Raw genomic sequence first — 115,343 nt, 5'->3', positions numbered from 1 at the left:
CCATGACTTCTATGTCCTGAATTAAGACTCTTTTGGAGATCGCTCTTCCTGTTGGTGTGGCTGCCAGCCCCCCTTCAGCTGTTTCTTTATATCGTGCCTCCATGCTTTGTCCAACCTCGCCCATAGCGTCCACACATTCATCTACCGGAATAACTGGACTTACATCTGCTATAGCTATCTGAGCAGATGAATTAGCAATCGCAGCTGCACTTGCATTTCTCACAACACATGGAATCTCAACTAATCCAGCCACCGGATCACATACAAGGCCAAGCATACACTGTATCGTAATAGCAACTGCATTGAATACCTGATCAATTGATCCTCCAAGACAATAGGTAATCCCAGCTGAAGCCATGGCAGCTGCAGCTCCCGTCTCGGCCTGACATCCACCAACGGCTCCCGCAATCGAGGCTCTTTTTTCAAGAATAAGAGCCACTCCAGCCCCAATCAATAATGCTTCGTAGATTTTGCGATCTTCTACGTCGTGAATCTCCTGAAGAGTGACCAACGTACCCGGCAGAATCCCACTAGCTCCAGCCGTTGGGGCAGCTACCACACGCCCCATGCACGAGTTAACTTCTTTAGCAGCAAGAGCTCTCGCTACAAGCTTTTGAAATTCAAGAGACAATACGGGCTTAGGGAACTTCATGACCTTCTTGGCACCATTATTTATCATTCCGGAGTAGGAGCTCATTTCCTCATTCAAGCCTGACTGTACAGCCTCCTTCATCACCTGATAGGCCTGATCTATGCCTGCCCAAATATCTTCCTCCGACTTTCCTTTTTGATTGATCTCAAAATCGAGCACTGGCTTGTACAAAGGCACCTTATTATCCTCACACTCCTTTTTCCAAGCCTCGAAACTGTTAAATAAAACTGCCATGCTCAAAGATACTACTTGTTTTAGCCAATAACTTATGGTTTCGTGCATGAGTTTCCATATCGTGCCTATTTTTGCGGCCATGTTGAAAAATGACCTTATTCTAAAAGCAGCCAGAGGGGAGAAAACGGAACGTACTCCGGTGTGGTTAATGAGACAAGCGGGAAGGATTCTTCCTGAATACCGAGCTGTAAGAAATAGCCTTTCCGGCTTTAAAGAGCTGGTGGAAACACCAGCACTTGCTGCTGAGGTCACGATTCAGCCTGTTGATATTTTAGGTGTGGATGCCGCCATCATTTTTTCGGACATCCTTGTGATTCCGGAGGCGATGGGGTTGACCTATGAGATGGTCGAAAAAAAGGGGCCTCACTTCCCAAAAACAGTTGAGAAAGCAGCTGATATTGATAAGTTGAAAGTAGCAGACCCAAGTGATCTCAGCTATGTATATGAAGCAATAAAAATCACCAAAAAAGAATTAGATAGCAGAGTGCCGCTGATTGGTTTTGCTGGCGCTCCTTGGACAATATTTTCCTATATGATCGAAGGTGGTGGGAGTAAGACTTTTTCAAAGGCCAGAAAGCTTCTGTACACAGATCCGGAAATGGCAGATCGACTGTTGGACATGATTACTAAGTCCACCATCAAGTATCTAAAAAGTCAAATAAGAGCAGGCGCTGATATGCTGCAAATATTTGACTCCTGGGCGGGTGTTTTGCCCCCTGAACACTACAGCAGGTTTTCACTGAAGTACATTGCTAAAATATGTGATGCAATTACAGAGGTGCCAATTACTGTTTTTGCGAAGGGAGCCTGGTGGGCATTACCTGAGATGGCTGACCTGAACTGCAGAACTGTAGGGCTGGATTGGAACATGAATCCAAAAGAGGCAAGAAAGATTTTGCCAAATAAAACCTTGCAGGGAAATCTTGATCCATGTGCGCTTTATGCCGACAATGAGAGTATAAAGCAGGAAACCAAAAAAATGTTGGATGCTTTTGGAGATCATCCACACATTGCAAATCTGGGACATGGCGTATATCCAGATACAGATCCGAATAAAGTGAAGTTCTTTATCGAATCTGTGAAAGAGTTGTCAACTCATTGATATTTGATGTAAGAAGCAATCTTTCTTCTTAGCTCATTGGGATCGAAAGGCTTGGTGATGTAATCGTTCATCCCTGCGGCAATAACATCCTGTCTTACTTTCAAGAGGGCTGAGGCCGTCAGGGCAATAATGGGTGTTTTCTGATCAAAGGTTCTGATCTTACGAGTGGCTTTATACCCATCCATGATTGGCATTTGTAAATCCATTAGCACGAGATCATACTTTTTGTTTTGCATCATCTCCACGCCTTCCTGGCCATTATGAGCTACCTCAACATGTAGTTCCCATTTCTTAAGGAATTTTTCAGCAACCATAATATTCATCTGGTTGTCCTCAACCAGCAATATCTTCTTCCCGGTGATGATATTGGTGTCTTCTACCTCTTGAACAGCCTGATCAACCTCAGCGTGAAGAACTTTCTTAAAGCTCAAATCAAACCAAAAAATAGTGCCTGATCCCGGCTCACTCTTCACATAAATCTCCGAGCCAACCATGTTCAAAATCTTCCTGATAATTGCTAAACCAAGACCGGTCCCTCCATACTCTCGAGTCGTTGATGATCCTGCCTGAGTGAATCGTTCAAAGATGAGCTTTTGCTTATTGTATGGAATGCCGATTCCAGAATCCAGCACCTCAGTTCGAACAGTTTGGATACGATCATCCTCGCTTAGGAGAGTCGTCTTCAACTTCACATATCCTTTGGAAGTGAACTTCAAGGCATTGTTTATGAGGTTATTCAATACCTGATAAATCCTGGTTTGATCAGCCATCACGAGTGGATGCATTTTTTCATCGATCTCCAGCAATAGACTTACCCCTTTTTCCTTCGCCAACGCACTATGTGCTTTGATGATTTTAGCTGAAAGTGTTTTCAGATTTACTTCGGTAAATTCAAATTCTATCGAGCCTGCCTCCAGCTTATTGTAATCCAAAATATCATTTATCAAAGCTGTGAGGTGTTCAGCAGAAAACTGCAATGACTCCAAACTCTCTCTTTGATCTTTCCTTGGGTTTTCATTGATCAAAAAGTGCGAAATCCCAACCACGGCATTGAGGGGGGTTCTTATTTCATGCGAAATGGTACTCAAGAAATCTGTCTTAGCTTTTGAGGCTGTCTCTGCCGCATCCTTTGCTCTCCTTAATGAATGAGCAAATCGATAAGAAAGGATTAATGACTGGAAAAAGAAAAACAGAATGAAACCGATAAAAGTCAAAAAAGTGTTTTCCTGAACAGGAGTGAGGTACACAGAAATGAGATACACCGCCACCATGAACACAATGCCTGTACTTGCAAAAGCATATTGTGCACCTGTCCTGTTTCGCTTGTAGGCAATCCAATAAACGTAAATCAGATAGAAAATCGCAACAATGACCAGCACAAAGAATGGCTCCACCAGTTTTGTAAAAAACATTGTGGGTGCAAAGAGAGATAGCAAGGAAAAAATTCCTGCTATGACCGAGAAACCAATTAAAATAAGCCGTTTACTATCTTCAGGATATAACAGGTAACTATATATCGTAAAAATCCCACAAGGGATAAAAAGAGATAAATATTCTGTCCGTATAATCAGCTCCCATGGCATGTCCGGGTAGAGTGCATGAATGGCATATTCACCGCTCCCGATCATTCGATAGCTAAATGTCAAACAGAAAAGGGCAAAGAAAAGCACGGATCTCTCATGCTGCCCAAACATGAACAGACCAAGAAAGAATAGACCACCCATGATTAAGCTACCACTTAGCAGGAAGTCATAACTGAAATCAAAATCTCGTTTAGCTGTCAGTGTCCTTTTGTCACCAATGAAGATTGGCTCTCTACATCCACCTTTGGTGTGTCGGAAATTTGAAACCTGAAGGACGAAAACAAGCGTATCTGAAAATCTTCCCAAGGTCACCGTTTTCGGCATCCAGTCTGGGGTAGAGTTGGCTTCCGAGGTTCCTACCTTACCATTTTTCTCAAATTCAAATCCATTGTAGTAGAGCTTATATGAATTGTAAAACTCACCAATGGAAAGTGCTAATTGTGGGGTTTTCGGCGGTAGGACCACTTTAACTCTGTATGTAGCATATCCAACAGCGTCTATTTCCTGACCATTTCTGGTCACGCCATCATTCCAAAGCGCCGGAAATTGATAGTAATCTTTTTGATGAAATTTTATTGAGTCGTGAGGAACCAGCTTATTCCAAAAAAACTCCCATTCACCACTTAACTCAACTGCATTGTCTTTAAGATCAACTTTTGATAAGTCAATAATTCCATCTACCACCTTTTGAGAATAACTGCCAAAAGGTATCAGGTACGCAGAAATGAGGATTAGGACAATTCTTTTCATGGCTGACATCAGCCAAATTAAAGATATTTTTTGAGTATAGGATTTTCCTTAGCCTCCTCCAACAATTTTTCTCGGTCAATCGGCACCACACCGGGCATCTCGCAAACCATACCTCCTCCAATATTTGCTAGCTCAGCGGTGAATTCCAGAGGAAGTCCAAGTGTAAGGCATAATCCTGCAATACTTATGACCGTATCACCACAACCCAGCACTTCTGCAATCTGACGAGGGTGAGCTTTCAACTTACCCGAATCTTTTCCTGAATCGAAATAGATTCCATTTTTAGAAAGTGTGATGAGGTAGTTGTCTGCATTCACATTGTTTTTAAGCTTGGAGGCAGCTTCCGCCAGCTGCTTTTCTTCCAACGCATCAAAATCTATCTCCAGACCATCTTTAAGATCCGCAACATTCACTTTGAATACAGACACACCCTGATACTTTGTAAAGTTTCTTCTTTTAGGATCTACCGCTATCGGAATATTCTTAGCCTTAGCCAACTTGATGGTTTCCTTGATGACCTTTGGATTGATCGTGCCCTTGTCATAATCCTCAAAAATCACCAGGTCACACTCATCCAATAAATTTTTTATGTGATGAAGGAGCGATTTCTGATCTAAATCCACAAGCGGATGTACATCTTCATTATCAACCCTGATTAAATGCTGTGCGCCAGAAGTAATTCTTAGCTTCGTTGTAGTCACCCGGTTCTGACTTCTGATAATGCCTTTATTGGGCATTTTTTCATACTCAAGTAATTGCTCAAAGGCCTCCCCATCTGCATCATCGCCAACCACTGAGCATAAGATTGGAGTGGCTCCCAGCGAACGCAAATTCATGGCCACATTGGCGGCTCCTCCCAGTCTCCTTTCCTTTTTTTCAAGGGTAAGTACTGGCACGGGTGCCTCTTTAGATATTTTACTCACGCTTCCTCGCATGTAGTAGTCGATTACTACATCACCAATCACAAGAACGGTCTTGTCTTTAAACGCTTCAAATATCTCTTCTATGGACTTCATGCTAGGTCAACTTTGCAAGTGATACTTTTATTTTGGCTATAGCTTTTTTTAGTTCCTCCTCCGATGCAGCATATGAAAGTCTCAGACATTCAGGATCTCCAAAAGCTTCGCCTGTTACTAAAGAAACTTGCGCATCCTCCAGCAGAAACAGGCAGAGATCATTCACTGTATTGATTTTAGTCTCACCAAAAGACTTTCCTAGGTAATATTTCACATTTGGGAAAAAGTAAAATGCACCCTGTGGCATGTTAACCTCAAATCCCGGAATCTCTTTCAATAAATCATATACCAAGGCTCTCCGCTTCTCATAAGCTTTTGCCATTTCTTTTGTGGGTTCCATAGAACCAGTAAGTGCAGTGAGCGCGGCTCGTTGGGCGATAGAGCAATTTCCAGAGGTATACTGTCCCTGCATTTTGTTGGCTGCCTTTGCAATCCATAAAGGAGCACCAATATATCCTACTCGCCACCCGGTCATTGCAAAACCTTTTGAAAAGCCATTTACTGTAACTGTTCGTTCCAGCATTCCATCGAGTGTCCCAATACTTTCATGCTTTGCACCAAAATTGATTAGCTCGTAAATTTCATCGGAAATCACGGTAATATCTTTTCGATCTTTGAGAACGTCAGCAATCGCTTCTAATTCCTGTCTGGTAAAGACAGAGCCGGTGGGATTGCAAGGTGAAGAAAAAATCAACGCTTTTGTCTTGTCTGTAATTGCATCCTTGATTTGATCCGCTGTGGCTTTAAAGTCATTTTCAAGAGATCCACCTACAAAAACCGGCTTACCTTCCGCTAGCAAAATCATAGCTGAATAACTTACCCAATAGGGCGTTAGCACAATCACCTCATCACCTGGATTAAGTATGGCCATGAAAACATTGGCAATGGACTGTTTAGCTCCATTTGAAACGACAATTTGATCCGGCGAATAGTCAAGCCCATTGTCTCGCCTAAACTTCTCCGAAATAGCCTTTCTAAGATCGAGGTATCCATTTACTGGAGGGTAAGCAAAGTAATCCTCAGATTCGATTGCCTGAATGGCTCCCTCCTGAATGTGTTTTGGAGTTTTAAAATCTGGTTCGCCGAGACTGAGGCTAATTACTTCAACTCCTTTTTCTTTTAATTCTCTGGCTTTTGCAGCCATGGCCAGTGTAGCTGATTCCGGAATACTTTTGATCCGATTAGACTGTGCGTTCATTAAGCAAATATTTTGCTCAAAAATAGAAAGAAGAGTCAACTAAACTGAGTTAACTCTTCTCTCTTTTAAAATCTTATGTAAGGTTTATTCGCCTTCGTCGTTCGTGCCCTGATCCAGGCTGAAAAGTAGAGATATTCGTAGTGTATCAGCTAGGGGGTGGTTCTGGCCTTTTGGGATCAGGTAAGAGAAATCAAATCCAAACACCTGGTAGCGGAAACCTGCTCCAACGGTGAAGTATTTTCTATCACCCTTGTTTTTATGCTCCGAGAAGTAACCTGCCCTTGCAGCAAAAATATCTCGATACCAATACTCAGCCCCTACGGAATAGGTAAGCTCCTGAAGTTCCTCTTTAAACCCTCTAGGTGCGTCTGAAAAAGATCCAAACGTACCCGAAAGCAATGATCTGTTAGAATCTTTTCCCTTGGCGATTATTTTGTTTCCGTCACTATCCGTTTCGATGTTTCCATTATCATCAGTCTGATAAATTGGTGGCGTTGGCACCATCAATTTGTTAATGTCAAATGCCAAAGTAATCGTGTTATAGGGGTCAAGATTTGTTTTGAAAGCTGATCCTATTCGGAAATTAGCTGGAATGAAGTTTTCGTTACTCTCCGCACTATAGGTAATCTTCTGACCGATGTTAGATAAGTGAGCTCCCAGTGAAAGCTCTGAGTTTTTTCCAGAAAGCATAAAAGGTTTGGTGTAGTACCAACCTAAATCTACCGCCACACTCGTTCCCGCCTTAGCGTCAGGAGCTCCTGTAATGTTTCCAGCAAGATTTGACCAGATGAAACGCAGCGTAACTCCCACACTCATATTCTCAGATAGTTTTCTTGAATAAGTACCATCCACAGCTAGTTCACTAGGATTTTCCACTCCATTTGGATTAGCAAACTCGTCATACAGCGCAATCTCACCTAAATCAAAATATCTGAAGGTCGCACCAAAGGTCTGAGTTGGGTCAATTTTTTTGTAGAATGCGAGATAGTTGAGGGACATGTCATCCACAATATTTCCCAGCCAGGGGGAATAGGAAAAAGCAAATCCTAAATCTGTCTCGGCAAATGCAAGTTTGGCATTGTTCCAATGCACACTATTTGCGTCAGGAGAGGTGGCTACACCAACATCTCCCATTGCCGATGCACGGCTGTCAGGCGCAAAGCCCAAAAATGGAACAGCAACGGTAATCGGGTTTCTCAGACTGTCTTGCCCAGAAATGAATGATGACTGTCCAAAAGACTGAACTGCCATTAAAACAAGAAGAATTGAGCCTATCTTCTTCACAAGATGATTCATTCGAATGATTTTATAAAAGGATGCCAAACTTAACATTATCAGGTGAATACCAATTAAAATTTTGAATAAAAAGTGCTGATTTCCAAATAGCTAAGGCTTTAATCAATTTACAATAACGAGCTTTTGCGTGATTTCTTTCATTGCTCCATCCAATCTACTTCGAATCACTAATCTGGAATGATAAATTCCCTGCATCAGGCTTTGTCCCGAGTCTGTTTGAGCATTCCATGGGATTTCCACCCTTCGCTGACTGTTTTCTACTAGCAGTTCACTTTTGCTTACCACATCTCCTCGTGGGCTATAAATAAGCAGCGAAATAAGCAAATCTTCATCCTCCCTGTCATGCTCAAATGCAAACGTAGTTGATCCCTGAACAGGGTTGGGATAAGCAGCCGGATTGTATACGAAAAGTATTGGTTCATCAGTAACACTGAAACTTATTGTGCGCTCAGAGGAATTGTTATGCGTATCCCAAACCTTGAGCGTGGCAGTATAACTTCCCGGCTCCAAATCCTGTATAGGATAAACAACCACACCACTTTGATAGCTATCTACTGAAGCAGTATAAAAATCATTCAGATTAATAACCTCTCCATCCAAAGTCAGTGTGATTCCTTCGACCACACCGGAACGGGTCGTGGTTATTCCACTTTCATCGTTTAGTTCAGCTATCAGCAACGGAGAGTCTCCTACAATGTCACCATTTACGAACGTATCATCATTTAAGAACATTGAAATTTCCGGTGCTACAGCATCAACCATCGCGCTGGATTCCGTACCTCCGACAATGAGTTCCCTAGAAGAACCACCAGCATCCAGATTGCTATTCGAATCCGAGGCATACAGGCTCATTTTACCTTTTTGATACTTGTATGAAATATTTTTTGGCACAATAAATTGAAAAGTAAACTCCCCTTTGGAGACAGTAGCCTCACCTCGAAATAGCGCATTGCTCCTCAGCGAGTAAGAATAGGGGGCACTTTCTTGCCCTTTCGTTTTGAATGACTGCTTCACATCGAAAATTCCAACAGAAAGTATCCCGTTAAAATCCTCAACAAGTAGTCCTTCAGACTCTATTTGACCTGTTAACGTCACCTGCTCAAGCGCACTCAACGTATCAAGCTCTGCTCCCAATTCATTGATGACCACATCCAACTTAGGATATGCTGGCATCATCATCGGATCACCCAGAAGTGTGAAGTTTCTATTGACAGGCCCTTCCAGACCCTCGTTTTTTGTAAAACGAATTACATCCCCCAGCCTTAAGTGCTTACCTACTTCTTTTCTGAAAATATTTTCATGGAATGCCTGATTCAGACTGAAATTGGTACTGGCGAAAACCGGCCGGCTGGTTGTGAGGAGAGCAATGCCACCCCCCTGCTGCAGCAATAAAAGCTCCTCCGCTCCGGAAACTCTTAGCGGGTCATCGTACCTACCAAACTCACAAGTAGCCGTAACGAAAATTGGCAGCTTATTTCGGTTGGTCATCTCTTCAATGTCCGATTTTGTCAGAATTTCTTCCTCCATCCAAAGACGCTCATTTCCATGCCCTATGAAGTTGACACTAAATGTGCCATTCTTTATTCGGGTTTTGAGCGCAGCTCTGGCCTGTGAGGATGTCTCAGATGAGCCGGAAGCCTCTTGGGTAAATGCATCTAAAAGAACCTTGTTGATGTTGTATTGAGCATATGTGGTATCTATCAGCTCAGATAAGTCCTCCACGTGGCGGGCATGCACATTTCCATCTCCATCATCAGCCACATAGGTGATATCTCCCCTCCATTTTCCGAGTGTATTTGGACTGGTAGAATAGTAAATTATTTTATCCACCAGCGCTTGAGCCTCTTCTTTTGTTTTGGCAGGCAGTCTCCCCACCCCTATTTCGAGCGTGTGATCCCCGGCTAGAGTTTCTATCCATTCTCCCTCACTGTCTTCTAAAAACCCGAAATAATCGTCGGATGAATGACTGAAGATGGGATGAAAACTCTCTCTGGATTCATAGGTAGGAACAAAGTTGGTGTTGTTCACTGTACGGTATTTATAATCATAAGAGCAATCACCAAAAAGTAAGAGGTACTTCAAGTTGCCACCAGAATCATAGATATATTTCGCATAGTCACGGATGGCAGTGACGTCTTGCCTGCCACTTGAAAATTCGTTAAAAACTTCTTGAGTGGTTACTACTCCTACATCCAGGCCATCATGATCGCGGTGAAACTGAGCAAGCATTTCTGCCTCATTTTTGAATGCCGTATTCACGACAATCACTCCATCATAGCTGACTGTTCCACGAAGGTTTTGATTTGGCACACCATTGAAAATAAATGGAGCGGGAAAATCACTCCCGTTGAAAACTACAAATTCCTCTACTTCCGCTGATTGGCTCTGAAAGATGGCTTTATTCCCACTCAGCGAAAATTGCTGCGACTGCACGTTTACCGGATCGGTCACATTCCAAATGGTGGAACCAGATGCTGCGGAGATTTCATACCTCAGGAGCTCTCCTACATTATCAGCCCAGCGAAAATCAGTTTCATCTGCATATAACCGCAGGTTTCGCCGGAAGGTCAAATGATAAAAATCAATGTATCCACGCTCGCCAGATGCATTGCCATCAAATGTGATATTCAATGTGAAAGTCTCGGATTGAGGAAGTGTCAAAACACCCGTTTCCTGCCGTGCTTTTATGCTGTAGGTGGTCCCGGGCCCATCAGGTATGGCATCTATAGCCACAGCGCCTACTGAGGTAGAACCAGCCGAAACATCAAAAGTGGAATTCTCGGATGATTGGCTGACTGCATTGAGTGTGAGTTCTATGGGAGAGATCAATCCATTGATTTGATGAGAAAAAGACGCGGACTCTCCACTTGACAATGTTTCTCCATACCAGCCTCTTCCGGATGAAATCAAATTGACTTCATCTTCCTCGAAGGTGATAAAGTCATGAAAGCTTGTGATGGTAGACGAAGCACTTCCTAGCACACTCGCCTTCGAGCTAATTCGTTTTCCGTTTGCACCATCAACACGAATGAAATAATAAGCTGTGTCAGAATAAAAATTTTTCTCATACTCAAACCCGTCATTTGTCCAGATCTCTTTATCAGGCCCTATCCCATAGAACAGGATATAATCGTTTGGATCAAAGGATCCGTCACTCTCACCCGAAACGAAGATTGCGTTTTCAAGCAAATCCACGGGTCTGTATTCAGAATTGGCTTGTGGAAGAACACCTTTTATTCCATTGCCATAGATTTTGATTTTTTGTGGATTGACAGTGGATGAAACCCCCAGTGCATCCAACGTATTTCTATCAATCTTATGAATCCCGGTTTCGGTGACTCCCACCTTAAACCATGTTCCTGAGGATAGCACTGAAGATTGCCCGCAAATCGCTGTGGTGACCAGTAAAAAAACAAGATAAGAGATTCTCTTCATCGATATGATAAACGCCCTTTTCATTTCAAAATTCTATGCAGGCTTTACAGCTACAAACGAAATGATAGAAACCACGATGTAAAACGGTATAATGAAAGGAATAAATGTCCACTGAAAGACACCAAAAAGACTCACTATACCTAAAATAAGTACCCACCTGGCTTCATTATCTTTCCATTTACCAGACTTAAACTTTAGGGCAATCAGACGCATAGGTGATACAAGCAGAATTGCTGAGAAAACACAAATACTTATAAGTGTGTACTCATAAAGTTCAAATGGCACAAAAGCTAAAGAGGTTAACATGATGGCGTTTGCCGGTGTTGGCAATCCCTTGAAACTATCAGATTGCGACTCATCCGTATTAAAAATGGCCAGGCGAAGTGCAGAGAAAACGGCAATGATGATGGCAATCCAATAAAGTTCCGAAGACTCCTGCATCCATTGAAGCATAAAGAAGGTCGGCAAAAGTCCAAAAGAAACAAGGTCGGATAACGAGTCCAGTTGCTTCCCAATTTCAGATTGAACGTTTAATACTCTGGCCGTAAACCCATCCAGAAAATCAAACACTCCAGCTGCGATCACAAAATAGAAAGCTTCAGGGCTTTTACCTGTCAGCGTATAGAAAATCCCTACACAGCCGATGGCCAGATTCACACACGTTAGGATATTTGGAATTTGTCTCTTCATCCTTTCACAAATGGATTGTATTGCTTTTCGTGACCGATGGTGGTGGCTGGACCATGACCTGGTAGCACCTGCACATCTTCAGGCAGGGTATAGACTTTTTCCTGAATGTTCTTCAACAAATCATCATGATTGCCGCCTGGTAAATCCGTCCTTCCGATGCTCTCTCTAAATAGCACATCTCCGCCAATCATCAGCTTTTCATCCTCAATGTAGAACATCAGATGGCCTGGAGAATGACCCGGAACCTCAATCAATTTCATCACTATTTCATCAAGCACTAAATCTTCCCCTTCATTGAGATATTCATCTACCTCCGCATGCCGATATCCCGCCATCCCCCACTGTGGCGCATAAGCTGGCACAGAGCGAAAGACTTCTTCCTCATTTTTAGGGATTTTCAATGGCACTTTGTAGGCTTGTTTCAAAACATCATTTCCCAAAACATGATCAATATGACAATGTGTATTGATGATGGCCTGCACTTTCAAGTCATTCATATGAATGTATTCTTTCAGCTCTTCTACCTCGTAATCTTCATAGCAACCAGGATCAAAAATCAGACAATTACCTTTTTCTGATAAAAGCACATAAGTATTCTCGTAAAACGGGTTGAACACAAAAGATTTTATTTGCATCTGTTTAGATTTAAGCCATTGAGATCACAAAAGTAAAGTGCGAGAAACAAAGGTAGATTATATCATCGTTGGACAGGGGATTGCAGGGTCGTGGCTCGCTTACGAAATGCTAAAAAGAGAACTTTCAATTATAGTGATCAACGAAGATAAAAAAGAAACCTCCTCTCAAAAAGCAGCGGGAATTTATAATCCCATCACGGGTCGAAAAATGGTGAAGACCTGGCGAGCAGATGAACTTTTTCCAACGCTGGAAAGACAGTATGAGGAGCTTGAAAAATTGACCTGTAAAAATTTTCTACATAAAATTCCCATCTATCGTCCTTTTAAAACCATTGAAGATCAAAACGACTGGGAGGGGAGAGCTGCAGATAATTTCCATCAAAAATATCTTAGCGAATTTAGGGTCAAATCAAAGGGATATGCCGATGTAATTGATCCACTAGGCGGCATAGTATTGAATCATTCCGGATATGTCAATATTCCCGCCATGTTGGAGGCCATGCAAACTTTTTTCATTGATAAGGGAGTATATCATTCAGAAGTGTTTGATTATTCAGAGATGGCTATTGAAGAAAATACTATATCCTACAAACACTGGATTGCCAAAAAAGTGATTTTTTGCGAAGGATCACTTTCCAAAAATCCACATTGGGAGCTTCCATTCCGACCTGTACGGGGGGATATCATCGACATAAAATGTGATCTAAAATCAAACCACATTATCAATCAGGGCGTTTTTATGATTCCAAAAGTTGATCGCTTTACCGTGGGATCAACCTATGATCATAATAACCTGACATACGAACCTCAGGAGGAAGCTATAAAATCTCTTGAGGAACGATTTAAGAAGCTTTATCGTGGGAATTATGAGATTGTAGAAAAAAGGGCTGGAGTAAGGCCGGCGACTCGTGACAGAAAACCGTATATAGGCTTGCATCCGGAAAAGAAAACATTAGGTATTTTTAATGGTTTTGGCACGAAAGGTGTTTCTTTAACACCGTATTTCGCTAAGCACTTTGTGGATGTGCTACAACAAAAGAGTGAGATTGACGAAGAAGTAAATGTTCAAAGGGTTATTTAAATACATTTTTCCACTTTTTCTGGTGACGGGTGTGGCTTTTGGCCAGCACTACACTACGCCATTTGGACAAAATAGAATCCAATACAAAAAGTTTGACTGGTACTATTACAGCACCAACAATTTCGACATCTATTACTATCCTGGTGGTCAGGAATATGCCCTTCAAGCCATTGATTTTCTGGAAGATGAATTTGTAGAGCTGACCGATAAGCTAGGTTATGCGCCGTATAGCAAGACCAAGATTTTCATTTACAATTCCATTCACGATCTGCAGCAAAGTAATGTGGGTATTGATGGAGCCGTCTACACGATCGGGGGACGGACCGAGTTTGTCAAGCTCCAATTAGAAGTTGCTTATCCAGGCCAGGCCAATAAGTTTAAAGAAGATTTGCTCTACAAGCTTTCCAGCACCCTCATCAATGACATGATGTATGGAGGCAGCCTGGCGGAAATTTTCCAAAACAGCTACCTTCTCACACTTCCGGATTGGTTTATTGATGGTGCTGCCAGATACCTCGCCTATGGGTGGTCCAGAGAAATGGATGACTACCTGCGAGATTACATGGGCAGAAAAAAGATCAAGAAACTTAAGCGAATCGATGGTGAATCAGCTTCAGTGGTTGGTCAAAGTATTTGGAATTACATTGGTGTAAAGTATGGAGAAGGTAATATTTCAAACATTCTCAATCTCACTCGGATCATTAGAAAAGAGGAAAACAGCATTGCCAACACATTAGGTGTATCCTTCAAAACTTTTCTGGATGACTGGCAGAATTACTACTTACTGCAACGTCTGGAAGTAGAAGAAAACTACACCAAGTCAGGTGATGAGCGATTGCTGAAGGATATCAAAAACACAAAGGAGCTAATAACCACTTCCATAAGCTTTAATAAAGACGCAGATAAAGTAGCTTATGCTTTGCTGAAAAGTGGGAAATATGAAGTTCACGTAACCGATTTAGTAACCGGGCAAACCAAAAAAATAACTGGAGGTGGATACCGAATAAGCGGACAGGATATTGATGATCACTTGCCCCTCCTGGACTGGCAGGATGAATATACGCTTGGGGTCGTGCTGTTTAGAAGAGGATTTCTCTACCTAAATACCTACAATGTAGAAACTGGTGAAAAAGGTCAAAAGCCACTCAACCGTTTTCGTCAAATTGAGAGTTTTTCATTCAACGACAATGGCCGTCTTGCTGTCATATCCGGAGATATCGACGGGCAGAACGACATCTTCCTCATTGCCATGAACAGAAACGCACTGAGGCGAATCACTCGAGATATCTATGACGACCTGGATCCCATTTTTGTACCGGGTACAGCGGCGATTATCTTCAGTTCCAATAGAGCAAGTGACTCGGTAAATGTTAAAGATGTGCCACTGGAAACGCTGGACAGAAACTTCAACTTGTTTGTTTACGACCTGGACACCACAACTAATAAGTTTTTCAGACTGACAAATACCTATAGTGAAGACAGAAAACCTTATGCTAAGAACATCAATGAAATTTACTACCTCAGCGATCAGCAGGGAATCTCCAATCTATATCGGTATAATTTGTTCGACTCGCTAACTACCCAAATAACCAATTTTGACAAAAGCATCATCAGCTATGACCTTCATTTCAACCCTGCCCGGATGACCTACACCATGCTGGGAGATGGAGAGGATCGTGTATATCTTGACTCTTTGACGGACTTGAACACCAGCAAATTCACTACCGAAACACCAAGAAAACGGAGAGAAAATGCTGTTCTGGTAGTATCAAGGGTCTTGAGAAATGCTGAGAAAAATAAGGAGCCGATTGTCGAGGTGAAAGACGAAGTTGATACAGATGATTTCGAGTTTGAAGATGAACCTGAGGAGAGTGACTCTGCTGAGTTAGACGACCCAAACTGGATTGATACGGACAATTATGTATTTGAGGATGAATCAGAATCTTCATTTCAGCCCGAATCATTTTTTAGTAAATATCAGAGCTTCCAACAGGAAAACGAACGCATCGGGCCGATACCGTACAACCCTCGGTTTACATTCAATAATGTGATAACATCCTTCCTGTGGGATCCTTATAGAAACTTCATGATGTTCATGGAGACCGAAATCAACGATGTGCTGGAAAACTACAAGATCAAGGGTGGAGCATTGGTAAAAACAGATTTCAAGCAGGGAGACATTTTCGCTGAGTTCCAGTACCTGAAATACTGGATGGACTTCAAGGCACGAATTGATAGAAAGACATACTTACTGGAAAGTCAGGACAATGAGTTCAGACACAAATACAAGCTGAACAGGTTCAGGGTAACAGCTGCCCTCCCAATTACTCACACATTCCGGGTAGAGGCGTCACCATTTTTTACAGAAACATCCTTTACCAACCTCAATTACCTAAGTGTAAATGGTCAGGGTTCTGATTTAGCTAAAAACAGCAGACAGAAATATGCTGGTGCCAGCTTCGCTTTAATTTTTGACAATACAGTAGAAAAGTCATTTAATCTTTATGAGGGCACACGTGCGCTTTTGGAATACACAGCTCACTTTCATTCCGAAGACGCAAGCAAAAACTTCAGTAAAATAAGATTTGATTTCCGTCATTATCAGAAAATACACAAAGAAATCACCTGGGCAAATCGTATTTTATATGGAAAGCAAATGGGTCCGGCCAGCAAGTATTTTATGTTGGGAGGTATGGACAACTGGCTATTTGCTTCTATGGACATTCTGGGCGAGGATGACCCACTGGCCATCACCAACAACAAAGACAACAGCGATCTGCTCTTCAACGAATTTGTAACTAACCTTAGAGGGTTGGACTATAATGAAGCTTATGGTTCTGATGTTTTGGTATTCAATAGTGAACTGAGAGTGCCAGTGTTCCAATACCTAACCAATGGCCCTATCAAATCCAACTTTCTTAGAAATTTCCAGATTATCGGGTTTATGGATATGGGATCCGTATGGACCGGTCCACTACCTTTCAAAGATGGGCGACCAATCACACGGGTATTTAAAGACCGCCCTCCATTCACCGCTGAGATTGTAAAATTTCAGAATCCCCTCCTCGGTGGTTTTGGATTTGGTTTGAGAACCGTGCTTTTCGGGTACTACATCAAGTTTGATGCCGCCAGACCATACCTCGATGGTGAGGTTAGGAACTACAGATATTATTTTACACTTGGCTTAGACTTTTAGCGCAAAGCTTACCTTTGCACGCTATGCAACAATCCATGACAGGCTATGGGCGCGATGAACGCACGAGTCAAAATCTGTTGATCAAGACAGAGATTAAAGCCTTAAACAGCAAATTCCTTGATTTCTCACCACGATATCCCAAGGAGCTTTCGGCTAAGGAAGGCGAAATCAGAGGCCTAATTACTGATCAGCTAAAGAGGGGAAAAGTAATGCTAACCATTGATCTGGAAGTAGCCGGAGATAGCGCGTTGGATGTGCAGGTAGACGAAGCTCGCTTCAAAGCATTTTATGAAAAATTCAGTGCGCTGACTGAAGAAGTGAATAGCCATAGTTCGGATTTGGTAAAGCTTGCCCTTCAGGCTCCCGAGGTTATCAAGCAGCAAGAGATCGATCCGGAATCAATTCCCTGGAAAGACATAAAAGCAAGCCTGCAGGCCAGCATCGACCAATGTATTGATTTTCGAAAAAGCGAAGGAGAAGTGCTGACAGGCAAACTATCCGAGTATATATCAAACATCCGGGAAGGACTAAAAAGCGTGGAAGAGCACGATGAGAGCAGGTCTGAAAACATACGAGCTCGCTTGCAAAAAAATCTGGATGAGATCAGAGATCGGGTGAAAGTGGATGAAAACAGATTTGAGCAGGAGCTTATTTTCTACATGGAACGATTGGACATCTCCGAAGAGAAGGTTCGTTTAAAGCAGCATCTGGATTACTTTGATGAAGTGATCAACAAAGAAGCCGATGCGGGTAAGAAATTAGGATTCATCGCCCAGGAGATAGGACGGGAGATCAACACCATTGGGTCAAAAGCCAACCATGCTGAAATTCAACGCACCGTGGTGATGATGAAAGACGAGCTGGAAAAAATCAAAGAGCAAAATCTAAATATCTTATAAGAAAATGTGCCTCAAAAGCATTAAAACTCGTCTTCGCGAGGAACCGAAGCGATCTCTATACCTTTCATGATACTCATTCGAGATTGCTTCTCTTCGATCGCAATGACGGTCAGCTTTTGAGGCACATTATTTATCTATAATTCTATCTAATCGAGAACTCTACCTGGGTTTGATCCCACGCAAGGATCACATCTCCACTATCTTCAATGTTGATGGTAAATTGCTCTACCACTCCATCCAGTGAAGAAGGCTTCACCTTTACCCGCAGCACATCGTCTGCCTCTTTGTATTCGTAAGCGCCCCAGCCATCCCATTTCTTGTTGAAAATGATGGTCCACTCATCTTCTCCGGGAATGGTAAACAGCCCATACTTTCCGGCAGCAAGCTTCTCACCCTCCACTTCTACATCCTTCGATACTTCTATCCAGCTAGACTCATTCGCTCCCGTTCTCCATACTTTACCGTAAGCCTCCAGTCCACCAAAAATTTCTCGTCCTCGTTTGGATGGCTGACTGTAATCGATTGTGATCTTTGTACCATCAATTTCTTTGGTTACCTGAGCGGGAGGGCTTTTTCGCTTGCTTTTATCTTTTTGAGCGGTAGCAGAAAAAACCAACAAGAGGCTCAGCGCCAGCATTGATGCAACTTTTAGTGACTTCATATTTGTGTTTATTAAATGATTAATGTTTTTTGTTTCTCTATGCACGCAAATGGCAATTTTTTGTTTGAATTTATTCACAATCCCTGAATAATTGTCCGCAAGAGTACATCGATAAAAATGCAAGGTCCGTGGAAGGAAGCCAAGGATCAAAGTAGGAATTGATTAACTTTTCATCAAAACCAACCTAATGTCATGAGAAATCTACTGCTCCTTTCCGTTCTAAGTCTGCTTTGGGCATGCGGCTCTGAGGTCAAAAAAGAAAACCGTCACCTGGTCGAAGCGATAGACTATAAAGTCAGACACATAGATCAAAATCACCGAGTAAGCATCATAGAAGATGATTTTGTAGAATCTGATTCATCTTACAAAGTGCGGGGATATTTCAACGAAGGACGACTCATGAAGCTGGTGGGCATCATCAAGACACCACATTTTGAGCGCGATGATTACTTCTATTTTGAAAATGATAAGCCCATCTTCTCCGGGCATATGATGAACTTCATGGACGATCGTCTGGCTGAAGAATTCAAATATTATTATCAGGATGGCACCATCGTGGAAAGCCTCTTTTGGGAGGATCATTACGAGCCCGGCAAGCGTTTCCCACACGAAACATTCAAAGAGTTTGACCCAAACATGGACAGCCTGATGAACGAAGAACGCACCAGGATGGCATTCTTTTTATCCAAGCTGGAAAAAGAGGGATTTGAACTGAAGCATATCAACGAAAACCTGGAGGCCAATAGCAACCGATGACCATAGAAGAAGCACAGCGGGTAGTAGACGAGTGGATAAAAACGAAAGGGGTACGCTACTTCAATGAGCTCACAAACATGGCCATACTTACCGAAGAGGTGGGCGAACTGGCTCGCATCATAGCAAGAAAGTATGGGGAGCAGTCTTTCAAAGAATCTGATAAAAATCGTGACCTGGGTGATGAGATGGCTGACGTACTGTGGGTGCTCATCTGCCTGGCTAACCAAACTGGTGTGGATCTTACAGAAGCGCTGAAGAAAAATCTGGAGAAAAAGAACCTAAGGGATGGCACAAGACACCTGGAAAATGAGAAGTTGAAATAACCCAATCCTGTCATTGCGGACTTGATCCGCGATCTTCAGGCGAAGATGCCTGTCAGGCACGGCATGACATAAATAAATTACTCCTCTCCATCATAATACTCCTGAATCTTCCTCTTATCCTCCTCAGGGACGGACTGATCTCCGAGCAACTGCCACGCCCGCTGACGAGAGTCGATGTTATACTTTAAGAGCACATTATTTTCCTTTTCTCGCTTACGAATACGGCGAGCCATGATGAAGATGGCAACCTGGATAATGATAACAAGAGCAAGGAGTGGATATATCCAATTCATTGGGTTGTGATTTGAGGTCTAAAATAACGCCAAATCACTCTCCCTTCCACTCAGCTAGCTTCTGTTTCAGCTCCGCTACTTTGTCCAGTGGCAGATCTTTCATGTCTGCCAAAAGGTTTAGGTTCTCCTCCCTGGCTCTGAGCTTGTGAAGCGGATGATCAGAGGCGATCATGGTATCTCCGGGAGCCCACTCCAATAGGTCATTGGGTGTGCAGTGCAGCGCATGGCATATCTTCTCCACATGATCCAGCCGGATAGATCTCACCTTGCCAGATACCAGGTTATGCGCCGCTATATGCCCAATGCCCAGCTTCTTCAGAAATGTGTATCCATTCTTTACACCCCTTATGGAAAAAATGGTAGATAAGTTATACGTAAGCATCTATTGACAATATGTAAATACATTATGTATAAATATAATCATTTATTAATTATATGCAACTGTGCATGGTCAGTATGTACTTATATAATGCTAATATTGATTTGTGTGCTTCTAAGAAGTAATGATTGTATTCAGATACAACAGATGCGATTACTGAGATATGATCGTCTCGAACTTATACCAACTAAGCTATCAACTCCCCATCAACCAGCTTAGGCACTACCTGATACGTGCTATCCTCCATGCAAAACTCCAGGTCTTCTTCTATGCCAAAGCCTTTGAGTCGCTCAGCGTGGCTGGACTGAAGCGCCAGTCCCAATACATTCTCATGATTGGCAATATATAAGTGGTGTGCCACGAGGGCAGAGTCGCCTACCGGCTTCATTTCCTCAGCACACTCATCAATTAAAGCGCCGGCGAAAAGGGTATCCTCGAGGTTTGGAGTGCCTTTCCACCCTGCACAGTGAATGACCACATCTTTCTTTGCCTGCAGGATATGTTGGGTTACTGCATCGAGGTTTAGAAACGCCCCAACGATAATTTCATCTGCTTCTTTTGATTTGATGATGGCTTGCGAGCCATTCGTCGTGGAAATCGCCACTTTTTTACCTTTTAGCTCCTCACTCTGGTATTCAAAAGGAGAATTGCCCATATCAAACCCTTCTACTTTGACACCTCCACGCTCACCGGCCATGACATACCCTTCCGTTCCCAGTGCCTTGCATTCATCAATCTCCGCCACGGGCTTGATCGCCTCCACACCATTGGCCAGCCCCGTTACGATGCAGGAGGTGGCGCGGAAAATGTCAACAACCACCACCAGCTTTCCTTTTAAGGCATGCTGGTGGATAAGGTCAGGTGTTAAACAAACTTCGATGGTTTTCATTTTCTAGTCAGGTATTTTTTAGCCATTTCAAAGAAGTGATCACAGGCTTCAGGTTCACTATCAAATGTGCTTAAATTATGCTTTCCTCCCCTTTCACTAAAGTATACGAGCCATTTTCCTTTCCTCTCTTCCAAAACAAGACGATCGTCAATGGGTCCATCATAAAGCTGGTAGGTCCAATGTGGAATTTCAAGCCTTACAAGATTTGCATGGAGTTGTTCTGTGTTCATTTCAAAAACGGTGGTCTCACAACCTTAGCCTTCACTGGCTTATCACGAATGATCACATTAATTTCTGAATCAGGCTTGCTGTGCTCCACAGTCACATAACCCATTCCTATTCCAAGGTTCAACGAAGGAGACATGGTACCTGATGTCACCTTACCTATGATATTTCCATCCAGATCAGCCAACTCATAATCATGGCGAGGGATACCTCGTTCCACCATTTCAAAACCTACCAGTTTTCGAGTTACTCCGGCTTCTTTCTGAGCTTTCAGATTCTCTGCATTCACAAAATCTTTGGTGAACTTGGTCACCCAGCCCAGTCCTGCTTCCAACGGGGAAGTCTCGTCCGTAATGTCATTCCCATACAAGCAAAATCCTTTCTCAAGTCTCAGCGTATCTCTGGCTCCCAGTCCGATTGGCTTAATGCCGAATTCCTCACCTGCCTCAAAAATTTTGTTCCATACTTCTTCAGCATCAGCCTTATTGATATACAGCTCAAATCCACCGGAACCGGTATATCCGGTTGCTGAAATGATCATCTCTTTTCCAGCAAGCTTGTCCTGAACAAACGTGTAGAACTTCACTTCTGAAAGGTTGACATCTGTGAGCTTTTGCAATGCATCAACAGCCTTCGGCCCCTGTACCGCTAAAAGCACAATGTCATCGGAGATATTCTCCATATCCACCCCCCATTTATCCTGGCTCTTGATCCAGTTCCAGTCCTTTTCGATGTTGGAAGCATTCACAACGAGCATATACTCCTCATCCTTCATCTTGTAGACTAAAAGATCGTCCACGATTCCTCCTTTATCATTTGGAAGGCACGAGTACTGCGCCTGGCCATCCACAATTTTAGATGCATCATTGCTGGTGACCCATTGGATCAGATCCAAAGCATGAGGTCCACGCAGCATGAACTCCCCCATGTGAGAAACATCAAAAACGCCAACGGCTTCTCGCACTGTGATGTGCTCTTCTTTGTCGGATGAGTATCGGACAGGCATATTGTATCCTGCAAAAGGTACCATCTTGCCACCCAGTTTTACATGCAGGTCATTTAAGGGAATTTGTTTCGTTTCCATGCTTCTTAGCTATTAAGTTTTAACCCGACCGGACAGTGATCCGATCCAAAATATTCGTTGTAAATGTGAGCTTCTGCTACCTGGTCTTTTAGCTTTTCGCTCACGAGAAAATAATCAATACGCCAACCTACGTTTCGCTCACGTGCCCGGTACTTGTAGTTCCACCAGGAGTACTTCACCTCATCCGGATACTTCATTCTAAAAGTGTCAATGTAGCCTTCATTAAGCAGTGCCTCCAACCCATCAATCTCTACTTGCGTGTGGCCTGACTGCTTGTTGTAATTTTCTTTGCTTCGCTCCAGATCAATCTCCGTGTGTGCCACGTTGAGATCCCCACAAATAATCACTGGTTTTTTCTCTTCCAGGCTGATGATATACTCTCGGAAAGCTTCGTCCCAGGTTTCACGATAATCCAGACGCTTCATTCCCTCACCTGAGTTTGGTGTATATACCGTCACTACAAAGAAGTTTTCAAACTCTGCCGCGATCACTCTCCCCTCCTGATCGTGTTCCTCAATGCCCATATCATAAAAGACTTCAAGGGGCTTTTCTTTGGAAAGTATAGCCGTACCTGAGTAACCTTTTCGGGCTTTTGAAGAGTTTACGGCTACTTCGTATTCCGGCAAAAGCTGAAGTGCAGTTTTCACATCTTCCGGCTGGCCTTTGGTTTCCTGTAGACACAAAATGTCGGGATTCATCTCCTTCACGTCTTTGATAAAGTCTTTTTTTATCATGGCTCGAATGCCATTGACATTCCAGGAAACAAGGTGAAGTTGGGGCATTTATTTCTGAGATTTTTCGTTAGGTGCGCAAAGAAAGGCAACACCCATCCATTATCCAACCTTACATCCATTCATCACCTCACGCTGCGGACGGAGGAGCACGACTTCTTCATTTTCATTATAGATCCCCATCACCAGGCATTCACTCATAAATGGACCAATTTGCTTTGGAGGGAAGTTAACTACAGCGATCACCTGCTCGCCCTTCAGTCGTTTCTTGTTGTAAAGGGTGGTAATCTGCGCGGAGCTTTTTTTGATTCCTATCTCAGGACCAAAATCAATCGTAAGAATATAAGCGGGCTTAATGGCTTCAGGGAATTCTTCCGCTTTTTTAATCGTACCCACACGCATATCAATTTTTGCAAAATCGTCCCAGTGAATCATAGTTGTTTGTACAGCTTTTTAAGGTTTTTGTTAAGTCTTTTTATATGATGCTCATTGCTCACATCATTCCGTCTTTCTTCCAGCGTATCAATAAGCGGTTTTAGGTGATTTTTGTTCAAAACCTCTATCAATCGCTCAGCATACTGCCCTAGCTGATTGGAAGGAGCCTTCATCAACTGCTCCTGTATGAGCAAAAACATATCCTCCTGCAAATTGGTATCCTCATACAAAGTGACCATGATTCGGAATCCATAATCCCGCGTCACCACCGTCCCCGCATCCATCGCATCGATAATCTGAGGAAGCGAATCGTAGAGTGTTTCTTTCTTGAGGTGAGCGATGTGAGATAATCCTATCATGCTACCAAAAACCACCCGATTGATTGGACTGCTCAATTGACTAATCAAGAAATCTGCCTGATTTGCAAGCAACTTTGGAGCTTGCTCTCCAACATAAGCCAATGCCAATATCACATCCGACTGTGCCCTTTGCTTAGGTCCGGTTTCTATGAAAGAAACCAACTCTCTTACTTCCTCTTCTCTTCCTGCATCAACAATCTGCTGTGCCACCCGTTTGTTGGGTTCCTGATCATTTCGATCCAGCGCATAGGCAAGTTGATTGTGAATTGGCATTCTTAAATTTTGAGCAAAAAAAAACCGCCAGTTGGCGGTTTAAGTTAATGCTTTTCCCAGTTTTAGCTTGCGCAGAATTCTTTCAGTCTTCTGTTTTTGCCCGGTTCTCTCAATTTCTGAAGTGCTTTCTCACGAATTTGTCTTACTCTTTCACGAGTCAAGCCCATTGCGTCACCAATCTCTTCCAAAGTGAATGGGTTATCACATCCGATTCCAAAGCTCATCATCACTACTTCCCTCTCACGGGCAGTAAGTGTAGAAAGTGCTCTCATGGTCTCTACTTTCAATGAATCATTGAATACAAGATTTCCATCGGTTGGGCCAGTGGTCACATTTTCGAGAACGTCAAGTAGTGAACCGCTTTCGTCTTCACCGAAAGGTGCATCCATTGACATTTGCTTCACCTCAGCACCCAGTGTATTTCTCACTTCGCTAGGCTTCATGTCCAGGATGTCAGCCAATTCTTCTTCAGTCGGCTCGCGCTCAAACTGCTGCTCCAGCTCTGCATAGGCTCTTCTGATCTGGTTGATTGCACCAGATTTGTTCATCGGTAGACGAACTATTCGAGACTGCTCTGCAAGTGCCTGCATAATGGACTGACGAATCCACCATACGGCGTAAGAGATGAATTTAAATCCTTTTGTTTCGTCAAATTTCTTTGCTGCCTTAATCAATCCAAGGTTTCCTTCGTTGATCAAATCATTGAGTGGTAAACTTCGATTCTGGTACTGCTTAGCCACAGACACCACGAATCTTAGGTTTGCTTTTACGAGTTTTTCCAATGCAAGATCATCTCCCTCCTTGATACGCTTGGCAAGCGTCACCTCCTCATCAGGAGTAATCATTGGAACGTTACTTACCTCAGTAAAATATTTCTCCAGGGTGTGGCTCTCTCTCCTGTTGGTAATTGACTGGGTAATCTTTAACTGTCGCATATTATCTTATTAAAAACTAAATTGTTATGGATATAAAAAAGCAATCTGCAAAGATAGGCTCTTCAAACCTGATTTTGCAATGATTAACTTTTTAATATACGATAAAACAACCGGAAATAGTACCCTTAAGTTTCAGATTGGGTACCGATTTGTAAGAATTTCCTTTTTTTTCGACAAAAGCACTTTTGATCAAACAGACACTTCACGGTAGAATTGAGCTTTTCTAATTATGAATATCCCGATTAAGATGAAACTTATACTGAGTAATTTTTGACCAATCGTAAATTGATTTTGAATGTGTTCTTCGGTGATAGAAGTAAGGATGAACATAAGTTCCATCAACAGCCTGACAGTACCCCAAAAAACGAGCATCCATCCCCAGAAACGAAAGATTCTCCTGGAACGTCGATTTCGATGATTATAGCCATATACAATCAAAGCAAGCATGATCAATCCTATCAAAAAAGGGATGCTGCTGCCAATGAGTAAATAGCTTATCCCTTTGTAGAGAAAAGCTAAGATACTTATGACAAGTGCTAATGAAAGAAGAGGAAGTACTGATATATTTTCCTTTATCTGTCTCATTTCAATATTTCTTTCATGACTTCTAAAACGTACAATGTAGATCCTGCCAGGTAATCAAAATTCACCGTTTCATAGGTGTCCTCAGGGGTGTCCTTGTAAGGAGAGGAGTCCCGTTTCCCATATGCCTCATTGACGCCAATCGCAGGAAAACCAAGCTGCCGGAAAGAATGATGATCTGTTGAGGTGATGGAAGTCACATAAAGAGGAATCCCTAACTCATCAGCTTTATTTTGATAAACATCTTCCAGATAGGGAGTTGGTAATTCCAACTCCATTTCTTTATTCCCATCACCATCCCAACCTACCATGTCAAACGTATGAACCGAATGGATATCCCAATCTTTCCCTTTCAAAAACTTGGCATAAGCCCGGCTTCCAACCAGCTCTTCCTCTTCCTGATCAAAAAAGACCAGAATAACATTTTTGGATCTATTTTTCGATGACTTCAAGTGCTTTACTACGCTGAAAATCAATGCGGATCCGGTCGCATTATCAATAGCCCCCGGACATTCCACTTCGGAATCGTAGTGTGCGCCTAGCACTACATATTCATTGCTCTCGGTTGTGGCAGGAAGAACTGCATATACATTGGCTCCTTTAAATGGAGAAAAAAGCAAATCAATGAATGGATTGAGATTCGGCATCCGGTATGAATGTACCTTAGGTTCCAAACCAATATCAGCTATTTGATCGACCAAAAGTTCTTTTGCCATTTCCCTTTCTTCGGCAGATCCTCTGGCGAGAATATATTCACCATTAGGTGTTTGATATTTACCTGAAAGCATGCCAATGAAAAGCTGCTGCTCTTTGACTAAAGACGCATTCTGTCCATGAATCTGCGAGAATGCGCAGATCGAAATCAGTAGTAAAAGTTTTAGTTTCATCACTCGTATCGGATAGATTGCACTGGGTTGGACTTTGCGATTTTGTAAATCCTGCTAAGGACGGTGGTGAATGAAATGATCAGCACCAACACAAAAGCAATCACAAACAGATCAGCGCTAAGATTAATTCGATAAGCAAAATCTGATAGCCAATCACTAAATAGCCACCAGGAAACAGGTGCTGCTATCAACAAAGAAATAATCAACAAAATGAGATAATCCTTCAAAATCAAGGTGGTAATGTTTTGAATGTTGGCACCCATCACTTTTCTAATTCCAATCTCTTTCGTCTTACGCTCCACAGTAAAGTTGATCAGCCCGAATAAACCAAAAGCGGAGATGATTATTGAAACAATGGATGCGATGAGAATGATAGAAGCTCGACTCTCCTCAGCCTGATAATATCGTTTCCATTGTTCATCCAGAAAGTTTATTTCTGCGGGAGTTTCCGGGTCGAACGTAGCATTGACTTCCTCAATATGGGCAATGGTTTCTTGTACGTTTGACTTGTATCGAATAGTAAAATAGTCGATGGATCGAATATGATTATTCCAGCTGGTGAGTAACACCGGCCCTATCGGTAAATACAAGGACTCAAAATGAAAGTCTTCGATAAGCCCAATGATTTCCATTTGCACGGAATCATCTTCATTCATTACCCAAATACTCTTACCAATCGGATCATCAAAATTCAGCATTGCAGCCGTTTCTGAATTGATAATAATATCGAGGCTGTCAGACTGGTCATTCCCGGAGAAATTTCTCCCTTCGCTCAATTCCATCTGATATGTGTCGATCCAACGGTGATCGATTCCGTAATGGCTTGCTTCTATAGCATTATCCGTAAGGTTAGTCGCCAACTTAGCTGTGGGTAAGTTTTTCCATTCACCGGGCACACGCGAGGAGGTAGATGCGTTCACTACATCAGCATGCTGCTGAATTCCATTGATTATTTCTCTGAAATTTCTTCTCGCACTTCCGGAGTTAATATCCAAAACGATCAGATTTTTGTTTTCGAAACCCAGATCTTTTGTTTGGACATAGTTTAGCTGGCGATAGATAACTATCGAGCCAATGATCAAAAAGATTGATAAGGCATACTGAACACCGACCAACCCTTTGCGAAGCAAGTCTCCTTTGCCGGAAAAGGCATTCTTTAGAACCAGTAGTGACCTCTTTAACTTTGAATAGTAAAGCGCTGGAAGCATGGCTGAAACCAGCCATATGATCAGGATTGAACCAATGTGGTACGCGACAAAATCCAGGGTGAATAACAATCCTACAGAGAAATCTTTGTTCGCAATTTCCTTGAAAAAAGGAAAGAGCACCACCACCAAAAGCAGCGAAATTGCATAGGCGATCATCACGGTAAGAAGCGTTTCAAAGAAGAGTTGAATAAGTAAGTGCTTGTTATTAGCACCGTTGATTTTTCGCATACTTGCTTCCAGTGTGCGCTTAAGTGCCTGCACAGATGATAGGTTGATGTAATTGAGAGCGGCTATAAATATGACCAGTAGACCCATGATCATAATCATACTCACAAACTCCTGGTCACTATTTGGGATTGCCTGTTGGGGGCTCATCCCTCCACGCTCAATATCGTTGGATTCAAGGTGAATACCCTGAATGTTTTGCAATTGAAGCCCTTTAATTTCATGATCATCTGTCAAATATTTTGCTAAAAAATTTTCTTGAAAATCTGTGATCTCATCAGGTGTAGCACCCTCTTTCAGAAGTACCCAGGTCATCGCCAATCGGCCATCCCAGGAATTAACAAATCTCTGCCAACCCTCGCTCCATTGAGCATAATTAGCGATGTAAATATTGCTAAACTGGTAGGTTGAGTTTTTAGGCATCTCTTTTATTACTGCAAGTACTTCGGTTGGACCAAAATTGGTATCATCAATGACTTCTCCGACTACATCAGTTTTGTCAAAAAGTCTCATCGCCAAATCCTCGGTAATCACCATAGCAGCCGTGCCATTGAAGGTCTTCAAAGGGTTCCCATCAACGATATCAAAATCCAGGATTTTAAACAGACTGCTGGTTGCTATTGCCCAGTCACGTTCAGCAATACGTTTATCTCCCTTCACTAGCACCTGCGAGCCCATGTATGTTAAGTGTGCAGTCTCTTCAACCGAAGGAAATTCATTTTTTAATGCTTCAGCCAAAGGACCAGGAGTCGATAGATAATTATGCATTCCATCATCTTCCTGTACCTCGGTTACGACCCTGTAAATCCGATCCTTTTTTTCATGATACCGATCAAAATTTTGTTCGTCATAGACATACATGAGGATGAAAAAAAGGATAGAAAATCCCATTCCTAATCCAAGGATATTAACCAGATAATGCACCGTCTCCTTACGGAATCGACGTAAATAGATTTTTGTATAATTCTTAAATAAGTTCATAGTCCAATTATTTGAGAGTTGAGTTTTTTTAAGGTTAGTAAAGCGAAAAGATCGAATCACATTCCAGATAAAAAATAAGTTGGCAGATCTCCTTGAAGTCTCTGATCGACGATAGAAAAACTCAAAGAGGTCTCCTTCTATCTCATCGAGATAGTCTTCGCGACAATACCATCGCAAAAAGCGAATAGCCCATTTTGGTGGTTGCAATTCCGGCATCCTTAAATATTTACAAATTGAAGCTGTGGTATCTTTTGATAGATACTGGTACGCAAGTCATGTGAAGCATCCAGCACCTTTTTTCCCAGAGCCGTCACGATGTAGAATTTCTTTCTGCGCCCTCCTCTTTCCTCGGTAATACCACCGAATCGAGAGTCTACAAATCCTTTTTTCTCCAATCGCTTCAGCGCTACATGTATCGCGCTGATGTTGATCTTCTTTTTGGTTTCTTCAGTAAGAAATTCATGAATGGAAACGCCATAAGCCTGATCATGCTGGGCTGCAACCGTCAGCAATACGAGCTCTTCAAATTCCCCTAATTGATATTCCATAGATTAAAATTTTAAAATTCGAAAGCCTCAAGTCATTCTGAACTTGTTTCAGAATCTTTTCAAGAATTTGAAAGCTTTTCAAAATAGACCCTGAAACGAGTTCAGGGTGACAGTAACAACAAGCTTTTGAATTATTTACTTAACAAACGTGAATATAATATATAAGTTTCACATTTGTTAAGTAAATGATTTTCAAGAAGAGTCGGCAGACTTAATCTACGTTTGAAAGAATATCCGTTCCCAGATATTTCATTTCCGGCAGGGTATGCCAGCTTCTTTTTTGTGGTGTTTTTATTCCTTTCACAGAAATCTCATCTTCCAATATGATCAGCTCGCCCTTGGTTTCACCCGGATCCTGATAAAATTTGTATTGCAGCATGCGACCGGTGTTTTCGTCTATGTAGAAATACCAGGTATCTTTTTCATAGGCCACTCTTAGCACCTTGCAATTCTTACCGCCAACCTTTTCATCATCGGCAAGAGCGACTCCCGGAGTGCCTTTATCAAGCAGCTTCATTGGCAAACCCCACAGATAGAGATAGTAGTTGCGAAGTACCAGTGCCCGATCCTTGTCTTTATCACCTTTGAGAACTTCCGCCACTTCTCCCGTTACCTCATACACCTCCTCATCATTACGATTGATCTTCATATAACCATTTGAATTGTCGAGGGTGATGACGGTAGACCTATCCGGACCATCCGGTCTTGTTTCCTTGAAAGTGTATGTTGCAGACAGGTTAGACCAGATTTGTGTGGGATCATGATAGGCTACTGATTTAGCCAGCACCTGATCAGCGGGCGTTTGACTGATACAGACTAATGGGATAAGAAAAAACAGAATTAGGTTTAGTCGCATTGTAGTAGATTGAAAGTGCATTGAAAGATACCAAAAATGAATAAGCCAGCTAAAACAATCCGCTTCTTTGGGACATACCTCCTATTGGAGGGACTTTTCCTTCTGCTATCGCCTTCCTCAATTTTGGAGGCCATCGGCATACCGGATCCTGATAGTGTGTGGAGAATAGTCCTGGGCTTTGTGGTGATCGTGCTTGGCTACTATTACATCCGCAATGCTCAGGCAAACCTTATCCCTTTCTTTGGCTTTACCGTTCAGGTTCGCATCATCCAGTTCGTATTCTTTATCTGGCTTTATGTCTTTGAGAGAGGTACCCTCTCCTTAGTCGCTTTTTCTTTTATTGAATTTGCCGCCGGCATGTGGACGTGGAGGTCTCTTCGCAATGCAGATTCCTCCCTTGAGGGAGGCTAGGTGTTTTCAAACAAATCAACGAGCACCCCTGTAGTCCCCTCAAGGGGACATTAATCTTCCAACACTAATTGATGAATCATTTTTTAAACAAATATTTATTTTATTCGTATCCATTTTTTAAACAAAAATTAATTTTATTGACTGATGCGTACAACTATTGCTATCAGATCACATCATAAAACAAAACACGAATGAATCTTCAACTAGGAACGCTGGAAGAAATGATATTGATCATCCTGCTTATGAAAGAGGAAACCTACGGTGTGGAAATCGCCAAAGAATACAAAAGCCAGTTTGCACAGACCATCTCACTTCCGGCTATTCATGTGGTATTGAAAAGGCTTGAGAAAAAAGGGTTTGTGACTTCCCGAAAGGGGGAGCCTACCCCAGAGCGTGGTGGAAAAGGTAAGCGCATGTACCAGGCAACCAACAAGGGCTATGAAACAGCTCAAAGCTTGCAGCAGGCACGCACCGAAATATGGAAAACCATTCCAAAGTTGAATTTCAGTCTAGTATGAACGACGGAAGGCATCCACCGAAATGGGCACTCAGGCTCCTGGAGTTTTTTCTGCGACCGGACTATGCAGACGAAATTCAGGGAGACATTACGGAGGCTTTTTACTGGCGCCTTAAAGAAGAGAATCTCTTTAAAGCACAGGTAAAATTCATCCTTGAAGTATTCCGATCGCTCAAGCCGACCAATCTAAAATCATTTTACCATTTATCCCTCAACACTATGATTTTTCGCAACTATTTTAAAATCGCTTTTCGCTCTCTTCTAAAGAGAAAGTCTACTTCCTTTATCAACATTTTTGGGCTTTCGATGGGTGTCGCTGCTTTCATTTTCATCTACCTATACACCAATCAGATCCTGACTTTTGATGATTATCATGAGAAGAAAGAAGAAATTTTCATGGTGTATAAAGAGCGGATCACACCGGATGGAACTCAGGAAACCTACGACACCTGGATTCCCCTAAAAGACCGGCTAAAGGACAGCTATGAACAAGTAAAAGAAGCAGGTAGAATTTACGATTCTGAAGCTCGAATTATTAAAAACAACCAGTACATAGAAGAAGACATTATCTATACTGATGCTTCAATTTTTGACATTTTCACCTTCCCATTACTACACGGAAATCCCAAAGACATTTTCCCTAATAAAAATTCAATCGTGCTGAGTGTGGAAATGGCCAACAAGTATTTCGGAAGGGATAATGCAGTGGATGAAGAACTGGAAATTTTCCTCCCTGATGAAGACACTACCTTTAGATTCAGGGTATCTGCCGTCATCGATCAGCTCCCGCTAAACCTTTCACATCAGCCAGACCTGATGATCGAAATGGAGGCGCTACCCTTCTATCCCGACTATGCGAATGAATGGGGAAATTCCTTTATTAGCACCTATGTGCTTTTAAAAAGTGCTGGAGATGAGGCTAGCCTTGAATCAGACTTTCCTGATCTTGTAGAGTCTTTGTTTGGGAAGGAAACCCGGGAAAACACCAACTTCAAACTGCTCCCCATGGAGAGTTTCTATGATACTTTCACGGGGAATAAAGCAGATGCCAGAACGCTCCTCTGGATTGGAATTGGAATCCTGTTTATCGCCATTATCAACTTTATGAATCTGTCTACTGCCCAAGCCTCCAAGCGTGCAAAAGAGATCGGGTTGAGAAAAGTACTTGGCGCCTTTCAGGGTCAGCTCCGAACGCAGTTTATTACAGAAGCATTCGTCATATCACTACTTGCCACTTTAGTCGGCATAGGACTGGTTGTGTTGCTGCTTCCCTCGTTTAACAACTTCTTTGATGTCACGCTTTCGCTGGCTGTATTCGGCATAGGAGAGATAGTCCTGATGGCAGTTGGTGTTTCCATTACACTAGGGCTGCTCAGCGGAAGCTATCCGGCATTTTACCTTTCATCCATTGGGGCCATTGAGGTTTTGCGTCAGCGGTTAGGCTTTGGTGGCACCAAATTCAGAAATGCGCTGGTTATCGTTCAGTTTTCCATCGCTCTCTTCCTCATTGCCTGCACGCTCATTGTCCGCAATCAAATCAACTACATGACGCAAAAAGAAATGGGGTTTGATTCTGAAGGCGTACTGGCTATTGGTGCATCACCTGCAGACTTTACCGATCGTGAAGTTGGCATGAACAAGATAAATACATTCAAGACTGAGCTGGCCAACAAATCCTATGTGAAAGAGATCACTAAAAGCAGGCACGTTCCCACCTTCTGGACCGGGAGCTTCACGTTCGTGCGCCCTGACGAGTGGACCGGTGATCCACTACGAATGCGCTTTACTTTTATGGATGCCAATTTCTTTAACACGTATGGCATTGCCATAAAGCATGGTAGCAACTTTCTCCCAGACACAGAGGGTGATCAACGAGGCTCTGTCATACTCAATGAGGCAGCCATGAAGGCTTTTCAGTTTGATCCAAAAGATCAGAATGTTATCCGAATCGGGGATAGTAGACTAAATGTGATAGGCGTAACTGAAGACTTCCACTTCGAAACCCTGCAAAATGAAGTAGCACCAACAATCATGTTTCACCGCACACCGGAAAACGGGGCTCACAGAAACATCAGCATAAAAATGGACATGTCAAACCTGGTCGAAAGAATTGAGGAAATCGAAGCGATGTGGAATGAGCTTGGATCCACCCGAGAATTTACCTACTCATTCATGGATGATCGTATGCAGGAGCTTTACGAAAATGAAGAACGCTACCTGGGCATGGTCACAATGTTTTCCATCATTTCAATTATAGTAGCTTGTTTGGGCCTTTATGGGCTTGCTCTTTTCATCATTGAAAAAAGAAGGAAGGAAATCAGCATCCGAAAAGTGCTGGGTGCGGAGATTGGCACTGTGCTAAAGCTGATCTTTGGTGAGTTTACAAAATGGGTAGTCATCGCTTTTATCATCAGTGTGCCTATCGCGATATACTTTGCCGGTGATTGGCTCCAGTCCTATTACTATCGAATTGATATCTCATGGGTCACCTTTGCGCTGGCGTTGGTTATTGTGATGGCGCTAGTGATCATTACGGTAGGCTATCAATCCCTGAAAGCTGCTTCAGCTAACCCGGTCAAGTACCTGAAAGATGAATAATCAGGTAGTTTTCTGAGAGTTCAAATGATTTCTTAACGAATGAAAAGCGAATCCAAATCCTATGATTGCCAGTATTGATGCCAAAATAAATGGCGCACCAGGAAAGTAAATCGCATTTTCCGGGTTTGTATAATAGGTAAATATCCCGGTCATCAGTGGTGGTCCTATCACGGCTGTGATCATTAGTACATTTGTTAGTCCTCCTTGCAACTCCCCCTGAGCATTTTTAGGAATTTGTGAGGTCATGATCGATTGCATGGATGGGCCTGTCAACCCACTGAATGCATAGGGGACAATAATGGCATATGCCATCCAGGATTCTGTAGCAAAGGCAAAGGAGACAAGACCGACCAGGTTGAAAAACAGCCCGGCGTACACCGCTTTTTCTTCACCTATTTTTTTAATGATAGGTCCCAACAAAAGTCCCTGCACCAGCGACACCATGATACCAACAAATGTGAGTGAAAAGCCAATATCCTGTGGAGACCATTCAAATTTTTCTGCCGTATAAAAAGCCCAGTTTCCCTGAACGGAAAATGCAGCTATATAAACCAGGAATAAGCAAAGAATCAGGCCAATCAGCATTCTATATTTAAAAATACTTTTCAGCGTACCCAATGGGTTTGCGCGCTTCCAATCGAATGACCTCCGATCCTCTTCCGGTAAGGATTCTGGAATCGCAAAATAACCGTAGAGCCAATTCAGAAGGGACAAAATAGCTGCTGCCAGAAATGGAATCCGGGTTCCAACCTCACCAAGAAAACCACCAATAGCCGGCCCAATGATAAACCCCAAACCAAATGCAGCACCAATCATTCCGAAGTTCTTCGCTCTGTCTTCCTGATTACTAATGTCCGCTATGTAAGCGTTCGCTACGGTGATACTGCTCCCGCATATTCCGGAAATCATCCTGGCAACAAACAGCCAGGCTAATGTTGGAGCAAATACGATGACAAGGTAGTCCAGGCCCAGCCCTAAAAGAGCAATCAGAAGTACCGGCCTTCTGCCAAATTTGTCACTTAATCCTCCGAGGATTGGGGCAAATATGAATTGCATAACCGCATAGGTGGCGGTTAAAAGTCCTCCAATCCAGGCTGCTTCAGAAACCGTCTTGCCCGTAAGCTCAATGATTAATTCCGGTACAATCGGAATGATAAGACCGATACCGATGATATCTATCAGTACGGTAACAAATATGAATCCGAGGGCAGCTTGTTTTTTTCTCACTACGATTTTTAATCAGCCGCCAAATATCGAAAAATATTTAGTGCCAGCTGTGCATTTTCCGGAGCGTCTTCCTGGTTGTTCATCCCTACTTTATGATCATTATCTCCTAGCTGAGCAGTTATCATGGCGGCCTCTCCCAACAAGACAATTTTCCCGTTTCCATACTCCAGACAGGCACCCTGCACCCAGCCCTCTGAGTTTTCTCTTTTGGTCTTTTTAGAAAATTGCCAGGCGACATCCGGCATGAGTATCATGTGAGAATCATCATAAACCATAAAAGGCTGGGACTTCTTAGGTAGCTTAAATACCGATCCACTGAAACTAGCGATATGAGAAATTCGCCTGGTAAAATCACCATCCATCGTGACTGGAGAGTCCAGAATTGTATTATTAGAACGATCAAACTCGCTCGGTGGCCAGTGCTGCCCCTGTCGAATAGCAAATCCATTATTCCATTTTACCCCAAACGCTTTGCCTAAATCCTGAGCGGCACCCCCATATGGCATATGATCAGCGACGAGAAGTAGACTTCCTCCATTCTTCACAAATTGCTCGACAGCCCTAATTTCCTCTTTGGTAAATGCTGAGGGACATGGATTTTGCCAGTTGCCCACGTTTGAGTCATGTAGTGCATTAGCTATTATTAAAATGTCATACCCCTTGAGCAGAACACTTGAAAATGAGGTGTCATTGGCATAGACTCTGGCTCCATCATCTTCCATCATGCGGGTAAATGCATGAAGACCGGTTTCCTTTTTGTGCAAGTTGTTATGTGCCTCATCAATTAAAACTTTTGGTGCCAATCCATCTTTAAAAAATGGATTCCCAACATTCACTCTAAAGTCTTTGTCGATCCGGGGCTGACTGTGTACAAATAAAGTGATGATAAGTAGTGCAGGTGATAATAGAGCTTTCATTTTAGAATGCAATTTTCTTAGATAAACGATTAAAGCGCCACATGTTAAACACTCCTGCAATGGTTAACCCCATCGACAATGCGTACCAAACGCCATTTACTCCCCATTCGAGAACGAAGGCAAAAACATAGCCCAAAGGTATCGCTATCAGCCAGTATGAAACGAACGTAATAATGGTCGGAATCTTCACATCCTGCAATCCCCGGAGTACACCCAACCCCACAGCCTGCACTCCATCGGATATTTGAAAAGCAGCAGCAATAATGAGCAGTACGGAGGCCATCTGCTGTACGGATTGATCTTCTATATATAGCGCAGGTAGATGATTTCTGAAAACAATGAAAATCAAGGCACATGAACCCATGAATATAGTTACCAGTCCAAAAGATGAAAATCCCGCCATCCTAAGGTTAGGCCGGTCTTTGAGTCCCATTTGATTTCCAATTCTGATAGTGGATGCAGCGGCCAGTCCTGTAGCTGCCATATAGCTAATTGCTGCTAGATTCAAGGCAATATTGTGAGCGGCCAATGCTTCTGCACTAATCCACCCAACCATGATTGCAGCGGTAGCAAAAGCCCCCACTTCAAACACATACTGCATCCCCGATGGCACCCCAATACGAAGAAGTTCTTTAATCCCATCCCATCTAAACTTCCACTCAAAGCCAGTGCATTTTTTTCTTATCCACCAAATCATCAAGGCAAACATGATCACCCTGGCCATCAGAGTTGCTATTCCCGCTCCATTCAATCCTAGCGCTGGGGCACCCAATTTTCCGTAGATCAGCATGTAGTTGAAAAAGACATTGAGTAGGTTGGCAAAGACCGAAACCACCATTGGGCTAAACGTATCAGAAAGCCCTTCAGTATATTGTCTGAAGGTTTGGAAAATCATTAGTGGAATGAGTGACCCGCACATGATCACCAAATACGGTCCTGCGGCCTGAGCCACTGGCACTTCTTGCCCAAAAAAGTGCAGGAAATGGCTAGCAAAATAACCCAGTGCAAACAGAATAAGTCCAAGACCGAGATTCATGAAAAACCCATCTTGCAAATACCTCAAAAGTTTACTGCTATTTTTGGCATCCGTTGCGGCCACTTTAGGTGTTATCGCGTAGCTCACCCCGATACCAAAAAGCATCAGCACATGATAGATGGTGCCAGCAAAAGTTGCAGCAGCAAGCGGAATCACTCCTAACCTGCCCACCATGATACTATCTGCAACGCCAACCATGATGTGACCCAACTGACCAATAATTACTGGCAGGGATAAGACAATATTTTTACGTAAGTGTTCCTTTAAAGTCATGGTTTCACAATCAGGCCGCAAGGTAGTATCTTCGGTAAAAACCAAACAGCAATAGCCCTACTCGATTTTCGTTTGTCTTCCATAATTATGAAGAAAATCTTGATTTCACTGTCTTTTGTATGTCAAGCGGCGTTTGCTCAGCAAGTAGCCATCACCATTGACGATTTTCCTTTTAGAGAGATGGGCTTGCCCAAAGAGGAAGTACCGGCAATGATTTCAAAGTTGTACGACCACCTGGATCGATATGGAATCAAAGCAACAGGTTTTCTTAATTCCAACAGGATTGACGATGAAACCAGCTCTACCCTTCAGGATTTTCTAAACAGAGGTCATGAGTTTGGCAATCATACCCATCGACACTCCAATGTGGATCAAGTGGGGGCACAGAGGTTTATTGCGGATATAGACTCAGGAAAAATGATGGGTAAGGAATTCATTAATTCAACGTACTTCAGATATCCATACTTACGCAGGGGAAATACGCTTGAGCGTCGGGATTCAGTCTACACCTATCTGGCACAGAATGGATACAAAATAGCCCATGTGTCTATCGATAACAATGAATGGATCTACAACAGAGATTTTGTACGGGCTAAATTGAAAATGCGGCCTAGGGATGTAGATAGCATAAAGAACGCCTATTTGGATCACATGAAAGAAGTGTCCATTAGCTACGAAAACAAAGCACAAAAACTCACCGGGAGAAGTGTCAAACACATTTTACTGATCCATGCCAACCCAATAAATGCTGAGTGCCTCGGTGACCTTTTAAAATGGTATACGGAGCAAGGATGGGGATTCATTTCGCTGGAAGAAGCTCTCAAGGACCCTATTTATTCAATTAAAGAAGATTTTGTCAGTCCATATGGCTGGTCACATATTGACCGGCTGGTCAAAATGAGGAAATAGCTCCGTTTCGGCCAAATAATTTCTGTCGGTTATTTAGCCTGATTTGTCTAATGGTGGGCTTCAAAATTATCATTTGATAAAATTTAGAATAAATTACTACCTTTATTTTCTCCAAACCACCTCCTATGAAGTCCTTCAAAATTAAGCAGTTAGCATTCATTTTTGTCTTTGTACTTATTGCCTGTCAGGAAGATCAATTCAAAGAAGAAATTGATCCATTGGATGAGGATATGGCCTCAGCTACTTTGCTAGCCGAGGAATACTTGAAAACTGAAACAGGCAGATTTGAAGATTCTGATAAAGCAATCACAGTACTCAAGTACAAAAATGGAAAGCTGCTATTTGATACAAACACAGATGACTTTAAAGGTTATCAAGAGGTTGAAGAAACCTCAATTACCGCACATGTAGAACCCGGTGATTATATTTTTTGGTTCGCAGGAGGTGGCCTCTCAGAAGTTGATGAGATTGATTTTGATGAGGAGGCAGAGGAGGTCTTAGGTGACTTGCCTGTAGATTTTGTTCCACAAAAAATGTGGATAATAAGAGTTCCTTCAAACCTCGATTCACCCCAAATGTTAAAATATGATATTGTTTACGTACCTCGGGAGACAGGCATTCAAATAAGACTAGATCCTAAAATAACCGTTGGTGGACAATCAGGTAGTGACTCTGGTGAGTAACGGGTTATAGCTTAATAGCCAAGTATGAGAAGTCATAAACATATCCTATCACTACTTTCTTTGGTGCTGATTAGCTTTTTGAGTTATTCTCAAAACCAATTAAAAGCAGATAGCATTGAGAAGGAGATAAAAAAAGGAATAATGACTCCCAGTCAGGAAATGGAAGCCTACTACCGCTTATCCACACATACCATTTCCCCTGATAAAAGACTTGAATATGCCGAGTATTTATTGAAACTGGCTGAAAGTGCCAGAAGTCAGGAATATCTCATAAAGGCTTACATGCAAATTGGAATTGCTCACCGATTTATGAGCAATCTGGAGCGAGCTCTGGAAAATCTTTTTAAAGGTGCTGAAGAAGCAGATGGCAAACCGCAATTCAAAGACACTCTAGCTGAGATTTATGCAGAGATATCTACTTGCTATACTCAAAATGGTGACTCAGAAAATGCATTGCATTATGGATCCAAGACCATTGAAATGTTGAGAGAGTTGGGTAAAAAACAACCTCTAGCATTGAGCCTATTGAATTTCGGATATGATTATTACCTGATCGGAAACTATGATTCAGCTATGGCATATTACAATGAAGCTGAACCAATTCTGAAAGAACTAAAATTTGAGTTAGGAGTTGCCTATATCATTGGTAATAGAGCATTGGTTTATTGGAAACAGGGGAATCTGAAAAAAGCCAAAGAAGACCTGTTTGAGGCAATTGACATGCTGAAGCCTATGGGGGATAAATACGGCATGGCTGACTATTACAATCAACTTGGAAGCATCTACCTGGAGGAAGACAATGAAGAAGAAGCAATCAAACATACTTTGGCCGGCTTGCAAATGGCCAAGAGTATCGCCTTGAAAGAACAAGTAAGAGATGCATCGTATCTACTGTTTCAGCTATACAACAGAAGGGGGAATCTCGAAGATGCGATCAAATATCAAACACAATATTACGCTTATAAAGACAGCATTCAGAATCTGGAAACGACCCAAAGGCTTGGGGACATGAGAACCGAGTATGAAGTGGGACGAAAGCAAGCAGAGGTGGATCTACTCCTTCAGCAAAGAAGAAACAATCAAATCATCATGATAACCGGGGGTGTACTCCTGTTGGCATTCATTTGTTTGGCTTTCATTGTGTACTACTACTTCAAAGCAAAAAACACACTCAGCAAGCAACTGGCGAAGCAGAAAGATGATCTGGTAGTACTTAATCACACGAAGGATAAATTTTTCTCGATCATTTCACATGACCTTCGGGGACCTGTAAATACACTCAATGGGCTAATCACTGTATCTCAGCTATATCTGACAGAGGGCAAGGGTGATAAAGTAAAGGGCATGGTGGACAAGATGGGTGAGTCTGTTGACCGGTTGACCAAGCTACTGGACACGCTTCTGAATTGGGCTTTACAGCAAAGGGGGCATTTTCCCTATGTGCCGGAGCGACTAAACTTTGATGAGCTCATGGAAGAAGTTCTCGATATGTTTAGGGATACGGCCGTTTCAAAAAACATAAAACTCGAATTCAATTCAGATGAAACGCACTACCTGTTGACCGACAGAAATACCACCTCCACCATACTTCGAAATCTTGTGAATAATGCGATCAAGTTTACCAGATTTGGGGGTCATGTGGATATTTCAGCAAAGAAAGATCCGGCAGGAAAGTTTTGTGTAATTACTGTAGCCGATAATGGCGTTGGGATTACTGAGGACAAGCTAAATGGTCTATTCAATCTGGATGAAAAAATTTCTACTAAGGGCACTTCCGGCGAAACCGGACTTGGCCTGGGTTTACAGCTGGTTCAAGAATTTGTGCAGCTAAACAAGGGCAAACTGCATGTTGAAAGTAAGCCTGACAAGGGAACCACTTTTACCGTCCATCTTCCGCTGGTAAGTGATTTAAGCTCAAATTCCTAAGCTCAACATTCTCGAAAGTCGATAAATAGCAGCTACACTCAGGCTATCAGTAATCTTCCCTCTATCGCACATTTCCAACGCTTCTACGAATGGCAGCTTCCATATTTTCAGGTCTTCCGTTTCTTCAAACTCTGTTTCCCCATGGGTAAGTCCTTCGGCCAGGAATGCAATTCCCGTCTCATCTGTCACCGAGTTTGAGGTGTGAATACGGCAAATTTCTGACCATTTCTTAGCAGCAAGTCCGGTCTCTTCTTTCAATTCTCGCATGGCCGATTCCAGTATTGGAACATCCAGCGGCCCTCCACCCATAGGTATTTCCCAGGAATACTCATCCAGCGTATACCTATATTGACCTACCAGCCAGGTATTTTGATTTTCGTCAAGAGGAATAATTCCGATCGCCCAGTTTTTGTAATGGACTTTTCCGTAGAGGCTTTTTCCTCCTCCGGGATTTGTCACATCATGCTCAGTTAGTGTGATCCAGGGATTGTCGTAGATGGTTTTAGAGGAATGAGTGATCCAAGGGTTTTTGTGTTGCATGGTGTAAAAATACTTGCCAGGTTGAGCTTGTCGAAACCGAATACACATTTCGACAGGCTCAATGTGACATTAATCGATGGATAATCCCAGCTCCTTCCTCAACTCACGATCCTTATTGCTATTCTTTCCCCAATACGCTGATTTGATTGTATTGATTCGTTTTGCCTTGGTAGTTAGCCTTTCAGGATTGCTAAACCCACTCATATAGGTTTCCTCCCACCCCAGGATGGTATATGGAAAATCTGGTTCGTAATAGATGGATAGCTTTCTGTTATCGTATTCAAGTGTATAGATGTGATGCGGTTCATCTGAAAATTCAGAAGTATGAACTTCTAGCTTTGAAGCAGTTGCTTTCATTGGTTTAGCTTCCTGGTGCCTAAACCGCAAGTAAAATGTGGATGGAACAAGTTGGATTTCACCGATTGGCAGGTTCTCAGGATTGAATCTTATTCGAGACCAAAGTTCGTCTTCAAGTGTCACATTCGGCAAGGTTACATCTATATCCCCCTCTGATTCGAAGTAGGAAAAGCCACGCAACCTGTAGTTTCCATCCTGAAGATTTAGCTGCATAAATGTGTGACCACACCACTCCTGTGAAGAGGTTGTGACTTTAAGCAGATCCGGGTGCTGGTCGTAAGAGACCGGTGTGAACGTACTCATCATCATCGAATAGGGATATATTCCAGTCAGAAATTTCTTTGTCATATTGAGCTTCATCACACTCACATTATCCTCACTCTCATCTCGCCAATTATCCAATTTCACCTGCTTACTTTTTGAAAACGGCTCAGTCACAAAAACTAAGACAGCCTCTCCTGAGTGAATTTCTCCATACCTCGCCTGCTCCAACTTGTAGCTGGTGATTTCTGCTTCACCCGCATACCAATAATCATTAAAGTCACGAGGTTTTTCGGCAACTTTTTTTCCAGCCTTTGTCTCCTGCGAATTGGAAGGAGCGCAAGCTATTAGCGAGATCAAGAGAAAAGAGTAAATGAAGTTTTTCATACTAAATAATATTTACCTCTATTATAAAGGTAAAATGGGGCATTTTGTCCATCACCGTGTGCGTACATTTGCGGCATGAATTATCTGTCGGTTGAGGAGCTCAGCAAGAGCTACGATGAAAAGAAGCTGTTTGAAAACATCACCTTTGGTTTGGATCAAGGCCAGAAAGCAGCATTAGTTGGAGTGAATGGCACAGGTAAGTCCACACTGATGAAAGTGATTGCCGGCATTGAAGCGCCCGATAAAGGAATTGTTTCTTTTCGAAAAGGGCTCACCGTTTCCATGCTAAGACAGCACCCTGATTTCAACGAAGATGATACCATTCTTGAGGCTGTTTTTTCGGAAGACAAAGAGGAGCTCAACGTCATCCGTGATTATGAGATGGCGATGTATAAAACCGAGACCGATCCTGATAATGCACCAGATCTGAGTCCTATTTTGGAGAAGATGGACACACTGAATGCGTGGGAATATGAGCACCAAATCAAAGGACTCTTGGGCAAGCTCGGTATTCACAACCTTGATCAAAAAATGAAAGACCTCTCCGGAGGTCAAAAGAAGCGTGTAGCTATAGCGCAAGCACTGGTGGTAGACCCTGACGTGCTCATTCTGGATGAGCCCACCAACCACCTGGATCTGGAACTGATAGAATGGCTGGAAAACTACCTGGCAACCGCCAACCTCACCCTTCTAATGGTCACTCACGACCGTTATTTTCTGGATCGGGTGACTACCGAGATATTTGAAATTGAGCATGGCAAAATCTACAGATATAAAGGCAACTACAGCCAATTTCTGGAGAAAAAGGCTGAGCGGATGGAAATGGAAGCTGCCAGCATTGACAAGGCAAAAAACCTTTTCAAAACCGAGCTGGAATGGATGCGCCGACAACCTAAGGCTCGAGGCACCAAAGCAAAATATCGAGTGGATGCTTTCCATGATGTGAAGGCGAAAGCGCACAGTGCTGTTCAAACGCAAAAGATGGAGGTGAACCTGAAAGGCGAACGGCAGGGCAAAAAGATTTTGGAGCTGCACCACATCAACAAATCATTTGAAGGTCTGACACTTGTAAAAGATTTCAGCTATGTATTCAAACGAAGAGAAAAGATTGGGGTAATCGGGCCAAATGGAGTAGGTAAGTCTACATTTCTGAACATTCTATCTCAAAAGCTTAAACAGGATTCCGGCGAAATAGAGATCGGGCAGACTACCAAGTTTGGATACTACACGCAGGACGAAACCATATTCGATCCAAATAAAAAAGTGATCGATATCGTAAAGGAAGTGGCCGAATACATCGAGCTGGATAATGGCAGTCAGGTCACAGCTTCTCAGCTTTTGAATCAGTTTATGTTTCCACCCAAAATGCAGCACAACTTCGTTGGTAAACTAAGCGGTGGAGAGAAGAGAAGGCTTCAACTTCTTAGGGTATTGATGGCCAATCCTAACTTCCTGATTCTGGATGAACCCACAAATGACCTGGACATAACGACCTTAAATGTACTGGAAGATTACCTTCAAAATTTTGCTGGCTGTCTCATGATCGTATCTCACGATCGGTATTTCATGGACCGCCTGGTGGATCACCTGTTTGTATTCGAAGGCAATGGAAAGATCAGGGACTTCCCCGGCAACTACACAGACTACCGGGAGAAAGAAGGTGTGCCTGTAGCTGAACTTCCTAAGCAGGAAAAAGAGAAACCAAAAGCAGAAGCTGCAACGGAAAAACCAAAAGGTAGAAAGCTTAGCTACAACGAACAACGTGAGCTGGATCAACTAGACAAGGAAATACCTAAACTGGAAGCCAAAAAGAAAGAGCTTCAGGATGCAATGAATACCGAAACAGAGTACGAAAAGCTCCAGGAAATCAGCAATCAGATAAAAGCTGTCGAGGAAGAGCTGGAAGAGAAAGAAATGCGGTGGTTGGAGTTGAGTGAAGTTTAATAGATATCTTTATGAAGGAAATCATTAATCAATGAATTCGATTCCTAACAATCATAAAAAGCATTATTTAGAGGAGCTGATTCAATATAGGAAACAATGCAGGGAAAATAGCTTGTATAGTCAAAAAAGAATTGACATTGTACTCCTCACTATCAGCCCTGCCACAATAATTCTTATTCTTAATCTCATTTCTGAAAATAAAGCCTGGAACTACCTTCTATTTGTCTCAATAGTTGGATTTACAATAACAATAATCCTCAATTTTATCGGATTGTATCTTTCTTCTTTATCCAATACCTATGGAGAAAAGGATGCAACTTTAATAATAGAAAAAATCACTTATCAGGATGAGTTTCCCAGAGAAGATGAGAAAACTTCATTTGAAAAAGAGGCAGATAAATATGATAAAATGTATGGCAGGGTTAGTATTATCTCTTTCCTAATATTCGCAACAAGTATGATATTTGGAATTACTGGTTTCTTTTACTTGGTGGTCTAGAAGGCTTTTGAGGTTTTGGAGCTCCTAAGGGCCTTGGACCATCTGGCTTAGTTGGTTTATTTCTAGGATCACTCATTTTTATTCTTTTTGGATTTCTCAGTTTTATGCTTTTGTGATGGGACAATTGGTTTCGATGGTGTCTTAAGTCCTCTTTTTACAGTCTTACTTGTTTTTGAATTTTGCTTCCCCATTAAGTATAAATTTAACAAATTTTGAATTTAAGAGCTGATCCATCTTTACTAATTGGTAACCAACAGTAGTCGACCTGTGCTTCTTGCAAGTTTAAAAAGTACATCTACCTTTGCGTCGCAAAATAGGGGTGCCGATAAGCGGCTGAGATCATACCCATAACCTGATCCGGATAATGCCGGCGTAGGGAGCGGCTTTACAGCCAGTATGATAAACATTTTGGGAAGTCCCCACTTTCCATTGTTTAATTTTTAATTTTTTCAAACATGAAAGCTTTATGTATGTCGGCAGTGATGCTGCTGGCGGGCGTTGCATTTTCGCAAGACAGCCTGAAAACACAAAAGTTGGACGATGTGACGGTATACTCCACACGTGCCAACGAAAACACACCCATGACCTACTCTTCGTTATCCAAAGAGGATATTCAAAAACGAAACCTGGGTCAGGACTTACCTATTCTTCTGAACTTCACTCCCTCAATTGTTACCACCTCAGATGCGGGTGCAGGCGTGGGCTACACGGGTATGAGGATTAGAGGAAGTGATGCAACCAGAATCAACGTAACCATAAATGGAGTACCAGTCAATGACTCGGAATCGCATGGGGTGTTTTGGGTGAACATGCCGGACTTCTCTTCATCACTTAGCAGTATACAAATCCAGCGTGGAGTTGGGACCTCCTCCAACGGAGCTGGAGCCTTTGGTGCTACTGTGAACCTAAAAACCAGCAATGTTTCTCGGAATCCGTTTTTCCAATCTGATAATTCTTTTGGGAGCTTCAATACCTGGAAATCGAACCTTACTTTCAATACCGGCCTGATCAACAACCGATTCAACTTTGAAGGACGACTTTCCAAAATCACCTCAGATGGATTTGTGGATCGATCAGCTGCTGACCTCAAATCATATTACCTGTCAGGCGGAAGCTATGGTGAGCGCACCATGATCAAGGCAGTGATCTTTGGTGGGCATGAAATCACTCAGCAGGCCTGGTATGGAACGCCTGAAGCGGTACTGAATGGAGGTGAAGATGAGATCGAAAATCTGATTGCATTTTCCGGTGAGTATTCAACGCCTGAGCAGCTACAAAACGTGAGAAATGCAGACAGAACATTCAACTACTACCTGTACGATAACGAAATCGATAACTATCGTCAGGATCATTATCAGCTTCACCTTGGTCACACTTTTTCTGAGTCATTGAACTTAACAATGGCTGGCCACTACACCAGAGGTCGAGGATACTTTGAGCAATTCAAGGGCGATGAAGAATTGAGTGATTACGGTCTCGATTCGATTGAGGTAGGATCAGAGAAGATTGGAGCTTCAGATATCATCGTAAGAAGATGGCTGGACAACCACTTTTATGGAGCTACTTTTTCGTTAAGCTATCAGCAAGATGCGCTTGATATCACTTTCGGAGGAGCAGCTAATCAATACATAGGGGATCATTTTGGAGAAATAATCTGGATGCAATATGCCGGCACCACAGATATCAGGGATAGATATTATGAAGGTGATGCCACCAAAAATGACATCAATGCTTTTGTGAAGGCCAACTATGATATCAGTGATCGTATAAATGCTTTTGCAGACATGCAGGTAAGAAATGTTGCCTACGAAACTGAAGGGGTGGACAATGATCTAAACCCATATAGTGTGGACGAAAGTCTTACGTTCTTCAATCCAAAATTCGGACTGACTTATGCCCTGACCAATGAAATGAGCGTGTATGGATCATTTGCTATTGGAAATCGAGAGCCGGTACGCTCAGACTACATTGATGCAAATCCTGGTGAAATTCCATCGCATGAGACCCTACAAAATGTGGAGATGGGTGTGAGAAAATACGGCACCAGTTTTTCATATGAAGCCAACTTTTACTTCATGAATTATGAAAACCAGCTTGTGCTTACAGGTGCTGTAAATGATGTGGGATCCGGTATCCGTGTGAACGTTCCTAAAAGCTACAGAGCAGGTATCGAGCTTAGCACGATCTATAAGCTAAGCGATCAGGTGACATGGAATGCCAACCTTGCTTTAAGCAGAAATAAGATTGATCAGTTTACTGAAGTGGCTTTTGACTATGGTGAAGATTTCAGTGGATTCAGTGAAGTGAGAATTGATCATGAAGATACGGACATTGCGTACTCCCCAAGTGTAGTAGCTGGAAGCATTCTTAGCTTCGATGCAACGAATAATCTGTCGATCGAATTGATGACCAAATATGTGGGCAAGCAGTATCTGGACAATACCTCAAATGATGACCGGGCAATCGATCCATATCTGACCAACGACGTTCGAATTGCGTACAATTTCAACACTGATTTTGCTAAAAATCTACAGTTGTCATTGTTAGTCAATAATGTGCTAAATAAAGAATATTCTTCAAATGGATATACCTGGGGCTACTACTATGGCCCAACGAACTTGTATCAGCAAAACAATTATTACCCACAGGCGGGAAGGAATTTCTTAGCGGCAGTGAGTATGAGGTTCTAATGTCATCCTGAACGAAGTGAAGGATCTCCTTCATAAAAGATGCTTCGCTTCACTTAGCATGACAAGAAGCCACCTTTTCAGAGGTGGCTTTTTTTATACATCATGATCAATAACCACTTTTTCCATTTCGGTATTGATGATGTTGATTTCTTCTTGAGATAATTTAAAGCTGAGAGATTTAGCGTTCTCCTCTGCTTGCTTAGCATTCCGAGCTCCAACCAAAGCGGCTGTAATTCCTTCTCGTTGCACCGTCCAGTTGATGACCAGCTGTGCCAGCGTCACTCCATGATCCTCCGCTATGAGTTTAATTTGATCCAGGAATGAATTGGTTCTGGAGCGATTGGGTTCTTTGAAAAACTTATTGTTAGCCCGATGATCATCTCCCTTAAATTCATGGTCTGATTTGATCTTTCCAGTTAGCAAACCTCTTTGGAGTGGACTGTAAGCTAGAATCCCAACCTTCTCTTCCAGACAATATGGAATAATGTCCTTTTCAATTTTTCTGTAGACCATACTATATGGTGATTGGGTTGAGGCAAGATCGATCACCGAGTCTGCTCGCTTCATTAGCTCTACTGTATGATTAGACATACCAATCGCTCGAATTTTCCCCTGCTGCTGCAGCTCTTTCAGCGTCTCCATTGTCTCCTCAATTGGCGTGGTAGCATCCGGACGATGAATCTGGTAAAGATCGATGTAGTCAGTTCCGAGGCGTTTCAGGCTATCTTCCACTTCCTGAATAATCCCCTCCCGTCCAGCATACGCATAAGTCTTGCCTCCGTCTGTGGTTGGAAATTGATATTCCCCCTTTTCGGTCTTCCAATTAAAACCAAACTTGGTTAAGATCTCCAGATTATCCCTGCCAATTTCTTTGATCGCCTTCCCAACCAACTTCTCACTGTGCCCAAATCCATAAACGGGTGCTGTATCGATAGAGGTGATGCCCAGATCGTAGCTTTTCTTCATCGCCTCCAATGCATCCTTATCTTCATTGCCACCCCAGGCCTGCCCGCCAATGGCCCATGCACCAAAAGCGATCGGAGAAATATATAGGTTCGATTTTCCGAGTTGTACTTTTTTCAAAATTATTCTTTCAGACCCAAAGCTACCATTCAGATTCGCTATCCAAAAATCCTTTAAATGTTGCTTCTACATTGATCTGATCATTACTGTCCTCGGCATTGGTTAGTGTTGATGAAAACCGTCCTTCAATCATAATAATACTCTCAAATGGTTCTTTACGATCTGCATACACATCAAATTCATCGATGTAAGCTTTATCAATTCGGAAAAAATTATCAGGATTACCTGAAGAATTAATATCTGAATAATAAACTCTATCATGGTTGATATAATTTATTGAGATTCCAATATCGTCAGCACCCGAAATTGTCCAATCTGTAGAGTTGATTATCTCTATAATATCATGGGATGAAACTGGTTCCCACTCACAATCATTATCTGGACACAAGCCTGTCTTAAACCGAATTGATATTGTTTTCAAAAGCTCAGCTGATTGGTCAGCTGATTGCCAGCTTGCACTATATGAAAAATCTGTTCCGCGTCCGGGCCCGCCTCGATCATATTCGAAAATATCCCCATTTAGTTCACCCTTTATAAATCCAGGAAATGGCTCATGCTCAGGGATTGCAGATTCACTTGAACATGACATTAGGACAAATAGCACTAGTACTAGTTTGAACCCATTTAAGATGATGTTTAGTTTCCGTTTCATAAATCAATAATACGTTTTTTGCCATTTGGAAGTTAATCAGTAAAACGAAAAAAGCGAGAAAATTATTTTCTCGCTTTTAGGACTAAACTCATCCTTCGAGAGCCTCAGGATGACATCCTATTGGGGGCTCATGCTTTTTGCCAGATCAATCAGCTCAATAAACTCAGCCCGATAACCGAATTCATCTTTTCCCTTAGAACTCTTAGCCAAACGCAAAACATCTTCATAAGCTAAATCGCCCTTGTACTCAGAGTCTCGTAGTAGCATTCCAAAACCAGCCACAGCCATTGACCAGTCAAGGTTATCGCCGGACTTTCTTATTTCATTTTCAACAACCTTAGTGATCAATTTGCTCTTGGATCCGTCGGGTTCTTTATATCTGAATTTCACAGTGAGCAATTCATCAGATGAACTAGTCACTTTTTGATCATTTGATTGATACTTTAATGGATCAATATCCTTTACAAACTCACTCTCCACACCAACCGGAATGATCTCATAAAGAGCGGTGACGGTATGTCCACTTCCTAGCTCACCGGCATCCTTTTTGTCGTCATTAAAATCCTCATCGTTGAGCAATCTGTTTTCATAGCCAATCAACCGGTAAGCCTGAACAACAGCTGGATTGAATTCCACCTGGATCTTTACATCTTTGGCTATCGTGAACATGGTGCCACCAAACTCATTTACCAGCACTTTCTTTGCTTCCTTCATATTGTCTATATAGGCATAGTTTCCGTTACCCTTATCAGCCAAAGTTTCCATTTTGGAATCCTTATAATTACCCATACCAAAACCCAAAACTGTAAGGAATACACCCTCATCTCGCTTCTCCTCGATCAACCGCTCCATCTCTGCAGTGCTTGATGCTCCTACATTGAAATCGCCATCTGTTGCCAGTACCACACGGTTATTACCTCCCTCGACATACTGCTCCTTGGCTAGTTTATAGGCCAATTTGATTCCGGCTCCTCCCGCAGTAGATCCTCCGGCCTGAAGCTGATCCAGTGCTTCCATGATCTTCTTTTTGTCATTGCCATCGGTGGGCTCCAATACAACTCCTGCAGCACCAGCATACACCACAATCGATACTTTGTCCTGCGGACGAAGCTCATTCACCAATAATTTAAAGGCTGACTTTAACAATGGTAACTTATTTGGAGCACTCATCGATCCCGATACATCAAGTAGGAAGACAATGTTTGAGGCTGGGAGATTATCCAACTCAATTTTCTTACCCTGTAATCCTATCTGTGCAATCAAATGCTTTTCATTCCATGGCGCTCTTGCCAGCTCAGTATTGATTGAAAATGGATCCTTACCTGTTGGATTTTCATAGTCATAGTTGAAGTAGTTTATCATCTCTTCGATTCGCACCGCATCTTTTGGAGGTAGCTGGCCATTGTTTATAAACCTCCTCATGTTGCTATATGAGGCTGCATCCACATCGATAGAGAAAGTTGAGAGTGCATTATCCAGTACTTTTTTAAAACCATTTTCATGAATGGTGGAGTACTCTTCAGTGTTGTGATATTGTCCCTGATCGTAATATGCCGGAGCATAACTCATCGACATATTGCCAGCTCCTTTTGCTAGTTTACTTCGCTGCATCATCGGTCGACTTACCGCATCTTCAGCTACTGCCACTTCTTGCAGCTCTAGCTCGGCGAACTTAAGTGTGACATCCAGCACCTTGCTTTTTCCTACTTTCACCTTTTTGGTTTCATAACCGATGAATGAAAACACGAGAATTGATTTTTCACTTGCCTCCTCTATGGAATAAAAGCCATTTACATCTGTAGTGGTGCCTGAGCTCGTTCCTTTGATAACAACACTTACACCCGAGAGGGTCTGACCATTCTCATCATAAACGGTCCCGTTTACATATCTGGCACTAACATTGAATGCCATTAAAGTTGTAAGAAGAATTATTAACTGTTTCATATGATTTTTCATTTGATTTGACATTGGGATGCAGGCATGAATGAGATTCCATAAAAATTTTTGATTTTTTTCTGAGCAAGTCAAAAACCATATCACCCACAGACGAATTACAACTGCAGTTTTATCGGAAAACCGGCAATCAGGAGGTGCTGGGTGAGCTGTACAATAAATACATTCACCTGGTCTATGGTTTGTGCCTGAAGTACCTGAAAAACAGAGATGATGCGCAGGATGCAGTCATGTCCATATATGAGCAAATAAGTGAAAAACTGCTAATAACTGAAGTTCAACATTTCAAAAGCTGGCTCTATATGGTCAGTAAAAATCATTGCCTCATGGAACTGCGTAAAAAGAATCCTGAGATTCATGCTGAAGTTTTTATGGAATCTGATGAAGCAATGCATCTTAATGATGAAAAAGTGGAGCTAGAGAAAGATCTAACTGCATTAGAAGATTGCATCGAAGAGTTGAAAGAGGAGCAGCAGCGATGTGTAAAGCTCTTTTTTCTAGAGAAAAAAAGCTATCAACAGGTAAATGAGGAAACCGGGCTTAACATGAAAAAAGTGAAAAGCCATATCCAAAATGGAAAGCGTAACTTGAAAATGTGTTTGGAAAGCAAGAATGTCAAACGATAAGAACCATAGCGAGCAATTTGAAAGATATCTGAAAGGACAGATGAGTCCTGAGGAAGCGAATGCTTTTGAGCGTGAGGTGCTGGATGATCCGTTTGCTACAGAAGCATTGGAGGGTTATGAAGGTCAGGACTTAAGTGTTCTTAATGATATTGAAAAGCTGAGAGGTCGAGTATCTGCGCAAAAAAGAAAAAGCTTTCCATTTATGAAGATAGCAGCAGCTGTTGCCCTTCTGTTTGTTGCGTCACTTACGGTTTACTTCTTAACAACTCAGGTGAGCGGAGATCAGCTGGCCATGGAAAAAGAACCAGTTGAAGAACTTAGCCAATCAAGTCCAAAGCCAGATACTATTCGCATAGATTCAAAAAAAGAAATTCAAGTTGCGGAAGACATCCAAACAGACACATTTAAGAAAAATGGACTGAAAGTCGAGGGTGAGAATGACATTGTTGTGAACCTGGATCACGATGTTACTACCGACATTCAAGAAAACCTTATTTCCGAAAATGTACCGGATAATGAAGAAGCGGATCAGCCTGAAGGAAATGGACAGGATCTTCTGTTAGCTGAAACTGAAGAGCGCATCGAGCCAGAAGATGACGCATCTGACTTACTTCAGGGAAGAGCAGCCGGAGTACAAATCGCGGAAACCAGATCAGAGCCAAAGCCCGATTATATAGATACATCAGAGCTCGAGGAGGTGGTTGTCATGGCTCAGCCTTTGGTTGCTAAAAAAGAATCGTTTAGCTCTGCTTTAAGTGAGATAGAAGAGCCCAAAGCCAAAAAATCTGCTGTTGCAAGAAGTAGATCAACAGCCAATGAAATTGTGACTGGAATGGTAACCGATGATTACGGCGAACCTTTACCCGGTGTGAATGTGGTTATTAAAGGAACTACAACTGGTACGGTCACAGATATTGATGGAAGTTATCAGCTCCCCAAGTCTGATGATATGATCCTGACATATGCATTTGTAGGGTTTGAATCTCAGGAAATTGAAGTTGGTGACCGCTCCAACATCGATGTAAAAATGGGAGGGGCTATGGAACTTCAGGAAGTGGTTGTTACTGGCTATAGCAATGTAACTTCAACAGGCTACACTCCAGCCAAACCAATCGGCGGAAACAAATCCTACAAAAAGTATCTTGACGAAAATCTCAGATATCCAGAAGCTGCAAGAATTAATGAAATTGAAGGAACTGTAGTATTGGAATTAACAATTGATCCATCTGGAGCGATCAATCAGATAGACATCAAAAAAAGCCTGGGATATGGTTGTGATGAAGAGGCAATAAGATTGGTAAAAGAAGGGCCAATGTGGACGGCTGCTAAAAAAGATGGAATTACAGTAGAAGACAAAGTTAGGGTGAGGGTGACGTTTAAACTTTAACCCCACTCACCACCCGATCCTTCCCTTGCATATCCTGATGAATAGCAGCTTCTGAATATCCAACATCTTGCAGGTATTCCTTCACTATAGCTCCAAACTTTTCATGGATCTCAAAGTATAGCTTCCCGCCTTTTTTCAGGGATTTCAATCCCTCATCAGCTATACGTTTATAAAAAATTAGTGGGTCATTGTCGGGGACGAATAAGGCAATTTCTGGCTCATGCTCAGTCACATTTTTGGACATTTCGACTAGCTCTTTTTGAGGTATATATGGAGGGTTACTTACCAAAATATCCAGGTTCGATTCAGGCAAGTTTTCCTTTAAAATATCTGATTGATGAAATACCGATTGTGCACCTAATTCGTTCGAATTTTTCTCAGCGATAGCGATCGCTTCTCCTGAGACATCCGTTCCAAAAACCTGAACTTTAAATTCCAACGAAAGTGTTGCGGCAATACAACCTGATCCTACCCCTACATCCAGAATGCGAGGCTTCTCCACATTGTTTTCTCGAATGATTAACTCAACCAATTCTTCCGTTTCAGGTCTGGGAATTAGGGAGCCAGGAGCAACTTGAAATTTTCTTCCATAGAAATCAGCAACTCCAGTAACGTACTGGATAGGCTCAAACTGAAGGAGTCTTTTTATATAGCTATCTAGTCGATCTGTATCAACATCAAGATTCCCATCAAAGAGAATCTCAGTTTTTGAAATGTCGAAAGCATCTTCCAGCAAGATGTAAGAAATGTTCTCAGCCTCCCTTCTATCATAAACTTTTTCCAGCTGTTTCGCTGTTTCTTGCCAGATTTGCTTCACATTCTTCATTCAAAAGCGAAATTACACACTCAGTGGATGATAGCCGATACATGCAAAGAGCTCTGGCACTTGCCAAACTTGGAAGAGGCCATGTCTCGCCCAACCCAATGGTAGGTTGTGTGATCGTCCACAAAAACAAAATCATCGGCGAAGGGTACCACCAAAAATTTGGTGAAGCACATGCTGAGGTTAATGCGATCAACTCTGTAAAAGATCAATCGCTTCTTTCTGAGAGTACTGCCTATGTTTCGCTTGAGCCTTGCGCACATCACGGAAAAACACCACCATGCGCAGATCTGTTAATTGAAAAAAAGCTAAAACGGGTTATAGTCGCTTGCAGAGACCCTTTTGATCAGGTAGATGGAAAAGGAATAGAAAAGCTGCGAAAAGCTGGTATTGAAGTTGAAATTGGGATTCTTGAGAATGAAGCTAAAGAATTAAATAAGCGCTTCTTCACATCTGTACAAAAGGAACGACCGTATATCATTTTGAAATGGGCACAAACTTCCGACGGATTTGTGGCCAGAGAAAATTACGACTCCAAGTGGATCAGCAATGCAAATTCTAGACAACTTGTGCACAAATGGCGAACAGAGGAAGATGCAATATTGGTTGGAAAAAACACCGCACTTCACGATAATCCATCGCTAACAGCACGTGATTGGGAAGGAAGAAATCCTGTAAGGGTGTTGCTTGACAGCAACCTTGAAATACACTCGGACAGCAACCTATTTAGTAAAGAAGCCAAAACATTGATTCTGAATTCTCTTGAGGAGAAAGTCGAGGGAAACATTGAGTGGATTAAAACAGAGATGAACAACCCCTGGAGTGTGCTACGTCAACTCCATGAACGCATAATTCAATCAGTAATTATTGAAGGTGGCTCTCAGGTTTTGAACTCTTTCATCAATGAAGATTGTTGGGATGAAGCTAGAGTATTTACTTCCAATTCCACTTTTGGTAAGGGAATTCGACCACCAGAGCTAGATGGAAAAATTGTAAGTAAAGAATCTATTTTTGCAGATCAATTGACCATTTATCAAAATACCAATGGCTGAAGATTTAACCATAATGACAGAAGCGAGCAAGGAGGAAAAGTATCAATCTCTGATTCCACAGATCAAAGGATTGATCTATGAAGAACAAAATCTTGTAGCCAATCTCGCCAATATCTCCGCAGCACTCAAAGAGGCCATGGGATTCTTTTGGGTGGGTTTCTATTTGGTAGATTCTGAAGACGAATTGGTTCTAGGGCCGTTTCAAGGCCCAGTTGCCTGCACCCGAATCAAAAAAGGAAAGGGTGTTTGCGGCTCCAGCTGGCAAAGAGATAAAGTGTTGATAGTGCCCAATGTGGATGAGTTCCCCGGGCACATTGCCTGCGCTTCCGCCTCGAAATCGGAGATCGTACTTCCTCTCAAGAAACATGGAAAAATCATCGGCGTTCTTGATGTAGACAGTGACAAACTGAGTGATTTTGATGAGGTAGATCAGTTGTATCTACAAAAAATCCTCGACCTTCTCCCTTAACATACTTTAACCACTCCAAGGTAGCCTGTAGCCATTATCTAGCCTAAGGTCTGTATTTTTGCTGCCGTGTCAGACAAGGTGAAAATACGACTGAGCTTTCTGGGAGCACTTATCTGCTGGCTGTTGTTTACTGGCTCTAGCATCTATTTGCTTTTAGTGCAGAGTTATGAAATGAAGGTGGATTTTTCCAACTTCTTTCCCCAGCTGTGCTTCACCGGCTTTGTACTCTCCACTTTTGCATATTACAGATATATAATAACCAAGGCCGACTCTCTCAATTTCACCGATCTGCTTTGGAAGGTGTTTATCACCGGACTTATAACTACTCTCATCTCACTGGCGATCAAGTTTTTCTTTTCGATTTTCGCCAATAGCACACTTGTAGAAAGTCCCCTTACTGTCAATTTTTTCTACAATATCCTGCTGGGGCTTGTTGTCATTTTTATGATTTCCACGCTAGTTGTCTGGAAGCGGCTAATTCTCTATCAAAAATCAAAAAACCTGCTGCAGCTTTGGGGCTTCTTTGAGGTGGCACTGGTTGGCAGTCTTCTTTTCGATTTTTTCGGTTCCACATTCGGAGATACCAATTTCCGCGTAGCTCTCGTCATCCTTGGGTGCTTCTCACTGATACTGGTTTTTAACCTCAAATGGGTGGCCTACCTGAATTTCAAGCAGAAGTGGAAGGGCATTCTTTTCATTCTGCTATCAGCGATTTACCTGTATCATTTCTTACTTAATCTGGCATATTTCTCCAGCACAGAGGTTTTGGTCATAGACCTATTTGACCGGGTTTTCACCTGGGGACTATTTGGTTTCCTTTTCTTCTATGCCATCATCTCCATACTTGTTACTCTTTTCAACCTGCCCACCTCCTCTGTATTTGAGCAGAAGCTAAAAGAAGCTCTCGATTTTCAAAAATTGAGTCAATCAATCCCTAGGGGTGAAACAAAAGATCAAACGTATGAGATACTGCTAGACAGCTCCATGAGTGCGGTATTCGCTGATGCTGCCTGGCTCGAGGTGAAAGACGATCATGGCACATCGCAGGTAATAAGAAATCTGAAAGATGAGGGAGTGGATGATATCAAATCATCGATAAAAAGTGAGACCATTAAGTCCATTTTAAATTTTGAGCTGAAAAATGAAGTCAACCCCGGAAAGCTAACCGACGATTTAAAGCACCCTCAGTTCAAGTCTATCATTGCCTTGCCAATCATGGTTCAAAGCAAGCAGCTTGGTTATATCGTTCTTCTAAATGAAGTATCAGAGGCTTTCAATCGGGAGATGGTCAATATCATCACCACATTCGTAAACCAGGCGAGTATCTCACTGGAAAACCTTTCTCTGATTCAGGAGTCAATCGAAAATGAGCGATACAAAGAGCAGTTGAAAATTGCCAAAAACGTTCAGAAAAGTCTGCTACCTACATCACTTATAAACAATGATCACCTAACCATGGCTGCATTCTCAATGGCTGCCGACGAAGTAGGAGGTGATTATTATGACATTTTGGAGTACAAGAAAAATAGATTTGGGCTGATCATCGGAGATGTATCAGGAAAAGGCACCAGCGCTGCATTCCAGATGGCTCAGATGAAGGGAGTCTTTCACAGCCTTGCCACCCAGGGCATTTCACCTGAGGAGTTTAACAAACAAGCGAATCTTGCGTTGAGCAAATGTCTGGAGCGTTCATCCTTCATCACCTCCACCTACTTCGATATCAATACGGATAAAAGCATCCTTCATTTTTCCAGAGCTGGACATTGCCCTAGTCTTTTCTATTGTAAAAATGAAAACACTGTAAACTATCTCGAGTGTGATGGTATGGGTCTGGGCATGGTAAGAAACTCAAGCTACAATGAATACGTTCATAGCAATACTGTGAATTACCATGCAGGGGATACACTTTTATTGTACACCGATGGGATCACTGAGGCGAAAAACCAAGATGGTGAGCAGTTTGGAAGTGAGCGCTTGAAGAAGTCTTTTACCACCCATGCCTCAAAAGCACCCGACCAAGTAAAAGAAGGAATTAAAAATGATCTCTCTGAATTTATTGGGGAGATGATAATAGATGATGACTATACATTGGTAGTTGTCCAATTTAAAGGCAAAGAGAAAAATGGCTGAAATCACAACCGAGAATAAAGACGGAATTCATTTCATCACCGTGAATGGTGAGATAGATGCAGGATCAAGCATCTACCTTGACGATGCATTGAAGGCTGCAATGGAAAATGGAGAAAAGAAAATAGTGGCTGATTTGTCGGGACTTATCTATATCTCCTCGGCTGGATTAGGCGTATTTATCTCTCACCTGGATGAATTTAAACTTCAAAACATTGATCTCGCACTGTATGGAATCAATGATTCTGTGAAGCAAGTATTTGACATTCTGGGGCTTGAAAAATTATTAACCATCGTAGAAAACAAGGAAGCAGCGATTAGCTCATTGAATGAGTAACAAACTGACCATAGGGTGTAACAAAAATGAACTGGTGAAAATCCGCCAGTTCACCTCAGACATGCTGGAGCAGCATCAGGTGCCTGACCTTCAGGCGCACAAGCTGGTTTTGGCTGTAGATGAAGTGTGCGCCAACCTCATCATTCATGCAAATGACTGCAACCCGAAAAGTCAAATAGAATTTGACATAGATTTTAAGCCTAAACAGATTGTTTTCACATTTAGGGACAGAGGTGTTGGATTTGACATCAACGAGTACGAATCTCCATCTATGGAAGAGCTCGTTTCTTCCAGAAGACAGGGAGGTCTCGGATTGATGCTTGTCAAAAGAATAATGGACAAAATTGAGTTCTCTACTGAAAAGAATCACAATATTTGCAGGCTCATAAAAATGTATCCTTAAGTGAGAAATATCCTCATTTTCAACATATTGCTTTTAGCTGGCTGTCAGTACTTCCAACCTAAGGAAGAGACCAAAGAAAAGGTCATAGCCAGAGTAGGTGAAAAAGAATTGGCAGCCTCAAACATCAAGGAGCTTATCCCTGCAAACTTATCCCCTACAGATAGTGCGGTATTCGTTGAGAAGTTCGCCTTAGACTGGGTGAAAAAACAGCTGATGATCAGTCGTGCAGAGGAAGCAATCGATTTCAATGAGGCAAGAATCCAAAAGAAAGTACTAGACTACCAGTATGCACTTATGGTGCACGAACTTGAGAAGAAATACATTGACGCAAACCTTGATGAAGAGGTGAGTGATGAAGAGATTCAAGATTACTACAATGAAAAGGCTGAGAATTTCGTACTAAGACAAAATCTGGCCAAGTGTATCTATTTCAAAGTACCATCTAAAGCACCAAATGTATGGCGCTTACGAAGAGCATTAAATAATTATCCAAAGGACACAGTTCAGTTATGGGAATATGCCAATGAGCATGCGGTGAAAGCTTTTGTAGAAGACTCGGTTTGGGTAAAGTTTGATGAAGTACTGATGGAAACACCTCTTAAGGATGTCAATGATAAATCGGCCTTTTTAAAAAGGAACAGCTCAGTAGAAGTACGAGATGAAGACTACATTTATTTTTTAAGAATATTTGAACACAGAGTGGTGGGAGAAATAGCTCCGCTGGAGTTTATCAGAGAAAATGTCTCAGACATCATTATCAACAAACGGAAAATTGCCCTAAAGAAGGAGCTGGAAAAGAAAATTTATGAAGAAGCAGAACAGACAAATGCGTTTGAGATTTATAGCAATTAGTGCGGCACTTATATACTCACTTACTTCCCTTGCCCAGAACAATGAAGTAGTGATCGATAAAATCATAGCTAAGGTAGATGATTACATCATTCTAAAATCCGAGTTGGAACGATCCTATCTAGACTTTCTCTCGAGAGGCCAAATGAGAGGCAGTAATGCGAAGTGCCAGATTTTGCAGCAGCTTGTCGTAAACAAAATGCTAATGGCACAGTCAGAGATAGATTCTATCTTCGTCCTCGACGCGGAAGTCAACCAAAATCTGGACAGAAGAATGTCCGTGATGGCTCAGCAATTTGGAGGTGAGGAAGAAATTGAAAAAGCATACGGCAAAAGTATTGCGCAGATTCGTTCTGAAATATTTGACAATATCAAAGAGCAGCTTACCATCCAGAGGATGCAATCAGAGCTGACCTCAGACATGAAAGTAACTCCAGCTGAGGTGAAAAAATTCTTCAAGAACATACCGCAAGATTCTTTGCCTTACTTCTCTACAGAAGTATCGGTTGCTCAGATCGTAAAAGAGGCCAAGCCTGGCAAGATCCAAAAGGATAAAGTAAAAAACTTGATGTTAGATATCAGAAGCAGGCTGGAGAGCGGGGAGTCTTTTGCAGCTTTGGCGAAGCAATACTCTCAAGATCCAGGATCTGCCTCCAGAGGTGGTGAGTTGGGATTTTTTAGCCGGGGTGAACTTGCTCCTGAATATGAAGCGGCAGCTCTTTCAATGAAACCAGGAGATATATCCATGCCTGTGGAAACACAGTTTGGGTTTCACTTGATCCAATTGCAGGAAAAACGAGGAAACACATTTAAGACGAGACACATTTTGATAACTCCTCAACCGAATAGAGATGATTATCAAAAAACAGAGAATTACCTTGATAGTATCAGAAATAAAATAATGACTGATAGCATCACCTTCCAGGCTGCAGCAAAAGAATATTCAGATGATCAGCTGACTTCATCAGCGGGTGGCTTCTTTCAAGATGAAACGGGGGCATTAAGAGTTCCCGCAGATCAGCTCGATCCTAATATTTTCTTCACCATAGACACTATGAAAATTGGGAATATTACAAAACCTATTCGATTCCAAAAGGAGGATGGAAGCTATGCGTTTCGAATCATCTATTACAAAGATAAGGTAGCCCCACATCAAGCCAATCTGGATCTGGATTACCAAAAAATCGCAGCGGCTACTCTGAATCAAAAGAAGAATCGGCGTATTTCCGAATGGTTTGAAAAGGCAAGAGGCAATGTATTCATAGAGATAGACCCTGAATACGATTATTGTAACCTCACCAATTAATTTACGATTAAAGAGGAAATCGAAAGTAGAACTAGATAGATCAATATGGCAGAAACGAAAGATGTGAAACTGGCAGACGAATTGGCTCAGGATTTTCAAGCTCTTGAATCAGAAATTTCAAAAAAGATCATTGGCCAATCAGATGTTGTCAGGCTACTCATCACTTCGCTTTTCTGTAATGGTCATTCACTCCTTGTGGGAGTTCCCGGTCTGGCTAAAACGCTCCTAGTTCAGACTGTTTCAAAATGCCTTGGACTTGATTTTAACCGAATTCAGTTTACTCCGGACTTAATGCCATCTGACATTCTTGGAGCTGAAACATTGGATAAAGAGCGAAACTTGCGATTCATTCAGGGTCCGGTTTTCTCCAATGTGATCCTCGCCGATGAAATCAACAGAACCCCTCCTAAAACTCAGTCTGCTCTATTGGAGGCGATGCAAGAGGGTGCGGTAACAATAGCTGGAAAAAACTATGAGTTAGATAAACCATTCTTCGTTCTGGCTACCCAAAACCCAATTGAGCAGGAAGGTACCTATCCACTTCCGGAAGCTCAGCTAGATCGCTTCATGTTTATGATCAAATTGGACTATCCCAAGTATGAGGATGAGATTGAAGTGATAAAAAACACCACTACAGTTCAAACCGGTGAGGTAGCGGAGGTCATTTCTAAAGAAAAAATTCTGAATTATCAGGAGTTGGTCAGAAAGGTGCCAGTTGCCGATAATGTATTTGAATATGCGGTGAACCTTGTAGCCAAAACAAGGCCCAGTGGAGAGAAAGCAGACCCAATTGCCCAGGAATATCTGGAGTGGGGAGCAGGCCCAAGAGCTGGTCAGTTTCTGATTCTTGCTGCAAAGTGTAACTCTTTGATCAATGGCAAATACTCACCGGACATTGAAGATGTTAAGTTGGTAGCAGCTCCTGTGCTACGACATAGAATAGTGCGCAACTTTAAAGCTGAGGCCGAAGGAATTACTGAAGAAAAAATTATCTCCGATCTACTCTAGGCTTAGAATTGCTTCAAAAAGCGGATATCGTTTTCTGAGAATAGTCTTAAATCATCCAGTTGATATTTGAGCATCGTCACCCGCTCAATACCCATACCAAAGGCAAACCCACTATACATAGTGGAGTCTATTCCGCAATACTCCAAAACGTTCGGATCAACCATACCTGATCCAGCAATTTCCACCCATCCTGTTTGCTTGCAAATCTTACAGCCTTCTCCTCCGCATATAAAGCAGCTAATATCAATTTCCGCACTTGGCTCTGTGAACGGGAAGTAAGATGGCCTCAATCTAATTTTGGTATCCTTACCAAACATCTCTTTTGAAAAGTGATATAGGGTGTTTTTCAAATCTTTGAAACTGATATTTTCTCCCACAACCAATCCCTCAACCTGGTGGAAAAAACAATGGGCTCTTGCAGAAATAGCCTCATTTCGATAGACCCGTCCAGGCATGATTGAACGGATAGGTGGCTTTTTCTTATTCATTAGCCTCACCTGCACATTGGATGTATGCGTTCTCAATAGGATGTCCGGATTTTTCTCTATGAAATAAGTATCCTGCATTTCTCTTGCAGGGTGATTTTCAGGGAAGTTTAGTGCAGTAAAGTTGTTCCAGTCATTGTCGACCTCCGGACCATCTTCAACATTAAAACCTTGACGCTCGAAGATTTCTATGATTCTGCTCCTAACCTGCGAAATCGGGTGGATAGATCCCTCTGTACCATATGCACCTGGCAAGGTAACGTCCACATCTCCAGATGATTTTCTACCTGTTCCAATAGAACTGGAAAGTTCTTTGAGCTTAGATTGAGCTAAGTTTTTAAGCTTGTTTAGCTCAGGCCCTAATTCGCGTTTTTGGTCGCCAGGTACTTGCTTAAAATCCTCGAAAAGATCATTGATAATGTTATTCCTACCAATGAATCTCAGTCTAAAATTTTCTACTTCCTCCTCTGTTTTGGCGACCGCATTTTCTACTTCAGAAATAAGAGATTTTACTTTATCGAGCATTTCGTTTCACAATTCAAAAATGAATTGCAAAAATAGCAATTATACTGAGGTATGTGATTTCCTCATTTTGATTTCGGGCGGAATCAATTTTGCCAAGCGTGCCGCTTCTCTTCGCATCAGCTTGCGATCCAATATCGCACCAACAATTACTGTTACGACTGTCATAATCAACATTAACCATAGCTCTCCAATATTCTGAAAAACAACAGCGAAGGCGATTACTATAATATTGTATGATACCAAACTAATGGTAGATTGAGCATGATTCAAACCAAGCTTTAATAGTACATGATGAATGTGGTTCCTGTCAGGAGATAGTGGTGGACGTCCAGTAAAAAGCCTTATCAAAATAACTCTTAAAGTATCATAAACTAGAATAACAAAAAGCGCAAGACTTGTTGCCACAGGAGATAGAATGACTGAAGGTGGAATTGGGGTTGTCAGGAATTTCACCATTAAAGTTGTGAGCATAAATCCAAACACCATTGAGCCTGTATCTCCCATAAATACCTTTGACGGGTACCAGTTATAAAGCAAAAAAGAAAAAGTAGCTCCAGTTATTGCAAATGCAAACGTCGCATCGATCATGTTGCCACTTTTAAAAGAAGCCCAGCCGAGAAACGAAGAAATGATTAGTGCGATGCTTCCAGCCAGACCATCAATTCCGTCAATCAAATTGAATGCGTTGGTCATCACAACAATAACAAAAACGGTAAAAATTTCATCAAAGACCCATGGGAATGTGTGAATTCCAAAGAGTCCATTTAATCCTTCGATTTTCACTCCTCCCAAGTATACAACTAAGAATGCTGAAAAAATTTGAACCACTAACTTATGCTGTGCCAAAAGGCTGGAAAGGTCATCCCTAACACCTAAGAAGAAAATTAAAATGATCCCTCCCAAGAAGTACTTCTCAGTAGCTAAATCTGCGAAGGAAACCGAAAGAACCAAGGCAATAAGTATCCCAATAAATATTGCAATACCTCCTAGAGAGGGGGTGCTAATGCTATGAATCTTCCTTTTGTCTGGCTTATCCAATAGACCGAGCGACCTGAACAATCGGATTATCACAGGCATCAAAGTCAATGTGACTAAGAAGGAGGTTGCTATGGCGAGCGGTAAACTCATAATTTTTGGTTACTTACGGCGAATAAGTAGTTTCCAGACTTAAAAATGTAAATTTTATAAGGGAATATTAGACTATTTCGGCAAAAGAGCAGATTTATTAGTTGAAACGCATCATTATTTAGTTTTCAAAGCTTTCTGCCACTTCCACGCTGATTCCATCATGTTATCCAAATTGTAGGTAGGTTTCCAGCCTAACACTCTATTTACTTTAGACGTATCGGCAAACACCTTTTCTACATCTCCCGGCCGCCTATCTACTATTTCATAATTCAATTTTTGGCCAGATACAGATTCGAATGAGTTTATTACCTCAAGTACGGTGTGTCCCTTTCCTGTTCCTACATTAAAGAATTCGTAGTTTTTCTCCATATTCGGAGTAAACTCCAAAGCTGAGATGTGAGCTTTAGCTAGGTCTACCACATGGATGTAATCTCGGATGCAGGTACCGTCAGGAGTATCATAATCACCTCCAAAAACATTTAATTTTTCTCTTATCCCCGCTGCTGTTTGCGTGATAAATGGAACTAAATTGTTTGGTACACCCAGAGGCAATTCCCCTATGATGGCGCTTTCATGAGCTCCAATTGGATTAAAATATCTTAAAGAGATCGCCTTAAATTTTGTATTAGACTTGCAAAAGTCTTCAATAATTTCTTCACCAATTTGCTTCGTATTTCCGTAAGGGGATTCTGCCTCCTTTTTGGGAGAGGCCTCTGTCACAGGTAAAACATCCGGCTGACCATACACAGTACATGAAGATGAAAACACAAATTCATTCACATCGTGTTCTTGACACAAGTTTAGAAGGTTAATGAGTGAGGTTACATTGTTGTTGTAATAATGCAACGGTTTTTGAACAGATTCGCCTACAGCTTTTGAAGCTGCAAAGTGAATGATAGCATCTATTTGATAATTTTTAAATAAGGATCTCACGCTAGAGACTTCAGTCAGATCCAATCGCTCAAAGTCGACATTCTTTCCACTTATTGTTTCAATTCCATCCTTCACATCCACCAGTGAATTGGAAAGATTATCTACAACAATGACATTGTATTCCTTAGCAAGTAACTCAACACATGTATGAGAACCAATGAAACCTAGCCCTCCTGTAACCAATACATTTTTCATGACTAGTACGCTTTTTGATCTCCCTTGGCTATCGCAAGGGCTGTGAGAAGAATAATTTTAAAGTCGAGAGTCAAAGACCAATTTTTCACATAAAACCGATCCAGTTTGACCCTGCCGCTCATGTCGCTCAGTTCTGCAGTTTCACCTCTAAACCCCCGTGCCTGAGCTAACCCTGTTATCCCTGGTTTTACTGCGTGTCTTTGCCAGAACCTATCAATTTGTGGCTGAAACTCTTCATTCAAAGCAATTGGATGTGGTCTAGGGCCTACGACAGACATGTCACCTAAAAACACATTGATAAACTGAGGTAACTCATCGATAGAAGTTTTTCTCAGAATAGCACCAATTTTGGTTATTCTGCTATCATCTTTAGTTGCCTGCTTAAACTTCGCGCCTTTCTGAAAAGTCATGGTACGGAATTTCCAACAAAGAAAATCTTCATTGTCTTTCCCATGACGCTTTTGCTTGAAGAAGACTGGGCCACTAGATTCAAGCTTAATTAAAAGACCAATAACAGGAATTAGCCAAGACAAAATAAATAGCAGAACAAGTGAAGAGAAAATGATATCAAAGACTCTCTTTACAATTCTATTTATCTCATGATCCAGAGGGATGGTATTGACATTGATTATCGGAATATTACCATACTGCTCGATGGAGAGATTATGTGTCATCAGTCTACTGAACTGAGATATTAGATTGATCTTAATAAGATTGTTTTCTGCAAAATCAATTATTTCCTTAACATCATCTTCGCTTAGGCTAGGAAGGTGACAAAAAATGATATCAGCATTTCTATCAAGAGCTATCTTTTCTATTTCGCTGATATCATCTTTTTTAGAATCCTTATCAACAATACCTACTAACTTATAGCCTAGTTCGGGGTTCTCATTAAAATGCTCTACTAGAGTGTCGGCCAAGTCCCCACCTCCAATGATAAGAACATTTCGAAGGTTATATCCTTTTGTTCGGGAGTACCGAATGAAATAGTGCCACATCGACCTCCAAAAAATAATAGAAGTGGTAAAAACTAAGTAAGTAATAAACAGATACTTTCTAGAATAATCAACGGGCTCTAATGCAAACCACAAAGCAAACACTATTGAAAGGTTGATTACCAAAGCAGAAAGAACCCTATTGAGATGATCCAAAAGCTGTGATTGGCGGTTTATTTCCTGTAGACGGCTACTAAAGAAAATTAGAATCCAAATTATATTAAGGAAGATATGAAGTGAACCGTATTGAGGGGGATAGTTGTATGAGTTAAACTGATAAAAGGATGCTACCAATATCCCGGTATTAAGAGATATTAAATCTCCTAGAAGAAAGACGATGAGGAAGTATTTGGAATAGCGGTACTTTGACATTGCTTTATTAAAAGAGTAAAAATAGCTATTAACTTTTTGCCGAAATTCGTTGTTTAAGAACTCGCAAAACAAAAAGAGGATTTCCAATAAAGTATCGCCTAAATAGTCTTTTAGGTTCTTTAAGAAAGCGATAGAACCATTCTAATTTTAACTTGTAATAAATATTTGGCGTCATTTTCGAAGCACCTGATATGTACTCAAAAACCGCACCCCCTGTTAAAGCTACATTAAAACTGAGTTTTGCTAGGTTATCAGTTAGCCATTTCTCTTGTATTGGCATCCCCATACCAACTATCAAAATGTTAGGCTGACATCTTTCAATTTCTCTAATCAATACCTCTGTTGTTGAATCGTCTAAGTAGCCATGGTGGTAACCTGCAATTTTAAGATTTGGATATTTTCTTTTCAATTTAGTCGCTGCTACTTCAATCACATGGTTTGAAGAGCCCACCATGAACCAAGAATAACCTTTCAAACTAGATTCCTCAGCCAACTCCCACATCCATCTATTATAAGTAATCTTTTCAGGAATATGCTTATTCAAAATTTTTCCACCAAGTCTAACCCCATCTCCATCGCAAAAATTAATATAGGCATCAGCTAGGAATTTTTTGAACTCCTTATTTTTTGCAGCGATATTCATTCCATGAATGTTGACATTAGAAAAAATTTCTTTTCTAGAAGTCTCAATACAATTGCTGACCTGTGCCGTCAATTCTTTGGAGGTAACACAATGAATTTTTATACCCAAAATAGTACATGACTTGATTTCATTCATTTCGACTGGCTATATCATTAATTATTTTGTTGATAATATTGTGGCTTGAATCCTGAACGCTGATAAATTGCTCGATATTCTTTTCCTTATATCTGAATTCTAAAGCTTTCTGAATATGAGAAAAATTAAGGCTATTATAGTCATCAATCCAGTAAAATAGATCAAAGAAAATTTCATTACACTCCATCTTTCTATAGTCTACATCCTTGTCCTTAATGTATAAGACTGGAATTCGATCTTTAACGATCTCAAACATTACGGTAGAGGGCAAAGCGTAACTAAGTGTAACATTGCATTTTGCAATTGACTCTTGTAATGACTCCTTTGTTCCGTCAATAAACTGAATGGATTTGTAATCATATTCGTTAAAATCTCTTGGATGTTTTCGTACAAGAATGTTGACATCATTGTTTCTCCCCCACTCATCAATAAACTCAAAAAATGCATTCTGTTTTTCCTCTAATTCTGAAAGCCCATGCCATGAATAAGCTTCTCCAATGACCAATAGAGTATATGAACCTTTAGGCTTTTTTGAGGAATATTTGACTTCATCAAATCTTGGTATGCCAACAGCAAAAGTCCGTGTTGGCTCTGCTCCACTTGAAATCAGGTTTTTTCTGGTGACTTCTCCGGAACAAAACAAAAGATCACACTTAGAAAACCTAGATTTAAACCCATAGAGCACATGCCTGATTTTTTTTTTCAAGTCCCTCTTTTCTTTCCATAATAGAATCGCGTCTTGTATAAAGTATACTTGGCTGTCTCTTTGAATCGAACTTATAGCCAAATATTCTAAAACGCCTAAATCTCCAGCGATAACCACATCGAATATATTTGGCGTTTTTTTGATCGCAGACCTGGTTGCAAGAACCATTCGAATCTTACCTAACCACCCACTTAGATAAAATGAGCTTGTTGTTTTTTTCTTAAGGCTTATTTGTAGAGGTGTTATCTGATGGTCTAAAGCATAATATTGCTTATATAATTCTTGCGTGTTTAGAAAATAAAGATTCAGGTCAGGTAATTCCTGTTTTAGATTTAGACCAATTGCTTCCACGTTAGAAAAGCTTTGTCTGTTAGCCGCTAATAACAATACATTCATGATATTGAAACAGGTTTGTCAAGAATTGCTGGTTGATTGAACTCGTTTATGCTTTCGAATTTCAGCAAATGCCAATCCATAAAAACACCAAATAATTGCTTCTGACTCTGTGAAATAGTAGTTGTTCTGGAGAAATCCTAGCACATCGATTCCTACAAATAATGCAAAAGCAACTTTCACAATGTTTTGAGAATCAAACTCAGAATGTATTGATTTTTTAAGCCATTTAAACATATAAATTTGATGGCCGAGAAACAGAATCAATCCAATGACACCACCTTCTATCAGAAACAATAAGTAGTTGTTATGGGCTGCTATATCGTCAGCACCAGTAGCGTTTTTGTAAAATCTGGTAAAGGCTCCCATCCCAATTCCATACACTTTACTCTCTTTCTTAAAAGCTTCGAATGCATTCATATGTATAGCAATTCGTGAAGCCGTTGAAGAATCAGTACCTACATCTTTACTTACAAATAATGTCTTCAGTCGTGGCGATATATTTAGCTGTAATATTGCAAAAGCACCTGCCAAAGCTATAATACAAAAGGCTGTTATAAGGAGAAATCTCTTCTTTAGAGATTTAAAAGCAAAAAAGAAAACAACAAAGTATGTAATAAATAAAATCACAAACATTGCTCTAGAACCAGTTCTCACAAAGAGGTAAAACATCAGCATCCAGAGAATTCCAAAGAAAATTTTTCTGAGAACTGATCGCGATTTACGTATGATGATAAAATCAGTTGAGATCATAATACAAAACAGGAACATTGCATATGCTAACTGATGGAATTTAAAAGGCCCGGCAACTCGATAATCTTCATTGAGATATTCTACCTGTCCTGTGGCAATTTCTAAAAATCCAAAAAATAAAGAAATGAAAATTCCTGTATAAATAAATGCTCGAACTATTCTTCCAGTATGGTTCCAATCTCGGTTTAGATGAATTGTATAAAACAAATTGAAAACTCCTATATAGATTAGGTATCTTATCAATGATGGCACATAATCACGAATAGGATTCCCAATAACTGAAACTGCAATTGTCAATCCCATGAGAACACAAAATATCAAAATGGGTTTAGGAAGCCGTATCTTTTGATTAACTAGAAAAAAAACAAGCAGCGAGAGAAGAATGAAAACTTGCAATCCGAATCTGAACAACTTTATCTCCTCTCCTCTTGCCCCTATCTTTAATAAATGGAACATTGCAAACGAAACAGAGCTTATCAAAATCAATACAAACAGTATCAACATCAAAAAAACTCTGTAATCAAGGGTTCCTAGTTTCGAAATCACTGTATTTCTTAACATTTTTTAATTTCTCAAATGCGTTCTTCCAAATTGGTAATCGAACTGATTCATGACTGCATTCCTCTGAAAAGTAATCATAAAGTGCATAGACTTCATGACTATTAAATAGTGAGGCATAGACCAGCAATGAAGATCCAATGCCAAAGATATTTAAACGACTAGATGTAAATAAAATCAACTCGAAAGGAACAGAAGAAGTGAATTCCGATACTTTGACATTGTGTTGATTAAGCTTATCTAAGAAAGTTCGCTTAATTTTTTGATCTTGAGCTGGATGAAATTTAACAAGCAACTCCTGTCCAGAAATATTTAAAGCAAACCAGTGTATAAATTTTATAAAATGATCCTCTAAAACGACGTTCTGTTCAACAATTGCATCCAACAAAAAAACATTTGTGCCTGCCTTTATTGGGTCGTACTTAAAATCGGCCACTAAATGTTTGCTTTCTAGAATAACTCTATTTTCCCTATATGGGAAGGCCCATTCAGAAAGTCCATAAATATTTGACGCTTGTTTGAAAGGACTTCTCAAAGGATCTTTGTATGCTCTCAATCTCTTGTAGCAAAAAATTGGGAATAGATTGAAGAAAAACCGATTTAGAAATCGATGAAAAATTGGAATCTCGAAAGGAAACTTACTATTGTATCCTTCTTCATCCAAATATGCATCCATACCATCTTCAATGTATTGAAGTCCAATACATTTTGGGTGGCTAATAAATGCTCTATATAGAGCATTTCGTGAATGTGGTGCGAAATAAGTGAATTCATCACCTTCAGTTGCTTCTTGAATTAGGTTGTCAATCTTCACAATGATATTTCTATTTTTCATCCATTTTAATCTATGAAATTCTCTTAGAACATTAAATGGATGATAATAGACCTCATTAGGTAATTCAACTACCCTATATTCTTGCTGGATAGGAATACCTCTTGCAACAAGAAACACCACATCCGAATGGTTCAGATTAAGGTGATTAATCACACCAATCGAACATAAATAACTTGCATTATTATGTACATGAAACAAATACTTCACAAGACACTAAATAAAAAATTAGCAAAAGCAATATAATTGACAGGGCGGGGAGAAAATGATATTTCTCGTATTTCCAAAAACTCACCTTAAATGTCTTGTAGTTCTTTGAGGCAACGAACCATGAGTAAAAAACAAGGTAACTGCACATTAGGCTAATTGGGAAGACATATACGTCTAATTCATCAAACAAAAAATAAACTATTGCGAGGTTTACGATCGCAGCAATGCTAAGTGCATAATGTGATACTACCTGGTTTCGTGATAAAGTAAATAGTTCATTATGCATGGCTGTAAACCTTTCAATTACGACAGAGAGACCGATGATTAGCCAGAGTATTGAAGAAACAAACTCTGTATCTGATGAAATCAAATCCAAAAGTACGGAAGAAAGGAGCAAAACAGCTATTATAGCCAACACTAAAACTGAATAACTCAATATTTTACTTCTTCTTAAATTTTTAAGAAGTTCATCATTAGATCCTATTGTTTGCCTAGCAAACTGAGGTATTTTAGAATAAAACGGTGCGCGAGAAATTTGTTTAATCTGCTCCATTAATCTCATCGCCAATAAGTATGAAGAAGAACTTTGCACTGTTGAAACACTTGCATAAAATACTGTGAGAAGTTGAGCCAATCCAAGACTTAATAAGCCGCTTAAAAAACTTTTTGACGCTCGCGGGATAATGACATGGTAAACATACTTTTTGACAGACTCCCTCGGCTGATCATAGGATTCAATGTTATGAGATTTTCGCGCCAAAAAATAATTTCTAATGACTGTTATCGAATGCCATAAAAATATATTGATTAGTAAGAACCAAATGTTCGTAAATAAAATGATGATAAGTGTAGAAAAAAGCACTTGAAAAGACCCAAGCAAGCTGTCCCACCTTCTTAGCAGTGCAATCTTATTGTAACCTATAAGAATTGACAAATACCTATTCCCATAAATCCACATTGACATGGCAATTATTTGAACAATCCAAACCGTAAGTTGTAACCCATCCGAAAGATCGAGAAAATCACTAACCAACCATGTCCCAAGGGTACTTAAAACAATGAATATCAAAAGTAATATGGCGGTATATAAGGCATTAGAAACTCGATGAACAGCCAGCAGAAGCGTTCTATTGACCCACCCAGTTTGCATATTTTTCTTAAGCTCTCTAATATTATGAGCCCCTGCAAGAGCGTATGTATAAAATCTTGCAATATTGTTTAGAAGCCCTAAGTCAAAAATGTCCTTCATTGAGAAGATCAATATCAAGAATAGATATGCATTAACTCGTTCAACTGAAAACGTACTTAAGACAATTGGAAGGACAATAAGAGTATTTCCACCTTTTATCAAAATACTAAGCCATGTTGTGGCAGTAGATGAATTATAAGCTCTTTTGAATAATCTAATAAGCACTATCTGGAATCAATAATTTTTTTATCTACCAAAAAGTAGCCATTACCTGCAATTCTAATTGTCGCTAAGTAAATCTCTCGCTCTTCGTACCTATTTCTATCATAAACACAGTAAAAGGTGGAATCATGATAAGACAAATCAGGATAAGATACTTTTTCTCTATGATCAAGAAGTAGCTTGAAATTCATGTTGGAAATTGATTCATCCATTTCAGCAAAAACCATATTCTTTCTTTTAGCCTCTACACTATTGTTAAAAACAAAATAATATCTCCCCTCGATCTTCCGAAAGAAGATACGAGAATCAATTGTATTAACCGAAGTATTACTTGGTAAAAATTCAGTAAGCCTAGACCATGATAATCCTTCATCATAAGAACTCGAATAAAACTGTCCTTCTTTTGTTCTGACTAGACAAATTAAGGAATCACCACAATCAGCTATCAATGGCTCGTCATAAGATCGAATCTCACTTATAGGCTCTATATTAGAGGTGTTTAATTCTTCGAAATCTTTGTTGGTTATGAAATCAAAAATTCCACCACGGTTATCTCCATACGGCCATTTACTTATTGGAAAGTGTACTTGATCACCTTTCAATTCAGGCTTGTTTGCAATAATACCATCTACCAGAAACCTTGGCTCAAATTCTTCCAGAAGTTTACCAGTACTTGAAAGCTTAATAAAATATACACCTCCCTTACCATCCCACCATTCATTAGATACATTAACGAAGAGAAAAAGATTATCATCGAAACTCCACAATATAGGATCGAAGCACCTATAATTTAGAGAGGGGGCAACAGCCAAAATATTCTTATCCCATGTTTTACCTTTATCATCACTTTTCCATACAACTACAAAATTACCTGCTCCTTCACCCACGCCTCCAGAATACCAAGCAACCCAAATACTTTTGTCAAAATAGTCTATCGAAGGAACCCCTTGCCAGTTTCGATTAATGTATTCATCATTAGTAGGGTTAGCAATAACCGAAAATATTTCATACTCAATATCTTGGAAGGGAGAGCATGAATTTAATGCGAAAATTAAAAGAAGAAAACCAAAAAAAAACCTCACTTTTATTTAAATGATGTAATATATTCAGCTGGCAGTTTATTCAGTTCTAGATTATTATATCCATAAAACTGTATCCCGTTTGTTCGAGCCGCATCATAATCGTTCGTGGAATCTCCAATCAAACACGTTTCTTTTTGATTGTATTCATAGCTTTCCAAAATATTTCTCACAATTTCATTCTTTGGGGTTGGAGATCCGTCGATGGACAAAAAATATTTTTTCAAGCTTAATCTATCGCAAATTTTATTCAATTCTTCATGATCAGAGCCAGAAGCAATATGCATTCGTTTATTTCGAAAGTTTTTCCTAATAAATTCTACTGAATCACTTATCAGTAGATTCGGATCAAGAAGTCGCTCCATCATGACAGTTGAAAAGGTTGCGGCAAGTTCATTTACGCGATCAGTACTTATACGTTCTTTCCGTATTTTCTCAAAAAAATACCTAAACTTCACATACCTGGACAACCCTCCATTTTTATTATGGAATTCAAGCAGTTGATCTACCTGATCTAAGGGATATGTTTCCAATGTTTTTACAAACCCAAATTCTCTAACAGAATTACTATCAATAATTACCCCGTCAAAGTCCCAAATTATATTTTGACAACTATCCAGCATTGGAGATTTTCTCTATTACCTTATCGACATCCCCTGGAAGATCAACAGCGATAGATTCGCCAGACATTTCGATAAGCTTAACTTTCAAGCCATTTTCGACAAACCTTAATATCTCAATATCTTCAATTTCCTCAAACTGAGTTTTCACTTTGTTGATTCCGAAATAGTTCAAACTATCCTTTGGAAACACATAAATACAAATTTGACGGTAAGCTTTGACCAAACTGGCGCTTTTATTTCCGGGTATAGGGGATCTTGACATGTACAGCAGGTTATATTCTCTGTCCATTACGAGCTTTGGAATGCTTCTGCTTTCAAATTCTTCTTGTGTCAATATTTGTGCATAGCCATTAATTATGGTTTTTGGGTATTCTTGAATTGCTTCAATTGCTTTTTTAATGTCTTCAGGATTTATTAATGGTTCATCTCCTTGTACATTAATATAGTAATCCGCATCCTTCATCTTTGCAAATTCAGAAATTCTGTCGGTTCCGGTCAAGCATTTATCGGATGTCATTACAACATTCATTCCTTTATTAGTGCAATGAGTTTTAATCTTTTCATGATCAGTAGCGACAAAGACCTTCTCTTCAGCCACAGCCTTGAGACATTGTTCGTAAGTCCTTTGGATCATAGATTTACCAAGAATATCTACCAGAGGTTTCTCTGGAAGTCGGGATGATTGCAGTCTTGCTGGTATAACAATCAGATAATTATCATCACTCATATCATTGAGTAAATAGAAATGGTTTCGACATTTTCATATTTTGTGGGAGATAAACTTTTGATCTCAGAAATATTATTTTTAGCCAACTCAAACAGGTTAGAGTTCTCCATAAATAGCTCTTGTTCTTTTTTATCCATCATAGAATTCAGATAACCATCATATCCAGCAAGATATAGGCTCTCAATTTTTAATTCGATAGCCGTTTGAATTGCCAGACTTGTATGTGAATTTTCGTAATCCTTAACAAAATCAATTTTCTCTATCTCGAAGGAGTTATCCTTAAAAATATCAGGGATATATGTACCCATTTTTCTTGGATATGGTGGTAATATACAAGTCATATTACTAGAAAATTCTTGTTTGTCAAAAACGGACTCTAACCGATAACCTTCATTACCAATAAGGCAAAATATCTGTTGATTATTTAAGCTTTTAAAATGAAGTCCATTCTTTGCGCTGGCGTGAATAACCAAGATATCTTCATTTTCATTCAAAAATTGAATGAGTGCAGTACTATGCTCTCGTATTGAGGAACCGCCTCCTACTATAAGTGCTTTTTTGTGATTCCTATATCTGCCAAAGTCAAAGGGCGGTAGTTGAATATTGTCTCTTTGACCTACCGATTGATTACTCAATGCTCTTAGAATACTGTTGAATGAATAAAATCTCTTGGTTACCCACTCCATGACCATTTTTTGAGGTAGACTATTTGCTCCTGATACCATGTAGGGTAAGTTGGTGCCCCAATCATATTGTTTATGCAAAATGGCAAACTCATCTATGACCAAACTCAGCTTGTTGAAATCGAACTTGACAATATCCTTTGATTGAAGAAAAGTAAGAAGAAGCTCTGTTTTCAAATTACCTGCACCTCTACCCATACCGAGCACCGTGGCGTCAATTATATCAGCCCCCAGTTCTATAGCTTTTAACGAATTTATTAAAGCCAACTCAAGATTATTGTGACCATGGAAACCAATTTTTGACTTTAGAATTGGTCTTATTTTATTAAAAATAAATTCGACATCATCCGGGGTAACCCCTCCAAAAGAATCAACCATGTAGAAATAGTCCAAGTCATCTCCAATCAACTTAAGGTTTTCTATGAATTCTTCATTTTCACTCCACTCTGACATGTACATTACATTAAAAGCAACAATAAAACCATGTTTTTTCACTGCTTTGGCTAACCCAACCGCTCTTTCAATATTTTGTGGATCAACAGCTATCCTAACCATATCAATTAGTCCAATGCATGGAGCCAGTAAATTTTCTACGTCACCCTCTCTTACATCTTTCTCATTCAGAATAATTGCAAGTTTCTTCCTGCACTTTTCCCGAATCCTTTTCAGCTCATGAATTGGACAATAAAAAAACCTTCCTAAATAAGTATTCATAGGATTACTTCGATATCCTATTTCAATAAATTCTACTGGCAGGTCATTAAATGCCTCGATGTACACATCTACAGTATCATCGGAAAAATCCCAGTTGGTATAGTAACCTCCATCACGAATAGTACAATCAAGTATTTCAAAATTTTTTATATTAGACATGTTTACTGCCATTTATTTCAAGCAAAGTTTAAAAAATATTGTTAGTCTGTTTCTATAGAAATTGCAGCAAATTTTACCGTTGTAATTCCGGAATCGCTTGAATAATACGAAACATATAGTTTATTGGAATCAATCAAAACCATTCCGGGATAACCTAGGTCTTTTTCACCTGGCAAAACCAATAACTCATCAAACTTACTTTCAGATAAATTATATGATGAAATAATAAGCTTTTGTGTCCCATCATCTAAATTTTTTCTGCCAGACAACAGAAAGTTATTATTGTTAAATATTTCTACTTCCGGTCCACCGAAAGTTTTTAATGGGATATCGTCTAGATATTGCCATGAATCCAACGGATCATTCGATGATAATATGATTGCATTTTCTTGGTAAACTCTAGAGACCAAATAATATGTATTATCAACGATCTTAATTATCGCTTCACTGGCAGGTCTATAGTCTATAAATGGTAATAAGTCTAATTGTTCAGAAAAATTCACACCATCAATGCTAGAGTAAATGCTAAAAACTCCTTGATTGTATCCTACAGTAAAAAAGCTTCCATTATGATATGTCACCTTCCAAGGCCATGCTTCATTGTAGGTTTGATCTACATCTCTAAGATAAACTTCGCTGAGATCGCTCCAAGTTCCTTCATCGAATGTTGACAAATAATCTTTAAATCCTATCGCTGTGCCATTTTCGAAAACAGTTCCGTGAATATATAAATGAAGTTTATCATCAACTATGGTAAACTTTGGGTCTCTTAAATCAACTCCATTAACGGTGAACTTAAGTATCTCATTAAAAAAAAGGCTTTTAGAAGCAGCATATACTTTAATTACACCATCTTCTCCATTTACATGTTTGTCGGAGGACCGAAAACAAATGTAAAATTGATCTTGAAAGTGAACTAAGTCCGTAAATGCATTATGAGCCTCTTTTTGATTTGGTAATTCAAAAAGCTCTATCAAACTAGCTGAGGAAATGTTTAGAGGTTCTTTGACTGCATGATCCTTATTGCAGCTTCCAAGCATTACAAAAAAAAACAATATAGTGATATTTCTAATCAATGTAATCAAAGCTTAGTCTAGTTCCTTTTTCTAAATCATGGTTGACAGTTTTTCCAATAATTTCATTGTAATGTTTTGGATGCAAACCATATCCAGGCCTTATGCTTTTCACATTTTTCTCACTTAAAGCCTCCCCTTTTTTGATGTTTTCAACAACATAAAGTGAACGGCTGAATCGCTTCCCAGCTATTTGCTTTTCAGTTAAATCATAATTCACAGCACCAATAGCTTTTTCTGCCTCTCTAACAGACTTAACCATTAGAGTAAACTCCTCTTCGTTCATTGAAAAAGTAGCATCCGGACCACCAATGGATCGATCCAGTATAAAATGTTTTTCAATGACTTTTGCCCCAAAGCATGTTGCCACAACAGGAGCAGTGCTTCCTATGGTGTGATCGGACAATCCAGTAAGAACTCCGAATTTTTGAGCAAAATCTGAAACCATCCGCATATTTGCTTCTTCAATAGGTGCAGGATAACTTGATGTGCATTTTAAAAGTACTAAATCGTTATTGCCAGCATTTCGACAGGTTTCAAGAGCTAAGTTAATATCTTCAATCGTAGCTATGCCTGTGGATAGAATTATCGGCTTTTTTTTGGAAGCCACATATTCAATTAGTGGTATATCCGTGATCTCAAAGGATGCTATTTTGTATGCAGGTACGTTAAGTTTTTCTAGAAAATCTACCGCTGAAATATCAAAAGGAGATGAAAAGCAAATGAGTCCCTGATCAGCCGCCTCCTTGAAAAGCGCTTCATGCCATTCCCAGGGTGTATATGCCTCCTGATACAATTTGTATAGATTTTGACCTTCCCATACCGTTCCTTTAATGATGAAATCGTCAAGATCAGAGTCAATTGTCATAGTATCTGCCGTATATGTCTGGAGTTTTATGGCATCAGCTCCCGCTCTCTTAGCTGCTTTTATTGTTTCCAAAGCAGTCTCTAAGCTCCCGTTGTGGTTGGCAGACAATTCTGCAATTATGAATACTGCACTTTTATCAGATATTTCAAACGTTCCTATTTTCATGAAATTTCCTTTTTGCACTCTAACTTCCCCGCTTTAACTCGCTTTGAAGTATATCCAAGCCTTTCAAAAATCTTCACAGATGGTATATTCTCAGGCAAAACATACCCTTTCAATATTTTTATCCTGGTATCAAAATTTCTAACCCTTCCTTCTATTGAAGATAACAAAATAGCTCCCAAACCTCTTCCTTGGACTTTTCTATCCAGCAGATAACTTATTGTTCCAAATTCACCTTCAACATCTATTCGAACTGATCCAATTTCTTCACCTTTGAACATAGCGATAAAATAATGACAAGTTTTACTATTTATCTTCGACAGGAACCATCGGGAGTGGTCTTCATACGATATTTGATCTTGATTGAAAGAATAACGTCTAATTTCATAGTCGCTAGCCCAGCGATAGGTGATTTCAATGTGATCCGAATTAGCTTTGACTAATCTCAAATTATCAGCAAATGCTGAATGAATGACCACCGCAATATATTTATTATCAAACAAGCAGTGTTCATTTAGTATTGCTTCTTTTAAAAAACCAGCGTTTTCTAATATAGAATACAAGCTTGGTCTAACATCAAATGCATATGTGAAAATCTTATTTAGACCCAACTTCCCAAATGCCACTATCTGGATTAATTCCAAGAACGTGTCCCAATGAAAGCCAAAGTATCTAGCTTCTAAATCCGTTTGCATTAAAAATGAAACTTCTGCATGAAGATCACGCCAATTAATATGGACCAACCCACCATACCCAATGCAAACGTCGTTATTCAGGTATGAAAACAATATTTGATCTGGCTTTTCCTGATCAAACAAACTAGAAACTATCTCACTGAAGTAATTGTCTTGCTCTTCCTTGGTTAATAACTTGTGCTGCCGAAGATGATATATCTGCTCGTTTCTCCATTTCATGATATCATATCGATCTTCAAAACGAATAGGAACAACACTGTAGTCACCAGAGGTGAAAATCTGTTTTTTTAGAGCCTTATACTTTCGATCTTTCTCCATTGAGTGTATTTAGCTCTTACTCAACTGAAATTTCATTTCAGCCAATTTCCAATCTATCTCTGTATCTATATCCTGAACATCCGTCTCTGGTAAAACCACGCAACCTGAAGAAGAAGAAAAAAGAGCAGTTTCATCCTGAAATTTATGTACATCAATCCAATACCACTGTCCTGCGTCATGATAGGTTTTTTCTAAGTCTTGAGAACGACTATTTAATTTGCTTGGCCAAATCATTTCCGCATGTGAATTGGAAATTTTCAACGCTCTCCAAATTGGATAGCTGAATTGTACAACTGGAAATACTGAAGTGAATTTTTCACCAATAAGTTTATCAAATCCTTTTATTAAAGCATCGGATTGAACAAATGGGGCGGTAGGGTAAATGCAGCAAGCGTATTCAAATACTTTTGATAATTTGCGGTATTCGCTAAGCACTTCCAAGATAACACTTGAAGTTGATGCAAAATCATCAGAATTTTTGTTCGACCTAAAAAATGGAACAACGGCATTAAAAGCCTTTGCCACATTTGCTATTTCTTCATCATCTGTAGATACCATTACCTCATCGAACAAGCCCGATTCCCTTGCTGCCTCAATTGAATAAGAGATGATTGGCTTCCCACAGAAATCTCGAATGTTTTTTCTTGGAATTCTCTTACTCCCTCCTCTAGCGGGTATTATACATAAATTACCCATAAAACTGATTAATCGAATCAATCACATATTGTATTTCCTGATCACTTAGAGTAGGATACATTGGAATGCTTAAACATCTCTTATAATATGATTCAGCATTTTCTAGATCACCCTCATTCCATCCTAAAGATCGGTAGTAAGGCATCAAATGGCAAGGTATATAATGTACTTGTGCGAAAATATGTTTACCCCTCAAATAATTATACAAACCTAGTCGGTCATCTACTTCTATTACGTACAAATGGTAGGCATGGCCTTCCACCATTCCGGACTGCCCCTTAATAAATGACCTATCCTTAAATGCATTATAATATTTAGAAGCAATTTCCCTCCTTCTCAGCAAACCTTCATTTGCACGTTTCAATTGACTCTTACCAAGAGCTGCCTGAATATCAGTTAACCGGTAGTTATATCCAAGATCTTGCATTTCCATATACCATGCAGGATATTTTACTTCGTCCTCTACTCCACTTGCAAATGATGATGAATTTATGAAGCTTTTAGTATCCCGATTAATACCATGTGTTCTTAACTTCATCAATGTATTGTAAAGTGATTCATCATTGGTAGTGATCATTCCTCCCTCCCCTGACGCAATATGTTTGACTGGATGAAATGAAAAAATAGCTAAATCAGCAAACGATCCATTTCCACAGTTTTGAACACTTTGATGACTGTCGATAAAGAAACCCCCTGGAGCATGGCATGCATCTTCAATAATCCACATGCCAAATTCATTTGCAATTTCTCTTAATGACTCCATATCTACAGCTCTCCCTGCAAAATCAACTGGAACGATTCCTGAGAATGTACCCTGAGGGTACTCTAACAGCAACTTTCTAACATAATCCAAGTCAATCAAATACGTGTCTGGCTCTATATCCGAAAAAACAACCTCTCCACCACAGTATTGAATACAGTTTGCAGAAGCAGCAAACGTAATTGGAGAAGTGATAACTTTTTGTCCACTAGATACACCAAGAGCTAGAGCACTTAAATGAAGAGCAGCAGTCCCACTTGATACTGCAACTGCATATTTACATCCTATGTAATTAGCAAAGGTCTTTTCAAATTCATCGATTCTAGGCCCCTGAGTTAGAAAATCCGACTTTAGTGCCAGAACAACCTCATTAATATCTTCCTTTGTGATATTTTGTTTCCCATATGGAATGACTTCTGACATCAAACTTCAAAATTATGGTCGACATGTTCTTTAATAAGCTTTCTTAACGAATCTACTGATTCCCACTCTGAATTCTCGCCTGAATTATATTGGAAGCCTTCAGGAACCTTTACAGCCTTAAATTCTCTAATAAACTCATCTAAAGACCACTTATGAGTCGCTGGTATAATAGCATAATATTTTCCTAAATCATAAGTGTAGAACGAGTCTGAAGCCGTAATCATTTCCTCGTGCACTTTTTCTCCTGGCCTTATACCTACCACAGGTTTGTCGCACTCTGGACCGATGGCCTCTGCTACGTCAAGAATCTTATATGATGGAATTTTAGGAACAAACAGTTCACCCCCCCAAGCACTCTCAAGAGCATGCATAACCATATCAACACCACCTTGAAGGGATATATTAAACCTAGTCATCTTAACATCAGTGATAGGTAATACACCTTCCTTTTTCTTCTCTATAAAGAATGGAATAACGGAACCATTTGAACCCATAACATTTCCATACCGAACAACTGAAAAACGTATTGGATTATCTCCCTTTATATTATTTGCAGCAATAAAGAGCTTATCTGATGTAAGTTTGGTAGCTCCATATAAGTTTATTGGTGCACAGGCTTTGTCTGTTGATAATGCAACGACCCTTTTCACTTCTGTTTGAAGTGAGGCGTGAATCACATTTTCAGCTCCACCAATATTGGTCTTGATACACTCATCCGGATTATACTCAGCGATGGGGACATGTTTCATAGCTGCAGCGTGAATAACATAATCAACTCCCTTGAAAGCACGAACCATTCTTTCTCGATCTCTCACGTCCCCTATCAAAAAACGAACCTGAGGATATTGATTATGGGGGTATTCTTGAGCCATCTGAAATTGCTTCTGCTCATCTCTTGAATAAATAATTAGCTTCCTGACGTTGGAATGGCTGGTAAGTATGTGCTTTGTTAGGGCTTTCCCCAACGATCCCGTTCCCCCAGTAATTAGGATGACTTTATCTTTATACATGCCTAAATATCATTGATCTTGTTAAAATATATGCCGTCGAAATAAACAAACTCGAGATAATGAAAGCAATCATTAAGATTCCTCTTTTTGGGCTGCTTTTATCTTCAGGAATTCTTACTGGTTCCAAAACAGTAAATACTGGTGTCTCTTGATTTACGTGAATTTTCGCCTGTTCTAACTGGCTTGCTAAGCTTTTATAGACCTCAAAAGATATATCCATATCATTCTGAAGTCTTTTAAATTCTACCTGGGCTAAAGCATTTGTAAGGTTTCTATTGCGATTAGTAAACCTTGCAACATCTGCTTGCTTTAACTGGTATATCGATTTAGCTTTTTCAAACTCTAGTCTCACAAATTCCAAGTTAGCTTTTGCTTTTTCAACCTTATACTTTGTAATGTAATTTGTCAATTCATCCAACATTAATTTAGAAATTTGAGCCGATGCTATTGGATCTGGCATTTCTACTTTAATAGTGATCAAGCCAGTACTACTTTCAACTTCTACAGAAATTCTCTCTGCAAAATTTTTCATTATACTCCAATCTTCCTTACTATACCTTGTCAATTCAAGACCTCTATCAGAAGAATTGGATCTACTTGTGTACATATTCTTAATTTTACTTGGCAGTCCAATTGTATATTCTGCAACATAACCAAGTAGTGAAGGACGATCAATTTCCTTAAAGTATGTGAAACTGCTAAGTGTTGAGTCCAATCTTTCAAAATACGTCGGCTCATTAATCAATTTTCTAAGAAATGGCTCACTATTCACAATTTCTGGAAAAAGCTCCGGACTTAGTACCTGTCCCCCACCACCCAATGATGAGAGGTCAAACCCTGCCAAGCCTGCCAAGCCTCCAAGGCCTCCTAAATCTGGAAGAGATCCCTCTTGACTCTCAGATAAAAGTTTAGCACTTGCTTCATACTCCACCTTAGATGTAAAAGCAATAATTAATCCCAGAACAGTAAAAATTCCCGTTATTTTGACAATAAACCTTCGCCGAGACCAAATTGCTCGTGAAAGCTCCAGCAAATCTATTTCATCATCTTGGACTATTTTGTTTTCCTCACTCATCAGTTTGCTCGTATTTGAGTAATTACTAATACTAAGGTTGCTAAAGAAGAAGTGATTCCAATCAATGTTTGTGCATTTAAAGGTTGTCTCTCTCTCACTCGTTGAGGTACAATAACCTCTGCTCCGGGCTCCAGCTTTGGATAATTTTTAAAGAATAAGAAACTTCTTGTTCGCTCCGCAGAACCATTTGCATAAATAACATAGGTTTTTCTAGGACGTGCGTCATCGGTAAATCCCCCTGCTTGAGAGATGGCTCTTTTAGCACTCATCCCAGGCTCATGCCTTACGGTATTAGGATACAAGATGCTGCCCCTAACTCGAACCGTTTGGATTTTTCGAGGAATACTTATTACATCACCATCCTTCAGTATTAAGTCATATTTTGAATCAGGATTTGATAATGATTCCTCTAGATTTATTCCAATGCTTTCCTTTTGACCAAGTTGATTAACCTTTTCATCCACGTCCCTTTTCTGGAGATCTTTAAGACGTTTGGATCTAAAAAGATCGGCTTCTAAGTCTTCTCCTACATCCATAGAGGTGGTATCCTCAAAATATTCACTTCTCCTTAAAATGGTTGCACCATGTGCATAAGCAAACTCAGTCAACCCGCCTGCTCTTGAAATTAAATCTGAAATTTTATCTTCACGGGTTTCTAATGCATAGAACCCTGGATAAAGAACCTCTCCTTCAATTTTCACCAAACGCTGTGAATGATAAAATGATGATCGCTTGATCAAAACCACATCAAAAGGTTTCAATTCGAAATTTGAAGCACTATCAGAAATTGATAGTTTTTCATTTATTTGGAATGTATAAATCCTCGATGTTTGTTCTAGGCTTTGCTCGTTTGAACTAATCTGCCTTGCCACTTCCACTACTGACTTATTCGCCGATTCCTTAAAGCCGCCAGATTGGGTGATGATATCTTCTACTGTCATTCCATCTAAATACTGGTAAGTTCCTGGCGACCTTACCTCACCTTTTACTTGAATCACCTGATTTTCTCTTAAATCGAATATAGATTGAATTACAACCTGATCATCTCTCATAAGCAAGATATCCTGATCTCCATTTACAATTGATTTAAGATCAAAAGAGATGTTCTTTAATGTTAAGTCCTTCTTCCTTCTAAAGATATTGCCCCGCCCAAGAAATGCATCCTCTTTAAGTCCTTCAACACTCTCCAGCAAATCTGAAAGCATCATACCCTCTGTCAATTCATAAGCACCAGGACGCATGACCGCTCCCGTTATTGTTACTCGGTTTTTGAACCTTTCGGCAATCTTGCCAATATTGATAGAATCTCCATTTTGAAGTATGGCTTCCTCAAAGTCAGATTTTGATACCGTCACCAAAGCCCTTTCTTTTCCTGTTGAACGTTGAATTACAATTTTTTCCTGATAGGCCTCACCTTGAAATCCTCCTGAATAGGTAAGCAATTTTTTGAGTGTTTCTCCTTCTTTCAATTCAAATTGAGCTGGAAACTTTATTTTGCCAGTAAGACTCACTCGATTAATATATGGATCAACAACCACTTGATCCCCGTCCTGAAGAATTGGATTGGAAGCAAGTTCCGGATAGAACAGGTAATCATAAATATCAAAAACGGCTACATTCTTACCGCTTCTAACTAGCCTGATATTTCTGTAAGAGCCAGTTTCGGATGGGCCACCAGCAAGATAAAGGGCATTGAGAATGTTGGAGAAAGAATTGAGTGTATAAGTGCCCGGCCTTTCAACATGCCCAACAAGATTTACTTTGATAGTTCTAATATTACCAACTGTTATTTGGGCAAATGTATTTGGATTACGGCCTTCAAGTCCTGAATAAATGGAAGCAAGTTTCTTCGTTATTCTGGTTCTTGCTTGCTCAACAGTAATACCACCAACGCTAACAGGACCAATTCCTGAAATGATGATCTGACCATCAGGTGAGATTGTATTCTGGTAAGTCATCTCAGACGCGCCGTAGATATCTATTATCAATTCATCTCCAGCTCCAAGTAAGTAATCCTTAGGTGTTGGAATGTTAAGGCTACCAGAAAAAGAAATTTCCTGATCCATCATGCTCTTGAACATCTCACTTCCGAAAATAGAAAACTCGGCTTCATCTTGCTTTAGCAGATCCTCCAGTTTAAAATCATTCACATCCAAGAAAAAAGCACCCATTGGATCTTGCCTAAGTCTATCCTGCTTTGCATCCAATGCTCCTTGCACCTGACTAGCCATTTCTGGCTGTAATTGATATATTCTGGCTCTTAACTTTGAAATTTCAGTTTCAGACATTCCTCTTTGCCTAGCCAGCGCCTCAAGCTGAGTTTGAGACATTCCTGATGACTCAGCTCTTTTAACAAAAGCTCTAATTTGTTCATCTGAAAGAGCGTCCACTTGAATGCTTTGCAAATCTATACTCGAAGGATCTTGACTAGCCCCCTCGAAAGAAAGTGTAAGCAAAATCAAAAAGAAAAAAAGAAATATTGCTCTTGGTGATCGATTCATCGCGGCAAAACTATAAAGTATGGATTTAACAAGTTCATTTTATTATAGGATAGTGAAGTAACCATATCCTCGAGAGTTACTCTCCCACCCGCCTCTGTCACAATAACATGTGCTGCTGCTGTATCCCACTCCATGGTTGGCCCAAACCTGGGATAAACATCAGCTTCTCCTGAGGCTACTAACAAAAATTTCAAGGAGCTACCTTTAGAAACAATTTGAGGATCGATCAATTTAGAAACATACCCCTCTGTTTCAGTGCTCATATGGGACCTGGATGCAACCACCCTTAACCCTGACTCTGTTAAAGCTTTTTTGGTTGTAGACAACTTTTTGATTTCTCCATTGGATTGTAAGTATGCACCCTGACTATCTAAGGCCCAATAGAGGTCCCCCAGCACTGGTGGATAAACAACACCTAAGACCGACTTCTCTTTATGGATAAGAGCAATGTTGACCGTAAACTCCCCATTCTTTTTAATGAATTCTTTTGTTCCATCCAAAGGATCTACCATCCAAAAGTATTCCCATTGGACGCGTTCGTCAAATGATATATTCCTTCCTTCCTCACTTAAAATTGGGATATCTGTCTCCTTAAGAAATGAAACAATTTTATTGTGAGCAGCTTTATCAGCAAGCGTTAGTGGGGAGTCATCAGATTTAGCCTCCACGGAAAAATCTCCAGACTCGTAGATTTTGAGAATATCTGCTCCAGCCGCTAATGCTGCCTTTTTTGCTATTTCAAGAAGTGGGTCTAAGTTCAAACTCATATAATCATTCCGGCCGCAACCGTTTCGTTGGTTCCCTCATCAACCAGTATCAAACTTCCCGTATTTCTGTTCTTTCGATAGGAATCTACAAGTAAAGGCCTGGTAGTTCTAAGCTGTGCTCTGCAAATATCATTTGCTGTTATGTCCTTATTCTCCTCATTTCTATGAAGTGTATTAATGTCAAGCTTGTACTTGATTTCTTTTATCATCGCCTTAGCTTCAGCAGAGGTATGCCTTATGGTATATTTCGATCGTGGCTGAGGGCCCTTATTGTTCAGCCAGCACAGCATTACATCAATATCTTGCTTAGGTTCGGGCTGATTGTTGGTTCTAACAATCATATCACCTCGACTAATATCAATATCATCCTCCAATGTGATGGTAACAGACATTGGGGCAAATGCCTCATCAACCTCACCATCAAACGTATCTATGGTTTTTATTTTTGAGTTAAACCCAGAAGGAAGCACCGTTATTTCATCTCCCGGCTTAAAAACTCCTCCAGCAATCCGACCAGCATATCCTCTGTAATCATGATATTCATCTGTTTGAGGTCTGATCACCGTTTGTACAGGAAAGCGACAATCAATGTGATTATGATCGCTACCTATATGAATATTTTCCAGTGTATAAAGAAGCGTGGAGCCTTCGAACCACTTCATATTCTCACTTCTATTCACAACGTTATCGCCTTTTAACGCACTTATTGGAATAAACTGCACATCCTTCACATCAAGCTTAGAAGCGAAGTTTTCAAAACTGGTTTTTATCTCATTGAATTTGTCTTGATTATAACCTACAAGATCCATTTTGTTGACACAAACAACAATATGAGGAATCTGTAAAAGCGATGCAATGATCGCGTGACGGCATGTTTGTTCAACGACACCATTGCGAGCATCAATTAAAATAAGCGCAACATTGGCGGTCGATGCTCCAGTCACCATATTTCTGGTGTATTGAATATGCCCCGGTGTATCAGCGATGATAAACTTTCTTTTTGGTGTAGCAAAGTATCTATAGGCAACATCTATTGTTATTCCTTGCTCACGCTCATCCTTTAGTCCATCCGTTAGTAAAGCCAGATCGACTTCAGTTGCTCCCCTCCTTTCACTTGTTTGCCTTACCTGATCCAACTGATCCTCAAAAATGGATTTTGAGTCATAAAGTAGCCGACCGATTAGCGTACTTTTCCCGTCATCAACACTCCCTGCAGTGGTGAAACGTAGCAGTTCCATATCTAAATAACCTTCCATATCTTATTTGTGATAGTGATTTTAAAAGTAGCCTTCTTTTTTGCGATCTTCCATAGCTGTCTCTGAGCGTTTATCATCGGCTCTGTTGCCTCGCTCTGTATGTCTAGCCGCCGCTACCTCCTCGATAATTTTTTCGTAAGTATCTGCCTCTGATTCTACCCCTCCGGTAATGGTAATGTCCCCAAGAGTTCTGAACCTGAGTTTTTTACTAACAACTTCCTCCGAATCTTCAATTTGTATGAAATCTGAAACCGGAAGCCATGTATTATTCCTCCATATTACATCACGCTGATGAGCAAAGTATAAAGACGGTATCGCGATATTTTCTGCCATGATGTACTGCCACACATCCATCTCTGTCCAGTTACTCAAAGGAAATACACGAAAATGCTCTCCGTAATTTTGCTTTCCGTTAAATATATTCCATAGTTCAGGCCTCTGGTTTTTCGGATCCCACTGTCCAAACTCATCCCTGTGTGAAAAGAATCTTTCTTTAGCTCTGGCTTTTTCTTCATCACGTCTTGCTCCACCAATACAAGCATCGAATCCATACTCCTCAATTGTATCTAAGAGGGTTACTGTCTGTATGGCGTTTCTACTAGCGTTTCGCCCTTTCTCTTCTGCAGCTCTCCCATCGTCTATTGATTTCTGGACCGACCCAACAATGAGCTTAACACCCAGTTCCTTTACCAGATCATCCCGAAACTTCATCGTTTCAGGAAAGTTGTGGCCAGTATCGATATGGACAAGCGGAAAAGGCATCTTAGCGGGATGAAATGCTTTTCGTGCCAAGTGCGTAACGCAAATAGAATCCTTACCCCCTGAAAATAAAATTGCAGGATTTTGAAACTGAGCGACTACCTCTCTTAAAATGTAGATTGACTCAGCTTCCAATTCTTTCAAATGAGTCAGATTATAGTTTCTCATAAGCTTATTTTCGGTTCTATTTTCTTAATCAATTCCGCCAGACAATCTTCCAAGCTGTCATCGGCAGTATTTACTCTAATATCGGGATTTTCTGGCTCTTCAAATGGAGAACTGATGCCGGTAAAAAATTTTATCTGCCCTGCACGAGCTTTTTTATAAAGGCCTTTTACGTCCCTTTCCTCACACACTTCTAGTGGACAGTCTACATGAATCTCTATGAAATTCTCAGGTCCGACCAAATCACGTGCCGATTTTCTATCACTTTTAAAAGGGGATATGAAAGCTGTCAAAACAATAACCCCAGCATCAATAAACAGCTTTGCTACTTCGGAAATTCTTCTAATATTCTCCTGCCTGCTTCTGTCTGAAAAATCCAGGTCATTATTTAACCCGCTACGAATGTTATCACCATCCAGTATATACGTACTGTAATCCTTATTGTGAAGATGTACTTCTAATGCACTAGCCAAAGTGGACTTACCTGAACCAGATAACCCAGTGAACCATAGCACCTTTGGTTGATAACCATTCTTAGCCACTCGATCAGATTTTGTGATGGAATGGGAATGAGGAATTATATTTTCTTTATAGTCTCCCATCAACCAATCGTTTTGGTAGTAAGCTTTTTACGTCATATATGACAGATGTCTCTTTTCTTAACTGATCCCAGTCCAATTCTAAAAACTCTTTATGCGCTACCGCCAAAACAATGGCATCATAGCCAGAAGTAATAGACGTGGTTAAATTAAGACCATACTCCTCTTCAACCTGAACTGAATTTGCCTGGGGGTCATGGATGTCAACATTAATTCCATAGGAAACCAACTCTTCATAGATGTCAATCACCTTCGTATTTCTAGTGTCGGGACAATTTTCTTTGAAGGTGAATCCAAGAATAAGAACACTTGAATTATTTCCAAGTCGATTCTTCTGTCCAAGAAGCTTAATGATCTTTTGAGCTACATATTGCCCCATTTGATCATTTATTTTTCTGCCCGAAAGAATTACCTGTGGATGATACCCCACAGATTCTGCTTTTTGAGTGAGATAAAAGGGATCGACCCCTATACAGTGACCTCCTACAAGACCTGGTTTAAACGGGAGGAAATTCCACTTTGTAGCAGCAGCTTCCAAAACTTCAGTTGTGTCAATTTCAAGCTTATCAAAGATGAGAGCTAATTCATTCACGAATGCAATGTTGATATCACGCTGTGAATTTTCTATTGCCTTAGCTGCTTCTGCAACTTTTATAGATGGGGCATTGTAAGTCCCAGCACTAATGATCGATTTGTAAAAGTCATCAATATCTTTTGACGATAATTCATTACTACCACTTGTAACTTTCAATATGTTGCTTATCCTATGCTCTTTATCTCCGGGATTTATCCTTTCCGGCGAATAGCCACAAAAGAAATCATTGTTGAATTCAAGTTCGCTTCCGGCTTCTAAGATCGGCACACACACTTCCTCCGTACAGCCAGGAAACACAGTAGATTCATAGACAACTATATCTCCCTTTTTTAAGACTTGGGATATCATCTCTGTGGCGCCAATAATCGGTCTTAAATCAGGGTTTTTATTTTGATCAACAGGCGTTGGAACCGTGACTATATAAAAATTACATTCCTTTAAATCTGTGGCGTCTAAAGTATAGGACAGTTTTTCAGCTAAACTCAATTCTTCAGAATTGACCTCCAAGGTTCTATCGATTCCGGATTTCAATTCACTGATTCTATCTATATTAATATCAAAACCAATAGTGGGATGTAGCTTCCCACTTTCAACTGCAAGCGGTAGCCCTACATAGCCAAGTCCTATAATTCCTACTTTATATTCCACTAAAAAATAGATTCAGGGAGCAAAAATAGGACAAAAACTTACCCTAGCACCTTTTTTTGGAAATATTCCAAAGTGGGTTTCAACCCCTCTGCACGGGTAAACTTTGGCTCCCAATCCAAAACTTTCTTTGCCAGGCTAATGTCCGGCTTACGTTGCTTAGGATCATCTTTAGGTAAATCTTTATAAATGATTTTTGATTTGGAACCGGTCAATCTTAAAATTTCCTCGCCGAACTCTTTAATAGTGATCTCTTCAGGATTTCCAATATTCACTGGCTGCTCATAGTCGCTCTTCAACAGTCTGTATATTCCTTCCACCAAATCATCAACATAAGTGAATGATCTGGTTTGAGACCCATCGCCGAAGGTTGTCAAATCCTGACCTCTTAGTGCCTGAGAAATAAATGCTGGCAATACACGGCCATCATCGAGTCGCATACGTGGGCCAAAAGTGTTAAAAATACGAACGATCCTAGTTTCCAACCCGTGAAATGTATGATATGCCATCGTAAGAGCTTCTTGAAATCTCTTCGCTTCATCATACACACCACGTGGACCAACCGGATTTACATTTCCCCAGTATTCTTCATTTTGTGGATGAACAAGTGGATCACCATAAACCTCCGAAGTAGAGGCAATTAACATCCTCGCGCCCTTCTCTTTAGCAAGTCCCAAACAATTTAAGGTTCCAAGTGAGCCAACTTTCATTGTCTGGATTGGCATCTTTAAATAGTCGATCGGGCTGGCGGGGGAAGCGAAGTGTAGGATGTATTTTAGATCTCCTGGAACATGCACATATTTCGATACATCATGATGCTGAAACTCAAAATCCTTATGTCCCAATAAGTGTTCAATGTTAGCCATATCTCCTGTTATCAGGTTGTCCATGGCAATAACATAGTAACCTTCTTTAATAAATCTATCGCAAAGGTGCGATCCCAAAAATCCGGCCCCTCCGGTAATAAGTACTTTTTTCTTTGACATTAAAAATCGAGATTTAATTGTGATAGGAGTGGTAAATTTTGATCTTTTTCAGACAATATAATTTCTTCTTCAGGGATACCCCAGCTTATACTTATTTCAGGATCTGAATAGATAATCCCTGAATCATGCTCTCTTGAATAAAGCTCATCTACTTGATACATTAGCTTAGCATGATCAGTTAAAACAAGAAAGCCATGAGCCATCCCTTTGGGGATATAAAAGTGTTTTTTATTGTGTGCTGAAAGCCGTACCATAGCGTATTGTTGAAATGTTGGAGAATCCTTTCTTAGATCTACAGCAACATCCAAAACTTCACCTTCAACACATGAGACTAATTTGGCCTGAGCTTTATCTCCAGTTTGAAAATGCAAACCTCTTAACACTCCTCTAGAAGAGCGTGATTGATTGATTTGTTTCACATCAAAGTCAAAACCAGTGGCTTTCTTAAACTTTACTGCATTGAACCCTTCATAGAAGTACCCACGCTCGTCTTCAAAAACATCAGGTTCCAACACCCAACAATCTTTCAGATTGGTTTTCTCGGCTTTCATTTTGAAATCATTTTAAGCAGATAATCTCCGTACCCACTTTTTTCAAGAGGTATCGCCAACAATTGGAGTTGTTCTTTGGAAATATAATTCATCTTGTACGCTACTTCTTCAATACAACCTACTTTCAAACCTTGTCTTTCTTCAATCACTTGCACAAAATTTCCAGCCTGCATGAGTGAAGCAAAGGTGCCAGTATCTAGCCATGCTGTTCCACGGTCAAATACCTGAACATTTAATTTTCCTTGTCTTAAATAATGATTGTTAATATCTGTTATTTCTAACTCTCCCCGAGGACTTGGCTTTATATTTTTAGCAATTTCAACAACCTCATTGTCATAATAGTAAAGTCCCGGAACTGCATAATTGGACTTAGGTTGTCGGGGTTTTTCCTCGATGGAAATTGCTTTTTGACCTTTGTCAAATTCCACTACCCCATAGCGTTCGGGATCGTTTACATGGTAGGCGAAAACGACACCCCCATTAGGGTTTGCACAAGCTTGCAACTTTTTGGAGAGTCCTGAGGCATAGAAAATATTATCACCCAGAATAAGAGCCACACTATCACTCCCAATAAAATCAGCACCAATTATGAATGCTTCCGCCAGCCCCTTTGGTTCTTCCTGAATTGCATAGGAAAATGAACATCCAAGCGAGGAACCGTCACCTAATAATTCTTTAAAAACAGGCAAATCTCTTGGAGTACTGATTATCAGAATTTCATTTATCCCAGACAACATAAGGGTTGACAAGGGATAATAGATCATTGGTTTATCATACACAGGTAAAATCTGCTTACTTACAGCATAAGTCAATGGGTGCAATCGTGTGCCAGACCCTCCTGCTAAAATAATCCCTTTCATATTCTACCTATTTGAATAGTGATCATCGTAATATTTTAAGTAATCGCCTGAGGTAACATCTTGCAGCCATTGTTCATTATCGAAATACCAATCTACTGTCTTACTTAAGCCTTCTTCAAACTGCAAAGACGGTTCCCACCCTAATTCTTTATTAAGCTTGGAGGCATCTATTGCGTATCGTAAATCATGACCAGCACGATCCTTTACATATGTAATTAATTTTCGAGAAGTACCTTGTGCATTACCTAGTTTTCGATCCATAATATCACACAAAAGGTTCACTAGGTCAATGTTTTTCCACTCATTAAATCCCCCGATATTGTAGGTTTCGCCATTCTTTCCTTTTTCGAATATCAACTCAATTGCTCTTGCATGATCTTCAACATAAAGCCAATCACGAATATTCTCTCCTTTTCCGTAAACAGGCAGTGGTTTCCCATTTCGAATATTATGGATCATGAGGGGAATCAACTTTTCAGGGAAATGATTTGGGCCATAATTATTAGAACAATTGGAAATCACAAATGAAAGGCCGTAAGTATTGCCATAGGCTCTTACAAAATGATCGGATGCAGCTTTGGATGCTGAGTATGGTGACTGAGGGTAATATGGGGTGGACTCTGTAAATAACCCTTCCTCCCCAAGTGATCCGTAAACCTCATCTGTTGAAACGTGATAAAATCTCCTATTTGATTTCTCCTTCCACGAATCTTTCGCGGCATTTAGCAGATTTACTGTGCCAACCACGTTCGTTTGGATAAATTCCATTGGATTGGAGATAGACCTATCTACATGAGATTCAGCAGCAAGGTGAATCACTCCAGCAAAATCAAATTTGACGAATAGTTCATTTATAAATTGAACATCACAAATATCTCCTTTAACAAATTCATAGTTCTCGTCACTCTCAACATCTCTTAAATTCTCTAAATTCCCAGCATAGGTTAGTTTATCCAGATTAACTACTTTGTATTTATCAGATTTAATAAACCGTCGCACAACATGGGATCCAATGAACCCAGCACCGCCAGTTATAAGTACCAATGATTTTTCTCTATCCATATAAACTAAAATTACGTTAACTTCAGTTTTTATACCAATCTATCGTATCCTTCAATCCCTTTTTTATCGAGTATTCTGGATCATAACTTAGCATTTCTCTTGCTTTCGAAATATCTGCCAAGCTATGTTTTATATCTCCTTCTCTTTCTTTTTTGTATAATGGTTTTATATCTACGCCCACTATTTCATTAATATAGTCCACAAGCTCATTCAACGTTGTTCGATCACCGCATGCTACATTATAAACCCCATTGAATTTATCTGCGGAAGCTTCAAGTGCTTTTATGTTGGCTTGAACTACATTTTTCACAAAGGTAAAATCCCTGCTGTGATTTCCATCCCCATTTATGATCGGTTGATTCCCGGAAAGGATTGCTTTAATAAAAAGTGGAATAACAGCAGCGTAGGCTCCATTTGGGTCTTGCTTGGGCCCAAACACATTAAAATATCTTAAGCCAATGGTATTTAAACCATACACTTTTTGAAAAACGTCTGCGTAAATCTCATTTACCAACTTAGTAACCCCATAAGGAGAAATGGGCTTCCCTATCTTGTCTTCTCTCTTTGGCAGTTCTTGCGAATCTCCGTACGTAGATGAAGAGGCTGCATAAATCACTCTTTCAACCTCATTTTCCACGCACGCCTTAAATACGTTTAATGTGCCTTCAACATTTACTCGATTTGAAGTGATCGGATCTTTAATAGAACGTGGCACAGAACCAAGAGCGGCCTGATGCAATACCCCATAGGTGCCTTTCGTACATTTCAATAAAAGATTGTAATCGAGAATGTCTCCTTCGATAAACTCAAAGCGTTGATTATCTAAAAATTCCTCTATGTTCTTTTTGGAACCTGTTGAGAGATTATCCAAGCAGACAACCTGATAGCCTTTTGAAAGAAGCTCTTCAATCAAATTAGATCCGATAAAACCCGCACCCCCGGTTACAAGAACTTTTTTCATTGCTGTTACAAATTCTTCAGAAATGGTCTGAATGAAATTTACGCAATGCTAAAGTGAATGTGAAGTATATGCAAGGTATGCGCTACTTTGAATTTACTTTTGCTCCCTGTGCAACGGATAATACAACTCATAAAGAAAGATCTGGTAGTCGATTGGAGACAGCAGAATCCTATTTCCGGAATTCTACTGTATCTCGCATCGACCATTTTTGCGGCCTACATGGCTTTTAGTGGTTTTGTTTCAGTAGAGGTTTGGAATATTCTTTTTTGGATCATTCTACTTTTCACCTCTATCAATGCCATTGCAAAAAGCTTTATTCAAGAAGAACGAAGGGCACACTATTACTTTTTCCTGTGTAAACCACATGAAATAATCCTGGCAAAACTTATCTACTCATTCCTTTACCTTACTTGCATTGCAGTCATCTCATTTTTCATCTATTCGATTTTGCTTGGGAATCCGGTTATTAATTACCCGACCTTTCTTTTGAATTTGGTGTTGGGCTGCATCGGGTTGAGTTCTGCTTTTACTATGGTTTCTGCTATCGCCTTTAGGACAAATAATCGCTCCATTATGATGGCTGTTTTGGGTTTCCCAATCATCATTCCTGTGCTCATCTTATCCATAAGCAATAGCTATAAAATCCTTGATGGATTTATCCTCATGCAGATTCAGGGTAATATGGCTACTCTCTTCTCGGTCGATGTGATTATCATTGCGCTCACATTCGTTTTGTTCCCTTTTACCTGGAAATCGTGATGGGCTATTTACTGAAAAAAGACTGGTGGAAATGGTTGTGTGTGGTGCTCTTGACTTACACAGTAATTGGAGGGTTGATGTTTCCTGTACCCAGACTACCCATCCTTAATGAAACCATACGTGCACTTCATTTTCACGTTCCAATGTGGTTTGGAATGATCTTTCTTTTTTTAGGATCTGTGATCCATGCCATCAAGCACCTAAGAACTGGAGATAATAAGTTTGATACGTATAGTGTACACCTTGCCAATATGGGAATTGCTTTTGGCGTGTTGGGGATTCTTACCGGAATGGTTTGGGCAAATTATACCTGGGGCGAACCCTGGAGTAATGATCCAAAGCAAAATGCTTCTGCGATTTCATTGCTTATTTACCTGGCCTACTTTGTCTTAAGGGGTTCGATTCAGGATGAGCAGCAGAGAAACAGAATCTCTGCGGTATTCAACATATTCGCATTTTTCATGATGATTCCTTTGATATTCATTCTGCCGAGAATGTCCGACAGTTTGCACCCTGGCAACGGTGGAAATCCCGGATTCAATGCATATGATTTAGATAGCAACCTGAGAAAGGTGTTTTACCTCGCTGTGGTAGGATGGACTTTGCTAGGATTTTGGATGACCACTATTGCGATCCGACTTTCATTGACTAAACAAAAACTTGAAGATGCTTAAATATATTTTAGGAATTTTAATGGCTATTGGAACTCAATTTGCTCAAGCTCAGGTTGAGATGGCGGATGATTTTCGCGGAGAAGGAAAAATATATGTGGTGATCGCCATCATCCTTGTCATCCTTGGAGGTTTTTTCTTTCTGTTATTCAAACTGGACAAGCGATCGAAGCGTTTAGAAAAGGAAATTAAGGAGAAATGAAAAAGAAGTACATAATTGCTATTGTGGTAATAGCTGTAGCCATCACAATGATCATTTCTATGGCTGGTGATGCGAGTACTTATGTATCCTTTGGAGAGGCGAAAGAGCTATCAGAAAAGGGATTCAAAAAGAGCATTCATGTGGTGGGAGAGCTACCTAAAACTGCATCCGGCGAGGTAATTGGCATTCAAGAAAGCCCTGATAAGCTTTCATTTAAGTTTGAGATGATTGATGAGAAGGGGGTGAAACAGCAAGTACTTTTTGCTGAACCTATTCCAACAGACTTCACCAGATCGGAGCAGGTCGTAATTGTGGGAGCGTACCAGGGCGACAAATTTATTGCTGAAAAAATCCTACTCAAGTGTCCTTCGAAATACCAGGAGGAACCTGAATTCACAAGTTAAAACCCGGCTAAAAACCAGCCAATATGATACACTACTTTGAGGGACAATTAGGACATGCGTTTGTCATTATCGCATTTGTTTCAAGTATGCTTTCCGCATATGCCTATTTCAAAGGAAGAAATCAGGATACCGAATGGACAGCTTTTGGTTCCAAAATATTTTATGTTCATTCGTTTGCTGTCATTGGTATCATTGGAACGCTATTTTACCTGATAACCAACCACTACTTTGAATACCACTATGTATACAGCCACAGCTCGAAAATACTGCCTATCTATTATCAAATCTCCTGCTTTTGGGAAGGTCAGGAAGGCTCATTCCTCTTATGGATGTTTTGGAATGCTGTCTTAGGCATCATCCTGATCAATACAAATAAGTTCTGGAAAGCTCCTGTCATGTTCGTGATGGCGCTTACGCAAGTATTCCTTTCTTCAATGATTCTTGGCGTGGTAGTCCTCGATATCAAGTTGGGAAGCTCACCATTTATGCTTTTGAGAGAAGTAATAGACGCTCCAATTTTCAAAACCAATCCTAATTTTATCCCTGAAGATGGAAATGGATTGAATCCACTATTGCAGAATTATTGGATGGTGATTCACCCTCCGACACTATTCTTGGGGTTTGCCACGACTGTTATCCCATTTGCTTATTGCATAGGTGGATTGATTATCGGGAAAAATAAAGAATGGATCCGCCCTGCGCTTCCATGGGCGCAATTTTCTGCGATGATTCTTGGAGTGGGAATTTTGATGGGTGCTTATTGGGCATACGAAACACTCAATTTCGGTGGCTATTGGAACTGGGATCCGGTGGAAAATGCCATCTATGTGCCATGGCTTGTTTTGGTAGCCGCAATACACGTGATGATTGCTTATAAGAAAAGTGGAGCGGCTTTAAAGATGTCACTAATCCTTGTAGTGGCTTCATTCATTTTGGTTCTCTATGCCACTTTTCTTACCCGAAGTGGAATACTCGGTAATTCATCAGTCCACTCATTTACCGACTTAGGGTTGTCAGGTCAGTTATTGATTTACCTTCTCGTTTTCTTGGCCTTATCCATTTTTATGATTGCGAAAAGATGGAAAGACATCCCCACTTCCAAAGAAGAAACTTCCACCTATTCCCGAGAGTTTTGGATATTCATGGGTGCGGCTACATTATGCTTAATGGCATTTCAGGTGCTCGCCGGAACATCCATCCCTGTTTACAATAAAATAGCAGAGTCTCTGGGGTTTGAGCTAAATATGGCTCCCGCCACAGACACCTTTACAGCTTATTCACTCCCTCAGCTTCTCCTTTCAATCATTCTTGCCATCCTCTCGGGGACTGGGCAGTTTTTCTGGTGGAAGAAGATGGATAGCAAAAAGCTGAAAGCAGAATTGACAACTCCGTTTGTTATCTCTTTGGTAATCTCGGGACTGGTGATTGCCCTTGCTCAAATCAGCGATCCATACTATCTAATTCTGCTGATTGCCTGCACATACTCCATAGTTGCCAACGCGAAGATTTTCATTGGTGTAGCCAAGTCAAACATCAATTTATCAGGTGGATCAATCACACATATAGGAATTGCCATGATGCTGGTTGGAATCCTTTTTTCCAGTGGATATTCCACGATTCTTTCTACCAACTATACCTCTATGGTGTGGAGCTCGGAATTTCCTGAAGAGGTAAACAGAGACAACCTTTTACTCTTCATCAATGAGCCACGCCAAATGAAGGAATATTCCATGATCTATCGAGGCATAAGAAAAGATACGAGAGAGGAAGGGTTTGTTGATCAGAATGATCTTATACCAACAACCAATCCACTTAAGGTGGTGAGAAAGGGAAGTGCAGATACACTAACGTTAATAAATCCTGAAAACAGCTATTTTGAAGTGGAGTATCATACCGAAGAAGGTAAACAGTTCACCCTATTTCCGAGGGTTCAAATCAATACAGCTATGGACATGATTGTGTACTCTCCGGACATTAAAAGAAAGCTTAGTGCCGACATGTATACCCATGTTCGAACTTTCCCTGACCCTGATCAGGAGCCAGACTGGAGTGACCCAAAAGAGATTAAAGTGACTATCGGTGACCAGTTTTTCATCAATGATTATGTGGCCAATCTCGAGCGAATGGAGCCGATTTCTGAGATCGATGGAACTCCTCTTTCGGCGGGAGATGTGGCGGTAAAAGCCGTGATAAGAGTGCAAGGAGAATATCAGAATTATGATGCCGAGCCCATCTTCCTCATCCGTAATCAAGAGTTTGTGGGTAGGATAGATGATCAGGTAAATGATCTTGCGTTTAGAATATCCATTCAGAATATTTTACCTCATGAAAATGCTGTAGTGCTAGCCTACCAGACCACTCAAAAAGACTGGATTATCATGGAGGCCGTGAAGAAGCCTTGGATCAATCTGCTATGGATTGGCACCTTTTTACTTGTGATCGGTTTTGTGGTGGCGATACGCCGTAGGTATCTCGAATTTGTAAAAATGAGAGATAAAGGAGTAGAGGCATAGTTCATTTTTTGAGGTTTTATCTTCTATTTTTACTTAATGAGCAAGGTAGCAATCATTGGGTATGGAAATGTTGGCTATCATTTGGCCAATCGTATCTCCTCCAAAAGACATGAAGTAACTATTTTTTCAAGATCTCAATCTGAGGATTTTGTTTTGGCAATGGATCAGCTGGATTCAAATGCGTTTGACTTTATTATTTTAAGTGTGCCCGATGGTGAAGTGAAAAATGTGTCGGATCAGATAGAGATGTCAAATGCAGTTGTTTTGCACACATCTGGTGCTCGCCCAATTGCTGATTTAGCCAAGCATGAGAAACATGGCGTCATGTATCCACTTCAAACATTTAGTAAAACAAAGGATATAGACTTTACCAGCTTCCCTGTATTTGTGGAGGGCTCTGACGCGGGAGAGAGAGATATTTTCACATTCGTGAGGAGCTTTAGCAACGATGTAAGGTTGCTTACTTCCACCAATCGATCAAAGCTTCATTTGGCAGCTGTATTTGCCTGCAACTTCAGCAATCACATGTTTCACCTGTCAGAAAAGTTGCTGGCTGACCTGGATATGACATTTCAGGATATTCAGCCTTTGGTAGAGGAGACACTTAAAAAAGCAATTGAGCTGAATCCATCCAAGTCTCAGACAGGACCAGCGATGCGAGAGGATGAAGCAACCATAGCCAGGCACTTGGAGATGCTAAAGGATGAACAAATGAAAAATATTTACCGTTTGATCACCGAGAGCATTCAGGACATCAAGTGAAAATCACCACCAAAGACATTCTTGGATTTCTTCGAGCCAGCCGGATTCCAAATCTTATCATCATCGGGCTGACCCAGTTTATCACCGCCTATTGCCTCCTGGATAAAACATTCTCTTCTCTTGCAAAACCAGATTTTCTAATCTTCATACTCAGCACAGGCATGATCGGCGCGGCTGGTTACATCATCAACGACTATTTCGATCAGAAAATAGACATGGTCAATCGTCCGGACAAAGTGGTCGTTGGTACTACATTTCGGCGAAGATTCGCACTATTTTCTCATCTGGCACTCACTTTCATTGGAATTTCTTTGGGCTTTGCCATTGACCCTGCTGTAGGTGCTATCCATATTTTTTCCGCAGGAGCGCTGTGGATGTATAGCATCGTTCTTCGAAGATGGTTGCTCCTGGGCACGCTCACGGTGGCATTCCTTGCATGTCTTACGTTGCTTTTGGTGATGGTCTACTTTAGGGAATTCAACCTCTTAGTAGTAGCTTATGCTATGTTTGGGTGCGTCATCATTTTTATTCGGGAGAGTCTCAAAGACATCATCAGCGCAAAAGGCGAAGTGCAGTTTGGAATTCAATCCGTTCCGATAGTGTGGGGTATTCGTGGAGCGAAGGTTTTCATTTACCTAGCTGGATTAGCGGGAGTTGGCGGCCTCACTTATTATCTCTTATCAATTCCGAATTGGAACGTGAGATATTTCTTCTTTGGAGTACTACTCTTCATTTTTTGGATCGCTTATCGCCTGGCTGTGGCAGACAAAATGAGCGATTTCAAAACTGTAAAGGTCTACATCGATATCATCATCATAGCAGGGCTCTCAAGTATGTTCCTCATTTGAGCATTTCCGAGATTACATTGATGGTAAAGCCACCCACTTTCCAGGCAATCACACCTCCAAGAATGATCGAATAAAGGAGCTTAAGTGAAGTGGCTGCTATAAACCCAAGGAAGGAACCAAAGCCAGATTTGAACGCTGACCTTATCCTGTTTCCTCCATACAGATCACCGATGATTGCTCCTAAAAGTGGACCTAAAACAATACCGAATGGGATGGGCAAGAGAACACCAGCAACCATGCCTATCATCCCACCTATGACACCTGCTTTAGTCCCACCAAATCTCTTCGTTGCGGCGACAGGTAAAATGTAATCAGTAATTACAATGATGGCACCAATGATGCCCCATATTACAAATGAAGTAGTCGAAAATTGGGTCTCGTTTGAAACAGCATGGATACAAAACATTCCGGCATAGGACAATAGGGGGCCGGGCAGTGGTGGAAGTATTGAAAATATGATACCTCCGGCTATTAGTAGTACCGACAGTATGACTAGGAGAGCTTCCACTAAAACTCTTTAAAAATGGTCTTACGGATTTCGGGCCATTCAGACTTGATGATGCTGTACACAACTGTATTTCGTCTTCTCCCTCCCTGCGTAGAGCGATGATTTCTTAACGTTCCATCATGCTTCGCTCCTATTTTCTCCATCGCCTTCCTTGATCGTACGTTCACCTCATCGGTTCGTAACTCTAACCGCTCAATATTCATTGCTTCGAATGCGTGATTGAGCATTAAAAATTTCATGTGCTTATTGATGCCAGAACCAATATATGCTTTTCCAAGCCACGTCCAGCCAATTTCTATTCCACCTTCAGCCCAATCAATATGGCCGTAACTCGTAGAGCCAATGATTTCACCGGTCTCATTTAGCTGCACAGAGTAGGTCATTTTCTCACCTCTTTCTGTTTCTTCTAGTCTTTTCATCATCCAGCCTTCCAGAGCATCGGGATTGGTTAAATCCTCCGTATACCAAGTCCAGACATCTTTATCTGAGCTCAGTTTACGCATTTCCTGAATGTGTGCTTTAGTGATCGGAAGTAATGTGATTTTACGATCCGAAAGAGGTATATAAAAATGTTCCATTAGTATTCAAAAACTCCATATTCAGACTGGATGATCAGCTCCTTCTTATCTGAAGCTTCCACTCGCCCAATGACCTGGGCATCTACATTGAAAGATCTCGCTATTTCAACGATTTCATCAGCAGATTCCTCAGCCACATAGACTTCCATTCGATGGCCCATGTTGAAGACCTTATACATTTCTTTCCAATCCGTTCCGCTCTCCTCATGAATCATTTGAAACAACGGAGGAGTTGGCAAGAGGTTGTCTTTTACCACCCTCACCTTGTCTACGAAATGCAATATTTTAGTTTGCGCACCACCACTACAATGCACCATCCCATGTATCTCTGATCGCAACTCTCTCAAAATTGATTTGATGATTGGACCATATGTCCTTGTAGGAGAAAGTACCAATTTTCCGGCATCTAGCGGAGCTCCCGGCACTTCGTCTGTTAGCTTTTTTGATCCACTGTAAACCAAGTCCATCGGCACTCCCTGATCGAAAGACTCTGGGTACTTTTCAGCGTAGATTTTGTCGAACACATCATGGCGTGCGGATGTAAGCCCATTGCTGCCCATTCCTCCATTGTATTCCTTTTCATAGCTCGCCTGACCATAAGAAGCCATACCAACAATGAGATCTCCCGGTTGTATATCTTGATTGTTTATCACCTCAGCACGTTTCATCCTGGCTGTAACCGTGCTGTCTACAATGATGGTTTTTACCAAATCCCCTACATCTGCCGTTTCCCCTCCCGTTGAGTTGATGTTGATGCCATTGTCCCTGAGCATCTGCAGCACTTCTTCTGTTCCATTGATGATCTCAGAAATGACCTCCCCAGGTATTAGATTTTTATTACGTCCGATTGTGGATGATAATAGAATGTTATCCGTACATCCGACACAGAGCAGGTCATCCACATTCATAATAACGGCATCTTGAGCTATGCCTTTCCAAACGCTGATATCACCAGTTTCTTTCCAATAGAGGTAGGCCAGAGATGACTTGGTGCCAGCCCCATCAGCATGCATAATCGTGCAGTACTCAGGATCTGCAGAAATATCCTCTACGATTTTGCAAAATGCTTTTGGGAAAAGGCCTTTGTCTATGTTTTTGATAGCCGAATGAACATCTTCCTTATCCGCAGAAACCCCGCGCTGTGCATACCGATCCGTCATGCTGTTTTTGTTTGCAAAGAAAAACGTTTATCCGTTTCCGTCACCCGAATCTTTGAAGAATCGATCATATTCATCCACTTGTTCGTCAGGTGGTAAGTCATCATTCCGGTCTCTTGGGTTGTATCGGAGTACTTTGAATTCGGTTCTTCTGTTCTTCTGATGCTGTTCCTCTGTCTGCGCATTTTTAATGATCAACTGCGTCTCGCCATACCCTTTGGCTACAATCCTTTCAGCATCTATACCTTCATTGATGATGTAGCGAACAGCAGACTGTGCTCTTTGAAGAGATAACCTTTTGTTGTAATCATCATCAGCCCTACTGTCTGTATGAGAGCCAAGTTCGATGTAAATATCCGGGTTGTCATTCATGATCTGCACAAGGCTATCCAAAACCAGTGCCGCATCCGGACGGATGTCATACTTGTCTAAGTCGTAGTAAATGTTCTCAAGGACAATTGCTTTCTCAAGCACTATCGGGTCCATCATAATCTTGGTCTCAAAAGTCACATTTGTGATGAATTCGGTAAGGGTAGATTTATCAACTGTCTTACCAATTGTGGTAAAATCTTTACGAACGGTGAAGTAGTCTGTTTTCTCTGAGATAAGGTCATAATGCTCCTCGGGGTATACCCGGAAATTGAAAACTCCATCACCTCCGGTGAATGCTTCATCAAGCACCTCCCCATTATCGGTAGTAAGGGAAACTTTGGTGTTGGGTAAAATAATCTCCAGTCCGGCATCATCCGTCGTTACGGTCGTTCCGGTAAGGAAGTAATTAACCACCTTCAGATCAGGATCATCATTGACAAAGGTGTAGATATCGTCATCGCCTTTTCCTCCCCTCCTGTTGGAAGTAAAAAAACCTTTTGTTAAATCAAATTGAAAAAGACCAAAATCATCGGCTGAAGAATTCATTGGCTTTCCCAGGTTCTCTATCTGCACATGTCCACCTTCGCGCACAGCTCGGAACATATCCAGCTTACCAAATCCAGGATGACCATCTGATGCGAAATACAAGCTACCATCTTCACTCACGAATGGAAACACATCGTCTCCGGCAGTATTAATCTCCGGTCCTAAGTTTCTTACATCAACCCATCTACCTCTTCTGTTTACTTTGGCCTGATATAAATCAGCTCCTCCATATCCACCCGGACGTGTTGAAGAAAAGTAAAGCGTGGTACCATCCGGGCTAAATGCAGGTGTGCTGTCCCAGGCTTCAGCCACATTAATAGATAGTGGCACAGGTTCCGACCATTTACCATTCCTGTACCGTGTGAAGAACAGATTTACCTCACTATAACCCTTTGCCTTACCATCGTTTCCTTTGGCAAAAATCATTGACGAACCATCAGGAGAAATCGCAACTGATCCCTCATTCGTATCAATGTGATTGATGATAGGATCAAGCGCAGTGAGCGTACTAAGATTCACATTGGCTCCCCTGGAAGCCACTCGGTAGATGTCTGTAAATGGGGTTCCTGTAGTTCTGTAAATTTTTCCACCATCACGATTGGAGGTGAAATAGAGGTAATTATTACTGTAAACCGGGGAGTATTCTGCCCTTTCAGTGTTTATCTCCTCAAGATTTTTTACACGATAGTAGCTTTCATTTTCTTTCAACTCATCAATCTTCCTTAAGTTTTCCAGCTCTTTTTCAGCCAGGTTTTTCGTCTTTATATCCCTGGCTTTAGGCAGATAATTATCCAGAACTTTTTGCGCCTCATCGTACTTCTGCTCTACTTTCAATCCCTGTGCAACATAGAGATGAGCTGCATCTTCGGGAGTTCCCTTATCAATTGCTGCCTGATAGAAAGGGATCGCCTCAACTAGCCGATTGGATTTTCGGAAAGCATCACCCACCATGATGTTTTCTTCTGGAGTGTTCTTCTCAGGTGAGTCGCCTAGCTTGGAGATTACTGCATCAAACTCGGCATTGTTCATGCTCTTTTCGAGCGAACAACTTGCTATAAATAGAACTAGTAAGAGATATTGAAGGATTCGCATATAAGGAATAACGAAAATCTTGTCCAGATGATTTTCCTGAAATTTAGCTAAAGCTAAAACAAGAAACGAACCAAAAGCCCTATTAGAAATATCTATTTACCCATGTATGCTGGCTTTCCTTCAACCATCGGGTTTTAAATTCAGCCACATTTTGAACCGTGTTATCAAAAACCAACGTTTCAGGCTTAATCACCGAGTTGGTGACTTGCGTTTTAAGTTGATTGAAAGGGTATAGACTTATCTCTTCATCCTGTAAAAAAGCAACCTGACTAGTAGTCATGAAGGATATCTTCAGTTCGTTTTCCAAAGCTTTTATCAAATGAACAGAGGCATCAATGCTGCATCCGCTAGCCTGACTAAAAGACTCATCTACCGAGATAATGAGAAACTGATCATAGGCCAACTGAAAAGAAGCCTTCAGATCCTGACCATGAGCCTGCCATTGATCTAAAAAAGACCTGGTGTTTACTTCTACAAACTGGACTTCCTCAGGAGTCAATTTTCTTTCTGCCTGGTATATCCACAATCGGGCATTGTCCGGCATTTCTTCAAATGGAATCAACATATCAATCCAAACCTTCTGATTCTGCAATGAGTTCCGCCAGATCCTTCACTTTCACGGAATCTTCTTTCTCTTTATTCTTCACCCCGTCAGACATCATTGTCATGCAAAATGGGCATGCTACTGCAATGGTATCCGCTTTCGTTTCCAATGCCTCCTCGGTTCGCTCAATGTTTATTTCTTTATTACCTGGCTCTGCATCTTTAAACATCTGAGCACCGCCAGCTCCACAGCAAAGCCCCTTGGTTCGGCATCTTTTCATCTCCACAAGCTCAGCATCAAGCGCCTCCAAAACTGCTCGAGGTGCTGAATAGACATTATTGGCTCTGCCAAGGAAGCATGAATCATGATAAGTAATTTTACGCCCTTTGAACTCTCCTCCACCTTTAAGCTCTACCTTGCCTTCATTGATCAGTTCTTGCAAGAACTGCGAGTGATGAATAACATCATAGTTTCCACCTAGCTCGGGGTATTCATTTTTCAGCGTGTTAAAGCAATGAGGGCATGCAGTTACAATTTTTTGAATCTCATAACCATTGAGCACCTGAATGTTTGCCATCGCCTGCATTTGGAAAAGGAACTCATTTCCAGCCCTACGAGCAGGGTCTCCTGTGCAGGTTTCTTCTGGGCCGAGTACGGCAAACTTCACTCCCACCTTGTTCAGGATTTTTACAAAGGCCTTTGTTACGTTTTTGTATCTATCGTCGTAAGATCCGGCACAGCCTACCCAAAAAAGCACATCTGGCTTTTCGCCTTTTGCAACAAGATCAGCTACGGTTGGTATTTGTATTTCGCTCATTTTCCTTCTTTTAGTTCATTTGACCAATTAAATCTATCCTGCACTCCAAACTTCCATGGCGCAAAATTTGTCTCCACATTTTGGAACATAGCATTCCATGAATCAGGCGCTGCAGACTCCTCCATCGCCACATACCTCCTTGTTTGAAGAATGATATCCAGTGGATTAATATTAACAGGACAGGCCTCCACGCAGGCATTACAGTTAGTGCAGGCGTTTATTTCTTCTTTCGTGATGTAATCACCAAGTAGTGATTTTCCATCATCCAATCCATTCTTCCCTACATCCTCAAGCCTGTCACGGGTGTCCATCATGATTTTTCTTGGAGACAATTTTTTGCCTGTCAGATTAGCCGGACACTCAGAGGTACACCTTCCGCACTCGGTGCAAGAATAGGCATCCATCAAATTTTTCCAGGTAAGATCATTTACATCTTTGGCTCCAAAACGCATGCCCTCTGGCGGGGGAGCATTGTCTCCTTCTACAGGCATGCCCAGCATCATTTTCACCTCGTTGGTGATTTCATTCATGTTGTCCATTTTCCCCTTAGGGTCTAATCGACTATAGTAAGTGTTGGGGAACGCAAGAAAAATATGCAGATGCTTTGAATAAGTTACATACAGAGCGAATGCAAAAATTCCCACAATATGAAACCACCAGGCAGCTCTTTCCACAAAGATCAGCGAAGATGTATCCAATTGGTCAAGCCACGAAAACATGGCAGAGCTGAAATAAAAAGACCCGGTTTCAATATAGTGATTTGCTCCACGGGTTTGAAGAATTTGATCTGCACCGTTCATTCCCAAAATCGCAATCATCAGTGCTGATTCAATGATTAAGATCAGGTTTGCATCCAGAGATGGCCATCCAACCATCTCGATTTTCTTAAATCGATTGATCCGTAGAATGTTTCTTCTAATAAGAAAGACAATGCAGGAAAATAGAACACCGACTGCCAGAAACTCAAAAAAGTTGATCATCCCTGTGTAAACACCTCCTAAAACTGGAGCCGCTACTCGATGGGTTCCAAAGATTCCATCTATGATGATTTCCAGCACTTCAATATTGATAAGAATAAATCCCACATAAATGAGTAAGTGCAAAAAAGCTGGCACAGGTCTCTTGAACATTTTCTTCTGACCAAATGCCACTAGAATCATGTTCTTTAACCTCTCACTTTTATTACCCGAAAGATCTACATCCTTACCTAATTTAATATTGCTGGATATCTGCCTGATTCTTCGAAAAATGAGAAATCCAAAGAAACCGGCGACCAGCACAAATACGATTTGAGGGATATATTCCATAATGTTTAAAAAATTCCTGCTACGAACTTCAATTTAAATTTTGCCTTTTCAAAGAAATACCTACTTTTGCCAACCCAAAATTTGGTGCTGTAGCTCAGTTGGTAGAGCATCGGACTGAAAATCCGTGAGTCGGTGGTTCGAATCCACTCAGCACCACTTTTGACCAAGCCACTCTCTTTAGGGTGGCTTTTTTTATTGCAATCAACTCCATTTAAAGATACTGCTATCTTCCGACTGACGAACAGATTTTGAGTTTTTCTGTTTGCGGCTTCTCTCAAATACATCATCAGACTCATTGACACCTGTTTGAATCTCGAAGATAATTTCAAATCATTAAAATAGTATGCATGCATACTATTTTAGAAACTTTATAAATTAACTTTCGTATTTAATATACCAATCGGTATATTTGCATTTATGGCACGAAATCCAGAACATACTCGACAGCTGATTATTGATAAAGCACTCCCCATTTTCAATACTAAGGGATATGCTGCTGCATCTATTTCGGATATCACTGCTGCCACTGGTATTACAAAGGGTGCCATTTATGGTAACTTCAAAAACAAAGATGAGGTAGCTACTGCAGCATTTGAACGAGGCGTGGAAATAGTGTCTGGAGAGATTGCCAAGCGTGTAAGAGCTAAAAGTACCGCTCCGGAGAAGTTGAACGCTATTATAGACTTTTATGAGGAATATATCACCAAACCGCCAATTCCAGGTGGTTGCCCAGTGCTTAACTCCTCAATAGAAGCAGACGACAGCTTACCGTTTTTGCGCTCTAAGGTTATCAGATCTATAGCTTTGTTAAAGGATTCGGTCATTAAAATGATCAACAGAGGAATCATTGAAGGACAAATAAAGAAGGAAACAGACGCAGAAGAATTTGCAAACTTTTTTTATTCAACAATCGAAGGAGTAATCTCATTATCCAGAATTGAGGGAGATGGAAGATCCTTTGAATTTGTGAAAAGATTTGTTCGTAAACAGATTAAAGAAATCAGTACTTAAAAAAATTTATCACTTAAAATACCGTTTGGTATATTACTACGATGGTAACACATATTGAAATAAAAGGAGAAGACATCAGCAGACCAGCTGAACGTCCACCTAAAACAAATTGGAAAATTGAGTTGATCAAAAAGGGATTGGCGGTATTGCAGCATGCCTCACCAAAGAAATCAGCTGAAATTATCTGGCATTATTTTACTATGCCTGGCAGAGTAAACTTTTCAGAACCTCAGAAAAGCATCATATCAAAAGCTATTACCAGCCAAACCAACTATCAGGGAGATTTGATCAAATCTTATAAATGGGGTGAGGGTGAGAAAAAGATTTTATTATGCCACGGGTGGCGATCTAAAGCAGCGGATTTTAGAAGAATGATCAAAGTGCTCTCTTCAGCCGGGTACCAAGTAGAAGCTATAGATATGCGAGCACATGGAAATTCTCAGGGCAAGCATACTGCTCTTCCGGAGTTTAGGGACATCATAAAAAAACATATTGCTAAACATGGTCCCTATGAAGCGGTAGTTGGTCACTCTATAGGCGCGTTGGCTTCAGGGATTGCACTTAGTGAATTAGGATCAGCATTGCACCCTAAACATTTTTATGCAATAGCAGCACCTCCTTATGTTCGATACTTTTTTAAGGATATTGTGAGTGATACGGGGTGTAATAATGCAGTGTATGAAGCAATGAGTGGTTTAGTGAAGGAAAGGTACCACCAGCCTATTGACTATTTTGATTTGCGAATAAAATTTAATGACCTGAAGAACATCGATACCCATCTGTTTTATTGTGAACAAGACCAGGTGATTCCTTTTACAAAAGGAGAAGAGCTCGAGAGAGCCTGGCCTCATGCCTCGTTTGTGCATGTAAAAGGGCTTGGGCATTACAAAATCATAGCCAATGATTCGATTATCAGCTACATTCAAAATACCATGAAGTGATTATTTAATCCCCTTGATTCCCATAACCTCCTTAGGGCTGAGGTGTCTGTATTTTCCCCTGGGCAAGTTTTTCTTGGTTAGTGAGGCGAACATAACACGGTCAAGTTTCTTAACCTTATAGCCAAGGTGCTCAAAAATGCGTCTGACAATTCTGTTGCGGCCAATATGGATTTCAACACCAAGGATTTTATTGTCATCTCCCAGTATGGCTAGCTCATTGACAGTTGCCGGGCCATCTTCCAGAGTGATACCATTCAAAATCGTATCGAAATCTTCTTTGGTGATCGGTTTATCGAGCTCTACCTGATAGATTTTTTTCACCTTGTGCGAGGGGTGAGTAAGCTTTTTGGCTGTTTCACCATCATTAGTAAAGAGTAATAGTCCGGTAGTCTCCTTGTCCAGTCGGCCCACGGGATAGATTCGCTCCTCACAGGCTTTTGAAACCAAATCCATCACTGTGCGCTTCGCATGCGGATCCTTCATGGTGGTCACAAACCCTCGTGGCTTATTTAGCAAAACGTACTGATGAGTTTCTGATTTGAGCTTTTGCCCTTTATACTCAACTATGTCCGTTTTTTTTACCTTGTAACCCATTTCCGTCACCACTTTCCCATTAACCTTTATTTTACCAAGGGCAATAAGATTGTCAGCCTCTCTTCTCGAGCAGACACCAGCGTTGGCAACAAATCGATTTAATCGAATCTCAGTGGGTTTGGTTATCTCCTTTTTGTTGGGTCTTTTCATTGAGATACAAGTCAGTACTGACTTTATTCTTTTTCTTCACCGATGGTATTTTCCTCGGTGGTGAAGTCCTTAGGCGTAGGTAGCTCCTTTAGATCATTAATGCCAAAATAATCCATGAATTTTTGGCTTGTGCCATAAAGGATTGGTCGTCCTACTCCATCAGATTTTCCTTTCACCTCCACCAATTCTTTTTCCAACAGTTTTTGGATGGAATAATCACAGCTTACCCCTCTAATCTGCTCCGCTTCACTTTTTGTAATTGGCTGCTTATACGCAATGATAGAAAGTGTTTCCAGTGCAGAATTTGATAGCCGTTTTTTAGATTGCTGTTTCAGTAAGATGCCAATACTCGCCTGATAAGCTGGCTTGGTTAGAAACTGATAGCCTCCACCTGATTTCACCAACTCCATCGCGAAATCATCATTTTTAAACTTCTCTTCGATAGCAGACAGTCCAGCAGCAATGTCGTCTCCTGGTACATCTGCATCGAACATCTCCTTTAAGCAATCCTGAATTTCCTCTTCAGTGATAGGCTTGGGAGAGCAAAAAACAAGAGCTTGTATATGATTGGCCAGATAGTTCATTAAGCCTGTCTGTTCAGCTTAGCGTCGATACTTTGGGTGGTGTGAGGCACTGCTTTTAATCTTTCTTTTGAGATCAATTTACCGGTATCCACACAAATCCCATATGTTCCGTTCTTGATCCGAATGAGCGCATTCTCAAGGTTGTTGATGAATTTTTGCTGACGGCCAGCCAACTGGCTTAGGTGCTCTTTCTCGGCTGTATCTGCTCCGTCTTCCAGTGTTTTAACTGATGAAAAACTATCTCCACTATCATCAGACTCACGCGTCAACGAAGATTTCAAAGTGTTAAGTTCTTCTTTGGCTTTTGCTAGCTTTTGAAGGATTAACTCTTCGAATTCCTTTAGTTCCTCATCAGAATATCTTGTCTTTTCGCTCATGGCAGGTGAAGTTTAAAATGCTAAAACGTAAAATCAAGCGAAAATACTCAGCCTGACTCACAATAAATAATTGGATAAATCCTAAATCGACAAATCTTGATTAAAAATCGCGACCCACGACAACCGTTTCCTTGATAATTTCAGAGTTTCCGCTACTATCATATATTTCAAAAATGATCAAATAGTAACCCATTCGTGCCATTTTTCCATCATCCGTATCACCATCCCACCTCAAAAATCCTGATGTAGAAAGAGAGGCTCCTCGTGCAAGGTTCTTTACATGCCTACCTAGCTGATCATAAATGTTCACATTGGCAAATTTTCCGGCCTGCTCAAACTGATAGTTGATAGTGGTGAAGTCTCGACCAGAGCCACTATTGCCAGGAATAAAAACCTCTGGATCTGCAGTTACCCTTCCTTTTGCAGCCTCCGAGGTAAATGACTGAGAATTTACATAGCCTGGTGTAGCAAAGCCTTCCGTACTGGCGGCAGAGCGCCAATTGTTGGGATTATTGGAAGACTCCTCATAAGAGACTCTTTCCAAAGAGACTCCTTCCACACTTTTAAGCAGGTCATAATGGTAGTCATCTGAATAATCAAATTGATCCATAATCTCATCATCGGGGGAGAGGAGTAGGACAGTCCCTTCATCATCATTGTACGATGGTAGTGAACTAATCTCCACAAGGTTCACCGCTTTAGGATAATTGGATAGAGTAATAGAAGAACTGGAAGTGAACACAAGGAATTCTTCGGGAGAAATTACAAGCTCCTCTTCCGCCAAAATCTTTGGAGCATCTACTTCTCCCTCAACCAGACGAGCAAGCTGCCAACCTTTCAGGCTTATGTATTTATCTGAATCATTGTATAGCTCCACGAAATCAACCCCATTGGGGCGAGGATTGAAAAGTACCTCGCTTAGTTTTATTTCATTTTCTTCAGCTAATACCGGAAGGGCGAAAACTGTTTCTCCTTGCTGAATTTCGTTTCCAGAGCAATCTGTAACATTCTCAACATTTAAGGTATAAGGGGCACTTTCTGCTAGTGACTCTTCCAGTGCGATGGTAAGGGATTTTGGACTAAACAAATCAAAGGACACCTGATCGATAGGCAATGAAGGACTAAGTGAAATGATAGCCATATTCGCACTTTTAGGATCAATTTTTTCATCAAACTCCACGCGAATTGAATCTTGAGCAAACGCGACAGCTGAAACTATTTCAGGTCCGAAATTATCCGGAATAACTTCCGATATTGAGTTTGGCATTCCCGGTGTGCCTCCTCGAACATCCTGTGAGCTTGTCCAGTTATTTCCATTTTCCAGGCAAGGATTGGTCACATCTCGCATCTCAAGAGATACACCTCCATCTGATTTGTCCTCTTCATGCCAATCAGGGTCATACTCCAAAGAAAAAATCAATTCCGATCCCATGCTAAGCGTTAAGTGCTCACCTGAATTGTTGAGAGACGGAAATCCTGAAACGCCGATGGCATTATTTGTAAATTCTGATGAGGCCGAAGTTGTAGTCAACACATAGTATTCCCCAGGACTTAGTGTTCGCGAAGGCAAATCGATCGTTTTTGTAGCGTCCGTCAATGAGATACCATCCGAACTAAGAATTTCACTTGTCGCATTTAAGATTTCAATGTATTCTGCTTCCGGAAGCTCTCTTTGTGGGTCCGGATCAAACATCACTTCTGTGATTATGAGCTCATTAAATGATGGAGATCTTCCTAAGCCAAACTTGATGGTGGTCTCCTCGAGGAGATTACCAGAACAATCAGACACATTGGAGATGGTGAATTCATACAAAACTCCTTGCTCTACTGCTTCAACGAAGGTGACTTCAATGGATAATGGAAACTCACCAACCATATTGACCTGATCAATTGTCAATCCATCAGAAACCGAATAAGAGCCGGACGATAAGCTGGCTGCATCCATCCTTTCAGAGAAATTGATTGTGAGGCTATTGCTAAAACTGTAAGATTGAATGGTAGGCGCACTTGTATCCGGTGTATCATCAAATACTGAGTTTTGAGTGCCTGGTGTGCCGCCTAAGGGATCTGTGGATAACGCATAGCTAGCAATAGAAAGACATGGATCATTTGGGTTGATAAGCTCTAAGGTTATAGCGTCCTCCAGAAAGCTACTTGAATAGGTAAGCTCAGCCAGAGTTGATTCCGACGCATCTCTGATTATAATCTGATCCTCGCCTGTAGAATTTAGGTTAGGGAAATTATCAACCCCAAGAACCTCCCCAAATATGGAGAAGTCAACCGCAAAATCAATATCAGTGATTATAAGATACTCACCCGGTTCAAATATGTAATTGCCAAAAGCATCAGAAATACCAGACACGGAATTGTCTTTTATGGTCCATCCGGAGAGTTGTAGGTACTTATCTGAAACGTTTACCAACTCGATAAAATCAATATTTGGAAATGAAGTTGCTGGAGTAGGGTCAGCCATAAACTCATTAATCACAATATCACCTGGTTCTGCTGTTTCAGTAACGATGTAATCAAAGGTTGCTTCACTATCCGTATCAATTGGATTCGTATTCTCATCTTCCACATTATTGATCGTGATCGTGTATGTGCTTCCATTATCAAGAGTAGAAGTTGTCAAATGAACAAGCGAGTTGTCGCTTCCATCTCTTACCGCACTATTCACAGCCACCTCACCATCAATTGCATAATTACCTGAGTCTTGAGAAGAGGTTTCATCTACATTTTCACTGAATTTCACATCTACCTGGGTCTCAGAAATGGCCGTGACAGACTGGATGGTTGGAGGTTCCATATCAGTTGGGGTAGGCCCAACATAAAAATCATCAAAAAAGTGGTTGTTCACCACACTAGCAGCTGATGATTGGACAACAAGAAATCCAAACACAGAGCTAGAAGTTACATCAGTATCTGTCACCGTTCCAACCGAAGTGAAAGTTCCAGTCGAACCCTCATCTGTAAAGAGTTCCCAATTACCTAGTCCATCTCTGCTAACCTGAATTTTAAAAGGCTTACTAGAGCTATTATTTAAAATATCTTCAGGAGTACTTATAAGTGCGCTTGAAACACTACCACCAACAATTTTATGAAAGGCAATCCAGTCTTCACTATCTCCAATTCTTACAAAATACCCATTTTGAACTGAAGTTAAGTTGCTTTGATCTGCAACGAGATAAACATCAACATAATTGACCCCTGATGGATTAAACTTTAAATCAATAAAGAATTCCCATGTTGAATTATCAATTTGATTTGATGGAATAGAAAGATAATAATCTTGCGCACCAGACCCAGCATTTGAACGTAACTGCTTATCACCACCTTCATCAACCAATAAAAAACTGCTGATATCACCCCCTAAGGCAGGATTGAACATATCTGGAGTGCTTCCAAGAGTCTCATCTTCAAAATCGTCTTCATACTGGCCATACAACGAAAATCCGGCAGCCACACAAATCAGAATCAAAGCACTTCTCATCATTCTTATAATTGTCACAGGTTAAATGTAGTAGTTTTGCATTAGAATAATTGTTCAAGATTTAAAGCTATTATGAAGGTTGCAGTAGTAGGAGCAAGTGGGCTTGTAGGCCAGAAAATGCTCCAAATCATGTCCGAAAGAAATTTCCCTGTTGATGAGCTCTTGCCAGTGGCATCTGAGCGATCGGTGGGTAAATCCATTTCTTACAATGGAAAAGAATATACCATTCTGTCTATGGAGGATGCTATAGCTGCAAAACCGGACATAGCTTTATTCTCAGCGGGTGGTTCAGTTTCTTTAGAATTCGCTCCAAAGTTTGCCGAAGTAGGCACGGTGGTCATTGACAATTCATCTGCCTGGAGAATGGACGCAAGTAAAAAACTCGTGGTACCGGAGGTAAACGGAGATGTGCTCCGAATTGAT

109 protein-coding genes, 1 tRNA gene, 1 pseudogene and 1 riboswitch (2 of these 112 only partly in view) are annotated in these 115,343 nt (G+C 40.7%); of the genes and pseudogenes, 36 read left to right on the top strand and 75 right to left on the bottom strand.

All coding sequences use genetic code 11. The features are described 5' to 3' along the window. Positions 1 to 886 carry the 5' portion of an L-serine ammonia-lyase, iron-sulfur-dependent, subunit alpha gene (sdaAA, locus tag ACEQZT_RS08585; protein ID WP_370089021.1) on the bottom strand. 23 nt of this gene lie to the left of the window's left edge, so the window shows 886 of its 909 coding nt (coding positions 1-886); it begins with the start codon at positions 884 to 886; its stop codon lies off the left edge, out of view. 46 nt (positions 887 to 932) lie between these two features. Between sdaAA and hemE the strand changes: the two genes are divergently transcribed. Further along, entirely contained in the window at positions 933 to 1,988 is a 1,056-nt protein-coding gene (gene hemE / locus ACEQZT_RS08580; protein ID WP_370089020.1) for a uroporphyrinogen decarboxylase, read from the top strand. Here the strand turns inward: hemE and ACEQZT_RS08575 are convergent. The 7 genes from ACEQZT_RS08575 to ACEQZT_RS08545 form a co-directional block, all read right to left on the bottom strand. Then, entirely contained in the window at positions 1,982 to 4,321 is a 2,340-nt protein-coding gene (locus ACEQZT_RS08575) for a response regulator (protein WP_370089019.1), read from the bottom strand. The two genes, hemE and ACEQZT_RS08575, sit on opposite strands and share 7 nt — an antisense overlap. A gap of 17 nt (positions 4,322 to 4,338) precedes the next feature. Then, positions 4,339 to 5,337 carry a bifunctional heptose 7-phosphate kinase/heptose 1-phosphate adenyltransferase gene (locus ACEQZT_RS08570; RefSeq protein WP_370089018.1) on the bottom strand — a complete coding sequence of 333 codons (999 nt, stop codon included), beginning with the start codon at positions 5,335 to 5,337 and terminating at the stop codon, positions 4,339 to 4,341. Position 5,338: 1 nt separating this feature from the next. Then, positions 5,339 to 6,535, bottom strand: coding sequence for a pyridoxal phosphate-dependent aminotransferase (locus ACEQZT_RS08565; RefSeq protein WP_370089017.1), 1,197 nt, complete (start codon positions 6,533 to 6,535; stop codon positions 5,339 to 5,341). Positions 6,536 to 6,619: 84 nt separating this feature from the next. Then, positions 6,620 to 7,831: a type IX secretion system outer membrane channel protein PorV gene (gene porV, locus ACEQZT_RS08560; RefSeq protein WP_370089016.1), complete on the bottom strand. Its 1,212-nt coding sequence runs from the start codon at positions 7,829 to 7,831 to the stop codon at positions 6,620 to 6,622. A 102-nt stretch (positions 7,832 to 7,933) separates the two neighbouring features. Continuing rightward, complete coding sequence (porU, locus tag ACEQZT_RS08555; RefSeq protein WP_372530147.1) at positions 7,934 to 11,290, bottom strand: type IX secretion system sortase PorU; 3,357 nt, start codon at positions 11,288 to 11,290, stop codon at positions 7,934 to 7,936. 9 nt (positions 11,291 to 11,299) lie between these two features. After that, a complete protein-coding gene (locus tag ACEQZT_RS08550; RefSeq protein ID WP_370089014.1) occupies positions 11,300 to 11,956 on the bottom strand; it encodes a phosphatidylcholine/phosphatidylserine synthase in 657 nt (218 codons plus the stop codon). Next, positions 11,953 to 12,591, bottom strand: coding sequence for an MBL fold metallo-hydrolase (locus tag ACEQZT_RS08545; RefSeq protein ID WP_370089013.1), 639 nt, complete (start codon positions 12,589 to 12,591; stop codon positions 11,953 to 11,955). Before ACEQZT_RS08545 ends, ACEQZT_RS08550 begins: the two co-directional genes overlap by 4 nt. A 37-nt stretch (positions 12,592 to 12,628) precedes the next feature. Between ACEQZT_RS08545 and ACEQZT_RS08540 the strand changes: the two genes are divergently transcribed. From ACEQZT_RS08540 to ACEQZT_RS08530, 3 genes are read left to right on the top strand one after another with little or no spacing between them, the layout of a single operon-like run. After that, positions 12,629 to 13,672, top strand: a complete 1,044-nt coding sequence (locus ACEQZT_RS08540) for an NAD(P)/FAD-dependent oxidoreductase (protein WP_370089012.1) — start codon at positions 12,629 to 12,631, stop codon at positions 13,670 to 13,672. Continuing rightward, entirely contained in the window at positions 13,653 to 16,868 is a 3,216-nt protein-coding gene (locus ACEQZT_RS08535) for a translocation protein TolB (protein WP_370089011.1), read from the top strand. Before ACEQZT_RS08540 ends, ACEQZT_RS08535 begins: the two co-directional genes overlap by 20 nt. Positions 16,869 to 16,891: 23 nt before the next feature. Then, positions 16,892 to 17,767, top strand: coding sequence for a YicC/YloC family endoribonuclease (locus tag ACEQZT_RS08530; protein ID WP_370089010.1), 876 nt, complete (start codon positions 16,892 to 16,894; stop codon positions 17,765 to 17,767). A 142-nt stretch (positions 17,768 to 17,909) separates the two neighbouring features. Here ACEQZT_RS08530 and ACEQZT_RS08525 read toward each other — a convergent pair whose 3' ends face one another. Further along, on the bottom strand, positions 17,910 to 18,428 hold the full coding sequence (locus tag ACEQZT_RS08525; RefSeq protein ID WP_370089009.1) for a DUF2911 domain-containing protein: 519 nt from the start codon (positions 18,426 to 18,428) through the stop codon (positions 17,910 to 17,912). A 192-nt stretch (positions 18,429 to 18,620) separates the two neighbouring features. Here ACEQZT_RS08525 and ACEQZT_RS08520 point away from each other — a divergent pair, with 192 nt between their 5' ends. Both ACEQZT_RS08520 and ACEQZT_RS08515 read left to right on the top strand, forming a co-directional pair. Next, the gene (locus ACEQZT_RS08520; protein WP_370089008.1) at positions 18,621 to 19,184 is read left to right on the top strand and encodes a hypothetical protein; all 564 of its coding nucleotides are present in this window, start codon (positions 18,621 to 18,623) and stop codon (positions 19,182 to 19,184) included. Beyond that, on the top strand, positions 19,181 to 19,507 hold the full coding sequence (locus tag ACEQZT_RS08515; RefSeq protein ID WP_370089007.1) for a nucleotide pyrophosphohydrolase: 327 nt from the start codon (positions 19,181 to 19,183) through the stop codon (positions 19,505 to 19,507). Before ACEQZT_RS08520 ends, ACEQZT_RS08515 begins: the two co-directional genes overlap by 4 nt. Positions 19,508 to 19,584: 77 nt before the next feature. Here the strand turns inward: ACEQZT_RS08515 and ACEQZT_RS08510 are convergent, their stop codons facing one another. The 15 genes and pseudogenes from ACEQZT_RS08510 to ACEQZT_RS08440 form a co-directional block, all read right to left on the bottom strand. Then, positions 19,585 to 19,800 carry a hypothetical protein gene (locus tag ACEQZT_RS08510; protein ID WP_370089006.1) on the bottom strand — a complete coding sequence of 72 codons (216 nt, stop codon included), beginning with the start codon at positions 19,798 to 19,800 and terminating at the stop codon, positions 19,585 to 19,587. Positions 19,801 to 19,834: 34 nt separating this feature from the next. Further along, a complete protein-coding gene (locus ACEQZT_RS08505) occupies positions 19,835 to 20,182 on the bottom strand; it encodes a helix-turn-helix domain-containing protein (RefSeq protein ID WP_370089005.1) in 348 nt (115 codons plus the stop codon). Between the two features lie 184 nt (positions 20,183 to 20,366). Then, the gene (locus ACEQZT_RS08500; protein WP_370089004.1) at positions 20,367 to 21,068 is read right to left on the bottom strand and encodes a 2-phosphosulfolactate phosphatase; all 702 of its coding nucleotides are present in this window, start codon (positions 21,066 to 21,068) and stop codon (positions 20,367 to 20,369) included. Beyond that, entirely contained in the window at positions 21,065 to 21,298 is a 234-nt protein-coding gene (locus ACEQZT_RS08495; RefSeq protein ID WP_370089003.1) for a hypothetical protein, read from the bottom strand. Before ACEQZT_RS08495 ends, ACEQZT_RS08500 begins: the two co-directional genes overlap by 4 nt. Then, complete coding sequence (gene gcvT / locus ACEQZT_RS08490; RefSeq protein ID WP_370089002.1) at positions 21,295 to 22,377, bottom strand: glycine cleavage system aminomethyltransferase GcvT; 1,083 nt, start codon at positions 22,375 to 22,377, stop codon at positions 21,295 to 21,297. The genes ACEQZT_RS08495 and gcvT overlap by 4 nt, the downstream gene beginning before the upstream one ends. 5 nt (positions 22,378 to 22,382) lie before the next feature. After that, positions 22,383 to 23,159, bottom strand: a complete 777-nt coding sequence (locus ACEQZT_RS08485; protein WP_370089001.1) for an exodeoxyribonuclease III — start codon at positions 23,157 to 23,159, stop codon at positions 22,383 to 22,385. Positions 23,160 to 23,210: 51 nt separating this feature from the next. Then, positions 23,211 to 23,543: a tRNA-binding protein gene (locus ACEQZT_RS08480; protein ID WP_370089000.1), complete on the bottom strand. Its 333-nt coding sequence runs from the start codon at positions 23,541 to 23,543 to the stop codon at positions 23,211 to 23,213. Then, on the bottom strand, positions 23,540 to 24,175 hold the full coding sequence (locus tag ACEQZT_RS08475) for a hypothetical protein (protein ID WP_370088999.1): 636 nt from the start codon (positions 24,173 to 24,175) through the stop codon (positions 23,540 to 23,542). The genes ACEQZT_RS08480 and ACEQZT_RS08475 overlap by 4 nt, the downstream gene beginning before the upstream one ends. Positions 24,176 to 24,237: 62 nt before the next feature. Next, complete coding sequence (locus ACEQZT_RS08470) at positions 24,238 to 25,110, bottom strand: RNA polymerase sigma factor RpoD/SigA (RefSeq protein ID WP_348280047.1); 873 nt, start codon at positions 25,108 to 25,110, stop codon at positions 24,238 to 24,240. A 189-nt stretch (positions 25,111 to 25,299) separates the two neighbouring features. After that, the gene (locus ACEQZT_RS08465) at positions 25,300 to 25,695 is read right to left on the bottom strand and encodes a hypothetical protein (protein ID WP_370088998.1); all 396 of its coding nucleotides are present in this window, start codon (positions 25,693 to 25,695) and stop codon (positions 25,300 to 25,302) included. Continuing rightward, a complete protein-coding gene (locus ACEQZT_RS08460; RefSeq protein WP_370088997.1) occupies positions 25,692 to 26,579 on the bottom strand; it encodes a M28 family metallopeptidase in 888 nt (295 codons plus the stop codon). Before ACEQZT_RS08460 ends, ACEQZT_RS08465 begins: the two co-directional genes overlap by 4 nt. After that, positions 26,579 to 28,993, bottom strand: coding sequence for an ABC transporter permease (locus ACEQZT_RS08455; protein WP_372530156.1), 2,415 nt, complete (start codon positions 28,991 to 28,993; stop codon positions 26,579 to 26,581). Before ACEQZT_RS08455 ends, ACEQZT_RS08460 begins: the two co-directional genes overlap by 1 nt. A 36-nt stretch (positions 28,994 to 29,029) precedes the next feature. After that, positions 29,030 to 29,209: pseudogene (locus ACEQZT_RS08450) on the bottom strand (permease prefix domain 2-containing transporter); the annotation flags it as partial. A gap of 2 nt (positions 29,210 to 29,211) precedes the next feature. Continuing rightward, on the bottom strand, positions 29,212 to 29,541 hold the full coding sequence (locus tag ACEQZT_RS08445; RefSeq protein ID WP_350222247.1) for a PadR family transcriptional regulator: 330 nt from the start codon (positions 29,539 to 29,541) through the stop codon (positions 29,212 to 29,214). A 211-nt stretch (positions 29,542 to 29,752) separates the two neighbouring features. Then, a complete protein-coding gene (locus ACEQZT_RS08440) occupies positions 29,753 to 30,397 on the bottom strand; it encodes a DUF6503 family protein (RefSeq protein ID WP_370088995.1) in 645 nt (214 codons plus the stop codon). Positions 30,398 to 30,433: 36 nt separating this feature from the next. On the opposite strand from ACEQZT_RS08440, the gene ACEQZT_RS08435 reads away from it, so the two are divergent. The 3 genes from ACEQZT_RS08435 to ACEQZT_RS08425 all read left to right on the top strand — a co-directional run bounded on the left by ACEQZT_RS08435 (position 30,434) and on the right by ACEQZT_RS08425 (position 33,923). Continuing rightward, positions 30,434 to 30,808, top strand: coding sequence for a hypothetical protein (locus ACEQZT_RS08435; protein WP_370088994.1), 375 nt, complete (start codon positions 30,434 to 30,436; stop codon positions 30,806 to 30,808). A 191-nt stretch (positions 30,809 to 30,999) separates the two neighbouring features. Further along, positions 31,000 to 31,326 carry a PadR family transcriptional regulator gene (locus ACEQZT_RS08430; RefSeq protein WP_370088993.1) on the top strand — a complete coding sequence of 109 codons (327 nt, stop codon included), beginning with the start codon at positions 31,000 to 31,002 and terminating at the stop codon, positions 31,324 to 31,326. Next, positions 31,323 to 33,923, top strand: a complete 2,601-nt coding sequence (locus tag ACEQZT_RS08425) for an FtsX-like permease family protein (RefSeq protein ID WP_370088992.1) — start codon at positions 31,323 to 31,325, stop codon at positions 33,921 to 33,923. The genes ACEQZT_RS08430 and ACEQZT_RS08425 overlap by 4 nt, the downstream gene beginning before the upstream one ends. Here the strand turns inward: ACEQZT_RS08425 and ACEQZT_RS08420 are convergent, their stop codons facing one another. Genes ACEQZT_RS08420 through ACEQZT_RS08410 form a run of 3 tightly spaced genes read right to left on the bottom strand, consistent with a single transcriptional unit; the run spans position 33,924 to position 37,376 of the window. Next, a complete protein-coding gene (locus ACEQZT_RS08420) occupies positions 33,924 to 35,150 on the bottom strand; it encodes a TCR/Tet family MFS transporter (protein ID WP_370088991.1) in 1,227 nt (408 codons plus the stop codon). It abuts the gene before it with no gap. An 8-nt stretch (positions 35,151 to 35,158) separates the two neighbouring features. Further along, on the bottom strand, positions 35,159 to 36,067 hold the full coding sequence (locus ACEQZT_RS08415) for a hypothetical protein (RefSeq protein WP_370088990.1): 909 nt from the start codon (positions 36,065 to 36,067) through the stop codon (positions 35,159 to 35,161). A gap of 1 nt (position 36,068) precedes the next feature. Next, positions 36,069 to 37,376, bottom strand: a complete 1,308-nt coding sequence (locus ACEQZT_RS08410) for an MATE family efflux transporter (RefSeq protein ID WP_370088989.1) — start codon at positions 37,374 to 37,376, stop codon at positions 36,069 to 36,071. 87 nt (positions 37,377 to 37,463) lie between these two features. Between ACEQZT_RS08410 and ACEQZT_RS08405 the strand changes: the two genes are divergently transcribed. From ACEQZT_RS08405 to ACEQZT_RS08395, 3 genes are all read left to right on the top strand, one after another. Beyond that, positions 37,464 to 38,285 (top strand): polysaccharide deacetylase family protein, encoded by an 822-nt coding sequence (locus ACEQZT_RS08405; RefSeq protein WP_370088988.1) that lies wholly within the window; start codon positions 37,464 to 37,466, stop codon positions 38,283 to 38,285. Between the two features lie 125 nt (positions 38,286 to 38,410). Next, the gene (locus tag ACEQZT_RS08400) at positions 38,411 to 38,968 is read left to right on the top strand and encodes a hypothetical protein (RefSeq protein WP_370088987.1); all 558 of its coding nucleotides are present in this window, start codon (positions 38,411 to 38,413) and stop codon (positions 38,966 to 38,968) included. Between the two features lie 24 nt (positions 38,969 to 38,992). Next, the gene (locus ACEQZT_RS08395; RefSeq protein WP_370088986.1) at positions 38,993 to 40,894 is read left to right on the top strand and encodes an ATP-binding protein; all 1,902 of its coding nucleotides are present in this window, start codon (positions 38,993 to 38,995) and stop codon (positions 40,892 to 40,894) included. On the opposite strand, the gene ACEQZT_RS08390 is transcribed toward ACEQZT_RS08395, so the two are convergent. After that, positions 40,883 to 41,434 (bottom strand): NUDIX domain-containing protein, encoded by a 552-nt coding sequence (locus ACEQZT_RS08390; RefSeq protein ID WP_370088985.1) that lies wholly within the window; start codon positions 41,432 to 41,434, stop codon positions 40,883 to 40,885. The two genes, ACEQZT_RS08395 and ACEQZT_RS08390, sit on opposite strands and share 12 nt — an antisense overlap. A gap of 69 nt (positions 41,435 to 41,503) precedes the next feature. After that, positions 41,504 to 42,439, bottom strand: a complete 936-nt coding sequence (locus tag ACEQZT_RS08385; RefSeq protein ID WP_370088984.1) for a hypothetical protein — start codon at positions 42,437 to 42,439, stop codon at positions 41,504 to 41,506. 75 nt (positions 42,440 to 42,514) lie between these two features. On the opposite strand from ACEQZT_RS08385, the gene ACEQZT_RS08380 reads away from it, so the two are divergent. The 3 genes from ACEQZT_RS08380 (at position 42,515) to ACEQZT_RS08370 (ending at position 47,572) form a co-directional block, all read left to right on the top strand. Continuing rightward, a complete protein-coding gene (locus ACEQZT_RS08380; protein WP_370088983.1) occupies positions 42,515 to 44,383 on the top strand; it encodes an ABC-F family ATP-binding cassette domain-containing protein in 1,869 nt (622 codons plus the stop codon). A 31-nt stretch (positions 44,384 to 44,414) separates the two neighbouring features. Continuing rightward, positions 44,415 to 44,882, top strand: coding sequence for a hypothetical protein (locus ACEQZT_RS08375; RefSeq protein ID WP_370088982.1), 468 nt, complete (start codon positions 44,415 to 44,417; stop codon positions 44,880 to 44,882). Between the two features lie 305 nt (positions 44,883 to 45,187). After that, positions 45,188 to 45,281: riboswitch (TPP riboswitch) on the top strand. A gap of 56 nt (positions 45,282 to 45,337) precedes the next feature. Beyond that, positions 45,338 to 47,572 (top strand): TonB-dependent receptor, encoded by a 2,235-nt coding sequence (locus ACEQZT_RS08370; RefSeq protein ID WP_370088981.1) that lies wholly within the window; start codon positions 45,338 to 45,340, stop codon positions 47,570 to 47,572. A gap of 93 nt (positions 47,573 to 47,665) precedes the next feature. On the opposite strand, the gene ACEQZT_RS08365 is transcribed toward ACEQZT_RS08370, so the two are convergent. The 3 genes from ACEQZT_RS08365 to ACEQZT_RS08355 all read right to left on the bottom strand — a co-directional run bounded on the left by ACEQZT_RS08365 (position 47,666) and on the right by ACEQZT_RS08355 (position 51,251). Continuing rightward, entirely contained in the window at positions 47,666 to 48,655 is a 990-nt protein-coding gene (locus ACEQZT_RS08365; RefSeq protein WP_370088980.1) for an aldo/keto reductase, read from the bottom strand. 22 nt (positions 48,656 to 48,677) lie between these two features. Then, positions 48,678 to 49,307, bottom strand: coding sequence for a hypothetical protein (locus ACEQZT_RS08360; protein ID WP_370088979.1), 630 nt, complete (start codon positions 49,305 to 49,307; stop codon positions 48,678 to 48,680). A gap of 117 nt (positions 49,308 to 49,424) precedes the next feature. Beyond that, positions 49,425 to 51,251, bottom strand: a complete 1,827-nt coding sequence (locus ACEQZT_RS08355; protein WP_370088978.1) for a von Willebrand factor type A domain-containing protein — start codon at positions 51,249 to 51,251, stop codon at positions 49,425 to 49,427. A gap of 146 nt (positions 51,252 to 51,397) precedes the next feature. On the opposite strand from ACEQZT_RS08355, the gene ACEQZT_RS08350 reads away from it, so the two are divergent. Further along, positions 51,398 to 51,886, top strand: a complete 489-nt coding sequence (locus ACEQZT_RS08350) for an RNA polymerase sigma factor (RefSeq protein WP_370088977.1) — start codon at positions 51,398 to 51,400, stop codon at positions 51,884 to 51,886. Then, a complete protein-coding gene (locus tag ACEQZT_RS08345) occupies positions 51,873 to 53,273 on the top strand; it encodes a TonB family protein (protein WP_370088976.1) in 1,401 nt (466 codons plus the stop codon). Before ACEQZT_RS08350 ends, ACEQZT_RS08345 begins: the two co-directional genes overlap by 14 nt. Here ACEQZT_RS08345 and prmC read toward each other — a convergent pair. Beyond that, positions 53,263 to 54,099, bottom strand: coding sequence for a peptide chain release factor N(5)-glutamine methyltransferase (gene prmC / locus ACEQZT_RS08340; protein ID WP_370088975.1), 837 nt, complete (start codon positions 54,097 to 54,099; stop codon positions 53,263 to 53,265). The two genes, ACEQZT_RS08345 and prmC, sit on opposite strands and share 11 nt — an antisense overlap. 23 nt (positions 54,100 to 54,122) lie before the next feature. Here prmC and ribD point away from each other — a divergent pair, with 23 nt between their 5' ends. The 8 genes from ribD (at position 54,123) to ACEQZT_RS08300 (ending at position 61,647) form a co-directional block, all read left to right on the top strand. Further along, positions 54,123 to 55,148 (top strand): bifunctional diaminohydroxyphosphoribosylaminopyrimidine deaminase/5-amino-6-(5-phosphoribosylamino)uracil reductase RibD, encoded by a 1,026-nt coding sequence (ribD, locus tag ACEQZT_RS08335; RefSeq protein ID WP_370088974.1) that lies wholly within the window; start codon positions 54,123 to 54,125, stop codon positions 55,146 to 55,148. Beyond that, on the top strand, positions 55,141 to 55,617 hold the full coding sequence (locus ACEQZT_RS08330; protein ID WP_370088973.1) for a GAF domain-containing protein: 477 nt from the start codon (positions 55,141 to 55,143) through the stop codon (positions 55,615 to 55,617). Before ribD ends, ACEQZT_RS08330 begins: the two co-directional genes overlap by 8 nt. A 78-nt stretch (positions 55,618 to 55,695) precedes the next feature. Further along, positions 55,696 to 57,747 (top strand): GAF domain-containing SpoIIE family protein phosphatase, encoded by a 2,052-nt coding sequence (locus ACEQZT_RS08325; protein WP_370088972.1) that lies wholly within the window; start codon positions 55,696 to 55,698, stop codon positions 57,745 to 57,747. After that, entirely contained in the window at positions 57,740 to 58,081 is a 342-nt protein-coding gene (locus tag ACEQZT_RS08320; protein WP_370088971.1) for an STAS domain-containing protein, read from the top strand. The genes ACEQZT_RS08325 and ACEQZT_RS08320 overlap by 8 nt, the downstream gene beginning before the upstream one ends. Then, complete coding sequence (locus ACEQZT_RS08315) at positions 58,074 to 58,484, top strand: ATP-binding protein (RefSeq protein ID WP_370088970.1); 411 nt, start codon at positions 58,074 to 58,076, stop codon at positions 58,482 to 58,484. Before ACEQZT_RS08320 ends, ACEQZT_RS08315 begins: the two co-directional genes overlap by 8 nt. Next, a complete protein-coding gene (locus tag ACEQZT_RS08310) occupies positions 58,485 to 59,336 on the top strand; it encodes a peptidyl-prolyl cis-trans isomerase (protein WP_370088969.1) in 852 nt (283 codons plus the stop codon). Continuing rightward, positions 59,290 to 60,639, top strand: a complete 1,350-nt coding sequence (locus ACEQZT_RS08305) for a peptidylprolyl isomerase (protein WP_370088968.1) — start codon at positions 59,290 to 59,292, stop codon at positions 60,637 to 60,639. The genes ACEQZT_RS08310 and ACEQZT_RS08305 overlap by 47 nt, the downstream gene beginning before the upstream one ends. 45 nt (positions 60,640 to 60,684) lie before the next feature. Further along, positions 60,685 to 61,647: an AAA family ATPase gene (locus ACEQZT_RS08300; RefSeq protein ID WP_370088967.1), complete on the top strand. Its 963-nt coding sequence runs from the start codon at positions 60,685 to 60,687 to the stop codon at positions 61,645 to 61,647. Positions 61,648 to 61,649: 2 nt separating this feature from the next. On the opposite strand, the gene pheS is transcribed toward ACEQZT_RS08300, so the two are convergent. The 31 genes from pheS to ACEQZT_RS08145 form a co-directional block, all read right to left on the bottom strand. Then, positions 61,650 to 62,657: a phenylalanine--tRNA ligase subunit alpha gene (gene pheS, locus ACEQZT_RS08295; RefSeq protein WP_370088966.1), complete on the bottom strand. Its 1,008-nt coding sequence runs from the start codon at positions 62,655 to 62,657 to the stop codon at positions 61,650 to 61,652. 39 nt (positions 62,658 to 62,696) lie between these two features. Next, the gene (locus ACEQZT_RS08290) at positions 62,697 to 63,785 is read right to left on the bottom strand and encodes a glycosyltransferase family 4 protein (protein ID WP_370088965.1); all 1,089 of its coding nucleotides are present in this window, start codon (positions 63,783 to 63,785) and stop codon (positions 62,697 to 62,699) included. A 114-nt stretch (positions 63,786 to 63,899) separates the two neighbouring features. After that, entirely contained in the window at positions 63,900 to 64,913 is a 1,014-nt protein-coding gene (gene galE, locus ACEQZT_RS08285) for a UDP-glucose 4-epimerase GalE (RefSeq protein ID WP_370088964.1), read from the bottom strand. Positions 64,914 to 64,915: 2 nt separating this feature from the next. After that, entirely contained in the window at positions 64,916 to 66,280 is a 1,365-nt protein-coding gene (locus ACEQZT_RS08280) for an undecaprenyl-phosphate glucose phosphotransferase (RefSeq protein WP_370088963.1), read from the bottom strand. A 28-nt stretch (positions 66,281 to 66,308) separates the two neighbouring features. Beyond that, positions 66,309 to 67,058 (bottom strand): WecB/TagA/CpsF family glycosyltransferase, encoded by a 750-nt coding sequence (locus ACEQZT_RS08275; RefSeq protein WP_370088962.1) that lies wholly within the window; start codon positions 67,056 to 67,058, stop codon positions 66,309 to 66,311. After that, entirely contained in the window at positions 67,051 to 68,160 is a 1,110-nt protein-coding gene (locus ACEQZT_RS08270) for a hypothetical protein (protein WP_370088961.1), read from the bottom strand. The genes ACEQZT_RS08275 and ACEQZT_RS08270 overlap by 8 nt, the downstream gene beginning before the upstream one ends. An 18-nt stretch (positions 68,161 to 68,178) precedes the next feature. Next, complete coding sequence (locus tag ACEQZT_RS08265; RefSeq protein ID WP_370088960.1) at positions 68,179 to 69,213, bottom strand: O-antigen ligase family protein; 1,035 nt, start codon at positions 69,211 to 69,213, stop codon at positions 68,179 to 68,181. A 217-nt stretch (positions 69,214 to 69,430) separates the two neighbouring features. Continuing rightward, a complete protein-coding gene (locus ACEQZT_RS08260; protein WP_370088959.1) occupies positions 69,431 to 70,510 on the bottom strand; it encodes a polysialyltransferase family glycosyltransferase in 1,080 nt (359 codons plus the stop codon). Beyond that, on the bottom strand, positions 70,485 to 71,759 hold the full coding sequence (locus tag ACEQZT_RS08255; RefSeq protein WP_370088958.1) for a hypothetical protein: 1,275 nt from the start codon (positions 71,757 to 71,759) through the stop codon (positions 70,485 to 70,487). The genes ACEQZT_RS08260 and ACEQZT_RS08255 overlap by 26 nt, the downstream gene beginning before the upstream one ends. 164 nt (positions 71,760 to 71,923) lie before the next feature. Next, complete coding sequence (locus ACEQZT_RS08250) at positions 71,924 to 73,003, bottom strand: sialidase family protein (RefSeq protein ID WP_370088957.1); 1,080 nt, start codon at positions 73,001 to 73,003, stop codon at positions 71,924 to 71,926. A gap of 2 nt (positions 73,004 to 73,005) precedes the next feature. After that, on the bottom strand, positions 73,006 to 73,623 hold the full coding sequence (locus ACEQZT_RS08245; RefSeq protein ID WP_370088956.1) for an HAD family hydrolase: 618 nt from the start codon (positions 73,621 to 73,623) through the stop codon (positions 73,006 to 73,008). Beyond that, positions 73,613 to 74,350 carry a 3-deoxy-manno-octulosonate cytidylyltransferase gene (locus ACEQZT_RS08240; RefSeq protein ID WP_370088955.1) on the bottom strand — a complete coding sequence of 246 codons (738 nt, stop codon included), beginning with the start codon at positions 74,348 to 74,350 and terminating at the stop codon, positions 73,613 to 73,615. Before ACEQZT_RS08240 ends, ACEQZT_RS08245 begins: the two co-directional genes overlap by 11 nt. Beyond that, complete coding sequence (locus ACEQZT_RS08235; RefSeq protein ID WP_370088954.1) at positions 74,347 to 75,918, bottom strand: aldolase catalytic domain-containing protein; 1,572 nt, start codon at positions 75,916 to 75,918, stop codon at positions 74,347 to 74,349. The genes ACEQZT_RS08240 and ACEQZT_RS08235 overlap by 4 nt, the downstream gene beginning before the upstream one ends. A 29-nt stretch (positions 75,919 to 75,947) precedes the next feature. Continuing rightward, positions 75,948 to 76,982 (bottom strand): hypothetical protein, encoded by a 1,035-nt coding sequence (locus tag ACEQZT_RS08230; RefSeq protein WP_370088953.1) that lies wholly within the window; start codon positions 76,980 to 76,982, stop codon positions 75,948 to 75,950. Then, a complete protein-coding gene (gene pseI / locus ACEQZT_RS08225; RefSeq protein ID WP_370088952.1) occupies positions 76,975 to 78,012 on the bottom strand; it encodes a pseudaminic acid synthase in 1,038 nt (345 codons plus the stop codon). Before pseI ends, ACEQZT_RS08230 begins: the two co-directional genes overlap by 8 nt. Next, positions 78,009 to 79,022, bottom strand: coding sequence for a GNAT family N-acetyltransferase (locus ACEQZT_RS08220; RefSeq protein WP_370088951.1), 1,014 nt, complete (start codon positions 79,020 to 79,022; stop codon positions 78,009 to 78,011). The genes pseI and ACEQZT_RS08220 overlap by 4 nt, the downstream gene beginning before the upstream one ends. A gap of 9 nt (positions 79,023 to 79,031) precedes the next feature. Beyond that, positions 79,032 to 79,718 carry a pseudaminic acid cytidylyltransferase gene (gene pseF, locus ACEQZT_RS08215; RefSeq protein WP_370088950.1) on the bottom strand — a complete coding sequence of 229 codons (687 nt, stop codon included), beginning with the start codon at positions 79,716 to 79,718 and terminating at the stop codon, positions 79,032 to 79,034. After that, positions 79,711 to 80,901, bottom strand: a complete 1,191-nt coding sequence (gene pseC / locus ACEQZT_RS08210; protein ID WP_370088949.1) for a UDP-4-amino-4,6-dideoxy-N-acetyl-beta-L-altrosamine transaminase — start codon at positions 80,899 to 80,901, stop codon at positions 79,711 to 79,713. The genes pseF and pseC overlap by 8 nt, the downstream gene beginning before the upstream one ends. Beyond that, positions 80,901 to 81,911, bottom strand: coding sequence for a UDP-N-acetylglucosamine 4,6-dehydratase (inverting) (pseB, locus tag ACEQZT_RS08205; protein WP_370088948.1), 1,011 nt, complete (start codon positions 81,909 to 81,911; stop codon positions 80,901 to 80,903). Before pseB ends, pseC begins: the two co-directional genes overlap by 1 nt. Then, positions 81,904 to 82,986: a Wzz/FepE/Etk N-terminal domain-containing protein gene (locus tag ACEQZT_RS08200; protein ID WP_370088947.1), complete on the bottom strand. Its 1,083-nt coding sequence runs from the start codon at positions 82,984 to 82,986 to the stop codon at positions 81,904 to 81,906. Before ACEQZT_RS08200 ends, pseB begins: the two co-directional genes overlap by 8 nt. Then, positions 82,986 to 85,487 carry an SLBB domain-containing protein gene (locus ACEQZT_RS08195; protein WP_370088946.1) on the bottom strand — a complete coding sequence of 834 codons (2,502 nt, stop codon included), beginning with the start codon at positions 85,485 to 85,487 and terminating at the stop codon, positions 82,986 to 82,988. Before ACEQZT_RS08195 ends, ACEQZT_RS08200 begins: the two co-directional genes overlap by 1 nt. Beyond that, on the bottom strand, positions 85,484 to 86,254 hold the full coding sequence (cysQ, locus tag ACEQZT_RS08190; RefSeq protein ID WP_370088945.1) for a 3'(2'),5'-bisphosphate nucleotidase CysQ: 771 nt from the start codon (positions 86,252 to 86,254) through the stop codon (positions 85,484 to 85,486). Before cysQ ends, ACEQZT_RS08195 begins: the two co-directional genes overlap by 4 nt. Next, positions 86,251 to 87,510 carry a sulfate adenylyltransferase subunit CysN gene (gene cysN / locus ACEQZT_RS08185; RefSeq protein ID WP_370088944.1) on the bottom strand — a complete coding sequence of 420 codons (1,260 nt, stop codon included), beginning with the start codon at positions 87,508 to 87,510 and terminating at the stop codon, positions 86,251 to 86,253. The genes cysQ and cysN overlap by 4 nt, the downstream gene beginning before the upstream one ends. Before the next feature lie 21 nt (positions 87,511 to 87,531). Beyond that, positions 87,532 to 88,437, bottom strand: a complete 906-nt coding sequence (gene cysD, locus ACEQZT_RS08180; protein WP_370088943.1) for a sulfate adenylyltransferase subunit CysD — start codon at positions 88,435 to 88,437, stop codon at positions 87,532 to 87,534. After that, positions 88,434 to 89,036: an adenylyl-sulfate kinase gene (cysC, locus tag ACEQZT_RS08175; protein WP_370088942.1), complete on the bottom strand. Its 603-nt coding sequence runs from the start codon at positions 89,034 to 89,036 to the stop codon at positions 88,434 to 88,436. Before cysC ends, cysD begins: the two co-directional genes overlap by 4 nt. Then, a complete protein-coding gene (locus ACEQZT_RS08170; protein ID WP_370088941.1) occupies positions 89,023 to 90,276 on the bottom strand; it encodes a nucleotide sugar dehydrogenase in 1,254 nt (417 codons plus the stop codon). Before ACEQZT_RS08170 ends, cysC begins: the two co-directional genes overlap by 14 nt. 38 nt (positions 90,277 to 90,314) lie before the next feature. Continuing rightward, positions 90,315 to 91,259, bottom strand: coding sequence for a UDP-glucuronic acid decarboxylase family protein (locus ACEQZT_RS08165; RefSeq protein WP_370088940.1), 945 nt, complete (start codon positions 91,257 to 91,259; stop codon positions 90,315 to 90,317). Further along, positions 91,259 to 91,810, bottom strand: coding sequence for a dTDP-4-dehydrorhamnose 3,5-epimerase (rfbC, locus tag ACEQZT_RS08160; protein WP_370088939.1), 552 nt, complete (start codon positions 91,808 to 91,810; stop codon positions 91,259 to 91,261). The genes ACEQZT_RS08165 and rfbC overlap by 1 nt, the downstream gene beginning before the upstream one ends. After that, positions 91,807 to 92,670: a glucose-1-phosphate thymidylyltransferase RfbA gene (gene rfbA, locus ACEQZT_RS08155; RefSeq protein WP_370088938.1), complete on the bottom strand. Its 864-nt coding sequence runs from the start codon at positions 92,668 to 92,670 to the stop codon at positions 91,807 to 91,809. The genes rfbC and rfbA overlap by 4 nt, the downstream gene beginning before the upstream one ends. Positions 92,671 to 92,673: 3 nt before the next feature. After that, the gene (gene rfbB, locus ACEQZT_RS08150) at positions 92,674 to 93,732 is read right to left on the bottom strand and encodes a dTDP-glucose 4,6-dehydratase (RefSeq protein ID WP_370088937.1); all 1,059 of its coding nucleotides are present in this window, start codon (positions 93,730 to 93,732) and stop codon (positions 92,674 to 92,676) included. A gap of 22 nt (positions 93,733 to 93,754) precedes the next feature. Continuing rightward, the gene (locus tag ACEQZT_RS08145) at positions 93,755 to 94,693 is read right to left on the bottom strand and encodes an SDR family oxidoreductase (RefSeq protein WP_370088936.1); all 939 of its coding nucleotides are present in this window, start codon (positions 94,691 to 94,693) and stop codon (positions 93,755 to 93,757) included. 108 nt (positions 94,694 to 94,801) lie between these two features. On the opposite strand from ACEQZT_RS08145, the gene ACEQZT_RS08140 reads away from it, so the two are divergent. From ACEQZT_RS08140 to ACEQZT_RS08110, 7 genes are read left to right on the top strand one after another with little or no spacing between them, the layout of a single operon-like run. Then, positions 94,802 to 95,452: a heme exporter protein CcmB gene (locus ACEQZT_RS08140; protein ID WP_370088935.1), complete on the top strand. Its 651-nt coding sequence runs from the start codon at positions 94,802 to 94,804 to the stop codon at positions 95,450 to 95,452. Between the two features lie 11 nt (positions 95,453 to 95,463). Next, positions 95,464 to 96,126: a cytochrome c biogenesis protein CcsA gene (gene ccsA, locus ACEQZT_RS08135; protein WP_370089541.1), complete on the top strand. Its 663-nt coding sequence runs from the start codon at positions 95,464 to 95,466 to the stop codon at positions 96,124 to 96,126. Next, entirely contained in the window at positions 96,119 to 96,325 is a 207-nt protein-coding gene (locus tag ACEQZT_RS08130; protein WP_370088934.1) for a CcmD family protein, read from the top strand. Before ccsA (ACEQZT_RS08135) ends, ACEQZT_RS08130 begins: the two co-directional genes overlap by 8 nt. Further along, positions 96,322 to 96,729 (top strand): cytochrome c maturation protein CcmE, encoded by a 408-nt coding sequence (locus ACEQZT_RS08125; protein ID WP_370088933.1) that lies wholly within the window; start codon positions 96,322 to 96,324, stop codon positions 96,727 to 96,729. Before ACEQZT_RS08130 ends, ACEQZT_RS08125 begins: the two co-directional genes overlap by 4 nt. Positions 96,730 to 96,752: 23 nt before the next feature. After that, positions 96,753 to 99,242, top strand: a complete 2,490-nt coding sequence (ccsA, locus tag ACEQZT_RS08120; protein WP_370088932.1) for a cytochrome c biogenesis protein CcsA — start codon at positions 96,753 to 96,755, stop codon at positions 99,240 to 99,242. A gap of 36 nt (positions 99,243 to 99,278) precedes the next feature. After that, positions 99,279 to 100,004, top strand: coding sequence for a Rossmann-like and DUF2520 domain-containing protein (locus ACEQZT_RS08115; RefSeq protein WP_370088931.1), 726 nt, complete (start codon positions 99,279 to 99,281; stop codon positions 100,002 to 100,004). Then, positions 100,001 to 100,852 carry a geranylgeranylglycerol-phosphate geranylgeranyltransferase gene (locus ACEQZT_RS08110; protein WP_370088930.1) on the top strand — a complete coding sequence of 284 codons (852 nt, stop codon included), beginning with the start codon at positions 100,001 to 100,003 and terminating at the stop codon, positions 100,850 to 100,852. The genes ACEQZT_RS08115 and ACEQZT_RS08110 overlap by 4 nt, the downstream gene beginning before the upstream one ends. Here the strand turns inward: ACEQZT_RS08110 and ACEQZT_RS08105 are convergent. The 7 genes from ACEQZT_RS08105 to ACEQZT_RS08075 form a co-directional block, all read right to left on the bottom strand. Beyond that, positions 100,845 to 101,360 carry a DUF456 domain-containing protein gene (locus tag ACEQZT_RS08105; protein ID WP_370088929.1) on the bottom strand — a complete coding sequence of 172 codons (516 nt, stop codon included), beginning with the start codon at positions 101,358 to 101,360 and terminating at the stop codon, positions 100,845 to 100,847. The two genes, ACEQZT_RS08110 and ACEQZT_RS08105, sit on opposite strands and share 8 nt — an antisense overlap. Continuing rightward, positions 101,360 to 101,938 (bottom strand): GNAT family N-acetyltransferase, encoded by a 579-nt coding sequence (locus ACEQZT_RS08100; protein WP_370088928.1) that lies wholly within the window; start codon positions 101,936 to 101,938, stop codon positions 101,360 to 101,362. The genes ACEQZT_RS08105 and ACEQZT_RS08100 overlap by 1 nt, the downstream gene beginning before the upstream one ends. Beyond that, positions 101,938 to 103,098 (bottom strand): AIR synthase related protein, encoded by a 1,161-nt coding sequence (locus ACEQZT_RS08095; RefSeq protein ID WP_370088927.1) that lies wholly within the window; start codon positions 103,096 to 103,098, stop codon positions 101,938 to 101,940. Before ACEQZT_RS08095 ends, ACEQZT_RS08100 begins: the two co-directional genes overlap by 1 nt. A gap of 27 nt (positions 103,099 to 103,125) precedes the next feature. After that, positions 103,126 to 105,042, bottom strand: coding sequence for an OmpA family protein (locus ACEQZT_RS08090; RefSeq protein WP_370088926.1), 1,917 nt, complete (start codon positions 105,040 to 105,042; stop codon positions 103,126 to 103,128). Between the two features lie 145 nt (positions 105,043 to 105,187). Then, on the bottom strand, positions 105,188 to 105,670 hold the full coding sequence (locus tag ACEQZT_RS08085; protein ID WP_370088925.1) for a hypothetical protein: 483 nt from the start codon (positions 105,668 to 105,670) through the stop codon (positions 105,188 to 105,190). 1 nt (position 105,671) lies between these two features. Continuing rightward, a complete protein-coding gene (locus tag ACEQZT_RS08080) occupies positions 105,672 to 106,466 on the bottom strand; it encodes a (Fe-S)-binding protein (protein ID WP_370088924.1) in 795 nt (264 codons plus the stop codon). Next, positions 106,463 to 107,773: a 4Fe-4S dicluster domain-containing protein gene (locus tag ACEQZT_RS08075; RefSeq protein WP_370088923.1), complete on the bottom strand. Its 1,311-nt coding sequence runs from the start codon at positions 107,771 to 107,773 to the stop codon at positions 106,463 to 106,465. Before ACEQZT_RS08075 ends, ACEQZT_RS08080 begins: the two co-directional genes overlap by 4 nt. Positions 107,774 to 107,856: 83 nt before the next feature. Between ACEQZT_RS08075 and ACEQZT_RS08070 the strand changes: the two genes are divergently transcribed. The 3 genes from ACEQZT_RS08070 to ACEQZT_RS08060 all read left to right on the top strand — a co-directional run bounded on the left by ACEQZT_RS08070 (position 107,857) and on the right by ACEQZT_RS08060 (position 109,725). After that, positions 107,857 to 107,929 (top strand) — tRNA-Phe (locus ACEQZT_RS08070). A 261-nt stretch (positions 107,930 to 108,190) separates the two neighbouring features. Further along, on the top strand, positions 108,191 to 108,784 hold the full coding sequence (locus tag ACEQZT_RS08065) for a TetR/AcrR family transcriptional regulator (protein WP_370088922.1): 594 nt from the start codon (positions 108,191 to 108,193) through the stop codon (positions 108,782 to 108,784). A 41-nt stretch (positions 108,785 to 108,825) separates the two neighbouring features. After that, the gene (locus ACEQZT_RS08060) at positions 108,826 to 109,725 is read left to right on the top strand and encodes an alpha/beta fold hydrolase (RefSeq protein WP_370088921.1); all 900 of its coding nucleotides are present in this window, start codon (positions 108,826 to 108,828) and stop codon (positions 109,723 to 109,725) included. On the opposite strand, the gene ACEQZT_RS08055 is transcribed toward ACEQZT_RS08060, so the two are convergent. The 4 genes from ACEQZT_RS08055 to ACEQZT_RS08040 form a co-directional block, all read right to left on the bottom strand. Further along, positions 109,726 to 110,469, bottom strand: coding sequence for a pseudouridine synthase (locus tag ACEQZT_RS08055; protein ID WP_370088920.1), 744 nt, complete (start codon positions 110,467 to 110,469; stop codon positions 109,726 to 109,728). A gap of 23 nt (positions 110,470 to 110,492) precedes the next feature. Next, positions 110,493 to 111,053, bottom strand: a complete 561-nt coding sequence (gene scpB, locus ACEQZT_RS08050) for an SMC-Scp complex subunit ScpB (protein WP_370088919.1) — start codon at positions 111,051 to 111,053, stop codon at positions 110,493 to 110,495. Further along, positions 111,053 to 111,430: a TraR/DksA family transcriptional regulator gene (locus ACEQZT_RS08045; protein ID WP_370088918.1), complete on the bottom strand. Its 378-nt coding sequence runs from the start codon at positions 111,428 to 111,430 to the stop codon at positions 111,053 to 111,055. The genes scpB and ACEQZT_RS08045 overlap by 1 nt, the downstream gene beginning before the upstream one ends. 100 nt (positions 111,431 to 111,530) lie before the next feature. Beyond that, positions 111,531 to 114,938, bottom strand: coding sequence for a lamin tail domain-containing protein (locus ACEQZT_RS08040; protein ID WP_372530145.1), 3,408 nt, complete (start codon positions 114,936 to 114,938; stop codon positions 111,531 to 111,533). Positions 114,939 to 114,992: 54 nt separating this feature from the next. Between ACEQZT_RS08040 and ACEQZT_RS08035 the strand changes: the two genes are divergently transcribed. Beyond that, a protein-coding gene (locus tag ACEQZT_RS08035) for an aspartate-semialdehyde dehydrogenase (protein WP_370088916.1) crosses the window boundary here: on the top strand, positions 114,993 to 115,343 show its start. It continues 642 nt past the right edge of the window; the window shows 351 of its 993 coding nt (coding positions 1-351); the start codon lies at positions 114,993 to 114,995; its stop codon lies off the right edge, out of view.

The organism is Ekhidna sp., assembly GCF_964218185.1.
In the GTDB taxonomy this organism is placed as follows: Bacteria; Bacteroidota; Bacteroidia; order Cytophagales; family Cyclobacteriaceae; genus Ekhidna.
Note: the sequence above shows the minus strand (reverse complement) of the source record. Positions and strands in the feature narration are given on the sequence as shown.

Excerpts from the sequence above, each read along its gene's own strand:
- hemE (WP_370089020.1), top strand. The coding sequence starts at position 933 with ATGAGTTTCCATATCGTGCCTATTTTTGCGGCCATGTTGAAAAATGAC.
- ACEQZT_RS08575 (WP_370089019.1), bottom strand. The coding sequence starts at position 4,321 with ATGAAAAGAATTGTCCTAATCCTCATTTCTGCGTACCTGATACCTTTT.
- ACEQZT_RS08570 (WP_370089018.1), bottom strand. The coding sequence starts at position 5,337 with ATGAAGTCCATAGAAGAGATATTTGAAGCGTTTAAAGACAAGACCGTT.
- ACEQZT_RS08565 (WP_370089017.1), bottom strand. The coding sequence starts at position 6,535 with ATGAACGCACAGTCTAATCGGATCAAAAGTATTCCGGAATCAGCTACA.
- porV (WP_370089016.1), bottom strand. The coding sequence starts at position 7,831 with ATGAATCATCTTGTGAAGAAGATAGGCTCAATTCTTCTTGTTTTAATG.
- porU (WP_372530147.1), bottom strand. The coding sequence starts at position 11,290 with ATGAAAAGGGCGTTTATCATATCGATGAAGAGAATCTCTTATCTTGTT.
- ACEQZT_RS08550 (WP_370089014.1), bottom strand. The coding sequence starts at position 11,956 with ATGAAGAGACAAATTCCAAATATCCTAACGTGTGTGAATCTGGCCATC.
- ACEQZT_RS08545 (WP_370089013.1), bottom strand. The coding sequence starts at position 12,591 with ATGCAAATAAAATCTTTTGTGTTCAACCCGTTTTACGAGAATACTTAT.
- ACEQZT_RS08535 (WP_370089011.1), top strand. The coding sequence starts at position 13,653 with ATGTTCAAAGGGTTATTTAAATACATTTTTCCACTTTTTCTGGTGACG.
- ACEQZT_RS08530 (WP_370089010.1), top strand. The coding sequence starts at position 16,892 with ATGCAACAATCCATGACAGGCTATGGGCGCGATGAACGCACGAGTCAA.
- ACEQZT_RS08525 (WP_370089009.1), bottom strand. The coding sequence starts at position 18,428 with ATGAAGTCACTAAAAGTTGCATCAATGCTGGCGCTGAGCCTCTTGTTG.
- ACEQZT_RS08520 (WP_370089008.1), top strand. The coding sequence starts at position 18,621 with ATGAGAAATCTACTGCTCCTTTCCGTTCTAAGTCTGCTTTGGGCATGC.
- ACEQZT_RS08515 (WP_370089007.1), top strand. The coding sequence starts at position 19,181 with ATGACCATAGAAGAAGCACAGCGGGTAGTAGACGAGTGGATAAAAACG.
- ACEQZT_RS08510 (WP_370089006.1), bottom strand. The coding sequence starts at position 19,800 with ATGAATTGGATATATCCACTCCTTGCTCTTGTTATCATTATCCAGGTT.
- ACEQZT_RS08505 (WP_370089005.1), bottom strand. The coding sequence starts at position 20,182 with ATGCTTACGTATAACTTATCTACCATTTTTTCCATAAGGGGTGTAAAG.
- ACEQZT_RS08500 (WP_370089004.1), bottom strand. The coding sequence starts at position 21,068 with ATGAAAACCATCGAAGTTTGTTTAACACCTGACCTTATCCACCAGCAT.
- ACEQZT_RS08495 (WP_370089003.1), bottom strand. The coding sequence starts at position 21,298 with ATGAACACAGAACAACTCCATGCAAATCTTGTAAGGCTTGAAATTCCA.
- gcvT (WP_370089002.1), bottom strand. The coding sequence starts at position 22,377 with ATGGAAACGAAACAAATTCCCTTAAATGACCTGCATGTAAAACTGGGT.
- ACEQZT_RS08485 (WP_370089001.1), bottom strand. The coding sequence starts at position 23,159 with ATGCCCCAACTTCACCTTGTTTCCTGGAATGTCAATGGCATTCGAGCC.
- ACEQZT_RS08480 (WP_370089000.1), bottom strand. The coding sequence starts at position 23,543 with ATGATTCACTGGGACGATTTTGCAAAAATTGATATGCGTGTGGGTACG.
- ACEQZT_RS08475 (WP_370088999.1), bottom strand. The coding sequence starts at position 24,175 with ATGCCAATTCACAATCAACTTGCCTATGCGCTGGATCGAAATGATCAG.
- ACEQZT_RS08470 (WP_348280047.1), bottom strand. The coding sequence starts at position 25,110 with ATGCGACAGTTAAAGATTACCCAGTCAATTACCAACAGGAGAGAGAGC.
- ACEQZT_RS08465 (WP_370088998.1), bottom strand. The coding sequence starts at position 25,695 with ATGAGACAGATAAAGGAAAATATATCAGTACTTCCTCTTCTTTCATTA.
- ACEQZT_RS08460 (WP_370088997.1), bottom strand. The coding sequence starts at position 26,579 with ATGAAACTAAAACTTTTACTACTGATTTCGATCTGCGCATTCTCGCAG.
- ACEQZT_RS08455 (WP_372530156.1), bottom strand. The coding sequence starts at position 28,993 with ATGAACTTATTTAAGAATTATACAAAAATCTATTTACGTCGATTCCGT.
- ACEQZT_RS08445 (WP_350222247.1), bottom strand. The coding sequence starts at position 29,541 with ATGGAATATCAATTAGGGGAATTTGAAGAGCTCGTATTGCTGACGGTT.
- ACEQZT_RS08440 (WP_370088995.1), bottom strand. The coding sequence starts at position 30,397 with ATGCGACTAAACCTAATTCTGTTTTTTCTTATCCCATTAGTCTGTATC.
- ACEQZT_RS08435 (WP_370088994.1), top strand. The coding sequence starts at position 30,434 with ATGAATAAGCCAGCTAAAACAATCCGCTTCTTTGGGACATACCTCCTA.
- ACEQZT_RS08430 (WP_370088993.1), top strand. The coding sequence starts at position 31,000 with ATGAATCTTCAACTAGGAACGCTGGAAGAAATGATATTGATCATCCTG.
- ACEQZT_RS08425 (WP_370088992.1), top strand. The coding sequence starts at position 31,323 with ATGAACGACGGAAGGCATCCACCGAAATGGGCACTCAGGCTCCTGGAG.
- ACEQZT_RS08415 (WP_370088990.1), bottom strand. The coding sequence starts at position 36,067 with ATGAAAGCTCTATTATCACCTGCACTACTTATCATCACTTTATTTGTA.
- ACEQZT_RS08410 (WP_370088989.1), bottom strand. The coding sequence starts at position 37,376 with ATGACTTTAAAGGAACACTTACGTAAAAATATTGTCTTATCCCTGCCA.
- ACEQZT_RS08405 (WP_370088988.1), top strand. The coding sequence starts at position 37,464 with ATGAAGAAAATCTTGATTTCACTGTCTTTTGTATGTCAAGCGGCGTTT.
- ACEQZT_RS08400 (WP_370088987.1), top strand. The coding sequence starts at position 38,411 with ATGAAGTCCTTCAAAATTAAGCAGTTAGCATTCATTTTTGTCTTTGTA.
- ACEQZT_RS08395 (WP_370088986.1), top strand. The coding sequence starts at position 38,993 with ATGAGAAGTCATAAACATATCCTATCACTACTTTCTTTGGTGCTGATT.
- ACEQZT_RS08390 (WP_370088985.1), bottom strand. The coding sequence starts at position 41,434 with ATGCAACACAAAAACCCTTGGATCACTCATTCCTCTAAAACCATCTAC.
- ACEQZT_RS08385 (WP_370088984.1), bottom strand. The coding sequence starts at position 42,439 with ATGAAAAACTTCATTTACTCTTTTCTCTTGATCTCGCTAATAGCTTGC.
- ACEQZT_RS08380 (WP_370088983.1), top strand. The coding sequence starts at position 42,515 with ATGAATTATCTGTCGGTTGAGGAGCTCAGCAAGAGCTACGATGAAAAG.
- ACEQZT_RS08375 (WP_370088982.1), top strand. The coding sequence starts at position 44,415 with ATGAATTCGATTCCTAACAATCATAAAAAGCATTATTTAGAGGAGCTG.
- ACEQZT_RS08370 (WP_370088981.1), top strand. The coding sequence starts at position 45,338 with ATGAAAGCTTTATGTATGTCGGCAGTGATGCTGCTGGCGGGCGTTGCA.
- ACEQZT_RS08360 (WP_370088979.1), bottom strand. The coding sequence starts at position 49,307 with ATGAAACGGAAACTAAACATCATCTTAAATGGGTTCAAACTAGTACTA.
- ACEQZT_RS08355 (WP_370088978.1), bottom strand. The coding sequence starts at position 51,251 with ATGAAACAGTTAATAATTCTTCTTACAACTTTAATGGCATTCAATGTT.
- ACEQZT_RS08345 (WP_370088976.1), top strand. The coding sequence starts at position 51,873 with ATGTCAAACGATAAGAACCATAGCGAGCAATTTGAAAGATATCTGAAA.
- prmC (WP_370088975.1), bottom strand. The coding sequence starts at position 54,099 with ATGAAGAATGTGAAGCAAATCTGGCAAGAAACAGCGAAACAGCTGGAA.
- ACEQZT_RS08330 (WP_370088973.1), top strand. The coding sequence starts at position 55,141 with ATGGCTGAAGATTTAACCATAATGACAGAAGCGAGCAAGGAGGAAAAG.
- ACEQZT_RS08320 (WP_370088971.1), top strand. The coding sequence starts at position 57,740 with ATGGCTGAAATCACAACCGAGAATAAAGACGGAATTCATTTCATCACC.
- ACEQZT_RS08315 (WP_370088970.1), top strand. The coding sequence starts at position 58,074 with ATGAGTAACAAACTGACCATAGGGTGTAACAAAAATGAACTGGTGAAA.
- ACEQZT_RS08305 (WP_370088968.1), top strand. The coding sequence starts at position 59,290 with ATGAAGAAGCAGAACAGACAAATGCGTTTGAGATTTATAGCAATTAGT.
- ACEQZT_RS08300 (WP_370088967.1), top strand. The coding sequence starts at position 60,685 with ATGGCAGAAACGAAAGATGTGAAACTGGCAGACGAATTGGCTCAGGAT.
- pheS (WP_370088966.1), bottom strand. The coding sequence starts at position 62,657 with ATGCTCGATAAAGTAAAATCTCTTATTTCTGAAGTAGAAAATGCGGTC.
- ACEQZT_RS08290 (WP_370088965.1), bottom strand. The coding sequence starts at position 63,785 with ATGAGTTTACCGCTCGCCATAGCAACCTCCTTCTTAGTCACATTGACT.
- galE (WP_370088964.1), bottom strand. The coding sequence starts at position 64,913 with ATGAAAAATGTATTGGTTACAGGAGGGCTAGGTTTCATTGGTTCTCAT.
- ACEQZT_RS08280 (WP_370088963.1), bottom strand. The coding sequence starts at position 66,280 with ATGTCAAAGTACCGCTATTCCAAATACTTCCTCATCGTCTTTCTTCTA.
- ACEQZT_RS08275 (WP_370088962.1), bottom strand. The coding sequence starts at position 67,058 with ATGAATGAAATCAAGTCATGTACTATTTTGGGTATAAAAATTCATTGT.
- ACEQZT_RS08270 (WP_370088961.1), bottom strand. The coding sequence starts at position 68,160 with ATGAATGTATTGTTATTAGCGGCTAACAGACAAAGCTTTTCTAACGTG.
- ACEQZT_RS08265 (WP_370088960.1), bottom strand. The coding sequence starts at position 69,213 with ATGGGATTGACAATTGCAGTTTCAGTTATTGGGAATCCTATTCGTGAT.
- ACEQZT_RS08255 (WP_370088958.1), bottom strand. The coding sequence starts at position 71,759 with ATGAAGGACATTTTTGACTTAGGGCTTCTAAACAATATTGCAAGATTT.
- ACEQZT_RS08245 (WP_370088956.1), bottom strand. The coding sequence starts at position 73,623 with ATGCTGGATAGTTGTCAAAATATAATTTGGGACTTTGACGGGGTAATT.
- ACEQZT_RS08240 (WP_370088955.1), bottom strand. The coding sequence starts at position 74,350 with ATGAGTGATGATAATTATCTGATTGTTATACCAGCAAGACTGCAATCA.
- ACEQZT_RS08235 (WP_370088954.1), bottom strand. The coding sequence starts at position 75,918 with ATGGCAGTAAACATGTCTAATATAAAAAATTTTGAAATACTTGATTGT.
- pseI (WP_370088952.1), bottom strand. The coding sequence starts at position 78,012 with ATGAAAATAGGAACGTTTGAAATATCTGATAAAAGTGCAGTATTCATA.
- ACEQZT_RS08220 (WP_370088951.1), bottom strand. The coding sequence starts at position 79,022 with ATGGAGAAAGATCGAAAGTATAAGGCTCTAAAAAAACAGATTTTCACC.
- pseF (WP_370088950.1), bottom strand. The coding sequence starts at position 79,718 with ATGGGTAATTTATGTATAATACCCGCTAGAGGAGGGAGTAAGAGAATT.
- pseC (WP_370088949.1), bottom strand. The coding sequence starts at position 80,901 with ATGTCAGAAGTCATTCCATATGGGAAACAAAATATCACAAAGGAAGAT.
- pseB (WP_370088948.1), bottom strand. The coding sequence starts at position 81,911 with ATGTATAAAGATAAAGTCATCCTAATTACTGGGGGAACGGGATCGTTG.
- ACEQZT_RS08200 (WP_370088947.1), bottom strand. The coding sequence starts at position 82,986 with ATGAGTGAGGAAAACAAAATAGTCCAAGATGATGAAATAGATTTGCTG.
- ACEQZT_RS08195 (WP_370088946.1), bottom strand. The coding sequence starts at position 85,487 with ATGAATCGATCACCAAGAGCAATATTTCTTTTTTTCTTTTTGATTTTG.
- cysQ (WP_370088945.1), bottom strand. The coding sequence starts at position 86,254 with ATGAGTTTGAACTTAGACCCACTTCTTGAAATAGCAAAAAAGGCAGCA.
- cysN (WP_370088944.1), bottom strand. The coding sequence starts at position 87,510 with ATGGAAGGTTATTTAGATATGGAACTGCTACGTTTCACCACTGCAGGG.
- cysD (WP_370088943.1), bottom strand. The coding sequence starts at position 88,437 with ATGAGAAACTATAATCTGACTCATTTGAAAGAATTGGAAGCTGAGTCA.
- cysC (WP_370088942.1), bottom strand. The coding sequence starts at position 89,036 with ATGGGAGACTATAAAGAAAATATAATTCCTCATTCCCATTCCATCACA.
- ACEQZT_RS08165 (WP_370088940.1), bottom strand. The coding sequence starts at position 91,259 with ATGTCAAAGAAAAAAGTACTTATTACCGGAGGGGCCGGATTTTTGGGA.
- rfbC (WP_370088939.1), bottom strand. The coding sequence starts at position 91,810 with ATGAAAGCCGAGAAAACCAATCTGAAAGATTGTTGGGTGTTGGAACCT.
- rfbA (WP_370088938.1), bottom strand. The coding sequence starts at position 92,670 with ATGAAAGGGATTATTTTAGCAGGAGGGTCTGGCACACGATTGCACCCA.
- rfbB (WP_370088937.1), bottom strand. The coding sequence starts at position 93,732 with ATGGATAGAGAAAAATCATTGGTACTTATAACTGGCGGTGCTGGGTTC.
- ACEQZT_RS08145 (WP_370088936.1), bottom strand. The coding sequence starts at position 94,693 with ATGAAAAAAGTTCTTGTAACCGGGGGTGCGGGTTTTATCGGATCTAAT.
- ACEQZT_RS08130 (WP_370088934.1), top strand. The coding sequence starts at position 96,119 with ATGCTTAAATATATTTTAGGAATTTTAATGGCTATTGGAACTCAATTT.
- ACEQZT_RS08125 (WP_370088933.1), top strand. The coding sequence starts at position 96,322 with ATGAAAAAGAAGTACATAATTGCTATTGTGGTAATAGCTGTAGCCATC.
- ccsA (WP_370088932.1), top strand. The coding sequence starts at position 96,753 with ATGATACACTACTTTGAGGGACAATTAGGACATGCGTTTGTCATTATC.
- ACEQZT_RS08115 (WP_370088931.1), top strand. The coding sequence starts at position 99,279 with ATGAGCAAGGTAGCAATCATTGGGTATGGAAATGTTGGCTATCATTTG.
- ACEQZT_RS08100 (WP_370088928.1), bottom strand. The coding sequence starts at position 101,938 with ATGGAACATTTTTATATACCTCTTTCGGATCGTAAAATCACATTACTT.
- ACEQZT_RS08095 (WP_370088927.1), bottom strand. The coding sequence starts at position 103,098 with ATGACGGATCGGTATGCACAGCGCGGGGTTTCTGCGGATAAGGAAGAT.
- ACEQZT_RS08090 (WP_370088926.1), bottom strand. The coding sequence starts at position 105,042 with ATGAACAATGCCGAGTTTGATGCAGTAATCTCCAAGCTAGGCGACTCA.
- ACEQZT_RS08085 (WP_370088925.1), bottom strand. The coding sequence starts at position 105,670 with ATGTTGATTCCATTTGAAGAAATGCCGGACAATGCCCGATTGTGGATA.
- ACEQZT_RS08080 (WP_370088924.1), bottom strand. The coding sequence starts at position 106,466 with ATGAGCGAAATACAAATACCAACCGTAGCTGATCTTGTTGCAAAAGGC.
- ACEQZT_RS08075 (WP_370088923.1), bottom strand. The coding sequence starts at position 107,773 with ATGGAATATATCCCTCAAATCGTATTTGTGCTGGTCGCCGGTTTCTTT.
- ACEQZT_RS08065 (WP_370088922.1), top strand. The coding sequence starts at position 108,191 with ATGGCACGAAATCCAGAACATACTCGACAGCTGATTATTGATAAAGCA.
- ACEQZT_RS08060 (WP_370088921.1), top strand. The coding sequence starts at position 108,826 with ATGGTAACACATATTGAAATAAAAGGAGAAGACATCAGCAGACCAGCT.
- ACEQZT_RS08055 (WP_370088920.1), bottom strand. The coding sequence starts at position 110,469 with ATGAAAAGACCCAACAAAAAGGAGATAACCAAACCCACTGAGATTCGA.
- scpB (WP_370088919.1), bottom strand. The coding sequence starts at position 111,053 with ATGAACTATCTGGCCAATCATATACAAGCTCTTGTTTTTTGCTCTCCC.
- ACEQZT_RS08045 (WP_370088918.1), bottom strand. The coding sequence starts at position 111,430 with ATGAGCGAAAAGACAAGATATTCTGATGAGGAACTAAAGGAATTCGAA.